The following is a 113,607-nucleotide window of genomic DNA, read 5'->3' on the forward strand; positions in this document are numbered from 1 at the left end:
TCGGTCCGCCGACGGTGACGGCCAGAGGCGGATCGGCGAGTTCGTCGAGCTTGTCGCGGTTGGCCGCATCGGTGACCAGCACCTTGCTGCCGGCGGTCGCCACGCGGTGTTCGATGGCCTTCGGGCCGAAGGCGGTGAACAGCGGCTGGTACACCGCGCCCAGGCGCCAGGCGCCGAGGATGGTGACCAGCAGCTCGGGCGTGCGCGGCAACAGGCCGGCGACGCAGTCGCCCGGGCGTACGCCCTGGGCCTGGAGGAAATTGGCGAAACGTCCGGAGAGCGCTTTCAGCTCGCTGAAGGTATAGCTGGCGCGACTGCCATCCTTGCCCTCCCAGAACAACGCGATCCGACCCGGCAGGGCATGCCGGTCGCAGCATTCGACGCAGGCGTTGAGCGCCTGGAGCGTACCGGAAAGCGTGGCGGCGGCGGTCCGCTGCAAGTCGAACCCGGCGGCAGTGGTGGCGTAGTCGCGCATTGCAGGACTCCTCGGCTTGTTTTTGTATGGAGTAGCCGGAATCTTCACGCCGTGGCTGGCGCGGGGCAATGTCGAAAGGCTTCAATCTGCCTGAGCGGTTTGGACAATCCGGGCTGGCTGCCTGTCCCCCCGAACCGTTCGCGACATACCGCGGATGACGCTGCGCGGCATTCGCCCTATCGACGGCCGAGCGTTTCGGACAAGACGCCTGACGACTCGGCCGACGCGGTTTCCGCCGCGACCTGCGTCCGGTACTGCCCGGGGGTCGAGCCGGTCCACTTCTTGAACGCCTTGTGGAACGCGCTGCCATCGGCGAAGCCCAGCTCCAGCGCCAGTTCGGCGAAATTCGCCGCGCCGGCGTCCAGCCGCGCGATGGCCAGGTCGCGGCGGACCTGGTCCTTCAGCGCCTGGTAGCTCTGCCCTTCCAGGGACAGCTTGCGGCGCAGGGTCGAGGGCGCCATGAAGAAATGCCCGGCGAGCGCGTCCGCGTCCGGCCAGCGTCCCGGCCGCAGGCTGCGCAGGTAGGCCTTGATTCGCGCCGCCAGGCTCTGCGGATCGCGATAGCGGACCAGGATGTTGGCCGGCGCGCCGAGCAGGAAGCGCCGCAGCTCCCGCTTGTCGCGGCGGACCGGCAGGGCCAGGCAGTCGGCATTGAACAGCAGGCGGCTGAGGGGACGGGAGAAACGCAGGTTGTCGCTGAACATCACCCGGTAGTCCTCGATGTAGTCCGGCTGCGGACAGCGCAGGTCGATGGCCAGGATCGGGATGCGCCGGCCGACCAGCCAGCAGGCCAGGCCATGGGTGATCATCCATAGGGTGAAGTAGGACAGCGCTCGCCCGTACCGGCCCGGCGCCTCGTCGAGGACGATTTCCGCCAGGCCGCCGCGGCGCTGCAGGCGCGGCTGGAAGTCGTCGAACTGCAGGCAGAGGAATCGCAGGATGCCGGTCAGCGCCGGCTCCAGGGTCTGCTCGTGGATCGCACAGCGGCTCATGAAAGCGAAGCTGCCACTCTTCAGGCGCCGCGCGTCCATGCCGAAGAACTCGTCGTCCATGCGCCGCGCGAGATCCAGCCAGAGCCGCGAATAGGCGTGCGAGGTGACCCGCGCGTAGGGTTTGCCGAGCAACTGCGGATCGATACCGGCGGCCTGGAGGACCTCCCCCTCCTCGCCGCCCTGCCGGCGCCACTCCACCAGCGCCTCGCCGACCAGGCGCACCGAGATGGTGCCCTTGGTGCTCGCCTGAGTCTCGCCGTCGTTCTTCACCCGTCCCTCTCGCCTCGCTGCGCGCCGCCCGCCACCTTAGCGCAGGAGCGGGGCGCGGCTCCATCCTCTCAATCGCGCCCCTGGCGCAGCGCGAGTAGGCGAATCTCTTCGATGCTGATCTCGCGCATGCGGAACTTCTGGATCTTGCCGGTAACGGTCATCGGGAACTCGTCGACGAACTTGAAGTGGCGCGGGATCTTGAAGTGAGCGATACGCGCCTTGCAGAACGCCCGCAACTGTTCGTCATCGGCGTGGTGGCCCGGATGCAGCTTGATCCAGGCGACGATTTCCTCGCCATAGCGCTCGTCGGGGATGCCGATCACCTGCACGTCGGCCACCGCCGGGTGAGTGAAGAAGAACTCCTCCAGTTCGCGCGGATAGATGTTCTCGCCGCCGCGGATGATCATGTCCTTGCTGCGCCCGACGATCCGCACGTAGCCGTCGTCGTCCATCACCGCCAGGTCGCCGGTGTGCATCCAGCGCGCCGGGTCAATGGCCTCGGCGGTGGCCTGGGGGTCGTTCCAGTAGCCGAGCATCACGCTGTAGCCGCGGGTGCACAGCTCGCCGATCTCGCCGCGTGGCACCACCCTGCCCGTCTGGTCGACGATCTTGCTCTCCAGCCTCGGCTGGGTGCGTCCGACAGTGGTCACGCGCAGCTCCAGGCCATCGTCCGGACCGGTCTGCAGCGACACCGGGCTGGTCTCGGTCATGCCGTAGGCGATCTGCACCTCGGCCATGTGCATGTCGCCAATGACCCGCCGCATCACCTCGATCGGGCAGGTGGCGCCGGCCATGATTCCGGTGCGCAGGCTGGAAAGGTCGAATTCGCGGCGGCGCGGATGATCCAGCTCGGCGATAAACATGGTCGGTACCCCGTACAGCGCGGTGGCGCGCTCCTCGGCCACGGCCAGCAGGGTCGCCTCGGCGTCGAAGCTGGGCGCCGGGTAGATCATGGTCGAGCCGTGGGTGACGCAGCCGAGGTTGCCCATCACCATGCCGAAGCAGTGATACAGCGGCACCGGGATCACCAGGCGGTCTTCCGCGCCGAGTCCGAGGCTTTCGCCGACCATGTAGCCGTTGTTGAGGATGTTGTAGTGGCTGAGGGTGGCGCCCTTGGGGAAGCCGGTGGTACCGGAGGTGTACTGGATGTTGATCGGCTCGTCGAACTGCAGCGAGGCCTGGCGCTGGCGCAGTTCCTCGGCGCCTACCGCGGCGGCCAGCCCCGGCAGGCCCTGCCAGTGCAGGAAGCCTGTCGGCGCCCGCTCGGCCAGGCTGATCACGCCGCGCAGTTCCGGCAGGCGCTCGCTGGCCAGTTCGCCCGGACGTGCCCGCGCCAGCTCCGGCAGCAGGTCGCCGAGCATCGCATGGTAGTCGCTGGTCTTGAAGGCGTCGGCGCAGATCAGCCAACTGCAACCGGACTGCTTGAGAGCGTATTCCAGCTCGCTGCTGCGGTATGCCGGGTTGATGTTCACCAGGACCGCGCCGACCTTGGCACTGGCGAACTGGGTAATGCACCATTCGGCGCAGTTCGGCGCCCAGATCCCGAGACGCTCGCCGGGGCGCAGGCCCAGGGCGATGAAGGCGCGGGCGTAGGTATCGACCCGCTCCGCCAGTTGCCGCCAGCTGTAGCGCAGGCGTTGATGCCGCACCACCAGCGCCTCGCGCTCGGCATGATGCGCGACGGTGGCATCGAAGGCGTCGCCGACGGTGGTCGCCAGCAAGGCGACATCCTGGCGACCCGAGGTATAGCTCGGCTGATTCATGGCTTTCCCTTGTTGTGGTTGTTCTGGGAATGTCGCTGAACCGTCGTCCTGCGCCGCCAGGGCGCTACGACGGACACCGGCGAGCGGTGTCGGTGAAGTCGAAGAGCATGTTTACGTTAACGTAAAGGTAAACGCAAGAGGCTTGTCCGCCCAGGGCCGTCGGCTCCGGCGCGGCCCAACGGAACGGCGTAGAATGGGCGGTTTTTCACAGGAGCACAGCATGACCCCGGAAATCGCCATCGGCCTGGTGACGGCCCTCGGCCTCGGTGCGCTGGTCGGTCTCGAGCGACAATGGCGACAGCGCTCTTCCGGCATGGCCACCCACGCGATGGTCGCACTCGGTGCGGCCAGCTTCTCGATCCTGCCGCTGTTGCTCGACAACGAGGTCAGCGTGACCCGCATGGCGGCCCAGGTAGTCAGCGGCATCGGTTTTCTCGGCGCCGGCGTGATCATGCGCGACGGCCTCAGCGTACGCGGCCTGAGCACTGCGGCGAGCATCTGGAGCACCGGCGCGATCGGCGTACTGGCCGGCAGCGGTTTCATCCTGGCGGCCTGCATGACGACCGCGCTGATCGTCATCGCCAACCTGTTCCTGCCCGCTCTCGGCCGGGTGGTGGACCGCCACACCTCGGGCGAGGCCGAGCAGGAGCGCTTCTACCAGATCAGCGTGTCCTGCGAGGCGCGCAACGAAGCGCTGGTGCGCATGCAGTTGCTGCAACGCATGGGCGACAACCGCCTGAACCTGCAGAGCCTGGAAAGCCACGCGCTGAAAGGCAGCGGCAACGTGGAAGTGAACGCCGTGGTGTTCACCCTGCACAAGGAGGATTCGCTGGTGGAACAGATGGTCGGCGAGCTGTGCCTGGCACCGCAGGTCACCGCCGCCAGTTGGGTGATGAATCCCGCCGCGGAATGAACCGGCGAATTTAGGTTGCCCATTCTAGACGCTTCGCCGCAGGCTTTTCCCACCTCCAGACAAGAACAAGCCGGAGTGAACCACACCACCACTGCCTGTTTCGTGGACGGGGCGAGCCGCCCCGCGGGGAGGAGTCATGCGCTTGCGTTGTTTCTTGCGAGGTTGCCGCTGGGACGAAGGTAGCCTGGTCACGGTAGGCCCCGACCTGATGCTGCGCCAACGTTGCCGGCGTTGCGGCGCCCATCGCTATCTCAGCGTCGAGGCGCCGCCCGAGGAAGCCTGAGCGACTCCGGTCGCGTCCAGGCGTCGAGCGGCTGGCCCTTCAGCGCAGGACCAGGCTGGCCCGGGTGCGCAGGTAGCTCTGCCGGTAGACCACGCTGTTGGCCGGACTGGCGGTATATACCAGGGAGTACATCGCGCGCTGTCCCAGGGCCATCGCCACGATCTGGGTCAGCAGCACCTCGTTGCCCTGGCTGATCCGGCAGTGGGTCTCCAGCGATGCCAGGCCGCCGAGGTTCGAGCGGATCGGTGTGGTGCAGCGCGAGCCCAGCCCGGCCTTGCGGTAGCCCGATTGGACGACATCGAAGACACTCTGGAACTGGCCGTCGATCTCCACCGACTCCTCTTCCATCATCTTCAGGCTGAGCAACTCGATGCTGGCTTCCTTCTCGCCTCCCGGCCCGAGCTTGGTCGCCAGTTGCCGGGAGCCCAGTTGCTCCACGTCGCTGGCCTCGGGTGGGATGCTCTCGGTGATCACCTGCCAGCCGGCCGGCCAGTCGACCTCGGGCTGATAGCCACTGCTGGCGCAACCCGCCACAAGCCCCGCCACTACCACCAGCGCCAAGCCGGACGCCTTGCTTCTCATAGCATTTCCTTACTCGCAAAACCCATCGGAGGGAAAGGTCGGACCTGTCGCCATGGCGCCGTCCGCGCAGTCTCCGAGCCCATGGCGACAACGTTCCCAGCTTACCGGAGAGACGGCGAGCGCCAAGGCGCAAGCCTGAACAAGCTAGCCGACTTGGCGAGGAACGCACAAATTTCATCGGCTGGCGTACAGGTATGGGACATCGGTACCAATAGCGAAGTCGCGCAATCCGTCAGTTTTTTTTGAATTTTTGCCATTGGAAAAAGTCTGTTCAGCGCAGCGTTTTTCCAAGTCCCATCCGGCCCGCAAGGAGAACCCATGGCTGAACCCCAGGACAAGTACACCCGGCGCACAGGCAGGACCTGGGCGGACGACCAGGCGACCTACAACCGTCTGCGCGAAGAAGCCGACGCCGCTCGCCAGAAGCTGCGCGAAAGCGGCTACAGCGGCGCCGAGTATGACCAGTTGCGTCAAGCCGCCTTCGATCTCAACCGCAAGGCCAACCAGTACTGGGAGCAGATGCTCAGCGACCTGCGCCAGGAAGACTGATCAGCGCCACGCCGGGAGACTGCCGCTCTCGGCCCGCACACCCCCTCCACTCTTTGCGTGCTCCTGGCGTCGGCTCATTCGGGCGCATCCGGGTATTGCACCTCGTCCAGCAGGCGAAACCCCACGTTGTCGGCGTCCAGCGCGCTGAGCAGCTCGATCTGTCGATCGATGTCCTGGTTGATATTGGCCAACTGGCCGATGAAGGCATTGGCCGCCTGGCGGGTGCCAGGGTCGGAGCTGCGCGACAGCTCGAAGCCGAGCTGGGTCAGGGCAGCGGCCAGGTGAGCGAGATTGCGCACACTCAACGAGTGCAACTGGCGGGAAACGGCCTGTTCATCCTGAACGGTGGGAGGGACATCCATGAATCAGATCCTTCGACTGGCACAATGTGACATTCGTCACAGAGATTAACCGAAGCCCCGCAGAACATCCATGCCAGCTATTTCCCTTCGTCGGCTCTGGCCCGGCCCCTGCGTCGTCCTCAAGTTGTCAGATCCGCTGTCGATACTCTGCGAGCCGGAACACGCGCCATGCCCGCCTCGCCGGGCCACAGGGACGTCCTCGGCTGCCTCGTCGCAGCCTGCGTGCCGGTCCAACCTGGCAATCCATCGAGGCGTTCCATGCTGCAACAATCCCTACGTGCGCAAATCCTTGTCCTGCTCGGCGGCAGCCTGGCTGCGCTGCTACTCATAGCCCTGGCCTGCTTCGGCTCGCTGACCGGCGACGTACGCGCCTACCGCGAGCTGCTCGGCGGCCCCGTGCGGGCGGCGCAACTGATCGACGAGGCCAACCTGCAATTCCGCGGCCAGGTCCAGGAATGGAAGAACGTCCTGCTGCGCGGACGCCAGGCAGAGGCCCAGACGAAATACTGGAGTCAGTTCGAAGCCCAGGAGCGAGCGGTGCAGGACATCCTCGGGCGCCTGGGCAGCGTGGCCGAAGGCGAGTTGAAGGATCGTGTCGAGCGCCTGCGCGAAGAGCACCGGCGACTCGGTACGGCTTACCGACAAGGCAGGCAACGGTTCCTCGAGGCGGGCGCCGACCCCATCGCCGGCGACCAGGCGGTGACCGGCATCGACCGCGCCACCACCGCGCAGATGCAGGCCCTGCGCGACGAACTGCACCAGGCCAGTGATCTCCATTCCTCCTCCATCAGCGCGGAGGCCCGGCGCACCATGCTGCTCGGCAGCCTGGTGCTGATCGGCGCCAGCCTGGCCGTCGCCCTGCTCAGCCTGTGGCTGGTCAACCGCAACCTGGTCGGTCCGGTGCAACGCCTGATCGAGCACATCGCCCAGCTCAGCCATGGCGACTTCGGCGAGCGCATCGAGATCCGGCGCAAGGACGAACTCGGCAAGCTGGCCCTGGCCGCCAACACCCTGCGCGACTTCCTGGTGGACATCTTCGACCGGCTGCGGCGCAGTACCCGCGACCTGGACAGCGCCAGCGGCTCGCTGAACGCGATCGCCAGCCTGATGGCGGCCGGTACCCGCGAGCAGTTCAGCCGCACCGACCAGGTCGCCACGGCGATGCAGGAAATGTCCGCCACCGCCCAGGAAGTGGCGCGCTACGCCGGCGACGCGGCCAGGGCCGCCGACGAGGCGGACGATTCCGCCCAGCGCGGCGAAGACGTGATGGAAGAAACGATTCGCAGCATCGGCGAGATGCGCAAGGAGATCGACCATACGGTGGAGGTCATCCGCCAATTGGAAAGCGATAGCGGCAGGATCGGCAAGGTCCTCGACGTGATCCGTGGCATCGCCGAGCAGACCAACCTGCTCGCTCTCAACGCGGCCATCGAAGCCGCCCGCGCCGGCGATGCCGGCCGTGGCTTCGCGGTGGTCGCCGACGAGGTCCGCACCCTGGCGCAGCGCACCGCCGAGTCCATCGCCGAGATCCACCAGATCATCGATACCGTGCAGAACGGCGCGGTGAATGCCGCGCGCGCCATCGAAAGCGGGCAGTCGCGCAGCGAGGCCGGTGCCGAGCAGGTTGCCAACGCCGGCACCATGCTGCGCCAGATCACCGCCTCGGTCGAATCGATCCGCGACATGAACCGCCAGATCGCTACCGCCGCCGAGGAACAGACCGCCGTGGCCGAGGACATTTCCCGCAACCTCACGGAAATCGCCTCGATCGCCTCCAGCAACCAGGAACAGGTGGAGCAGACCGAAGCCGCCAGCCGCGATCTCCACGGCCTCTCCGCGCAACTGGGCGATGCCCTGCAACGCCTGCGGGCCTGACCTGGGGTAAGGAAACGACTTTCATGAGGTAAGGCGGACAACCGCAACGCGATTATCCGCCGCTCCAACGGGGGGTCATGGCGGATAGCGTTGTGGCGCTATCCGCCATGCACAGCCAGGGTTCGATCAGTCGAGGACGTTGTCCAGCACCTCGTAGATCAGCCCGGTCGCCACCGCCACCAGCAGCAGGTCGGTGCCGGCCTGCATCCACTCGTAGCCGTCGTAGTGCGGCAGCCGGCCTAGCAGGCGGCCGTCGAGTTTCTTGGCGATGCCGGGCGGCAGCGGCTTGCCGCGCGCCAGGTTCTTCTGGATGCCGGGCGGCAGGGCCGGCCCCGGGTTCCAGTAGCCGCGGTTGTCGCCGAGGATCACCCGTACCCCGCCGACGTCGATACGCGGTCCCGAGTCCCAGTTGCCGCCGCCGTTGCCCTTCTGGCCGGCGCCGCCGCCCTTGTTGCCGGGGCCGCCATGGTTGTCGTGGCCACCCTGGTTGCCTTTGTTGCCCTTGTTACCCTTTCCGCCGTCCATCTGGTTACCGTGCGGGTTGCCCTTGCCATTGCCCGGGTCGGCCAGGACGGCAGGCGTACCGCCGATCAGGGACAGGCTCACGACCAGCGCGAGCACAGAACGAGTGTTGAACATGATGATGTTCTCTCCATGCGAGGACGATCCCTCGATAGCTTAGAACCGTTTCGCTTGTTTGGTTCCATGCCGTCGATCGCGACGCAACCCAGGGAAAGCCCGAGCTGCCGGCTTGGTCGAACCTGTCGAATCAGCTATGCTGCCGCTCCCTGCAAGCGACTACCCGCTACTCCCCGATGACCTGGCTGCCCACTCCGCCATAGCCATGCCTGCCCCTTCCGGCCACGGTCCGAACGACCGTGGCCAGCGTTCGTTCGCCTGAACGCCTGTCGTCATCCCTTGTTTTTTCCAATGCCATCCCGCGGCCCGCGCTGTCGACCGACTGCACGGGCCGTGCCTCGCCCCTGGGTATCCCGATGCTACAGACGCTGAAACAGAACTGGTTCTCCAACCTCCGCGGCGACCTGCTCGCCGGCCTGGTCGTCGCCCTGGCGCTGATCCCCGAGGCCATCGCCTTCTCCATCATCGCCGGGGTCGACCCGAAGATCGGCCTGTACGCCTCCTTCAGCATGGCGGTGGTGATCGCCTTCGCCGGCGGCCGTCCGGGAATGATCTCCGCCGCGACTGGCGCCATGGCGCTGCTGATGGTCAACCTGGTGAAGGACCACGGCCTGCAATACCTACTGGCAGCGACCCTGCTCTGCGGCGTGCTGCAGATACTCGCCGGCTACCTGCGCCTTGGTTCGCTGATGCGCTTCGTCTCGCACTCGGTGGTGACCGGTTTCGTCAATGCCCTGGCGATCCTCATCTTCATGGCCCAGCTACCCGAACTCACCGATGTCGGCTGGCCGGTCTACGCGATGACCGCCGCGGGCCTGGCGATCGTCTACGGCTTCCCGCACCTGCCACGGATCGGCCGGCTGCTGCCCTCTCCGCTGGTATGCATCCTGGTCCTCACCGGCATATCCATCTACCTGGGCCTGGACATCCGCACCGTCGGCGACATGGGTCAGTTGCCCGACAGCCTGCCGCTGTTCCTCTGGCCGGACGTGCCGCTGAACCTCGACACCCTGCTGATCGTCCTGCCCTACTCCGCCGCCCTGGCGGTGGTCGGCCTTCTGGAGTCGCTGATGACCGCCACCATCGTCGACGAGATGACCGACACCGGCAGCGACAAGAACCGCGAATGCAAGGGCCAGGGCCTGGCGAACATCGCCACCGGCCTGCTCGGCGGCATGGCTGGCTGCGCGATGATCGGCCAGTCGGTGATCAATGTTAAATCCGGCGGGCGCAGCCGGCTCTCGACCCTGGTGGCCGGCGTCGCGCTGCTGCTGATGGTGGTGTTCCTCAGCGACTGGGTCGGGCGGATTCCCATGGCGGCCCTGGTGGCGGTGATGATCATGGTGTCCATCGGCACCTTCCGCTGGGAGTCGATCCGCAACCTGAAGCGCTACCCGCTATCGACCAACCTGGTCATGCTGGTGACGGTCGGCGTGGTCCTCGCCACCCACAACCTGGCCTTCGGCGTGGTCGCGGGCGTTCTCCTGGCCTCGCTGTTCTTCGCCAACAAGATCGGGCACTACCTCGATATCGACAGCGAACGCTCCGCCGACGGCACCCGCCGCCACTACCAGGTGAGCGGGCAGGTGTTCTTCGCGTCGTCCGGCAGGTTCATCGCCGCCTTCGACCTGAGAGAGACGCTGGAGCATGTGCTCATCGACCTGCGCCACGCCCACCTGTGGGACGTCACCGCCGTCGCGGCACTGGACAAGGTGATCCTGGGCTTTCGCCAGCGCGGCGTGCAGGTCGACGTGCTGGGCCTGAACGCCGCCAGCGCGACCCTGGTCGATCGCTTCGGCGCCTATGACAAGCCGGGCGCCGTGGACATTCTCCCCGGCCATTGAGCGAAGCGCCACTCGGCGGGCAGGCATGAGCTGGCCCTTCCGCTGTGGCGGAGAGCCCGCCGCTCCACGTATCAGTGCTGACAGGGGGCAGCACGGGGATACAGCGCTGCATCGGTGCCTGCGCGCCCGGAGGCCTAGCGCCCGGGGCGGGAGAAGGCGCGAAAGGTGTCGAACGCCAGCACCAGAAACAGCATCGGCATGAGCAACGGGACGAAGGCGGACATGGCGTCCTGGTAAGGTCGCCCCAGCCACCACAGGAAGAGGCTGGCGCCGCCGATCAGCAGGATGACGAGAAGGATGACGAACTTGCAGAGGCGCGAGGCGAAGGAGAGCGTGTCGGACATGTCTTTTCTCGGTGGAAGCATGTGCGACCGTTTTAGCGAGCGGTGATGCTGGCCGATATAGGAAGAGTCCGTTTACCAGGTAATCGATTTCGCAGAGCTGGCGTCGGCGTCGAAGGCCGTACCGGCATGACCGCGATCAACCTCCATGCCCTTTCATCGCTGCAATCTGGGAAAAGAGCCCGCGCTCCACGAAATAAAGGCACAATGACATCATTGATTGCCGATGCCCGACATCGCAGTAACCCAGGAGTCCAGCATGGCAACCCCACCCTATCCCGAGGACGAGCATTCGAGACAGGCCTACGTCGACCAACTCGGTCTGCTGGAAGAAGGTGCGGACGAGGTATTCGAGGAAATCCTCGCCGCCGCTACGTCCTACTTCCAGACGCCCATCGCGCTCATTTCCATCCTCGACCATCAGCGCCAGTGGTTTCGCGCGAGCATCGGCCTCGATATCCGGCAGACGCCGCGACGGGATTCGTTCTGCGCCTATGCGATCCTGGGCAAGGGAGTATTCGAGGTGGCCGACGCCACCCTCGACCCGCGCTTCCGGGACAACCCCTATGTGCAAGGCGAACCGCGCATCCGCTTCTACGCCGGGGCTCCGCTGGCCACCGCGGAAGGTCTCAACCTCGGCAGCCTCTGCGTCATCGACCGGGAACCACGCGGGCCGCTGGCCGAGCGGGACGTCGCCATGCTCGAGCACTTCGCCCGGCTGGTGATGGCCCGTATCCATACGCTCCGCTCGACCAACTACATCGACGAGCCAACCGGCCTGTACAACCGTCTCCGCCTGCAGGAGGACGTTTCCCTGCGCCTGCAGCGCGACGGCGCCCTCACCGTGATCGCCGCCGACCTCCTGCCCCTCGCCCTGCTGAATACCATCATCCGTACGCTGGGCTATCCCTTTTCCAACGACCTCATGCTCGAGGCGCGCGACCGCATCCGCGCGGAACTGCCGGATTTCACTCTCTACAAGATCAGCCCGACGCGCTTCGGACTGCTCCTGCCACGGCAGCAACAGGAAGAAACCGAGTCGGTCTGCCTCCGCCTGCTGCGGGCCTTCGAAAGCCCCGTCGTATGTCGCGGGATCCCGATCAAGGCCAACGTGGGCCTCGGCGTACTACCACTTGCCGACGATCCCCTCGACGGCGATCAGGACTGGCTGCGCCTGGTGGTCAGCGCGGCCGACGACGCCCGCGACCGCGGTGTCGGCTGGGCCCGCTACAACCCGCCGCTGGACCAGGCCCAGCAGCGTGCCTTCACATTGCTGACCTCGCTGTCCCAGGCGATCGGAACCGAAGAAGGCTTCCATCTGGTGTATCAGCCGAAAATCGACCTGCCGACAGGCAGGTGCACGGGCGTGGAAGCGCTGCTGCGCTGGCGGCACCCGCAACTCGGCTTCGTCAGCCCCGCCGAATTCGTGCCCCTGGCGGAGAAAACCGCACTGATGCGCCCCCTCAGCGACTGGGTGCTGCGCCATGCCATGGCCCAGCTGGCGCAATGGAACGCACGGAACATCCCGCTCAGGCTGGCGATCAACGTATCGGCATCGGACATGGAAGACAGCAGCTTCCTGGAAGAGGCCGTCAGACTCGCCAAAACCTACGACATCGACCTTTCCGCCCTCGAGCTGGAATTCACCGAAAGCGTACTCATCCGCGACGCCTCGGCGGTCGGCTCGGTGCTGCTGCGTGCCCGGGAGCTTGGCATGGGCATCGCGGTGGACGACTTCGGCACCGGCTACAGCAACTGGACCTACCTGCGCGATCTGCCAATCACCGCCATCAAGCTCGACCAATCGTTCACCCGCGACCTCGCCGGCTCGCCGAAGGCGCAGAGCGTCACCCAGGCGGTGATCGGCCTGGCCAGCCAGTTGGGTTATCGGGTGGTCGCGGAAGGCATCGAGACCCACGACACCTTCCACCTGCTGCAGGCCTGGGGCTGCCACGAGGGCCAGGGCTATCTGATCGCCCAGCCGATGCTGCCGGAGCAACTGGAGGACTGGCTGCGGCGTTAGCCAACGCAGGCACGTGGAATGGGCCCTACCAGCATGCTCGCCAGCCTCAGCGCGTCGCTCAGGGACTGGCGAGCAAGGCCCAGACCAGATAGATCGAGTAAAGGGTCAGGAGTATCAGTGCCAACAGCACCGCCCTGCTGGCATGGCGCGCAGCCACCCAGCGGGAATTGCGCCCGCAGCGCCAGACCACGACGAGGCTGAGGCACAGGTAGGCCAGCCTAACCAGCTCGACACCGACCATTCCCCACAAGGTCAGGGCCACCGCATGTTCGCCGGGAGCTTCCTGCATCAGCGGATCGACAATGGCCACCATCGCCTGCCTGGCGGCGACGCTGAGCAATAAGAAACCCGCAGCGAAGAACAGCCAGAATGCCTTCCACAGCGGCTGCCCGCCGGAAAGGAAACCTCTCGCAGTCAGCTTCTCCTCGGCCAGGTCCGCCTCTGGGGTCTTGTATGGGTGCTCCATGCCCTGGGTCCTCCCTGCAAACGGGCACCCTAGCACATCCCGCGCCGCTCGCCTTCTTCAGCGGGCGGCAGACCGTCCGTTGCACCTCGCGATGTTTCCAGCGCTCGGCCGAGCGTCTCTAGCGCGGGCAGGAGACCTGCGTGCCTTCCACCTTGCGGATGTGATCGCGATAGGAGCCGGAAACCAGGATCGATTGCGTGCCGCCCTTCTCGCTGAGAATGCCATCGCAACTGTAATCGCAGCCAGCCTCGATGCTGAGGCACACGTCCTGTCCCTCGAAACGGTACAGGTTGGCAGGCCACCCCGTGCAATCGTACAGGCCTGCGCCAGGGCATTCGACGGCCTCGAGTCTTCCGGCAACGACGATGGTCGAACCTGCCATGTCCTTGAGTTCCTCCGCGGCGCCAGCGGCAATGGAGAAGAGAGCGGGAAATACAACCAGGGAAAGTCGGCAGGGCATCGGCTTCGGTACTGTCTACTATGTGGACGGAATTCTGAATCGGGTCAGGAATCGATATTCCCGTTCAGACCGAAGCGTGTTGAAGCAGTTCCCCGCCCCCACTCGCTCGGTTTCCCACGACCGCGGCAGCTCCAGGAGTTCGATACTCTTGTCATTGGTAGTCGCAACTGCGAAGCGCTGCCTGTCCGTTCATAACGGCCACACGGGCAACTTCACTTTATTTGTATTTAAAAAAAGAGCCCATTCGGGCCCTTTTTTTTTCCGAGACAAGTTATCAGGACTGATCCTTTCCAATATTGACACTGAACGAGCCGGAGTTATTTCCATAGGTTCCGGGCACGTCGTTGTAGATAAGAGTGATTGCACCCTGGACATTATTGGGTGCAACCCAACGGAACAACCCGGTATTGACCGGAATGGTTCCGCTGTTGCCAATCTTCATGACCAGCGCGCCACAAAACGCATCGTGGCAGATCAGCCCTTGGTCCGGATGCTCCCGATCGCCCTGCGGCCCCCATTTCTGGGTAGGTCCGTAACTGGCCCAACCGGCGGCGACGATGGTAATGACATCGCCCGGATTGTAGATAATCGACGTTACCTGCCCTGCTTCGTTATTAGCCAGAACCTCACCTTTCCAAGCCATGATTGATCTCCGATATATGAATTCCTGTTCATAAACGAAAGAGGCGAAAAACCCTGATTCGCGATCCTTCCCTGTCAGCAAAGCACAGCAACGAGGAAGTACCGCCTACCAATTCATGCAGGAGAAAATAGGATAATTCCGCCAGTGAATTGAATATATTCGGAAAGGAAATTAAAAAGCAGGAGCAGAAGATAACGACAAAAAATCAAACTTCCAAAGACAACTACTTCAAGCTGAACAAACACTCCCGCTCGCCAGCCAGGGCGAACCCTATACGGAGCCGTACTAGAATGAAACGCCTCCAAGGCCGAGGAGGGAAAGAAGGCAACGTCGACTCGTTGACTGCCGCGCGATGGCGGGCCGGAAGAAAATCGGGGAAGGAACGCAGAAGTCGGCTGAACGCCAGGAAACACGATGGTGCCCGGAGCCGGGGTCGAACCGGCACGGGGTTACCCCCGAGGGATTTTAAGTCCCTTGCGTCTACCGATTTCGCCATCCGGGCAGGATCTCGCTTCAAGTGAGCCGGCAATGGGAACCAAACCGGCATCCCAACCTGAGACCCACCCCAAACGGTAGATAAATCATTGTCTTACGTTACCCTAGCCGGCGCAACAGTTAATTTCCGTGGGCTCCGCCCAGGTTGCCGGGCGATTCCAAGGGAAGCACGATCCGGAAAGCGCTGCCGACTCCCGGCTGGCTGCGTACCTCGATGGTGCCGCCGTGTTTCTGGACGATGCCGTAGGAGAGCGACAACCCCAGGCCGGTCCCCTTGCCTACCGGCTTGGTGGTGAAGAACGGATCGAAGATGCGCGGCAGGATCTCGGGGGAGATGCCCTGCCCCGAGTCTTCCACCTCGATCCAGGCATGCTCCACGGTATGCCCCGTGCGAATCACGATGCGACCCCGCTCCGGCCCCATCGCCTGGGCCGCGTTCATCACCAGGTTCATCACCACCTGGTTGATCTGCGACGGCAGGCACTTCACCTCGGGCAGATCGCCGTATTCGCGGACCACGTCGGCCCGGTACTTCAGTTCGCTGGCGACGATATTGAGGGTCGACTCGATCCCCTGGTGCAGATCGGTCCACTGCCAGTCGTCCTCGGCGTCGACGCGGGAGAAGTTCTTCAGGTCCTGGACGATCTTGCGCACCCGCCCTATACCTTCCCTGGATTCGCGCAGCAACACGGCGACATCCTCCTTGACGAAGGCCAGTTCGACCCGCTCACCGAGCTGCTCCAGGCGTCTTGCCAGCGCCTCGTCGCGGATCGCGGGGCGAGCCTCTTCATAGGCTTCAAGTACCTCCAGCAAACGCCTGACGTGCTCCTCCAGGGTGGTGTAGTTGGAGGAAACGTAGCTGATGGGGTTATTGATCTCATGGGCGACGCCGGCGGCCAGGTGGCCGATCGAGGCAAGCTTCTCCGTCTGCACCAGTTGGCTTTCCAGTTCCTTGCGCTCGCCGATCTCTTTCTCCAGCGCCTCCTTGGCCTGGCCGACTTCCCGGGTGATCTCCTGGATGGCAGCCTCCATCCGGCTCATCTGCAACTGGAGGTGAGCCGTCACGTTCCACTTGGCGCTGAGATTGCCGGCCATCTGGCGGACCTCCTGTCCCTGCAAAGGCAGGCCGAGGAGCAGCAGGCGCTCTTCCGCAGCCCACGGCGCCAATAGCGGAAAATCGGCGGGAGGCGCATGCACCACGACCTGCAAGCGGGAGTCGAGACGCCAGAACCGCTCGAGAACGGGAATATCCGCGCCTACCGACGGCATCCCGAGAAACACCACGGCATACGGCGCATCGGCCTGGAGGGCCGAGCGTATCCGCCCCAATGCCTCCTCGGCGCTTCCCGCCGTATCCACCTGGTAGCCCCGCTCAGGCGCCACGGGAGGCGATTCGGCCCCTAGGGTTCCCTGCAACAACCCGCATACACGGTCTCGATCCGCCTGCCGCTCATCGATCACCAGCAAGCGCCGGTTCCTGATGGGTAACGTCTCCATGATCCGCACCTCCGCTCGCCCAGCCGCCGCGTGCATGCGCCCTCGTCCAGGCCAGACTCGGACTATGCTTGCCTGAAGTATTCAGGCAAAACTCACCCGGTGGACAGACACTCATGAACGATAGCGCACCTCCTTCCAACGAGACGGAGATCCGCTTCAGCGTGCTGCTGGTCGACGACGAGCCGCTGATCCTCAGCAGCCTGCGCCGGCTGCTACGCAACCAGCCCTACGACCTGTTGCTGGCGGAGAGCGGCGAACAGGCCCTGCAACTGCTGGAAAGCCGGCCCGTGGACCTGGTGGTGTCCGACGCCCGCATGCCGAACATGGACGGCGCTGCCCTGCTCGCGGAAATCCATCGCCGCTCCCCGGAAACCATTCGCATCCTGCTCACCGGCCATGCCGACCTGCCAACCATCGCCAAGGCCATCAATGAAGGGCGCATCCACCATTACCTGAGCAAGCCGTGGAACGACGACGAGTTGCTGCTGACCCTGCGCCAGTCGCTCGAATACCTGCATTCCGAGCGCGAGCGGCGGCGCCTGGAGCGACTTACCCAGGAGCAGAACGACCGCCTCCAGCAACTCAACGCCACGCTGGAAAAGCGCGTTCAGGCGCGCACCGCCGAACTGCAGCAGACCGCCGACATGCTCGACCTCGCCTATGAGGAGCTAAAGCGCAGCTACGTGGTCGGCACCGAAGTCTTCTCGCTGCTGGTCAACCAGCGCCTGCCCAAGGACAAGCAGACCAACCAGCAAATCATCGAACTGGTCCGCGCCTGCTGTGCCAGCGGCCTCGTCGACGAATCGGATGGTCGCGACCTGGCGATGGCCGCGGCGCTCTACAACATCGGCAAGCTAAGCTGGAACGACACCCTGCTCAGCTCGCCCTCGGACCTGCTCTATCACCACGACCGCGATCGTTTCCGCGGCTACCCGGAACTCAGCGAGTCGCTGCTGATGTCGCTGGAACCGATGCAGGACGCCGCCCGCCTGATTCGCCATCACCAGGAGCACTGGGACGGCAGCGGCTATCCGGACCACCTCAAGGGCGAGGCCATTCCCCTGGGCTCGCGCCTCTTGAAGCTGGCGGTGGATTTCGTCGAGCTGCAGCGCGGACTGATCCTCGAACGGCGCATGAATCGCGACGAAGCACTGATGTACATCCGCAAATACGCCGGCCGGCTGTACGACCCCGAGCTGATCGAACCGTTCATCCAGGTCTGCGCGACGACCCTTGCCGATGTCACCCTGGCCGATCCGCAAGTCCGTGCCCATGGCACCCGCGACCTGGTTCCGGGCATGGTGCTGGCGCGCAACCTCACCGCCAACAACGGCATGCTGCTGCTCAACGCGGGCAAGGTCCTGAACCTGGCGCTGATCGAGAAGCTGATCGCCTTCGAAGCGATCGAAGGCGCACGCTACACGCTGTTCGTGCGCCTCCCGGAGTCGACGACCTAGGCGGCTCCCGTCAGATCTTGAAGCGCTCCACCGACGAGCGCATGGTCGCTGCAACCTCGTTCAGGCGCCTGGCGGTGGCGGCCATCTCGTGCATCGCCTGGGTGTTCTGCTGCGAACGCTGGGCGATGAGCTCCACGCGCTGGGCGATTTCATCACTGGCGCGCGACTGCTCGCGGATGGTCTGGGAAATCTCATCGACCACCGACGCGGCATGACGGGTTCCATCGAGGATCTCGTTGATCGACACCCCTGCCTGGCGGGCGAACGACACCCCCTCGTTGACCCGGCTCACGCCGGCCTCCATGCTGTTGATCGCTTGCCCCGTGCTGGCGCGGATGCGCTCGATCATCGCGGTGATCTCCTGGGTCGACTGGGTGGTCCGCGCCGCCAGCCCGCGTACCTCGTCGGCGACCACGGCGAAACCGCGCCCGGCCTCTCCGGCCCGCGCCGCCTCGATGGCGGCGTTCAACGCCAGCAGGTTGGTCTGCTCGGCGATCCCCTTGATCACCTGGATGATCGAATGAATCTCGTCCGACGACTGGCCGAGAGCGGTGATGCTGGTGGAGGACTGGTTGACCACGTCGGCGATGCGGCTCATCCCTTCCACCACGTTGAGGATCACCTGCCCGCCACTGCTGGCCAGCTCCTCGGACTTGGCCGAGATCACCCTGGCGTTGTCGGCGTGGTCGGAAATCTGCGAGATATTGGTGATCATCTCTTCCATGCTCGCGGCCATGCTGGTGGCGCTGTCGGCCTGTTGGCTGGCACCGTCGACGATCGACTGCGAGGTCTGGCCGATGGATTGGGAGGTGTCATGGAGCTCTTCGCTTTCCTGGCGGATGATGGTGATCATCTGCCGCAGGTTCTCCTGCATCTCGCCCAAGGCCCGCTGCAACTGTCCGGCCTCATCGTCGCTGTCGACACCGATCGGCTCCTGCAGGTTGCCCTGGGCGATCACCCGGGCCGAGGCGACCAGCTTGCGCAGAGGCTTGAGGACGGCACCCAGCAACTGGCGACAAAGCTGCCCGAGGACCAGGCAGGCGACCAGGATGCCGCCCGCGAGCATCCAGGCGGAATAGCGCATGCTGTCTTCGCGCGCCCGGTTGGTCTGCTCGACGTGTTTCTCGATCAGGCTGCTGAGCGCTTCGTTGCGCCCTTCCAGCTCCTTGAAGGCCTGGACGAACTGCGGCAGCTCGGCCCGTGCCGCCACGGGATCGAGCAACGCCTTGCCGACGATGCTCTCGGCGGCGCCGATGTAGGCTTCCAGGTCGGGCCGCAACTCGACCAGCGCCTGGTGGATGGCGTCGTTGAGAGGCAGCCCCTGGTTCTGCTCGACCACCTTGCGAAACCACTGGCTGTGCTCCTGCAGGTCCTGGCGGACCTGCTCGGCCGCCGCGCCGTCGCCGGGCTGGACCACGAACGCCGCCAGGACGTCGGCGCGCAAGGCGTCGTGCATCATGTCGCCTTCCATGTGGTTGCGCAGCGCATTGACGCTCAGCTCGTTCTCCGACAGCGCCTTGCCCAACCGCAATTGCCCCCAGAAGCCGACCCCGCCTAGCAGCACCACAGCCACGATGCCGATGGCGCCCGAAGCGAGGATTCTCTGCCGAATGTTCATCCCTGGGCTCCTTTCCGTGCCGAGATATCGCTAAGGATAGTCAACCCCAGGCAAGGCGGGATTGCCCGAACGAAGAGCTATTCGGGCACGGAGCGGGGACGCCGGCCATTCTCAGGAAGCTGCCGGCCGCTCGCTCTGTTCGGCCGTCAACTGGAACTCTTCGCCCGCATAGTAGGCCCGCACCTTGGGGTCCATGACCGCCCGCCACAGCGGCGGGATCAGCGCCAGCACCACCATCCCGGCATAACCGCTGGGCATCTGCGGGCTATCGTCATAATGACGGAGGACCTGATAGGGGCGTTTGGCGAAGGCATGATGGTCGGAATGCCGTTGCAGATGGAACAGGACCAGGTTGGTGAAGACGAAGTTGCTGTTCCAGGAGTGGGTATGGTTGGTCCGCTCGTAGCGCCCGTCCTCGCCCTTTCGCCGATGCAGGCCGTAGTGCTCGACGTAGTTGATGATCTCCAGCAGGGTCACCGCGACGAACGCTTGGCCAAGGAAGAAAACCATCCCCAGCCAGCCGAACGCCCAACCGAAACCGACCAGCAACGCCAGGCTCAGCAGGTACCACCAGATCAGTTCGTTCTGCCAGCCGAACACCGGCAGGCCCTTCTTGCGCAGCCGCACCGCTTCAAGGCGCCAGGCGTTGAGGAAGTTGTACTTGTAGGCATGCGGCAGGAACTGGTAGACCGACTGGCCGAAACGCGCCGACGAAGCGTCCTCCGGCGTAGACACATGCACATGGTGGCCGCGCACATGCTCGACCTTGAACCCCGCGTAGCACACGGCGGCCAGCAGAATGCCGCCGGCAGCCTGCTCCAGCGCCGAGTCCTTGTGGATCAGCTCATGGGCGACGACGATCCCCACCGCTCCCATCACCGTGCCCATCGAGAGGATCCAGCCCAACCGGCCGAGCCAGCCCCACTCCTGGAAAGCGACGAACACGCCAGCGGCCCACACCAGCGTACCGATGAGCACCGGCACCGTGGCCAGGGTCAGCAATACGTAATAGCCCTGGCCGAGCAACTGCGGCGTCTGCGTTTCCTCGTCGGGGTTGGCCGGGTCGCGGCCGAACAGCATGTCCAGCAGCGGCCCGATGCCGAATACCGCAATCACCAGGGAAAATGCCCAGAAGGCCGGATGTGCGCTGTCCTGGGCCATCCAGTAGTTGAACGGCATGGACAACGCCAGCAGCAGCCAGAGCCAATAGGCGTACTTCTTGATGGCCAGCATGGTGCTGGGAGAGAAATTTTCAAACATCGTGCGCTCCAGTTTTTGTCCGACAATCCTACAATCGAACCATCACCGAGCCGGGCTGCCAGGTCACCATCACTAAAGGTTGGCCGCCTCCCCGGCCTTCACCCTGCTTGACCTGAATCAAAGGCCAAGTCCTCGCGGTTTTATGCCCATCGACTTTCTCGATATTCCATTTTCATCCGTACTGGCCGTCTCTCGCTGCCGGCCGCGCTGGACCGTGGATACCCGGCTTTCCTGGGGAAGCCGGGTATCCATCGCATCAGCCGATAGGAATCACCGGTTATTTCCCATTGATCTCATCGAGGCCGTCGCTAATATCGAATCCAATTTCCAAACAAGGAGCCTCACGATGTCTGACGCATTCCTCTCCTCCATCAAGAACCGCCGCACCATCTACGCCCTGGACAAGCAACTGCCCGTCTCCCAGGAGAAAATCGTCGAACTGGTCAAGGAGGCCGTCTCGCACAGCCCTTCCGCGTTCAACTCGCAGAGCTCGCGGGTGGTCGTCCTGTTCGGCGCCGAGCACGAGCAGTTCTGGAACATCGCCAAGGACGAGTTGAAGAAGATCGTTCCCGCTGACGCTTTCGCCGCCACCGAAACCAAGCTCAATTCCTTCGCCGCCGGTGCCGGCACCGTACTGTTCTTCGAAGACCAGACGGTAGTGCGCCAGCTTCAGGAGCAGTTCGCCCTCTACGCCGACAACTTCCCGGTGTGGTCGGAGCAGGCCAGCGGCATGGCCCAGTTCGCGGTCTGGACCGCCCTCGCCGAGCACAAGGTCGGCGCCAGCCTGCAGCACTACAACCCGCTGGTAGATGCGCAGACCCACAAGACCTGGAACCTGCCGGAAAGCTGGAAGCTGCGCGCACAGATGCCTTTCGGCGCCATCGCCGCTCCGGCGGGCGAGAAAGCCTTCATCGCCGAAAGCGAACGCTTCAAGGTCTTCGGCAACTGATCGGCCGAGATCGCCGTAGAAAAGCCCCGCCTCGTCGCGGGGCTTTTTCTTTCCCCCGCGCCTCAGCCGCGACGCACCGCCGGCCTCGGCAGGCGCACGCTCCAACCCTGCTGCATGCCCGCCGCGGCGAGCAGGATGGCAGCCACGCCAAGCCACTGGGCCAGGCTCAGGCGATGTTCGAAGACCAGCCAGTCCACCAGGATCGCCGCGACCGGATAGATGAAGGACAAGGCACCGGTCAGCGCCGTCGGCAATTTCTGAATGGCGCCGTAGAGCAGTACGTACATCAGCCCGGTATGGACGATTCCCAGGGTCGCCAGGCTGGCCCAGGGAGCAACGTGCCGGGGCAGTTCGGCAAGGTTCGCCAGCGGTGCGAGCATCAGCACGCCGGTGCCCACCTGGATCAAGGCGATAAGATGCGGCGGCGTGCCTTGCAGGCGCTTCACGATCAGCGCGGCAAAGGCATACAGCAGCGCGGCAGCGAGCGCCAGGAGGATACCGAACAGGTAGTCCCCGCGCGGGGCGTCGCTGTCGCCGTGGGCGCTGACGATCGCCAGCATGCCGGCGAACGAAAGCCCCAGCCAGCCCAGCTTGCGCGCCGTGACCTTCTCGCCGAGAAACACCGCGCCTAGCCCCACCAGCATGAACGGCTGGACGTTGTAGACCGCGGTACCGATGGCGATCGAAGCCCGTGAGTAGGATGCGAACAGCAACACCCAGTTGCCGACGATGAACACCCCGCTGAGGAGCGCCAGCAGGAACGCCTTGCGCCCCAGGCTGCCGCGGCGCAGGAAGCCCAGCGCGGCACAGGCGACCAGCAGCGTGGCGAAACCGAATACGCAGCGCCAGAACACCACGTCCAGCACGGGCTGCCCGGAGAGCAGCACCAGCCAGCCAATGGTGCCGCAGATCAGCATGGCCGAAGTCATTTCCAGCGTACCGCGACGGATCGGATCGTTCATGGGCGCTCTCCCGCAAGACAGGCCTATGATTATCCAAAGTCGTCTTCCAGCCCTCCATCGCATTACTCAGGCAAAAACCCGTGACGACCTTTTTTATCAGGGCTATTTTGAAAAAAAACTTTCGAGGCCGACATGACCGATGACATCGACCAACGCCTGATCAACGCCCTCATGGCTGACTCGCGACTGTCCCTCAAGGCTCTCGCCCAGGTCAGCGGGCTATCGGCCCCGAGCGTCGCCGAACGCCTGCGCAAGCTGGAAGAACGCGGCGTGATCCGCGGCTACACCCTGGATGTCGACCCCCGCTGTTTCGGCTACCAGTTCCAGGCGATCGTGCGCATCCGCCCCCTGCCCGGCAGGCTGCACGAGGTCGAGCGACAGATCCAGGACATCGCCGAGTTCACCGAGTGCGACAAGGTCACCGGTGACGACTGCTTCATCGCCCGCCTCCAGGTTCGTTCGATGGAACAGCTCGACACGCTGCTGGACAGGATCAACGGCTACGCGGAAACCAACACCGCCATCGTCAAGAAGTCCCCGGTTAAACGCCGGCTCCCCCCGATGACCTGAGCGAGGCACTCCGCATGCCCACACCCGGCACGGGTTCCGTCCCGGAATTGCAACTCGTCCCATTCCAGCTGGGACACTTCCCAATCCTGCAACGCTGGTTCGCCACGGAAAAGGAGCTGGTGCAATGGGCCGGCCCCGCCCTGCGGCATCCGCTGAGCCTCGAGCAGATGCATGAAGACCTCGCGGAAAGCCGCCGGCGACCGCCGCTGCGCCTGCTCTGGAGCGCTTGCCGGGATGACCAGGTCATCGGCCATTGCCAGTTGCTGTTCGACCGCCGCAACGGCGTCGTCCGCCTGGCTCGCATAGTCCTGGCGCCAAGCGCGCGCGGCCAGGGCCTGGGGCTACCGATGCTGGAGGCGCTGCTCGCCGAGGCCTTCGCCGACGCCGACATCGAGCGCGTTGAATTGAACGTGTACGACTGGAACGCTGCCGCCCGTCATCTCTATCGACGCGCGGGGTTCCGCGAAGAAGGCTTGCGCCGCTCCGCCACCCGGGTCGGCCGGGAACGCTGGAATGTCGTTCTCATGGGGCTTTTGCGGCAAGAGTGGGCGGCGGGAGGCGCCGGCAACGACTGAGGCGCAGGCGGATGCTGCGCCTCATCCGGTACTACAGGTTGGAACGGAGCCGCCACAGTTCGGGGAAGAGGATGGTATCGAGCATGCTGCGCAGATACCCCACTCCCTCGGTTCCGCCCGTGCCGGGTTTGAAACCGATGATGCGCTCCACCGTGGTCACGTGACGGAAGCGCCACTGGCGGAACGAGTCCTCCAGGTCGATCAGTTTCTCCGCCAGCTGATACAGGTCCCAGTAGCGTTCCGGCGCCTGGTAGACCTGTCGCCACGCCGCCTCCACCGAGGCCTCGTAACAGGTGCCGGCCGCCGCGTCCCGGGCGAGCCGCTCCTGGCTTACCGGCAACCCCTGGGCGGCCATCAGGCGGATCGCTTCGTCGTATAGCGACGGCGTATGCAGGGCCTGCTCCAGGGCCGCCAGCAGCTCGGCACGGTGAGCATGGGGCTTGAGCAGGGTGGCGTTCTTGTTGCCGAGGATGAATTCGATCTCGCGGTACTGGTAGGACTGGAAACCGGAAGACTGGCCCAGGTACGGGCGGATGGTGTTGTACTCGGTCGGCGTCATGGTGGCCAGCACCGCCCAGGCGTGTACCAGCTGGTCGAAGATCCGCGAGACCCTGGCGAGCATTTTCAGCGCCGGACCGAGCTTGCCTGACTTGACGTGCTCCCGGGCGGCCCGCAGTTCGTGGAGCATCAGCTTCATCCATAGCTCCGAGGTCTGGTGCTGGATGATGAACAGCATTTCGTTGTGGTCGGGCGAAAGCGGGAACTGGGCGTCCAGGACCTTGTCCAGCTTCAGGTAATCGCCGTAGCTCATCGCATGGGTGAAGTCCAGGGCGGCGTTATGCCACTCAGCCTCTCCGTCCGCTTCTCCCTGGGCCTGGGAGTGAGGGCAAGGACACATGTGAATCTCCTGAATTCGGCGGCAGGCGTCGGAAGTCGATGAGCGACCTGCCGGCAACGTTGTCGGGGGTGGCTTCGACACGGTCGAAGCGCGCTCATTTTACGATGCGCCCATTCGAATATTCGTGCAAAGCATCCTTTCCTGCCCGTCCCCGATGAAATCTAATTCGACGGATCGATGGAAAAATCGAATTTCGGATCACTCGCGGGTCGTGGCCGAGAAAAGCCCGGATAGCGGATCCGTGACCATTAGGCCTCGTCCCGAGAGCCTGGATTTCGACCCGCCACTCCATCCAGCGAAGCGACACGAGGCCCGCCGTCGAACTCAGCCGGCGCGCCCGAACACCCTGTCCAGGTGCGCCTGGTAGGCAGCGACGGTAGCCGGGACGTCCGGGCGCTTCATCACATCCACCGCGAGGAACGTCGGCAGGCCGGACATGCCGAGGAACTGGTTGGCCTTGTGGAAGGGGAAATACACCACATCCACGCCTTTTCCTTCGAAGAAGTCGCTCGGATCGTCGAACGCCTGCCGTGGTGCATTCCAGGTCGCCGAGATCATGTAGCGCTTGCCCTGCACCAGACCGCCGCTGCCATATTTCTGCGTGCTGTCGGAGCGGGTACGACCGTCGTTGGCATAGAGGCTGCCGTGACCGGCCGTGAAGACTTCGTCGATGTAGCGCTTCACCGTCCACGGGGCGCCCATCCACCAGCCGGGCATCTGGTAGATCACCACGTCGGCCCAGAGGAACTTGTCCACCTCCGTCGGGATGTCATAGCCACCGTCGATGAAGGTCTGGCGCAGGTCGAAGCCACGGCGGTCCAGATGGGCCAGGGCGGTTTCGTGCAGGGTCTGGTTGAGGCGACCGTCGGAATGGGCGAAACGCTTTCCGCCGTTGAGCAGGAGAATGTTTTTCATGGTGTTCCGTACATGCTGGAACCGCAGCGGAGATGCCTGCCGATCCCGGGTTGAAGAGAGCGGCAGGTTAGATAGGCGCAGGGAACGGAAAAAGTCGTACGGCGGTAAAACAGATTTGATCCGCACTCACGAATCGCCAGAAGAGCTGGGATGCGCGTCTTCATTGCGCCCCCACGCAGCCAGCCCTCGATGACCGGCACGAACTCTACCCGCAGCGAGCCATCACCAACGCAGTACGCACTGGCTCGCCAGCATTCGAACGCATGTGAGTACCCAGGATTGCAGCAACAGGCTGTGACGCGCTCGACTCAAACGCTCCTTCCTACGCGCGGGACGAACGCTCCTTGGGAATCCGCAAGGAGTAGATTAGGATTCTTCCCGCACTCGCCTTAAGTCATTGGCCCGTATAGATAAGGATATCTCATGAAAACCATCGCTCGGCGTCTGAGCCCCTTCGCGATCCTGCTCCCGGCAAGCCTGTTGTCAGCCTGCGCCTCCCTAGGCAACGCCGGACTCGGCGGCTCCCAGCAGAACCCCACCAACCAGCTCCTGAACATGATCGATGAGGCTACCCGCGAAGGTATGTCCGTGGTGCTGGTACCGGCACTCATGCCCAACAAGAGCGTGACGGACCTCTCCAGCTACTCGCATCGGGTCATATTCAAGAACAAGGACGTGCCCGGGATCGCCTACATGCAGGCCTTTGCCAACAACGACCTGGAGAAGATCAAGGAAGCCGTCTATCTGTGGGACTTCCTCGAGGTCAACATCGTCCCGCCGGGAACCTACCTGCTGTCCGGAGGGATCGACTACAAGATCGACAGCACCCTTGCCCAGATCAAGGCGCCAAAGGGGCAGCCGGCTGCCAGCCCACTTGGTTCGGTGAACCTGTCCGCCGTGCTGTATCGCCGGTTCGTGAAGGAGAACTACTGGCGCGACGCCTCCTATGCAGACAAAACCTACACACAGAATGTCTGCAGCGCCGTGCACATGGCCTCCGGCCAATGCGTGGGCTGGACCGAGCAGCAATACAGCCAGCGGGAAATGGTCTCGGATGCCGGTTGGGCCGAAGGCACGAAGATCGAGGATGTCCCCTCCATCAAGCTGCAAGCGCAGATACCCGACGCCTATGCCCCGCTGTCCTTCACCATTCAGCCTGGGCAGATCCTGCTCAGCGATCGGTTCCACTTGAAGACCCCGGCCGTGAGCTATGACAGGAAGACCTGCAAGGCCGTGGACACGCAAAACATCAAGTGCGCCTTGCAGGATATCCAGGTCTTCATGAGGCCAGCGCCCATGGAGCTGACGAAAAGGTTCATCGATCGCGAGCAGCCAAGGCTGGATGAAACGGGCCGCCAGGTGCTCGCGCGCATCCAGCCGATGAAAACCGAGATACTCGGCGAAGCAGGCATGGAAGACCTGACCTGGGGCCTGCCGGTTTCCTTGAAACGCAAGACAAGATGAAACGGGCCCTCCGCCGAGCGCCTTCCGCTCGCGGTCGCCACAACGGTTGATCGATAGAGGCCCGGAAGGCAGGCGGCAGGACAGACCGGCTCGGCTGGTCATGTTCGATGACGACCAGCCGATGACCGACCCAGACCGGATCTTGCGTCCAGATAAAAGCCGCGCACGGGGCTGGATTGCAGGCAACGGCCGAAAACGTGACAGGTGCTGGGGTACTCCTCGGACACTCCGGGAAAGTAGTAATTACGGAGCGGCTTATCGGGAGAGGGAGGCGGTTGCGAGGCCGTAAAAGTATGAAAGTGTTATAGGGGCACCCCAAGGAACTTGCTTCAGCAATACCGGACAGGAAAGAAAAAAGCCCCGTAACTCGTTGAGCTACGGGGCTTTCCTGTTGGAGGCTGAGGTCGGAATCGAACCGGCGTTCACGGATTTGCAATCCGGTGCATAACCACTCTGCTACTCAGCCTTTGAGCGAAGCGACATGCGTTTGGCATATCGCTGAAATTTCTTTCCTGGCGCGATTTTGAACTTATAACCCTTTGATTTCAAAAGATTTTTAGCTCACCCATCGCTGGAATGGACGCAATTATGGACGGATTCGCCGAGCTTGGCAAGCGCTCTACGAAAAAAACTTTGCAGATCAGGCTATTGCGTAGCACAAGCCGGGAGAAACGGGCCCAGACGTCCGCGAAATGGGCCCGCAGCGACCGGCAACCGAGGAGCGCGCCAGGATCCGACGCGCCCTGCCCCGGCGATCAGTTCGCCTCGGGGCTCGCTTCAGTTGCGGGCGCTTCAGGCGTCGGCGCCTCCGTGGCGGCCGGCGCTTCGCCACCCGCCTGTGCACGCTTGGCGCGCTTCTCGCGCATCTGCTCGCGCTGCCGGCGAGACGCCTGCCGCCGCGCATACACCGCCTGCTCGGCGGTTACCTTGCCGGCAACCTGGCCTTGCAGATCCAGTCGCGGCGCATCTTCCACCATACAACTCCAGTAGCGGCTGCCCTGGCACCAGGTGGCGATGGCCTGTTTCAGTTGTTCGGCGGTGATTCCCAGTAGCTCGAGATGCTGCTGCGCATCCTGGAGGATGCCCTGCTTGAGCGGAACCTTGGCCGCGGGGCTTTTCGGAAACGCCAGCGGAAAATGCCGTTGCAGCCTCCAGATAGCCTCGACTCCCGGCTCGACGGCTTCACGTTTCTTCGCGCGTCCCGCGGAGCTTTTGGTTTGAGCCGGTTTCGCCTGCGCCGCCTGTGCGCGCAGACGGTCTCTCAGCTCGGCAAGTTGTTCAAAACCCATCGTTCGCTTCACTAGTGCTGGTTCATTTCTGCGAGAGATTACCCGATACATCCGCTCGCGGCACGCAAAACGGCAACCAGTCGGGCACTTTCATTGCGAATCGACGCTCGTAGGCATGAGCGGCTCTCCCCCGTTCAGCGCCCGAGCGAGCTCATCGAGCGTAGTCGGCTTGAACAGGACCCGGTCCATGCCGGCAGCCAGGCAACGCTCCAGCGCATCCTTCTCGGCGCTGGCGGTAAGCGCTGTCACCAAGCAGCAACGCCGACCGCCAAGGGCCTCTTGCGACCGGATCCGTCGCGCCAGCTCGTAGCCATCCATCCGCGGCATCATGCCGTCGGTAATCACGACGTCGAAGTCTTCGCTCTGCCAACGTTCGAATGCTTCCTCGCCATCTTCCGTGGAGGTCACCCGGTGCCCAAGGCTTTCCAATTGCATGGTCAGGGTCAGCCGATTGAACGGATGGTCTTCCGCAAGCAATATCGAGAGCGCCCTTGCCTCTTTCCGCTCCTCGACCTCGGCAACTCCGGAACGCGCTTCGCTGGACTCGCTGGGCGGAGGCTCGGTCAGCGGAAGATCGAACTCGACCGAGAAGCAGGAGCCGTTGCCCAGTTCGCTGCGCAGGCTGATCTGGCCGCCCATCAGGTGCACCAGGCGTCGGCTGATATACAACCCCAGGCCGCTGCCGGACGCCTGGCCAAGCGCAGGCGAGCCGACCTGCGAGAATGGCCGGAACAGCCTGGCCTGGTCCTCCTCCGAAATACCGAGGCCGGTGTCGCTTACCTCGAGCAGCAAATGAAGCCTCTCCGCCTCGCGCCGCCCCACCGCCCGCACCGTTACCCCTCCGCGCTCGGTGAACTTGATGGCATTGCCCAGCAGGTTGAACAACACCTGCTTGAAATGCAGGGGATCCACCAGCACCCATTGCTCGAGATCCCCGTCGAGTTCCAGTGCCAGGGAAAGATTCTTCTGCCGCGTCAGCCCACCAACCAGCGGCAGGATTCCTCTGATCAACTCGCCAGGAAGCACTGGTTCGGGAGCGGAATCGAACCGACCGGATTCGATCCGCGACAAATCGAGAATATTGCCCAGCAGAAGCAGCAACCCCTGGGCCGCCTCTTGGGCAATGCTCAGCGAATCTAGGTCCAACACGCCCTTCTCGCCCTTTTTCAGCACCAGTTCCTGCAGGCCGATGACCGCATTCAATGGCGTACGGATCTCGTGACTCATCGTCGAAAGAAACACGCTCTTGGCACGGTTGGCAGTGTCGGCTTGCTCTTCTGCCTGGCGGGTCTTGCGCACCTGGCGCATCAGGTAGAAACCCCAGATGAGGGAGATGGAAATCAGTACGCCGAACAATCCGCCGATCTGCAGAATCTTGCTCCGGTGATCGCGCCAGAAGTCCGCCCCTCCCTTGGCGAAGCGAGGCTCCCAGCGGTGGAGGATTTCCGCCACTTCTTCCGGAGCGATCGCCAGCTGCGCCTTCTCCAGGATGCCCTGCAGCTCCGGCTGGTTCCTCGCCACGCCGATGCTGATCGGGATGGAGAGGTCATCGAGGATACCGACGACCTGGATCCGGTTGTCGAAATGCTGGGCGGACAGATAGCGACCGGTATAGTCGCTGCTGATGGCGGCCTCGCTCTGGCCGGCGTCTACGCTGCGCATGGCGGCGAGGAAGGTCGGATAGACCTGGAGCTTGATCTCCGGGTGTTCGCGTCGAATGAAGTCGTTGAGAAAATAGCCAATCGTCGTCGCCAATCGCTTGCCCGCCAGGTCCGCGAGGCCATGGACACGCCCCACCCTTTCATCCCGGCCACCCTGGCGGGCGCCCATCAGCACCGTGGCGCTGCGTAGATAGGGCGTCAGCACTTCGAGGCCGGAATCGAAGCGCTCCGACGAAGGCATGGTCGGCGTAACCAGTGCCTCCTCCGCATCCAGTCGACTTTTCGTCTCGACGAAGTTGCGTGCTCCAGTGAAGGAAAACCGCAGGCCACTGCGCTTGCCGATCAGGTCCAGATAGTCACGCCCGATACCACTCAGCCTCCCCTCGTTATCCAGTTGCCCGAGCGCGCCAAGGGAATGGTTGATCACCACCGGCACGACCGGGTGCGCGGAGAGCCAACGCTGCTCCGCCGGCGACAGCGTCACCCGGGGCTCGTCGAAGCGCAGGCGCCGCCCGGCGCTCCAGCTGCGCAACAGTTCGTCGCCGTAGCGCCCGCTAATATGCGGCAGGGCGCGATCGATGAGCGCGAGCAGAGGTTCGTCACCTGGCCGGAGCAGGAAACGGAAACCCTGGCTGTCGATGGGTGCGAAGTTCTCGATGCGCAAGTTCAGCAGGTAATGGGTCTGGATGAGGTAGTGCGTGGAAACTGCGTCCCCCAGCACGCCATCGACATCCCCCATGCTCAGCGCTTCCAGGGCAAGCTGCGGCGAGTCGAACCAGATGATCCTGCTGTGCGGATAGGCAGCTTTGATACGTTCGGCGGGAAGATAGCCCTTGACCGTGGCCAGCCAGGACTCCGCCTGCGAATCGAACGGGGCACCGCTGGAAGACACCAGTACCGGCCGGTCGGAAAGATACGCAGCGGATGCCAGCAAGCCGTGTTGTCGGGCCTCGACCTCGCTACCGACGCCAAGCAGGTCGATCTCCCCTTGCGACAACGCGTCGATTGCCGCCTGCCGCGACGGAAAGTCCCTGACGCGCAACGGCCGCTCGAACACCAGGGCCAGGTAATCGGCCGTGAAGCCCTTGTAGGAGCCTGCGTAGAAGATGGACAACGGCGGATAGTCGGGGGAAACCACGCCTACCGTCAGCGGCTCCCGTGCATCCAGCCACTGCCTGGCTCGTTTATCGAGCCAGGGACGCATCGTTGTCGTCGTACGCCCATCCGGCAGGATGGATTCGGCTTCGACGGGCAGCGGCTGCAGAGCGATCAGCAACAGGCAAAAGACCGCGGACAGCAACGACCTTGTCAGCATGTCGAGTCTACGATGGCAAAGTTCTCCGGCCGGACAGAAAGCAGCGCATCCGCGACCCGGAGCCTGCGGATACATCGGCAACGATGCCGCCATGTTAGCAGGTAGATGGATACTTTTCCCAGGAACCCACGCCTGTCGACACTCGCTCTGGCAGCCGCCTTATGCCCGGCTCGCGAAAACCCTCGACTCTTTCGCGTCGCCGGCTAGATCGATGAAGCCGCTTGCGATGACGTGCGCCCTGGCCGTGGCATGCCTGCACTCGAAAGCCCAGTTCGAGCCGCACATCGCCAAGGGCAACCTGGTAGCATGCTGGAAGGCTGGTGCGATCCATTCCCGGGCTATTACCTCTATCACCCAAGTCAGAGGCAACCTTCGCCGACCTTCTCAGTGGCCGTCGAAGCGCTGCGATACCGAAGCGCTGGCCTTGGGACGGCTCGGTCGAACGTGGCAGCCAAAGCAACAGGCGCACGAAGGCGGTCCAAGGTGCAATGAATCGAGCCCCCCCTGGAGTGCGACAGCCACACTTCTGATGTGCCGAGGCAGCATCTTGCGGCAAGCCGCCTCGCTGGCGAGACGAAGGGCTTCGCGAAACGTACGGCCCCGGTCGCCGGGAAAGCGGCAAGGAGAACCGCCCCTCGGCGCGGACGTTCCACGAACGGGTACGGGACTTGGAGGCGGAACGAAAAAAGGGCCCGAAGGCCCTTTCTCAATGATCTACAGACTTCATTGGAACTCTATAGATCTATATTTGGAGCGGGAAACGAGACTCGAACTCGCGACCCCGACCTTGGCAAGGTCGTGCTCTACCAACTGAGCTATTCCCGCATCGTCTTGGTGACGGGCGCCATTGTATAGCATCGCGGCGCCGTGTCAACTCCTTGATTCAAAAAAGTTTATTTCTCTTTCGGGGTGGTCGACAGATGCGGCCACGCGGCCAGCAGGTAGTGCACCATGGACCACAGGGTCAGCGCCGCGGAGATGATCAGCAGCACGTAGCCGAGAATCACCCAGAAGGTCATCAGCGGCGGATTCGCCAGGAGAATGACCAGCGCCAGCATCTGCGCCGCGGTCTTCCACTTGCCCAGGTTGGACACCGCGACCTGCGCCCTCGCCCCCAGTTCGGCCATCCACTCACGCAAGGCGGAAACCACGATCTCGCGGCCGATGATGATCACCGCCGGCAGGGTCAGCCACAGGTTGGCGTGCTCTTCCACCAGCAAGACCAGCGCAACCGCCACCATCAGCTTGTCCGCGACCGGGTCGAGGAAGGCGCCGAACGGCGTGCTCTGGCCGAGGCGCCGGGCGAGGTAGCCGTCCAGCCAGTCGGTGGCGGCGGCCAGGGCGAACACGGCACTGGCGGTCAGGTAGCTCCAGGACGTCGGCAGATAGAACAGCAGAATGAAGATCGGAATGAGCAGGACGCGCAGTAACGTGAGCAGATTGGGGATATTCATCGGACCATCTAGGCTGCGAGGTGAGCCGGCATTCTACTCGCTGTGCAGGACGGCATAAATCTGCTCGGCAAGCTTTTTACTGATACCGGGGGCTTTGGCCAGTTCATCGATACTCGCCCGCGACAATTCCTGCAACCCACCGAAATGCTTGAGCAGGTCGCGCCGACGTTTCGGGCCGACGCCAGGGACGTCCTCCAGCGTCGACGTCCGCCGTGCCTTGCCGCGCCGCGCACGGTGGCCGGTGATGGCGAAACGGTGCGCTTCGTCACGTATCTGCTGGATCAGGTGCAGCGCCGGCGAATCGGCCGGCAGGGTGAACTCGTGGGAGGCATCGTTCAGGTAGAGGGTTTCCAGCCCCGGCTTGCGGGTCACGCCCTTGGCCACGCCGAGCAGGATCAGACCGGCGACCGCCAGTTCCTGGAGCACCTCCTGGGCCATGGCCAATTGCCCCTTGCCGCCATCCACCAGGAGAATGTCGGGCATCTTCCCCTCGCCGTCCTTCAGGCGACTGAAGCGGCGGGTCAGCGCCTGGTGCATCGCCGCGTAGTCGTCGCCGGCCGTGACGCCTTCGATGTTGTAGCGGCGATAGTCCGACTTCAGCGGCCCTTCCGGGCCGAACACCACGCAGGAAGCCACGGTGGCCTCGCCGCTGGAGTGACTGATATCGAAGCACTCCAGGCGTTGCGGCGGCTCCGCCAGGTCGAGCGCCTCGGCAAGGGCTTCGAAGCGTGCCGCCACATGCTGGCGGTTGGCCAGGCGTGCGCCCAGGGCCTGTTCGGCGTTGGTCACCGCCAGTTGCTGCCAGCGTGCGCGGGTACCACGCACCCGGTAGCTGATCTCCAGTTCGCGGCCTCGCGCTTCGGCGATCGCCGAAACCAGCACCGGGAAATCCTCGTGCGTCACGTTGACGATCAACTCCGCCGGCAGGTCGCGCTCCTGGTGGCTGAGATAGTACTGGCCAAGGAACGCCAGCAGCACTTCGCCCACCTCCTCCTCGATCGCGACCTGCGGGAAGAAGTTCTTGCTGCCCAGCACCCGCCCGCCGCGTACGCTGATCAGGTGTACGCAAGCGCCGCCAGGGGTGACGATGGCGGCGACGATGTCGACGTCGCCGTTGCCACCTTCCATGCTCTGCTGGTCCTGGACCCGCCGCAGGATCGCCACCTGGTCGCGCAACTCCGCCGCCTTCTCGAAGTCCAGGCGCATCGCAGCCTGCTCCATGCCGACGTTCAGCTCGTCGGCCAGCGCGTTGCTCTTTCCTTCGAGGAACATCACCGAGTGGCGCACGTCCTCGGCGTACTCCTCAGGACTGACCAGCCCCACGCAGGGCCCCTTGCAGCGCTTGATCTGGTATTGCAGGCAGGGCCGCGTACGGTTGCGGAAATAGCTGTCCTCGCACTGGCGGACGAGAAACGCCTTCTGCAGCAGGTTGAGGCTCTCGCGGATCGCTCCCGCGCTCGGATAGGGACCGAAGTAACGCCCCTTGCGCTTCTTCGCGCCACGGTGCAGGGACAGCCGCGGATACTCGTCCTCGCTGGAGAGGAACACGAAGGGATAGGACTTGTCGTCCCGCAGCAGGATGTTGTAGGGCGGCCGCCACTCCTTGATCAGCGTCTGCTCCAGCAGCAACGCCTCGGTTTCATTGGCGGTGATGGTGGTTTCCACCTGGGCGATCCGCGCCACCAGCGCAGCGGTCTTCGGCGCCAGGCCGGACTTGCGGAAATAGCTGGCCAGGCGCTTCTTCAGGCTCTTCGCCTTGCCCACGTAGAGAAGCTTGGCGTCCGCATCGAACATGCGGTAGACGCCCGGACGATTGCTGCAGGTAGCGAGGAAAGCGCTTGCGTCGAAAACGGCGCTCATCTAGCTGGCGGCATCGACCATGCCGTGGCGGACGGCGAGCAGCGCCAGCTCCACGTCGCTGGTGATCGAGAGCTTCTCGAAGATGCGGTAGCGATAGGTATTCACGGTCTTCGGCGACAGGCACAGCTTGTCGGAGATGCTCTGCACCTTGTGGCAGTTGGCGATCATCAGGGCGATCTGGATCTCGCGCTCGGACAGCGAATCGAAGGGGGAATCGTGCTGCTGCGGCTGGAAGGACTTCAGCGCCAGTTGCTGGGCGATCTGCGGGCTGATATAGCGCTGGCCGGCGAAGACCTGGCGAATCGCCTGGACCATTTCCTCCAGCCCCGCGCCCTTGGTCATGTAGCCGGCGGCGCCGGCCTGCATGAGGCGGGTGGGGAACGGATCCTCTTCGCAGACGGTGACTACCACGACCTTGATGTCGGGCTGGCTGCGCAGCAGCTTGCGGGTTGCCTCCAGGCCGCCGATACCGGGCATCTTCACGTCCATCAGGACGACATCCGGCTTCAGTTCGCGGGCCAGTTTCAGACAGTCTTCACCGCAGTCGGCCTGGCCGACCACTTGCAAGCCTTCGATGTCGGCCAGCATGCGGGTAATACCGGTGCGTACCAGATCGTGGTCGTCGACCACCAGCACCTTAATCACGCTGCACCTCGTCGCGCATTAGCAGACAACCGCCCACACGGGCCCCCAGGAGATTTCGGCAACCTTAACAGAAAGCCATCCCATGACCTAGCTTGGCGCAAAGGCGTCATAAATCAAGCGTCATGGAAACATCATTCGACGGCATCGAACGGGCGCTGCGAAGTATACCGCCAGCCCCCGGCGAGCGGCAGACCGGATCGCAGCAAAAACCGGCGAACCTGTGGAGAGCCCAGCGACGCCGGGCCTGGTAAAGCGCAAGCGCCCTGGTTGCCCGGGACTTCTCCATAGCGACCATCGCCGAAGTCGAAACAGGCGACCAAGACGCCACTGGCACCGGCGGCTACTGTGCGGCCATCTCACCGACACCGGTGAAAAGACGCTGGTGGAGGCGCCTGCGACTGGCATTCGGCACCAGGCGAACGAGGGTATTCCTCAGCCAGACGCTCCAGGGCGATTCCCACTGACCAAGGCGGCCGACGATCCAGGATTGCTTCCTGATGAACTCGATCCGCGCCTCGCGTTGCTGCTGGAACAGGATCAGCGTCTCGGCGCGCGGCGCCAGACACCACAGGCGCGCCAGCAGGAAGGCGTCCTCCAGGGCCATGGCCGCGCCCTGCCCCAGGTTCGGCGTCATGGCGTGTGCGGCGTCACCGATCAGCACTACCCGTCCGCGGCACCAGGAGGCGCCGGCCAACTCCTCGAGGTCGTTGTGCACCAGCGTGGTGGCGCTCGGTATGAGCCGGGCGATGCTCGCGCCGATGCCGTCGAAGTCCGCGTAGTGGGCGGCCAGCCGTTGCGGGGTTACGAAGCCCTCCTCGTCCTCGGGCTCCTCCCGGCGCACCTTCAGGGTCGCGTAGACATACATCTCGCGCGGGCTGATCTGGATGAAGCCGAGGCGCTTGCCGTGCCCCCAGACCTCTCCCGCCAGCTCGGCGTCCTCCAGCCGATGGGGAACGACCAGGCGCCAGCAGGTTTCGCCGGAATGACGCAAGGTCGCCTCCGGCCAGACATAACGTCGCACGCTCGAACGAATGCCATCCGCACCGACCACCAGCGAACAGTCGTGGACAGTGCCGTCGCTCAGGGTCACGCGTTCGTGGTCGAGTCCGTCGAGGATCTGCACGATGGAGACCCCGACCCGAATGCGCGACTCATCCAGCCCCTCCAGTAGCGCCGCATGCAGTTCGTGGCGCTGCAACGCCAGGCCGCCGCGGGAATTCCCACCCAGACTGGAAGGCATCGACATCAGCATCGAACCGTCGTGGGCGTATACGTTGATGCCGGCCAACGGCATGCCACGGCGGAACAGCCGGTCGAGATCCAGGGTGCTGGACAACGCCGTCAACGCATTGCTCGCCAGGGTGATGCCGGTACCGATGGGCCTGATCTCGCTGGCCCGCTCGACCAGCAGCCAGTCGATGCCTGCCTTGGTGAATTCGCGCGCCAGCGCCAGGCCGGCGATCCCGGCCCCCTGGATAAGAACGGTCATCCGTTGCTCCTTAGCAGCGGCATCCGTCGCGACTTCGCGCGGTCGCGACAGGCCTGCCCGAGACGATGAAAATGTCCATCCTAGCCGCCCCGGACAGCCCACCGACCCTATCAGAAGATCGAGTTGACCCTGCTCGCCGACACCTCGCCGCTCGCTTTTCCTGTCCTCCAGGCCACCGGGAGTCCGGCGCGCCGGGAAGGCAAGCGAGGCCCGGGCACGGCACGCGTGGCCGGAAATCCCCGCTAGCCGCCGCCCGCCGCGGCGCTACGGTTTTCCTTGGCCAGCGGCCTCCCGAGCGCCGGCAAGCGGCGATGGCGCCTGAAGCTCAGGGCAACCGGCCCGCGCCACCACCGCCCACGACGATCATCCAGGCGCAGCCACCCCGGCGAGAGTGGCCGGGACGGCAGTGCTCAGCCGGGCCACGGCAAGCATGCACGACCGATCGGCACGGCGTCGCGGAGGCGCGGCTATACGCAGACCCCGCTCCTGTCAACCCCTTACGCAAGGTAGTGATTGCCGGAAGCCCAGCGTACGAAAATCAACCGAAACGACATCCGCATGGAATAACGAAGCCCTGACGCCTTCAGGGCGATAGCATCGCGTGCAAGAGGTAACCGATGAGCCCGTCCGAAAACATCCAGTACGATTTCGAGTGGCGACCACTCAACAACTACCTCGCCGTGCAACGCATCACGCCTCCGGACATGCGTCAGGGTTCGGCTGCCGAGCCGCGCCTGCCCAGCGAAGCGCTCTACGAGTGGATCGTGCTGAACGGACGCTCCCCCCTGGAAGGCCTGAGCCTGGGGGAGCACTACCGCCTTTCCGACTACGGCGTCGCCGGGCTGGCATTGCAGAGTGCCGGCACCGTGGGCGAAGCCTTGCAACTGATCAAGACCAACATGCTGCTGTTCCGCAAGGATATCCGCGGGATCGCGGTGCGACGTTCCAGTTGCGACACCGTGGATGTGGATATCGACCTGCAGGACAAGCCGGACTGGCCGCAGTCGGCCCGGCTGTATCACGCCAACGTCCTGGCGTCGGCCGCCTACGCGGTGTTCCGCGACCTGCTGCTGGGCGAGCTGGAACTGGTCCGCCTGCGCCTCCCGGAAAGGAACGGCGACGTGCGGGCATACGAGGAGTATTTCCGGGTGCCGGTGTATTTCGCCGGCGCAGGCATCACCTTCACCCTCCCCGAGGAATTGCTCGAGGCCGAGATCGCCACTGCCAACTCCGCCGTGTTCCAGGCCTCGCTGGCGCTCGGCAGCAAGGCCTTCAACACCCGCGTCACCCGCGAGATGGGCGGCTACCGCCAACGCATCGTGGCACTGCTGGAGGTGCTACAGGACCGCTACCCGAGCATCGCCTGGGTCGCCCGGCAGTTGAAGGTCACCGAGCGGACGCTGCGCCGACGGCTCGCCGACGAGGGCACCAACTACCGGGAAGTGCTCGACCTGGTCCGCCACGACAGGGCGCGCCAACTGCTGCGGGACGAGCGACTGCGCATCGAGGAAGTCGCCGAGAGGCTGGGCTACATGGATACCTCCAGTTTTCGCCACGCCTTCCGTCGCTGGACGGGACAGTGTGCCAACGACTATCGCCAGGCCCGCCTCGCCGGCAAGACCGCGCGGCGCCAGGGCGAACGCTAGCCGGCATGATTCCCTTCAGGGCAATTTCTGCGGATAGGGGCGAAAGGCGAACAGGCTGCACGCAGCCAGGGAAAAAGCCGCGAGCAGCACCCATTCGGCCGTCCCGTAGCCTTCGGCGCGGTCGTACAGCCAGCCCAGCAGGTAAGCGCCGAGACTGATCGACAGGGCGAAGGTGAACGGCTGGATCGAACCGTAGATCACACCGAAGCTGCGCAGGCCGAAGTAGCGCATCAACAGGTACTTGGTGGTGCCGCTTTCCCCTCCTCCACCCAGGCCGACCAGGAACACCGCCAGCCATAGACCGCTCGGTGTGTCGCCCACCAGGAACCAGGCCATGCCGAGCACCGCCGCCAGGGCGAAGGGCAACGCCACCCGAGGCGTCGCCACGCGGTCGAGAAGCCAGCCCATCAGCGGCTGCGACAGCATCATGCCGACCCACAACGCCGACAGCGCGGTGCCCGCCTCGCCCCGGGACAAACCGCGCTCCACCAGCATCGGCACGCCATGGGTCATGATCCCGGACATCACGAACACCGCCAGTACCTGGTTGCCCAGCACCAGCCAGAAACTGGCGCTGCGCCAGGCCTGGGGCGCCGTCGATCCGCTCAGCGCGGTTTCCGCTACGGCCGTGCCGGCGGCCACGCCAGCATCCGGCGCTGGCTCGCGGAACAGCCAGGCCAGCAGCGGCAGCGCCAGGCCCAGTTCGAGCACGCCGTAGACCAGGAAAGCGCCGCGCCAGCCCCACGCTTCGAGGCTCTGGTGGCCGACCAGCAGGCCCAGCGGCCCGCCCACCCCGAAGCCCAGGCCTAACAGGCCGTAGGCCACGCCCAGGCGTTGGCGGAACCAGAGTCCGAGGATACGTCCGTAAGGCAGGTTGCCTGGCGCCAGCAGGCCGATCAGCAGGAACAGCGCGTAGAGTTGCCAGACGGCATTCACCGCCGCCAGGCCGAGCAGCGGCAGCGACAGGGCCGCGGTCAGCCCGAGCATTGTCCGCCGCGCGCCCCAACGGTCGATCAGCCAGCCCTTGAGCGGGCTGGTGATGGCGACCGCCAGTCCGAACAGCGTCACCAGCAACGACACCTCGGCGCGGTCCCAGGCGTACTCGGCGCTCATCGGTGCGATGAACAGACTGAAGGTGTTCAGCAGGATGCCGGTGGGCCCGAGCATGATCGCCACCACCGACGCCAGCAGCACACCGCCGCTGGTCGCGGAAAATTCTCGTTGCGCCACGCCTGGCCCTCTAGAAGCGGTATGCCGCGCGTAGGTAGTAGAAGGCGCCGTTGAAGCCGATCTGCGAGGCATAGGTGTCGTAGCGCAGCACGTCGCCATAGGTGGTGTTCTGCGCGGGCAGCTTGTCCGGACGGACGTCGAACAGGTTGTCGGCGCCGGCGGTCAGCGTCAGGTCGGCGCTGAGCCGGTAGCGCGCGGCGATGTCGGTGATGTACTTCGGGTCGTTGACGAAATGGTTGAATTTCTCCGTCGACCAGGCGTCCGGCCCTACCGTGTAGTCGAGTTCCGAGCTGGTCCGGCCGTAGCGCGTCAGGCGCAGGCTGACCTCCCAGTCCTGGCGGCTCCAGGTGCCGCCGAGGGAAACCTGGCTGCGCGGGGTGGAGCTGGTGATCCAGGCGACCTGCTGGGCATTGAGCAGCGGCTCGCCGTTGGCGCCTCGATGGTTCTTGCGCAAGGTGGTGCGGTTGAAGTTGGCCGACAGTTCCCAGTCGACCTGCCCGTACTCGCCAAGCGCGACGAGGTAGTGACCGGTGATGTCGACACCGCGGGTGCGGGTGTCGGCACCGTTGGCCAGGTAATGGGTACTGACCGTACTGGCACTGGCCGGCAACGAGATCCCCGCCGCGGCCAGGGCATCGATGGCTTCCTGGCCGGAATAGGTGGCGCTGTCGACGATGCGGTCGCGGATGCTGATCTGGTAGGCGTCGATGTTCAGCCCGACGTTTTCCCACGGGCTGAGTACCAGGCCAAGGTTGAAGCTGGTCGACTTCTCCGGTTGCAGTTCGTCGGCGCCGAGCATCTTCGCCGCCGGCGAGTTGGCCGCCAGCAGGCCAAGGGCGATGGTCGGGCCGACGCTGAGGCCGGTGTAGTGCTCCTGGACCAGGGACGGCGCGCGGAACCCGCTGCTTACGCTGGCGCGCAGCGCCACCCGCGGATCGAACTGGTAACGGGTGGCGAACTTGCCGTTGGTGGTGCTGCCGAAGTCGCTGAATTTCTCGTGGCGCACCGCCACGTCGACCTCCCAGGCTGGGGTCAGGGAGGTACCCAGGTCCAGGTAGGACGCCCAGGCGTGCCGCGACCATTGCCCCTCGCTGAGCGGCGAGAGGCCAGCCAGGGATTCCGCCCCGCCGCTGTAGTAGGACGCCGGGTCGCCGGCGTCGATGCGGTAGCTTTCCCGCCGGTATTCCGCACCCAGCGACAACGCCAGCGGAGCAGCGAGGAAATCCAGTTCGAATTCCCGCCCCAGGTCCAGGTTGCTGGTCCATTGGCTGTTGCGGTAGCGCGCCAGGTCGAAGCTTCTCGGACTGTTGCCGGTTTCACGGTAGATCGCCGCGTTCACCGACTGGGTCATGCCGATATCGGGACGGTCGGCGCCGTAGCCACTGCTCAGGTCCCAGTGCCAGGCATCCAGCAGACGCTCGCCGCGCACCCCGGCGAGGAACGCATAGTCGTCCTCGTCGCTGTTCGGGCGCGGCGTGAAGCCGTCCGGATACAGCGTCGGCGCCACCGAAGCCAGGCGATAGTTGGCCGCCGAGGAGGCCTTGCGCCGGGTATAGGTGCCGAAGCCGTACACCTCGATATCGTCGCCCAACCCGAAACCCGAGTTGAGCGCCAACGATTGCCGGTGGAACGCGGGATCGCCCATGGAAATGTTGTCGCGCCGACCGGTGCGCTCATCGATGCCGCTGCGCATCGTGCGCTCCTGCTCGCGATATTCGGCGGTGAGGTTGACGAAGCCGCTATCGCCGAAGGCCAGCCCGATGTTCCCCCCGCCGCCATGGGTGAAGCCGTCGCCGTCGCCGGTCTGCCCGACGTCAGCGGCCGCCGACCCGCCGCTGTCGGCGGACTTGAGGATGACGTTGATCACCCCGGCGATGGCGTCCGAACCGTACTGCGCCGAGGCGCCGTCGCGCAGCACCTCGACCCGCTCGATGGCGTTGATCGGGATGGTGTCCAGATCGACGCCGGTGGAGCCCTTCTCCAGCCCGCCGCTGATATTGAGATTGGCCGTTTCGTGGCGACGCTTGCCGTTCACCAGCACCAGCACATGGTTGGGGCTCAGCCCGCGCAGCGACTGCGTGTGGGTCAACGCCGAGGCGTTGAACGGCTGGGCCTGGCGGGTCAGCGAGGGCAACAGTTTGACCAGCGCATCGCGCAGGTCGACCGCACCGCTGCTGCGTAGCTGGGTAGCGCTGACCACGTCGATCGGGCTCAGGCTGTCCTGCGCCTTCACATCGCTCTTGCGCGTGCCGGTGACCACCACGGTGGACAAGGTCGGTGCCACCGTCGCACCTCGCGTCTCCTGCACAGGCGCCTGTCCGCGGCGCAGGACGAAGGCACCGCTTTCGTCCTGCGCGTATGCCAGCCCGCTGCCGGCCAGGGCACGCCGCAAGGCGTCCTCGACACTGAGCCGGCCGCGGATATCCGGTCCGCGCAACCCCGCCACCAGGCGCTGGTCGAAGGCGATCGGCACGTGTCCCTGGCGCACGATGTTCAACAACACCTCGGCCAGTTCGCCGGGCGCTATGTCGAATACCCGGGGCGCCGTGGCCACGTCGCGCGGCCCACCGTCGGCGGCCTGCACCTCGCCCTGCAGCGCGCAGGCGAGCCCCACCGCACAGAGCACGGGGATCAACGAACGAGAGGAAAGACGTACATCGGGCATGGTCGAATCGTCCTGGATGGAATTCGCCCATGAGTGCAATCCGACGCCGGCTTTTTCAGCGTCGGGCAATATGAATTTCGCATAACCTTATGCGCCCGGGTTCCTCCGCAGGCGGCGCACTAGCCCGGATTTCTCATGACCGCATAAACAAAAACGGCTGAAAGCCTTATGATTCTTGTCGCCAAACAAAGCCCCATAAGTCTTCAGCCGCGCACAAAATGCTACCAGAAAAACTCCACTTTTCACCCCTCTCTCGCCGCCTCGTCGAGGCCTCTTTCACCGGTGGTCACATCACCTCGGATGCGGGCTTGTTGCTGCTGCGCGAGGTCGACCGGCAACATGGCTTGACCCGCCGCCTGGCCAAAATCGTTCCCGATCGGCGTGATCCTGGGCGTGTCCAGCATGGACTGCAGACACTGCTCGCCCAGCGTATCTATGCACTGGCCGCCGGCTACGAGGATCTCAACGATCATGACGGCCTGCGCCATGACTACGCGCTGCAGACTGCGGTCAACCGCCTGCAACCGCTGGCCGGCAAATCCACTCTGGGGCGCCTGGAACAGCAAGCCGATCGCGAAACGGTGGTGCAAGCCCATCGCCTGCTGTGGGAGCACTTCATCGCCCAGCATGACCAGGCGCCGGCTGAGATCGTGCTCGACTTCGATGCGACCGATGTGCCGGTGCATGGTGATCAGGAAGGGCGCTTCTTCCATGGCTATTACGACCATTACTGCTTCCTGCCGCTCTATGTGTTCTGTGGTCGCCATCTGCTGGTGAGCTATTTGCGCCCGAGCAACATCGATGGCGCCCGACACAGTTGGGCCATCCTGGCACTGCTGGTCAAGTTCATTCGCCGCTTCTGGCCAGAGACCCGCATCGTGTTCCGCGGTGACGGCGGTTTTTGCCGACATCGCATGCTCGACTGGTGTGACCGCAAGCAGGTGGATTATGTGGTGGGTCTGGCCCGCAACACCCGCCTGCAGCGGATGGCGGCGCCGGCCATGCAAGCTGTCGCCGAGGCCTACCAAGAAACCGGGCAGAAGATGTCCGGCGTGTATCGCTTCCTCTATCAGGCCGGTAGTTGGCGTAGGCGCCGCCTGGTCGTGTCGCGCCTGGAACATGGCGAGCAGGGTGCCAATCCACGCTTCATCGTCGTGTCCCGCTTTGCCGAGGATGCTGCCCAGCAGTACTACGAAGACTACTGCGGCCGTGGCGACATGGAGAATCGGATCAAGGACCAACAGTTGGATCTGTTCGCCGACCGCACCTCCAGCCCACGCTGGTGGACCAACCAGTGGCGGCTGATGCTGTCGGCCTTTGCCTATGTGCTGTTCGAACGGCTACGCGATCATCTCCAGGGCACCGCATTGGCGCGCATGAGCATCCATAACCTGCGCTTGAAACTGCTCAAGATCGGTGCGGTGATCATTCGCAACAGCCGGCGCATCCGCGTGCTGATCAGCGAGGCCTATCCGCATCAGGAACTCTTTGCGGGGCTGGTTGCCCGCCTCAAGCCGACCTGAACAGGCGGGCGCCCCCGGCCCGGCTCAATGGGGGAAAGGGGGCAGTGCGCCCCATACGCGGGAATTGAATAAAAAACGATCAATTTTTAGCGGTGGAAGGCAGGTTGTTGATACACCGAGGCTTCACCGGCCACGCCTGCCGGCCTCATGAGAAATCCGGGCTAGCGTGCGTCGGCGAGCCGCGGCGCGGGCGGGTTGATCAACAGCGCGAATATCTCGGAGTGGGACTTCACGTTCAGCTTCGCGTAGATGTGCCGGCGATGCACCTTGATAGTGGCGATCGACAGCGTCAGCCGATCCGCTATTTCCTTGTTCGAGTATCCATCCAGCATCAGCCGGATGACATCCGACTCCCGCGCGGTCAGCGGCGATATCAACCCTCTCCAGGGCTGGACTTCCACCTCCGCCGCTGCGATCGGTTTCGCCTCCTCCCTGACCGCATCCTCGAAGTGGATGCGTTTTTTCATCAGCGCGATGACCCACGGGCGAAGCAGCTCGAACAGCGCGATCTGCTCGGCACCGAAGCGGCTCTCGCTGCCCAACGACAGGCATAGGGTTCTTTCACCATCCAGCGGGACGTTATATTGAACTTCGTCCGTCACCACATAATGCGCAAAGTACGTATTGTAATATTCGGTCGTTTCGAAATCTTCGGAGACGATATCCGCAAGATGAAAAAGCCCGCCGCGCCGACAGTTCCTGGATACCTGGTAGAAAGGATCTTGCAGATAAAGTCCGGTTATATATCGACTGATCAGCGGGTCCGGCTCGACTTCTTCTCTCTCCTCCTCCATGAAGGAAAGAATCAAGGGACTGGAATCGCTGAATATCAGGGCCGCCCAGTTGTCGACGGGGGCGAACTGGCCGAGGGTCTGCGCCAGGATCCGCCAGAAGAACGGCCGGTCCAGCGCTTCGAGCAACTTTCCCAGTGACTCGTGCCAGGCGCCGCCGTGCAATGCGATATCCACACAACTACTCCTCTGGGATTAGTCACTCGGCGTTATGTCATGAAGAGTTCCAATGTGCATAATATCGATGCCTTCGAAGATAGCCACAGGTCAGAACTACCAGTTCTGGTAGGTGCAAAATCCAACTTGTTTCGTTTCGGAAAGGAAATCCAATGAAAAAAGTTTGTGCACTGGCGTTATCGATCCTGACGACGATCGGTGCGACAGCGGCGGACAGTGCATGGGCTGCGCAAACCAGCGTCCATCTTTACAACTGGTATGACTTCATCGCCCCGGAAACGCCCAAGGCTTTCCAGAAGGAAACCGGCACCCGTGTCGTCCTCGACACCTTCGACAGCGCCGAGACCGCGCAGGGCAAACTGATGGTCGGCCGCTCCGGCTACGACGTGGTGGTGATCACCTCCAACATCCTGCCCGGGCTGATCAAGGCGGGCGTCCTCCAGGAACTCGACCGCGACCGGCTCCCCCACTGGAAGAACCTCGACGCGGACATCCTCGGGAAGCTTCAGGCCAACGATCCCGGCAATCGCTATGCCGTACCTTATCTCTGGGGAACCACCGGGATCGCCTACGACGTGGACAAGGTCCGCAAGCTGCTCGGCCCCGACGCGCCGGTCGACTCCTGGGACCTGGTCTTCAAGGAGGAGAACATCTCCCGCCTCAGCCAGTGCGGCGTGGCCACGCTGGACTCCTCCACCGAGCTGGTGTCCATCGCCCTCAACTACCTGGGCCTGCCGCACAACAGCCAGAATCCCGAGGACTACCAGAAAGCCCAGGAACTGTTGCTGAAGGTTCGCCCCTACATTCGCTATTTCGACTCCTCCAGAGTCGACACCGATCTCTCCAACGGCAACGTCTGCGTGGTGGTCGGCTGGCAGGGTACGGCCTACATGGCCCAGGTCAACAACGAACAGGCCGGGAACGGTCGCCATATCGCCTACAGCATTCCCCGGGAAGGCTCGCTGGTCTGGGCCGAGAACATGGTGCTGCTCAAGGATGCACCGCATCCGCAGCAGGGTTATGCGCTGATCGACTACCTGCTGCGTCCGGAGGTCATCGCCAGGACCTCCAACTACGTGGGCTATCCGAATGGCAACCAGGCGGCGCTGCCGCTGGTAGAGCGGAAGCTGCGGGAAAACCCGGCGGTTTACCTGAGCAAGGAAACCATGGCGACCCTCTTCCCGCTGGAAACCCTGCCACTGAAGGTCGAGAGAATCCGTACCCGGGTCTGGAGCCGGGTCAAGACCGGGAGCTGACACTCGCCCGAGACGCCCCCTGGAAGCGCGGGAGCGCCCGGAGCCAGAAAAATCCAGCGAGGTCCGCCAGGACCGGCGTTCGCGTCTTTCACCGGGCGAGGCTCTGCCTCGTCCGTCAGGATGCGGCTTGCCGGCTGACCTGCGACCGATAGAGATACCTCTCCCCCAGGGCGGGAAAGCCCCGGGCATGCCTGATGGAGAAAACCATGCTTATCCATTTCTGCCCCAGGCTGCTGACGCCTGCGGGGTTCGACCTGCCGTGCGAGTTGATCGACATCCGCATCAAGGAGTTCGACCTGCACCTGCTTGGCGGGCGCGACGTGGTGGCGCGTCACCCCCTCCCCGACAAGCGCTACCACGTGGCCTGCCGCAAGTCCGGCTGCAAGGCGGTGAATGGCCTGCTGGTGGACGTGGAAAAGCACGTTCCGCTGTTCACCGTGGACACCCGCTGGAGCATCGACGCCGAAGTGGTCCTGCGCCACCGCGTCGAGTACGTGGTGCTCGACGCCGAGCACGATGCGGTGAGCGACTACATGCTGCTGTGGTGCGACGAGGTGCCCAACTACTTCCTCGGCCAGAGCACCCCGGCCATGCAGGTTCCGTTGATGGAGCTGATGCGCGGCAATGCGTTGCAGACCGAGCGGCAGGATGTGTTCCGCCTGCCGACGCTGAGGTCCGAACGCCTGCGCCAGGGCAACGCCGATGCCAACCAGCATCTTCCGAGCCGTGAGCAGGCGTTCCACGTCAAGGCCGAGCAGATCAGCTATGGGCTGGCCTGAAGGACGCGCGCCAGCGGCAAGCTACGCTGGCCGCCGGTGCCGCGCATCACAGGGCAGCCGCGCCGCTCAGTGCCGCGGCTGCCATACCTCCACGGCGCGCGCATCCACCGGTTTGGGTAGCAGTCCCTGGGCGTGGAAGGCGTCGGCGATGCGCTGTTGCTCGTCGAGACCATCTGCGCTCACCGGTTGTACGTCGTAGCTGCGCCGCGCATTCGCCTGCTCGACGGTAGCGGCATCGAGATTGCCCCACAGCGGCCCCAGCACCTTGGCCGCGTCGGCCGGGTGGCTCTTGAGCCAGCGCCCGGTGCGCTGCAGTTCGGCGAAGACCTGCTGGAGCACTTCAGGATGTTTCCTGGCGTAGTCGCTGGAGGCAAGGTAGTAGCGCTGGTAGCTGGCCAGGCCCTGGCCGTCGGCCAGTACCCGCGCGCGTTGCTGGCGCTGGGCGCTTGCCACGTAGGGGTCCCAGGTCACCCAGGCGTCGACCTTGCCGTTCTCGAAGGCGGCGCGGCCGTCGGCTGGCGTCAGGTAGGCTGGCTGGATGTCGGAGAACTCAAGCCCGGCGCTGGCCAGCGCGGCGATCAGCAGGTAGTGGCTGCCGGCGGCCTTGGTCACGGCGATGCGCTTGCCCTTCAGCTCGGCCAGGGACTTCAGCGGCGAATGTTCGCCGACCAGTATCGCCTGCGCCGCGGGCGAAGGTGTTTCGCGGGCGAAGTAGGTCAGGCGAGCACCCGCCGCCTGGGCGAACACCGGCACGGTGTCGGCGACGTCGGCGGAGAGATCGACGTTGCCGACATTGAGCGATTCGAGCAACGGCAGGCCGCTGGGGAACTCATGCCAGGACACCCGGATGCCCTGCCTGGCCAACTCGCGCTCGAAGGTGCCCTGGCTGCGGATCAGGGTCAGCAGAGTCGAGGATTTCTGGAAGCCGATGCGCAGGACCTCCTCGGCCTGTGCGCCACCAATGCCCGACAGGACGACGGAAGCGGCAAACACGATGGCCAAGCGACGCAGGAACGGACGAGACATGCGATGACTCCTGGGATAGGTGCGAGCGCCCGCAGGGACGGGAGTTCCAGCTGCCGGCGACGGAACGGATAGATTATTGGAATAAAAAACAATCGATAAATAACTTATAGTTATCAATTAATGCCCGGGCAGCGCCTACCGGATATCCGCATCCGACGCCTGCCTGACCGCAAAGCCGCTGGCGAAGGTCGGCCGCACATCGAGGCGCTGCGGAATCAATCCATGGGCCTGGTAGAAATCGGCGGTCTCCTGCTGCTGGCCGAGCGTTCGCTCATCCAGCGCCTGCCAACGCAAGCGCCGGCGTTCGAACTGCAAGCGCGCGGCGTCCTCGGGGAAGCCGATGATCTGCGCCAGGCTTCGCGAATACTCGTCCAGGTGCAGGTACGCCCAGCGCTGGGCGCTGGCCAGGCGTTGCAGGTAGTCCTGCAGCACGGCGCGTTTCGCCGGGTCGGCCAGTGCGCTATCGGTAGCAGCGAGGAAGCTGTTGCCAGCCCACAGGCCGCGACCGTCGACCAGTACCCGAGCCTTGTCGGCGGTCTCCGCGAACGCGGTGTAGGGCTCCCAGGTCGCCCAGGCATCCACGGAACCATTGGCGAGGGCCATTTTCGCGTCCACCGGGCCGAGGAAGCGGAATTCGACGTCCTTCTCGCCCAGCCCGACCGAGGCCAAGGCCTTGAGCGCGACGAAGTGGCCGATGGAACCGCGCCCGGTGGCAATGCGCTGGCCTTTCAGGTCGTTGGCCGAGCGCAGCGGCGAATCCCCTCTCACCAGCACGGCGGTACCGTAGGGATCGGATTTGTCGACGGCGATGGCCTTCAGCCGGGCACCGGCGGCCAGGGCGAAGAGCAATGGCGCGTCGCCGATGATGCCGGCATCCACCGCACCGGCATTGAGTGCTTCGGCGAGGGGGGCGGCGGCGGGGAATTCGAACCAGCGGATGTCGTAGGTCAGGTCGTCCAGCGCGCCGGCAGCCTCCAACTGGGCGCGCATGTTGCCCTTCTGGTCGGCCAGGCGCAGGGTCACGCGCTCGTCGGCACAGGCCTGGCCGACGAGCAGGCAGAGAAGCAGGAACAGGCTCAGGGTCTGACGCATTCCGTAACTCCTCAACGCTGGCCGACGCGGAGGTCGGCGGGCAACTGGCGGGCCACTTCGGCGGCACCGGCGGACAGGCTGAAGTCGAACGCCGGGGCGACCTCCAGCGACTTCGGCAGCACGCCTTCGGCATGGAAGAAATCGGCGGCGGTCTGCAGGGTGGCGGCAACCTCCGGACCGAAGACCACAGGACTGATGCGCGCCTCGCCAACCCAGCGCCGAGTGACTTCGCGCGGCATGTTCAGATCCTTGGCCAGGGCCTCGGCGAACGCCTCCGGATGCCTCAGGGCCCAGGCCTGGGCACGCGCCAGGCGGGTCAGCAGGTCGCTGATCGCGGCCTTCTTGCGGGCGATCGCAGCGTCGCTGGCCAGGGCATAGGAGTAGCCGGTCATGATCCCGGCACCGTTGTCGATGACCCGCGCCTGATCGAGCAGCACGGCGCTGGAGGTATAGGGCTCCCAGGGCACCCAGGCGTCTACCGAGCCACGCACCAGGGCGGCGCGGCCGTCCACCGGACCAAGGAAGGAAAAGCTTACGTCCTGCGGTCCGAGGCCGGCGCGACGCAACGCGCCAAGGGCGAGGAAATGCCCCCAGCCGCCGCGATTGACGGCAATGCGCTTGCCCTTGAGGCCGGCCACCGAACGGATCGGCGAGTCCTTGCCGACCACCAGCGCCACGGTCGCCGGGTTGAAGTGCCAGGCGCCCACCGCCTTGAGCGGCGCGCCGGCAGCGTAGACGAAGAGGAACGGGATGTCGCCGGTAAAGCCTATGTCCAGGGCCCCGGCGTTGAGCGCCTCGAGCACCGGTGCACCGGAGGGGAACGCCGACATTTCCAGCTTGTACGGCAGGTCGTCGAGCTCGCCGGACGCGCGCAGGGCAGCGTAGCGGTCGCCCTTCACATCGCCCAGGCGCAGGCTGATGAGGTCGGCGGCGCTGGCGGCTCCAGCCAGCAGGGTCGCGGCCAGCAGGCCGGCAAGCACACACAGGGGTCGTTTCATGGGCAATCTCCAGGCAGCTCCGCACGGAGCCGGGGCTATCTGGGCTATCCGTTCCGCCGGTGCGGTCGCCGACAAGGCCAGGGTCGAGAATCGTGGGAGGTACGTTTCAAAGACTCAGCGCCGCCCTCCCCGCCGCGCTCCAGACGCTATCTTTCTGTGGCGTGTGGACACGTCCGCAAAGCACGTCGCGGTAGTGCCGCTGTAGCGGATTGTGCCGGCTGAGGCCGTGGTTGCCGCTCAGTTCCAGGGCCTTCTCGACCACCGCCAACGCGTTGTCGATGACCGCGACCTTGAGCAGCCCGGAGTCGCTGGCGGGCAACTGTCCGCAGCACGCGGCATCGAGCAGCAGGCGGTTCTGCAGGAGCAGGCCGTCGATCTCGCCGAGCGCCTCCTGCATCCTCGGCAGGCTCGCCAACGGCGCGCCGAGACTGGCCGGCACGCGCTCGCGCAGCCAGCCGACGAGCCACTCGCGGGCGCTCCCGGCGATACCGTCGTAGAGAGCGCCAAGCAACACCGCGCTAGCCTGGGCGAAGTCGCGCAGCACGGCCTGGTCCGGCGCCGGAGGCTGGTCGTGGGGATGCAGGCCGATGGCGTTTTCCAGCGGCACCGCCACCTCTTCGAAGAGCACCTCGTGGCTGCCGCTGGCGCGCATGCCCAGATGGTCCCAGCTCTCCACGATACGGATGCCTGGGCTGTCGCGGCGCACCAGCCAGGTACCCACGCGGGGGATCGGCTCGTCGCTGCGCGCCCATACCGCCAGCCAGGTCAGGCCGGGAATGCCGGTGGTGTAGAGCTTGTGCCCGGACAGCTGCCAGCCGTCGCCGACACGCCGCGCCAGCGTACCCGGCAGACCGCCGCGTGACGGCGAACCCAGCTCGGGCTCCACGCGCAGGCTATTGATCAACGCCCCCTGCTCCAGCACCTCGCGCGCCACGCGCCGCTTGAGCGCGCCGGGCCAATCGGGGTTATCGGCCAGGCGCCGCAAATGCAGGTACTGCATGCACAGCACCAGGGCCGTGGAGGGTTCGCCGCGAGCCACCGCGCCGATTACCCGGCGCAGCTCGCCGAGGCTGGCGCCGGGACCGCCGAGCGCAGGCGGCAAGGCCAGGGCGAGCAGCCCGTGGTGTCGCAGCAGGGCCAGGTTGGCATGGGGAAAATCTCCGCTGCGGTCATGGGCATCGGCGCTTTCCGCCAGTTGCCGGGTCAGTTCCGGGAGCCGTTCGTCGAACGCCGCCGAGGGAGTCTGCAGGACGGCCATGGGATCAGGCCGTGGCGCGCCGGCGCTCGCGCTCGGCGACTTTGGCGCGGGTCAGCGGGATCAGCTCGCGGCCATATTCCACGGCATCGGCGAGGGGATCGAAACCGCGAATGAGGATATTGCGCACGCCCAGGTCGTAGTAGGCGAGCAGGGCGTCGGCCACCTGTTCCGCGGTACCGACCAGGGCGGTGGAGTTGTGCCCACCACCGACCAGCCTGGCGATTCCGGTCCAAAGGCGCTCGTCGAGGCGCTCGCCCTGCTCCACCGCCTTGAGCAGACGCTGGGCGCCGACGCTCTGCGGCTTGCCCTTGGGGAAGCCGGCCTCGCCCAGGCGCGCGCCGGCGCTTGCGCGTATCGCCTCGGCCTTGGCCCAGGCCTCGTCCTCCGTGCGCCCGAGGATGGGCCGGAACGACAGGCTGAATTCCACTTCGCGACCATTCGAGCGCGCCTGTTCGCGCACAGCGGAGATGGTTTCGGCGGCCTGTGCCAGGGGTTCGCCCCAGAGCATGAACACATCGGCCTGCTTGCCGGCGACCTTCAGCGCGGCTTCCGAGGAGCCGCCGAAATACACCGGAATGTGCGGTTTCTGCTGCGGACGGATGGCCGAGAAGGCGTGCTCCACGCGGTAGTGCGCGCCGTGGAAATCGAAGGGTTCGGTGCTGGTCCAGGTGCGCTTGAGCAGTTCGATGAATTCGTCGCTGCGGGCATAGCGCTGGTCGTGGTCGAGATAATCGCCGTCCTTGCGCTGGTCGGCGTCGCTGCCGCCGCTGATGATATGCACCGCCAGGCGCCCGTCGAGGAGGTGTTCGAGGGTCGCCAGCTTGCGCGCGGCCAGGGTCGGGGCGACGAAACCGGGGCGGTGCGCCAGCAGCAGACCGATCCGGGAAGTGGCCAGGCCAGCGGCGGCGGCCACCAGGAATCCATCCGGCTGGTCCGACCAGTAGCCGACCAGGATTCGATCGAAGCCGGCCTCTTCGTGGGCGCGTGCGAAAGCGGCGATGTAAGGCTTGTCGAGGATAGGTCCGACCGGCGCGAGGGTCTCCGAGGCCAGGCGATGGCCGATCATGCCGAGAAACTGGATGCTCATGGTCCGTACTCAGTGGAAGGCTTCGTTGAAGGACGTGTCGATCACCGTGGAAGTGTCGAACGGCTTGGGCAAGGCACCGGTCTGCAGCAGGAAATCCGCGGTCTCCTGGTAGTCGGTGGCGGCCTGGGCGTCTACCGGGCCGACGCTCATGCCGGCCTGGCCGATCCAATGGCGGGAGACTGCCCGGTCGAGATTGGCCTTCTGCGCCCAGAGGTCGGCGTACTGCTCCTTGTGTGCCTCGACCCAGGCCCGTGCCTTGCGCAGGCGGCCGAGGAAGTCGGCGATCTGCGCGCGCCTGGGCTCGATGGAAGCAGCGTTGGCGGCGATGCTGGACAGCCCCGGCATCAGGTCGCGGGCGGTGAGAATCGGCCGTGCGCCGGAAACCACGATCTGCTGCGAGATATACGGCTCCCACACCGGAAAGGCATCGATGCTGCCGCGCGGCAAGGCGGCGGCGGCGTCGATCGGCATCAGCTTGACGAACTCCACGTAGTCCTTCGGCAGGCCGGCTTTCTCCAGCGCGCGCAAGGTCAGTTGCTGGCTCCAGGCACCGGGCCAGTAGGCGACTTTCCTGCCCTTGAGATCGGCAATGCTGCGCACCGGAGAATCCTTCGGCACCAGCAGGGCTATGGTATCGGGGTTCTGCCGCGAGACGCCGACCAGCTTCACCGGCGCACCCTTGGCGGCGAGGAAGATGAAGCCCGAGTCGCCGAGGAAACCCAGGTCCAGCGCTCCGGCCTGCAACCCTTCGGCCACCGGCGCGGCGGACTGGAAATGCTTCCATTCGACCTGGTAAGGCGCGCCTTCGAGAACTCCCGAGGCCTCCATGGAAGCCCGCACGTTGTAGTAGTTCTGGTCGCCCACACGCAACGTCGGCAGCTCTGCGGCCTGGGCCAGGGAGGCACCGAGCAGAAGCGTGGCGAAGCTGGTTAGCAGGTATTGCTTGAGTTTCATCGGAGCTCCTCAACCGGCGTGCCGCAACAGCGGCAGGCGGGCGATATGGTCATGTATGGCGGGAATCAGGCCCTGGCCGTAGCGCACGGCGTCGCCGAGCGGATCGAAGCCTCGAATCAGGAAGGTCGAGACGCCCAGCCGGTAGTACTCGCCAAGCGCAGCGGCAACCTGCTCGGGGGTGCCTACCAGGGCGGTGGAGTTCCAGCGCGCCCCGGTCAGCCGGGCCACGCCGGTCCACAAACGGCTGTCGAGCACCTCGCCCTGCTCGGCGGCGGCCAGCAGGCGCTGCGAACCGACGTTCTGCGGCTGGTGGTCGCGCAGCGGCAGACCGAGGCGCGCACGGTTCTCGCGGACCTGTTCGAGCACCTCGGCGGCACGCTTCCAGGCGGCCTCCTCGGTATCCGCGACGATCGGCCGGAATGACACCGAGAAGCGCGGATCGCGTCCCTGGGCCTTGGCGGCGGCGCGCACTCGGCGGATATGCCCGTCGACCGCGGCCAGCGGCTCGCCCCAGAGCATGTAGGTGTCGGCGTGCCTGGCGGCGACCTCGATGGCTGCGTCGGAGGAGCCACTGAAATAGATCGGTATGTGCGGCGACTGGCGCGGGCGCACCGCTGGCGAGGCGCCCTGGAAGCGGTAGAACTCGCCGTCGAAATCCACCGGTCCCGTGGCGGTCCAGATAGCACGCAGGGCTTGCAGGTATTCGTCGGTACGGGCGTAGCGGCGGTCATGGTCGAGGTAGTCGCCATCGCGCGCGAGGTCCTCGTCGTTACCACCACTGACTACGTTCAGGGCCAGGCGGCCCTCGCTGAACTGATCCAGGGTAGCCAGTTGGCGTGCCGCCAGCGGCGCTGCAATCACCCCCGGGCGATAGGCCAGGAGAACGCCAAGGCGCCGGGTGGCAGCGGCGACGAAGGAACTGACCACCGCGCCCTCGGCGGCATTGCTGAAATACCCCACCAGCACCCGGTCGAAGCCGGCGTCCTCATGGGCCTGGGCGAAACGCCGGACGAAACCGGCGTCCACAGCCTCCCCCAACGGCTGGTCCACCTCGGAACTCGGTGTGGCGGTGATCATGCCGAGAATTTCCACGCTCACGCTGTTGCCCTCGCCTGGGCCGCTCGACTGATAAGGTTGGCGGCTGTCGTTATAAGAAAAACATCTGCATGGGTGCTTTTCTTAGAAGCTACAGGCTGAAACTACATGATGGAAATTCATTTTTTTCATATCTTAATATGCTAAACGCGCATATTTAGCTTTTCCGTCTTTGCGTTTCCCAAGGCGGACACTATGCGTAGCCGCCCTCGCTCCCTCTTCCCTCTGAAGCGAAAAGGGGCTCGCAGGGGAATGTTGATCCCGACTGCAGCCCCTTCTCATTCACGCTCCCGTCTCCCGGGGATCTCCCGGCGCCGCTACTCAACCGGCTTGCATATCCAACCCCTCGGCCACCGCCCTGCCGAACAGCCGTGCCGGCGTCTCCAGATTGCCCAGCAGGCGCGGACGCACCAGCCAGAGCTGGATCAGCGGCTGGAAATCCTCCAGTTGCAGCACCTGCAACTGATCGCGGTAGCGGCTACGCGCCAGGGCCGGCGCCGGCACCAGGCCGAGACCCCGGCCCGCGGCGACCAGGCCCAGTTGCAGCTCGCTGCCGAAAGTCTCGAGGTTCAGTTGCAGGCCCAGGCCCTGATCGGCCAGGGCCCGTTGCAGGCCGGCACGGAAGCCGCAGCCATCGGGGTTGAGCACCCAGCCATGGTGGTAGCAATCGAGCAGGCGTCGCGCCTGGATGGCACTGTCGCGGGCGACCACCACGCAGAGTTCCATGCGCCCTAGGGGCGTGGCGCCGAGTTCTTCGGGGAACACCTTGCTTGGCGGAAACAACACCACTGCCGCGTCCAGTTCGGCATTCTCCAGGCGCGCCAGCAAATGGCTGCCCCAGCCAGTGCCGACCTGCGCGCGCAGCTCCGGGTACTCGTCGGCCAGCCGCCGAAGGGCATCCAGCAACACCACCTCGCCGATACTCTGCGGCACGCCCAGGCGCAGCACGCCACTTGGTGTGGCGTCACCGGCCACCAGTTCACGCAGGCCATCCACCTCGCGCAGCACCCGCCGGCACTGTTCGTAGACCCGCAGTCCGCTGGCGGTGGGTTTGAGCGGCTTGGTATTGCGGTCCAGCAATGCCACTCCGAGGGACTCCTCCAGGCTCTGTACCCGCCGGGTGATCGCAGACTGGGTCAGGCCCAGGCTCTCGGCGGCCTGGCTCAGGGAAGCGTTGCGGATCACCGCGACGAAGGCGTCGATGTCATCGATTTTCATGGGGCCGGCACCAATTGCATTTCTCGCATATTAGCTTAGATTCAAAATGCATTTCAGGAATAAAAAAGCGTTTGCTACCGTACCGCCAGAACTTCCCGGAGTGAATCCCCGCATGTCATCCATCCTGCGCCTCGACCGCCTGCGCCAGTTCATCGGCGAGCTGGCGACACTGCTCGACAGCCGTCCCGACGAATCCACCCTGCTCGCCCAAGCCCACCCCCTGCTGGCCGAGCTGGTGCGCCAGGACGACTGGCTGCCGGAAGACTGCGCCCGCCCCGATCCACAGCGCTACCAACAGTACCTGCTGCATGTCGACTCACGGCAGCGCTTCTCGGTGGTCAGCTTCGTCTGGGGGCCGGGCCAGATCACACCGGTACACGATCATCGGGTCTGGGGCCTGATCGGCATGCTCCGCGGGGCCGAATACTCGCAGCCGTACGCCTTCGATGCGGGGGGGCGTCCGCATCCCAGCGGAGCCCGTCGACGCCTGGAGCCCGGCGAGGTCGAAGCGCTGTCGCCACGCATTGGCGACGTGCACCAGGTGAGCAACGCCTTCAGCGACCGCACATCCATCAGTATCCACGTCTACGGCGCCAATATCGGTGCGGTACGGCGTGCCGTGTTCAGCGCCGAAGGTGAGGAAAAACCCTTCATTTCCGGCTATTCCAACAGCCGCTTGCCCAATATCTGGGACCTGTCGAAAGAGAACCCCGCATGAGCCAGATCGCCGTACGCACCTTCCACGATATCCGCGCCGCTCTCCTCGCCCGCCGGGAGCTGGCGCTGCTCGACGTGCGCGAGGAGGACCCGTTCGCCCAGGCCCATCCCCTGTTCGCCGCCAACCTGCCGCTGTCCAGGCTGGAACTGGAGATCCATGCCCGGGTGCCGCGCCGCGACACGCCGATTACCGTCTACGACGACGGCGAAGGCCTGGCGCCGGTCGCCGCGCAACGCCTCCTCGACCTCGGCTACAGCGACGTGGCCTTGCTCGATGGCGGCCTGTCCGGTTGGCGCAACGCCGGCGGCGAGCTGTTCAGGGATGTGAACGTGCCGAGCAAGGCCTTCGGCGAACTGGTGGAGGCCGAGCGCCACACGCCATCGCTGGCCGCGGAGGAAGTACAGGCTTTGCTCGACGCCAGGGCCGACGCGGTGATCCTGGATGCCCGTCGTTTCGACGAATACCAGACCATGAGTATCCCCGGCGGCATCAGCGTGCCCGGCGCCGAACTGGTGCTGCGCGTCGCCGAACTGGCGCCGGACCCGCGCACCCGGGTGATAGTCAACTGTGCCGGGCGCACTCGTAGCATCATCGGTACCCAGTCGCTGCTCAACGCCGGCATCCCCAACCCGGTGGCGGCATTACGCAACGGCACCATCGGCTGGACGCTGGCCGGTCAGCAACTGGAACACGGCCAGACGCGACGCTTCGGTGCGATCTCCCAGGACACTCGCAAGGCCGCCGCCCAGCGCGCCCGTGCCGTCGCCGACCGCGCCGGCGTCGAACGCCTCGACCTGGCCGGTCTGGCCCAATGGCAGGACGAGCACGACCGCACCACCTACCTGCTCGACGTACGCACGCCCGAGGAATACGAAGCCGGTCACCTGCCTGGCTCCCGCTCCACGCCCGGAGGCCAGCTGGTTCAGGAAACCGACCATGTCGCCAGCGTGCGCGGCGCGCGCCTGGTACTGGTGGACGACGATGGCGTACGCGCCAACATGAGCGCCTCCTGGCTGGCCCAGATGGGCTGGCAGGTCGCGGTACTGGACGGACTCTCCGACGCCGACTTCAGCGAGAGGGGCGCCTGGAGCGCGCCGCTGCCGAGGCAACCCCGGGCCGACACCATCGACCCGACCACCCTCGCCGACTGGCTGGGCGAACCGGGCACCCGGGTGCTCGACTTCACCGCCAGCGCCAACTATGCGAAACGCCACATCCCCGGCGCCGCCTGGGTATTGCGCAGCCAGTTGAAGCAGGCACTGGAACGGCTGGGCACGGCCGAGCGCTACGTACTCACCTGCGGCAGCAGCCTGCTGGCACGCTTCGCCGTGGCGGAAGTCCAGGCACTCAGCGGCAAGCCGGTGTTCCTTCTCGACGGCGGCACCAGCGCCTGGGTCGCCGCGGGCCTGCCGACGGAAGACGGCGAAAGCCTGTTGGCGTCGCCGCGCATCGACCGCTACCGCCGCCCCTACGAAGGTACCGACAATCCGCGCGAAGCGATGCAGGGCTACCTGGACTGGGAGTTCGGCCTGGTGGAGCAACTCGGTCGCGACGGAACCCACGGCTTCTTCGTGATCTGAAGCCATTACCCGACGAAATCGGAGAGTCATCGAATCGACGCCGGGCAGGCTGCGGAAACGACCCGGAAGTGCGGAAGAGCGGCGCCCCGAAAATGCAAAAGCCCCGCTCAGCGGGGCTTTTCAGTACGCGGATATGGCGGAGGCGGTGAGATTCGAACTCACGGAAGAGTCTCCCCTTCGACGGTTTTCAAGACCGTTGCCTTAAACCACTCGGCCACACCTCCGCATCGCGGGGCGCAATAGTACCGGATAGCAACACACTGTCAAACTCTATCGATTGGCCCTGGCAGAGGCTTTGCTATCATGCCCATCAGTACGTCATGGACCCGTTCCCGTTAAGGAGTACCCACACCATGCAAGAACAGCAATATCAGCTGAACTCCGCCGTCGCGGAACAGCGTGAAGTCAGCGGCGTTCTGCGCAATACCTACGGCCTGCTGGCACTCACCCTGGCCTTCAGCGGCCTGGTGGCCTACGTTTCGCAGCAGATGCGCCTGCCCTATCCGAACGTGTTCGTGGTGCTGATCGGCTTCTACGGCCTGTTCTTCCTCACCGTGAAGCTGCGCAACAGCGCCTGGGGCCTGGTCAGCACTTTCGCCCTGACCGGCTTCATGGGCTACACGCTCGGCCCGATCCTCAACATGTACCTCGGCCTGCCCAACGGCGGCAGCGTCATCACTTCGGCGTTCGCCATGACCGCCCTGGTGTTCTTCGGCCTGTCCGCCTATGTGCTGACCACCCGCAAGGACATGAGCTTCCTGTCCGGCTTCATCACCGCCGGCTTCTTCGTCCTGCTGGGCGCCGTGCTGGTATCGCTGTTCTTCCAGATCAGTGGCCTGCAACTGGCGATCAGCGCCGGCTTCGTCCTGTTCTCCTCGGCGATGATCCTCTACCAGACCAGCGCGATCATCCACGGCGGCGAACGCAACTACATCATGGCCACCATCAGCCTGTACGTGTCGATCTACAACCTGTTCATCAGCCTGTTGCAGATCTTCGGCATCGCCGGCGGCGACGACTGATAGAAAACGCCTCCGGAAAAGCCCGTCCCCGCGACGGGCTTTTTCATTTGCGGACCGGCAAAACACAGGCATTGGTTTATCATTCGAAGAAATCCTTCGCGTATCGCAGCATGAAATTCGCCATCGCCCTATTCGACCCTCCCCACTCCCCCGCCGCCCGCCGCGCGCTGCGCTTCAGCGAAGCCGCGCTGGCCGGCGGGCACGAAATCGTCCGCCTGTTCTTCTACCAGGACGGCGTGCACAGCGCCTCGGCCAACGTCGTGAGCGGCCAGGACGAGTTCGACCTGCCCGCCGCCTGGCGCGAGTTGGTCGAGCGCAACGGCCTGGACGCCGTGGTCTGCATCGCCGCCGCCCTGCGCCGCGGCGTGCTGAACGCCGAGGAAGCCGAACGCTACGGCCGTCCCGGCGCCAACCTTGGCGCACCATGGGAACTGTCCGGACTCGGCCAGTTGCACGAGGCGACGCAAAGCGCGGACCGCCTGGTCTGCTTCGGAGGCGACCGATGAGCCAGTCGCTGCTGATCATCAGCCGCCAGTCGCCCTGGTCCGGCCCGAGCGCCCGCGAGGCGCTGGACATAGCCCTGGCCGGCGGCGCCTTCGATCTACCGGTCGGCATGCTGTTCCTCGACGACGGCGCGTTCCAGCTGGCTCCCGGCCAGCATCCTGCGCACCTGCAGCAGAAGGACCTGCAGGCCAACCTGCAGGCCCTGCCGATGTTCGGCGTGGACGACCTCTACGTCTCGGCCCGTAGCCTGCGCGAGCGAGGCCTGGCTGAAGAGCGCCTGGCCCTCGCGGTCGAGGTGCTCGACGACCAGGCCCTGCGCGACCTGCTGCAACGCTACGACCAGGTGATTACCCTCTGATGGCCACGACCCTCCACGTACTGTCCCGCTCGCCGTTCAATGACGGCCGCCTGGGCAGTTGCCTGTACCTGCTCAACCCCGGCGACGGCCTGCTGCTCTGCGGCGACGCCGTGCACGCCCTGCTGGCCGGCAGCCACGCCTGCCAGGCCCTGGAACTGATGCCGGCGGAAATCGAACTGTTCGCCCTGCTGGAAGACCTCCAGGCGCGCGGTATCGAGGACGTCCCCGCTCGCCTGGTGGCGGTGGACTACCCCGGCTTCGTCGAACTCGCCACCCGCTTCGACAAGGTCAACAGTTGGCTATGACGCTCCTTATGCTGGAAGGCCGGGAAATCCGGCTGGACAAGGACGGCTACCTCGCCGCCCTCGACGATTGGTCGGAGCCGGTGGCGGAAGCCCTGGCCGCCCGCGAGGAGCTGGCCCTGACCGCCGAGCACTGGGAGATTCTCCAACTGCTCCGCGAGTTCTATGCGGAGTTCCAGCTGTCTCCGGCCAACCGCCCGCTGATCAAGTACGTCGCCCAGCGACTGGGTCCGGACAAGGGCAACAGCCTGCACCTCAACCACCTGTTCAAGGGCGCCCCGGCCAAGCTTGGCGCGAAGCTGGCCGGCCTGCCGAAACCGAGCAACTGTCTATGACTCTCTCGACTCCCGCCGAACATCCGTTCGCCCAGTTCGTCCGCATCCTCGGCAAAGGCAAGCGCGGAGCGCGCAGCCTGACCCGGGAGGAAGCCCGCGAGGCCCTCGGCATGATCCTCGACGGCAGGGTCGAGGACGCCCAGCTGGGCGCCTTCCTCATGCTCCTGCGGCACAAGGAGGAAAGCAGCGAGGAACTGGCCGGTTTCACCGAGGCGGTGCGCGAACGCCTGCAAGTCCCGTCCTTGCGCGTCGACCTCGACTGGCCCAGTTACGCCGGCAAGAAGCGCCACCTGCCCTGGTACCTGCTGGCCGCCAAATGCCTGGCCGGCCATGGCGTGCGCATCCTCATGCACGGCGGCGGCGCGCATACCGCCGGACGCCTGTACAGCGAACAGTTGCTGGCGGCGCTGGAGATCCCGCTCTGCCACGACTGGCTGCAGGTAGAACAGGCCCTGGAGCGCGGCCACCTGGCGTTCATTCCGCTCGGCGCCTGGATGCCGGTGCTGCAACGCATGATCGATCTGCGCAATACCCTCGGCCTGCGCTCGCCGATCCATTCGCTGGTTCGCCTGCTCAACCCCCTGAATGCGGATTGCATCCTGCAGAGCATCTTCCACCCCGGTTACCAGGAAACCCACCGCGAGGCCAGCCGCCTGCTCGGCGACCGGGCCATCGTCATCAAGGGCGAAGGCGGCGAGATCGAAGTCAACCCGGACGTCGTCGCCCACCTGTATGGTTGCGACCAGGGCGAAGCCTGGGACGAGGAATGGCCGGCATTGTCGACGCACCGGCACATGAAGCCGGAACAGCTCGACCCGGGTTTCCTTCGGGCCGTCTGGGACGGCCGCGAAGGCGACGCCTATGGCCACCTGGCGGTGCTCTCCAGCATGGCCCTGGCGCTACGGGCCCTTGGCAAGAATCGCGAAGAAGCCTTCAAGGAAGCCGCACACTACTGGGCGACCCGAAACGAATCGATCTGATCGATACGAATAGCCCTTTATTTATATAAATTTATCGATCACCCGACACTAGACTGTTCCTCCAACGACGTATGGAGGAACCCGCTCATGGGACAGTTGATCGATGGCCGCTGGCACGACCAGTGGTATGACACACAGAAAGACGGCCGCTTCCAGCGCGAAAACGCCCAGCGCCGCCATTGGCTGGGCGAGCCGGCGTTCCCCGCCGAGGGCGGGCGCTACCATCTCTATGTCTCGCTGGCCTGCCCCTGGGCCCATCGGACCCAGATCGTGCGCAAGCTGAAGGGGCTGGAGTCGCTGGTCGATGTTTCGGTGGTCAGTTGGCTGATGCGCGAGAACGGCTGGACCTTCGACCCCGCCCACGGCTCCACCGGCGATCGCCTCGACGGCCTGGCCTTTCTGCACCAGCGCTACACCCGCGACGACCCGCACTACAGCGGCCGGGTCACGGTGCCGCTGCTGTGGGACAAGCAGGCGCAGAAGATCGTCAACAACGAATCAGCCGATATCGTCCGCATCTTCAACAGCGCCTTCGACGCCATCGGCGCCAACGCGCTGGACTTCTACCCGGAGCCGCTGCGCGAGGAGATCGAACGCCTCAACGGACGCATCTATCCTGCGGTCAACAACGGCGTGTACCGTGCTGGCTTCGCCACTCGCCAGGACGCCTACGAGGAGGCCTTCGTCCAGTTGTTCGAGGAGCTGGACTACCTGGAAGGCTTGCTCGGCGAACGCCGCTACCTGGCCGGCGAATACCTGACCGAGGCCGATATCCGCCTGTTCACCACCCTGGTGCGCTTCGATGCGGTGTACCACGGACACTTCAAGTGCAACCTGCGGCGCATCGAAGACTACCCGAATCTCTCCGGCTGGTTGCGCGAGCTGTACCAACGCCCGGGCATCGGCGAGACAGTGGACTTCGAACATATCAAGGGGCACTACTACGCCAGCCACCGCACCATCAACCCGACCGGGATAGTACCGCTGGGCCCGCGTCTCGACCTGGCGCGCGCGCCAGGCCGGGAACGACTTCCCGGCAAGGGCATCTGGGGAGAAGGCTGAAGGCTCAGGCGTCCTCGCGGGCGCCTTCGAACCAGGCCAGCTTGTCGCGCAGTTGCACGACTTCGCCGACGATCACCAGGGTCGGCGCATGCACTTCGTGCTCAGCCACCAGTTGCGGCAGGTTTTCCAGGGTTCCGGTGAATACCCGCTGCTGGGCGGTGGTCCCCTGCTGGATCAGCGCCGCCGGGGTCTGTGCGGAGCGACCGTGGGCGACCAGTTGCTCGCAGATCACCGGCAATCCCACCAGGCCCATGTAGAACACCAGGGTCTGGCCAGGCGCTACCAGGTCCTGCCACGGCAGGTCGGTGGTGCCGTCCTTCAGATGACCGGTGACGAAACGAACCGATTGCGCATGATCGCGATGAGTCAGTGGAATCCCGGCGTAGGCCGCGCAGCCGCTGGCCGCGGTGATTCCCGGCACGACCTGGAAAGGTATGCCGTGGGCAGCCAGTTCGTCGATTTCCTCACCGCCGCGGCCGAAGATGAACGGGTCGCCACCCTTCAGGCGCAGCACGCGCTTGCCCTGGCTGGCCAGCTCCACCAGCAGGCGGTTGATCCGATCCTGCGGCACCGCATGTTCGGCGCGGCGCTTGCCGACGTACAGGCGTTCGGCATCGCGGCGGCATAATTCGAGGATCGACGGCGCTACCAGGCGATCGTAGAGCACCACGTCGGCCTGCTGCATCAGGCGCAGGGCACGGAACGTCAGCAGGTCCGGATCCCCCGGCCCGGCCCCGACCAGATATACCTCGCCCGTGGCTATGTGCGCGAGGCCGCCGGCCAGGTGCTCCTCCAGGAGACGCTCGGCTTCCGCCGGACGGCCGGCCAGGACACGCTCGGCGATCTCGCCCTGGAACAGGTTTTCCCAGAACACCCGGCGCTGCTGCAGGTCGGGTAGCAATTCCTTGACCCGGTGGCGGAAGCGGCTGGCGAGTCCGGCCAGTTGCCCGTAGGTCGAGGGAATCCAGGTTTCCAGCTTGGCCCGGATCAGCCGCGCCAGCACGGGCGCATCGCCGCCGCTGGAGACCGCCACCACCAGCGGCGAACGGTCGACGATGGCCGGGAAGATCACGCTGCACAGGGCCGGCGCGTCCACCACGTTGACCGGTATCCCGCGCGCATTGGCCGCTCGCGACACCTCGGCGTTCAGCGGTTCGTCGTCGGTGGCGGCGATGATCAGGGCGCAGCCGGGCTGGTCGCCGTCCTGGTAGTCGCGTTCGAGCAGCTCGCCGCCGCCCTGCTCCACCAGATGCCGCAGTTCGATGTGGATCTGCGGCGCGACCACGCGCAGGCGCGCGCCGGCGTCGGCCAGCAGGCGCGCCTTGCGCAGGGCGACTTCGCCGCCACCGACCACCAGCGCGAGGCGCCCTTGCAAGGAGTGGAACAGCGGCAGGAAATCCATGTCAGCCGATCACCTCGATGCCAGCCATGTAGGGCTTGAGGACTTCCGGCACACGGATCGAGCCGTCCGCCTGCTGGTAGTTCTCCAGTACCGCCACCAAGGTGCGGCCGACGGCCAGGCCGGAGCCGTTGAGGGTGTGCACCAGCTCGGGCTTGCCGGTTTCCGGATTGCGGTAGCGGGCCTGCATGCGCCGGGCCTGGAAGTCGCCGCAGTTGGAGCAGGAGGAAATCTCGCGGTACTTGTCCTGGCTGGGAACCCAGACTTCCAGGTCGTAGGTCTTGGTCGCACCGAAGCCCATGTCGCCGGTGCACAGCGCCAGCACCCGATACGGCAACTCGAGCAGTTGCAGGACGCGCTCGGCGTTGGCGGTCAGGCCTTCCAGCGCCTCGTAGGAAGTGGCCGGATCGACGATCTGCACCATCTCCACCTTGTCGAACTGATGCTGACGGATCATGCCGCGGGTATCGCGCCCGGAGGCACCGGCCTCGCTGCGGAAGCACGGGGTATGGGCGACGAACTTCAGCGGCAATTGCTTGGCGTCGAGGATCTGCCCGGAGACGATGTTGGTCAGCGAAACCTCGGCGGTCGGGATCAGGTAGAGGTCAGCTTCGCCGTCGCGGCCGATCTTGAACAGGTCCTCCTCGAACTTCGGCAACTGGCCGGTGCCTTGCAGCGCCGGAGCCTGGACGAGATAAGGGGTGTAGGCCTCCTCGTAGCCATGCTCGGCGGTATGCAGGTTGATCATGAACTGCGCCAGGGCGCGATGCAGGCGGGCGATCGGGCCGCGCATGAGGGCGAAGCGCGCGCCGGAAAGCTTGGCAGCGGTCTCGAAATCCAGCCAGCCGTGCCGTTCACCGAGGGCGACATGGTCCTTGACCTCGAAATCGAAGGTCTTCGGCGTGCCCCAGCGACGCACTTCGACGTTGGCGTCCTCGTCGGCACCGACCGGCACCGACTCGTGTGGCAGGTTGGGAATGCCCAGCAGCATGGCATCCAGTTCGCCCTGGATGGCGTCCAGCTGTCGCTTGCCTTCCTCCAGCTCGGAGCCCATGCGGTCGACATCGGCCAGCAGCGGCGCGATGTCCTCGCCACGCTGCTTGGCCTGGCCGATCGCCTTGGAACGCGCGTTGCGCTCGGCTTGCAGCTGCTCGGTACGGGTCTGTACCGACTTGCGCTGCTCTTCCAGCGCTTCGATGCGTGCGACATCCAGTTGGAAGCCACGGGTGGCCAGGCGGGCAGCCACTTCTTGCGGCTGGGTGCGTACCAGTTTGGGATCGAGCATGCTCTTTTCTCGTCTCGTGTCGGTTATCGGCGGTTCGTGGCCCGGTTGGCGCTTCGCCGGCCCCGGCGACGTCATCGACGCCGTCGCGGAAGCCTGGCTAGCTCCGCCGAGCCCATACCGCTCAGGATTTTCTGCGTTGGCGGGGACTGGTGCGATCCAGCTCGGCCAGGTGTTCCAGCTTGTCGCGGATCTTCAGTTCCAGGCCCCTCGGCACCGGTTGATAGTAACGCCGCGGCTCCAGATCCTCGGGGAAATAATCCTCTCCGGCGGCATAGGCATCCGGCTCGTCGTGGGCGTAGCGGTATTCCTCGCCATAGCCGAGGCTCTTCATCAATTTGGTCGGCGCGTTGCGCAAGTGCAATGGCACTTCCCGCGAGCCGCTTTCGGCGACGTCGCGCATCGCCGCGTTGAACGCGCTGTACACCGCATTGCTCTTCGGCGCACAGGCCAGGTAGACGATGGCCTGGGCCACCGCCAGCTCGCCTTCGGGGCTGCCCAGGCGCTCCTGCACGTCCCAGGCCGACAGGCATAGGCCGAGGGCGCGAGGATCGGCGTTGCCAACCTCCTCGCTGGCCATGCGCACCACCCGCCGGGCGATGTACAGGGGATCGCAGCCGCCGTCGAGCATACGCGCGAACCAATAAAGTGCCGCGTCGGGATTGGAGCCGCGCACCGACTTGTGCAGCGCGCTGATCTGGTCGTAGAACGCCTCGCCGCCCTTGTCGAAACGTCGGCGGGTATCGCCGAGCAGATTCTGCAGCAGCTCGGGGCTGATCTCGCTGCCGTCCTCGGCGAGGTCGGCAGCGTTCTCCAGCAGGTTCAGCAGGCGCCGCCCATCGCCGTCGGCGGCGGCCAGGAGAACCTGGAAGCTCTCCTCCGGCAGCCTCAGCTTGCGCTTGCCGAGGCCCTTGTCCTCGTTCAGCGCGCGGCCCACCAGCTTGCGCAGGGCGGCTTCGTCGAGGCTCTTGAGGACATACACGCGAGCCCGCGAGAGCAGCGCATTGTTCAACTCGAAGGACGGGTTCTCGGTGGTCGCGCCAATGAAGATCAGCGTGCCGTCTTCCACATAGGGCAGGAAGGCATCCTGCTGGCTCTTGTTGAAGCGGTGCACCTCATCGACGAACAGGATGGTCCGGCGCCCGTATTGCGCCGCGTGCTGCTTGGCCACCTCGACCGCCTGGCGGATCTCCTTGACCCCGGACAGCACCGCGGAAATGGTCTCGAAATGGGCGTCCGACACCTGCGCCAGCAGCCGCGCCAGGGTAGTCTTGCCGACTCCCGGCGGGCCCCAGAAGATCATCGAGTGCAGCGCGCCCTGCTCCAGCGCCTCGCGCAAGGGCTTGCCGCGGGCCAGCAGGTGTTCCTGCCCCACGTACTCGTCCAGGTTTGCGGGCCTCAGCCGTGCCGCCAGGGGCTGCGCGACGGGCTCGCTGCGGAACAGATCCACGGCTTGCGCTTACTCCTGGATCACGTCGACGCCCGGCGGAACGTCGAAGGTGAATTGCTTGGCATCCAGCGCCTCGTTCATCTTCACGTCGAAGAACAGGATGTTGGTGCGCTGGCCGACGCCATCGATCATCTGCATGTCGTTCACCTTGCCGCTGCGGAACGACAGACGCAAGGTGTCGAAGAGGGTGTCCTTGGTCTTCGGCTTGAGCACGAAATCGACTACGTTGCCGCCTTCCTTGTAGGTGATGGCGAAGCTTTCGCTGATCTTCGAGATGTCGCCGGAGAGCAGCAGCGCCGGCGTCTGGGTCAGGCGCTGATCGAGCTTCTGGATGGTCACCTGCTCCAGGTCCGGGTCGTACAGCCAGACCTTCTCGCCGTTGGAAATGAGCAATTGCTCGTTCGGCGCATCGGTATGCCAGCGGAACAGTCCCGGCCGCTTCAGGCTCAGTTGGCCGGCGGTTTCCTGCAGGCGCGTGCCGCTACCGTCCAGGGTCAGCTGGGAAAAACGCGCGGTCAGGGTCTGGGCCTTGTTCAGCAGGCCGGTCAGGCGCTGGACAGCGGCGCTGTCGTCGGCATGGGCCAGCGAAGCGCCCATGGCCAGGGCGGCAACGAACAACGTGCGGATCAGTCGCATCGGAATCCTCTAAAACCTGTCGGGTTCAATCACGAACCGGCGCCGGCGCGATGACTTCGCGGGAGCCGTTGGTATTCATCGGGGTGACCACGCCGGCCATCTCCATCGCCTCGATCATCCGCGCGGCGCGGTTGTAGCCGATCTTCAGCTTGCGTTGCACGGCGGAGATCGATGCCCGGCGACTCTCGGTGACGAAACGTACCGCCTCGTCGTAGAGCGGGTCGTCCTCGCTGCCTTCGCCGGAGCCGTCGCCGCCATCGAAGGAACCGCCACCGCTGCCGCCTTCGTCGACGCCAGCGAGGATGTCCTCGATGTAGTCGGGCGCGCCGCGCAGCTTCCAGGCCTCGACCACCCGGTGCACCTCGTCGTCGGAAACGAAGGCGCCGTGCACGCGAATCGGCAGGCCTGTGCCCGGCGGCAGGTAGAGCATGTCGCCGTGGCCGAGAAGTTGTTCGGCGCCACCCTGGTCGAGGATGGTGCGCGAGTCGATCTTGCTGGAGACCTGGAAGGCGATCCGGGTCGGGATGTTGGCCTTGATCAGGCCGGTGATCACGTCCACCGACGGCCGCTGGGTCGCCAGGATCAGGTGGATACCGGCCGCCCGCGCCTTCTGCGCGATACGGGCGATAAGCTCCTCGACCTTCTTGCCGACGATCATCATCATGTCGGCGAATTCGTCGACCACCACCACGATGGTCGGCAGGGTGCTCAGCTGCGGCGGCTCGTCGTCCGGGCTTTCGCGACGGAACAGCGGGTCGGTCAGCGGCGTGCCAGCCTCCTCGGCGTCCTTCACCTTGCGGTTGAAGCCAGCCAGGTTGCGCACACCCATGGCCGCCATCAGGCGGTAGCGCCGCTCCATCTCCGCCACGCTCCAGCGCAGGGCGTTGGCGGCTTCCTTCATGTCGGTGACCACCGGGCAGAGCAGGTGCGGGATCCCTTCGTAGATCGACAGTTCGAGCATCTTCGGGTCGATCATGATCAGTCGCGCCTCGCTCGGCGTGGACTTGAACAGGATCGACAGGAGCATGGCGTTGACCCCCACCGACTTACCGGAGCCGGTGGTACCGGCCACCAGCAGGTGCGGCATCTTCGCCAGGTCGGTGATGATCGGCCGACCGCCGATGTCGTGGCCCAGGGCCAGCGGCACGGTGGACTTGTGCTCGTCGTACTCCGGCGACGACAGCACTTCGGAGAAGCGCACCATCTGCCGGTCTTCGTTGGGAATCTCGATGCCGACGGTGGTCTTGCCGGGAATCACTTCCACCACCCGCACGCTGATCACCGCCAGCGAGCGCGCCAGGTCCTTGGCCAGGTTGGAAATGCGGCTGACCTTGACCCCCGCCGCGGGCTGGATCTCGAAACGGGTGATCACGGGGCCCGGATGCACCGAATCCACGCTGACCTCGACGCCGAACTCCTTCAGCTTGATCTCCAGCAGGCGCGACATCGCCTCCAGCGACTCGGGCGAGTAGCTCTTCTGCTTCACTTCCGCCGGATCGAGCAGCGACAGCGGCGGCAGGGTGCCCTCCACCGCCGTATCGACGAACAGCGGCGCCTGCTTCTCTTTCAGCACGCGCTTGCTCGGCTCCGGGGCCTTCGGCGGCGGTGGCGGATCGATCTTCGGCGGCGGGCGCTTCTCCCGCTCGCTCATGTGCTTGGCCAGGGCCTCTTCGCGTTCCAGCAGGCGCTCCTTGGCCTTGGACTGTTCGCGGCGGTCCGGCACGCTCGGCGCCACCACCTCGGCGACGCGCTCGTCGACCTCGCGCAGTTGCGCGACCAGTTGCTTGCGCTCGGCGCGCGCGCCCATCCAGCGATTGAAGGCGTTCTGGATCAGTTCGAAGAAGTCCAGGGTGATCTTGCCGGTGACATCCATCACCTTGAACCAGGAGAGGTCGGCGAACACCGTCAGGCCGAAGAGGAACAGGGCGAAGAACACCAGCGTGCTGCCCTGCACGTTCAGCGCATCCACCGCGACGCGGCCCAGGCTCTGGCCGATGGCGCCGCCGGCCGAGGCGCTGGCCGGCATGTGGCCGCTGGCGTGGAAATGGATGTAGGCCAGTGCCGAGCCGGCCAGGATCAGGAAGATCAGCCCGACCAGGCGCCAGGAAAACAGCCAGGTGTTCCATTCCCACGGCAGGTTGCGGCGGCGGAATACCTGCCAGGTCTTGATGCCCAGCAACAGCGGAAAGAGGTAGGCGAAGTAGCCGAGCGTCATGAACAGGATATCGGCGGATACCGCACCGAGCCGACCGGCGGCATTCTGCACCTGGTCAACCTGGCTCGAGTGACTCCAGCTCGGATCGGCCGGGTCATAGGTGAGCAGAGCCATCCACAAGTAGAGGCAGAGCGCGCCCAGCGCGATCAGGACCCCTTCCTTCAGGCGGGAATGCAGTTGCTGACGCCATGCGGCGGCATGGCTCGCGGTGGTCGAATCCTTCAAATCGCTATTTTTCCTGCGCACGGCTGGTGCTTTAGAAGCTGTCTTGGTCAAAACGCGCCTATTGTACGGCTTTAGGGAAACTCTGAAAAATCACACCCGAAATCAGCGGCAATCCGTGCGTGGCTGATCCCGGCCCCGGGGTTTTGCCGGCCTTTTGCGGATAGGTGTAGCATAGCCGGCAGAACTCTTCAGGCGGCTCCATTGGAGCACGCATTTTCTTATGTGACAAAGGCTTATGGAGTCTTTTTATGAGTGAAGTCAAGCATTCGCGCCTCATCATCCTGGGCTCCGGTCCGGCCGGCTATACCGCCGCCGTGTACGCCGCACGCGCCAATCTCAAGCCAGTGGTGATCACCGGCATCCAGCCAGGCGGCCAGCTGACCACCACCACCGAAGTCGACAACTGGCCGGGCGACGTCGAAGGCCTTACCGGCCCGGCGCTGATGACCCGCATGCAGCAGCACGCCGAGCGTTTCGACACCGAGATCGTCTACGACCACATCCACACCGCCGAGTTGCAACAGCGCCCCTTCACACTGAAGGGCGATAGTGGCACTTATACCTGCGATGCATTGATCATTGCCACCGGTGCCTCCGCGCAATACCTGGGCATGTCGTCGGAAGAAGCCTTCATGGGCAAGGGCGTTTCCGCCTGCGCCACCTGCGACGGCTTCTTCTACCGCAACCAGGTGGTCTGCGTAGTCGGCGGCGGCAATACCGCCGTCGAGGAAGCGCTGTATCTGGCCAACATCGCCAAGGAAGTCCACCTGATCCACCGTCGCGACAAGCTGCGCTCGGAGAAGATCCTCCAGGACAAGCTGTTCGACAAGGCCGAGAACGGCAACGTGCACCTGCACTGGAACACCACCCTGGACGAGGTGCTGGGCGACGCCAGCGGCGTCACCGGCGTACGCCTGAAGAGCACCATCGACGGCAGCACCAGCGAGCTATCGCTGGCCGGCGTGTTCATCGCCATCGGCCACAAGCCGAACACCGACCTGTTCCAGGGCCAACTGGAAATGCGCGACGGCTACCTGCGGATCCACGGCGGCAGCGAAGGCAATGCCACCCAGACCAGCATCGAAGGCGTGTTCGCCGCCGGCGACGTGGCCGACCACGTCTACCGCCAGGCCATCACTTCCGCCGGCGCCGGCTGCATGGCCGCGCTGGATGCCGAAAAATACCTCGACGACCATTGATCGGACCCGGGGGAGGCCCGCCCTCCCCTACCCCGCCATGCTGACCTGGCTTTCCCGCACCGACTTCGACTTTCCACCCCTCGACAAGGCCCTGCAGGAGCCCAACGGGCTGCTCGCGGCCGGCGGCGACCTCAATCCGCAACGCCTGGTCGCAGCCTATCGCCACGGCTGCTTCCCCTGGTACCAGGATGGCCAGCCGATCCTCTGGTGGTCGCCCGACCCGCGCACCGTCCTGTTCCCCGACGAACTGCACGTTTCCCGCAGCCTGGCCAAGTGCCTGCGCCAGCAACGCTTCGAAGTCACTTTCAACCGTGACTTCCGGGCGGTGATCCAGGCTTGTGCCGCGCCGCGTAACTACGCCGACGGCACCTGGATCACCACGCCGATGCAACTGGCCTACCAGGAGCTGCACCTGCGCGGCATCGCCCACTCCGTGGAAGTCTGGCAGGAGCGACAACTGGTCGGCGGCCTCTACGGCCTGGCCATGGGCAGGCTGTTCTTCGGCGAATCGATGTTCAGCCGCGCCGACAACGCTTCCAAGGTCGGCTTCGTCACGCTGGTCCGCCATCTGCGCGACGCCGGCTTCGTCCTCATCGACTGCCAGATGCCGACCCGCCACCTGCACAGCCTGGGCGCCCGCGCCATCAGCCGGGGGGAATTCGCCGACTACCTGCAACGCTATCGCGACCAGCCTCCTACCGGCGACCTGGATTTTTAGGCGAGTTTCCGTGCCTGGCATAAACTTGCTTATGGGTCCCTGCTGGAGTTCACCATGACCGAACTCGCCCGACTGAAGTTCTACGCGACGCAACCGCACCCGTGCAGCTACCTGCCCGAGGAGCAGGCAACCACCCTGTTCCTCGATCCCAGCCAGCCCATGGACACGCAGCTGTACGCCTCGCTGTCGGAGGTCGGCTTCCGCCGCAGCGGCGACCATCTCTATCGTCCGCACTGCCAGCATTGCACCGCCTGCATCGCCGCGCGCATACCGGTCGCCGACTTCAGCCCGAACCGCCAGCAGCGGCGCATCCTCAAGCGCAATGCGGAACTGCAGGTGATCCGCAAGCGACCGAGCTTCAACGAGGAGTACTACGACCTCTATCGGCGCTACATCGAGCAACGCCACGCCGACGGCGACATGTATCCGCCCAGCCGCGACCAGTTCGCCACCTTCCTGGTCCGCGACCTGCCCTTCTGCTGCTTCTTCGAGTTCCGCCTGCATGGCCGCCTGCTGGCCATAGCCGTGACGGACGTGCTGCCGAACGGACTCTCGGCCGTCTATACCTTCTACGATCCCGACGAAGAGCAGCGCAGCCTGGGACGCTACGCGATCCTCTGGCAGATCGCCGAGACCGAACGCCTGGGCCTGCAGGCCGTCTACCTGGGCTACTGGATCAAGAATTGCCGCAAGATGAACTACAAGACCCAGTACCGGCCCATCGAACTGTTCGTCAACCAGCGCTGGGTCGCCCTCACCTGATAGCCGTGTGGCGCTATTGTCGATTTTCTGGCACAATGCACGCCGCTTTTCACGGCCCACCTCTCATTGAAAGGGCCACCCATAGATACCGAGGGCTCTACTGCATGTCGAAAGAAGACAGCTTCGAAATGGAAGGTACTGTCGTCGACACCCTGCCCAACACCATGTTCCGTGTGGAGTTGGAAAATGGGCACGTCGTCACCGCGCACATCTCCGGCAAAATGCGCAAGAACTACATCCGCATCCTCACCGGCGACAAGGTCCGCGTGGAACTGACGCCCTACGACCTGAGCAAGGGCCGCATCACCTACCGCGCCCGCTGAGTCGACACGAGCCGCTACGGCTCGCCGATTGCAAAAGAAAACGCCCGGCATCTGCCGGGCGTTTTCGTTGCCGCGCTCGGATCAGGCGGGCTCCGCCGCCGTGATCTCGAACTCGAAGGCCAGCTCGTCGCCCTTCAGGTCGACATGCACCAGGCCGCCATGCTCGGCCAGCTCGCCGAACAGGATCTCCTCGGCCAACGGCCGCTTGATCTTGTCCTGGATAAGCCGCGCCATCGGTCGCGCACCCATCTGCACGTCGTAGCCCTTCTCCGCCAGCCAGCCGCGCGCCGCATCGCTGACCTCGAGCTGGACGCGCTTGTCCTCCAGCTGCGCCTGCAGCTCGGTGAGGAACTTGTCGACCACGCTCTTGATCGTCTCGGTGCTCAGGCGGCCGAACTGGATGATGGTATCCAGGCGGTTGCGGAACTCCGGGGTGAAGCTCTTCTTGATCACTTCCATCGCATCGGTGGTGTGATCCTGCTGGTTGAAGCCGATCGACGCGCGCGCCGCCACTTCCGCGCCGGCGTTGGTGGTCATGATCAGGATGATGTTGCGGAAGTCCGCCTTGCGCCCGTTGTTGTCGGTCAGGGTGCCGTGGTCCATCACCTGCAGCAGCAGGTTGAAGACCTCCGGGTGAGCCTTCTCGATCTCGTCGAGCAGCAACACGCAGTGCGGGGTCTTGGTGATTGCCTCGGTGAGCAGGCCGCCCTGGTCGAAGCCGACGTAGCCCGGAGGCGCACCGATCAGCCGCGACACGGTATGCCGCTCCATGTACTCGGACATGTCGAAGCGCACCAGCTCCACACCCAAGGCCTTCGCCAACTGCCGCGCCACCTCGGTCTTGCCCACGCCGGTGGGACCGGCGAAGAGGAACGAGCCGACCGGCTTGTCCGGCGCCTTGAGCCCGGCCCGGGACAGCTTGATCGCCGTGGACAGCGACTCGATGGCGTCGTCCTGGCCGAACACGGTCAGCTTGAGGTCGCGTTCGAGGTTGCGCAGCAACTCCTTGTCGGAGGTGGTGACGTGTTTCGGCGGGATCCGCGCAATCTTCGCCACGATATCCTCGACCTGCGCCACCTCGATGCGCTTCACGCGCTTCTCTTCCGGCTGCAGGCGCTGGTAGGCGCCCGCCTCGTCGATGACGTCGATGGCCTTGTCCGGCATGTGCCGGTCGTTGATGTAGCGCGCCGCCAGCTCGGCCGCGGCGCGCAGCGCCTCGTCGCTGTACTCGATGTGGTGATGCTGCTCGAAGCGCCCCTTGAGGCCCTTGAGGATGCCATAGGTGTCTTCCACCGACGGCTCGGTCACGTCGACCTTCTGGAAGCGCCGCGCCAAGGCCCGGTCCTTCTCGAAGATGCCGCGGAACTCCTGGAAGGTGGTCGAGCCGATGCAGCGGATCTCGCCCGAGGACAGAACCGGCTTGAGCAGGTTGGAGGCGTCCATTACCCCGCCGGATGCCGCACCGGCGCCGATGATGGTATGGATCTCGTCGATGAACAGCACCGCGTGCGGGCGCTTGCGCAACTCGTTGAGCAAGGCCTTGAAGCGCTTCTCGAAGTCGCCGCGGTACTTTGTACCCGCGAGCAAGGCACCCAGGTCGAGGGAGTAGACCACGCTGTCGGCCAGCAGGTCCGGCACCTGGCCATCGACGATGCGTTTGGCCAGGCCCTCGGCGATGGCCGTCTTGCCGACCCCCGCCTCGCCTACCAGCAGCGGGTTGTTCTTGCGCCGGCGGGCAAGGATCTGCGCCACCCGCTCGACTTCATGCTCACGCCCCACCAGCGGGTCGATCCGCCCCTGGCGAGCCAGTTCGTTGAGGTTGCTGGCATAGGCGTCCAGCGGATGGTTGGACGTGGCCGACTCGCCACCTTCCTCATCCTGCATATCCTGCTCCCCATCCTGCGGATGTTCGGCATGCCCGGGCACCTTGGAGATACCATGGGCGATGTAGTTCACCACATCGATACGCGCGATGCTCTGCTGCTTGAGCAGGAACACCGCCTGGCTTTCCTGTTCGCTGAAGATCGCCACCAGGACATTGGCCCCGGTCACTTCGCGCTTGCCGGAACTCTGCACGTGGAACACCGCACGCTGCAGGACGCGCTGGAAGCCCAGCGTCGGCTGGGTTTCGCGCTCGTCGTCGTGCTGCGGGATCAGCGGCGTGGTGGAATCGATGAATTCCTGCAGGTCGCGCCGCAGCTTGTCCAGGTTGGCACCGCACGCACGCAATACCGTTGCCGCCGCCTCATTGTCCAGCAAGGCCAGCAGCAGGTGCTCAACCGTCATGAATTCATGGCGTTTGGCCCTCGCCTCCTTGAAGGCGAGATTGAGGGTGACTTCGAGCTCTCGATTCAACATGGCTTCACCTCGCTCCCAAACATCCGATCAACTGTCTTTCTCTATCTCGCAGAGCAATGGATGCTGGCTCTCCCGTGCATACTGATTGACCTGCATCGCCTTGGTTTCGGCCACGTCCCGGGTAAACAAGCCGCAGACCGCCTTACCCTGAGTATGTACCGTCAACATGATCTTGGTGGCTTTTTCCCGGTCCATGTTGAAGAACACTTCCAGCACTTCAACAACAAAGTCCATCGGCGTGTAATCGTCGTTGAACAGTACCACCTTATACAACGGTGGCGGCTGTAATACAGGCTTCGACTCCTGTACCGCGAGCCCCGCCCCTTCGTCCTCGTGCTCATGAGGCTCGGGATGGTCCTGATTGAATGTTAGTCGAATCTGGCTAGGTGCATGCATGAGGAAAAAAAGCTTTGCCTTTCTGGAAAGTTATGGACCGACATGATGTTGATCCGTTTCTCAGGCGTATGGTTCAGCGCCTTGACTAACTGCAAAAGGGTGTTACAAACAATGGAATACCCCTACAGGGTATCAGGGGTTCCGCACCCGTCTCGACCCAGGTCGGACGCGGGATCGTAGTGGATGATACTCCAGCGTTGGAGTCCTTTGCAGAGGGATATGAGCATGCTCAGCGGTAAGGTCAAGTGGTTCAACAACGCCAAGGGCTACGGGTTCATCCTGGCCGAGGGCCGAGATGAGGACCTGTTCGCCCATTACTCGGCCATTCAGATGGACGGTTACAAGACACTCAAGGCGGGCCAGCCGGTCAATTTCGAGATCATCCAGGGACCGAAGGGACTGCATGCCATCAACATCAGCCCCGCCACCGCGACAACCGCCGCACCCTCCGCCCCCGCCCCGCAGGAAGAGCCGCAGGCGACGCCCATCGAAGCCTGACCCCAGCGCGGATGCGGAAATGAAAAAGGCCGGTGCGAACCGGCCTTTTTCTCGTTCGGGCGCTAGCCCTTCCTACATCTTGGCAATCATCGCGTCGCCGAACTCCGAGCAGGACAGCAGGGTCGCGCCGTCCATCAGGCGTTCGAAGTCATAGGTCACGGTCTTGGCGGCGATCGCCCCGTTGGTGCCCTTGATGATCAGGTCGGCCGCCTCGGTCCAACCCATGTGGCGCAGCATCATCTCCGCGGAGAGGATCAGCGAACCCGGGTTGACCTTGTCCTGGCCGGCGTACTTCGGCGCGGTGCCGTGGGTCGCCTCGAACATGGCCACCGAATCGGACAGGTTGGCGCCGGGCGCGATGCCGATGCCGCCGACCTCGGCCGCCAGGGCGTCGGAGAGATAGTCGCCGTTCAGGTTCAGGGTGGCGATCACGTCGTACTCGGCGGGGCGCAGCAGGATCTGCTGCAACATGGCGTCGGCGATCACGTCCTTGACCACGACGTTCTTGCCGGTCTTCGGATTCTTGAACTGCATCCACGGACCGCCGTCCAGCAGCTCGGCGCCGAATTCATCGCGCGCGACTTCGTAGCCCCAATCCTTGAAGGCACCCTCGGTGAACTTCATGATGTTGCCCTTGTGCACCAGGGTCACCGAACTGCGGTCGTTGTCGACGGCGTATTGCAGGGCCTTGCGCACCAGGCGCTTGGTGCCTTCCTGGGAAACCGGCTTGATGCCGATGCCGCAGTTCTCGGTGAAGCGGATCTTCTTGACGCCCATTTCCTCGGTGAGGAACTTGATGACCTTCTCCGCTTCCGGCGAACCGGCCTTCCACTCGACGCCGGCATAGATGTCCTCGGAGTTCTCGCGGAAGATCACCATGTCCACGTCGCCGGGCTTCTTCACCGGGCTGGGCACGCCTTCGAACCAGCGTACCGGGCGCTGGCAGACGTAGAGATCGAGTTGCTGGCGCAGGGCCACGTTCAGGGAGCGGATGCCGCCACCGACCGGGGTGGTCAGCGGGCCCTTGATGGAAACCACGTAGTCGCGTACGGCGTCCAGGGTTTCCTGGGGCAGCCAGGTGTCCTGGTCATAGACCTGGGTGGCCTTCTCGCCGGCGTAGACTTCCATCCAGGCGATCTTGCGCTCGCCCTTGTATGCTTTTTCCACTGCAGCGTCGACAACCTTGATCATGACCGGGCTGATATCGACGCCGATGCCATCACCCTCGATGAACGGGATGATCGGGTTCTTCGGTACGCTCAAGGACATGTCGGCATTCACAGTGATTTTGTCACCGGTCGCCGGCACCTGGATCTTTTGGTATCCCATGCTGAACTCCGTGTTGTGGTTAAAACCCTGTTGCAGCTTTCTAGGGTAGCCCAGTTGTCCGCCCGGAAACCACATCTTCCTTAGTCTAAACAGGCGAGCGCATCAGCCCGGCGAGAGGGTGGTATACTGCGCGCCATGACTTCGCAGTCATCGAGGTCCGAGCAGTCTGGGACCAGACCCTCTCCCCTCGCAGCGTCGGGTTCGCCACCATGAACCCGCCGTACAACGCTCTACTGGCGCCCCTATATCCCGCGGCATATCTCGATTTCGATTCAACCCGATGTTGAGCGAAGGCATCGCGTCCACCAACGCGTATCGAGACTCTGTGCGCGCCCAGCAAAAAAGAGAGTTACCGTAGATGTCCATCCGCTCGAAGATCACCTACACCTTCACCGACGAAGCACCCGCGCTCGCCACCTACTCGCTCCTCCCCATCGTCAAGGCCTTTGCCGCTTCCGCCGGCATCGACGTCGAGACCAGCGACATCTCTCTTGCAGGACGCATCCTGGCCAACTTCGCCGACCGCCTCGAAGCCGACCAGCGTATCGAAGACGACCTCGCCCGCCTGGCGGTCCTGGCCACCTCGCCCGACGCCAATATCATCAAGCTGCCCAACATCAGCGCCTCGGTGCCCCAGCTGAAAGGCGCGATCGCCGAGCTGCAGGGCCTGGGCTACAAGGTTCCCGACTTCCCGGAAGACCCGCAGACCGACGAAGAGAAAGAGGTTCGCGCACGCTACGCGAAGATCCTCGGCAGCGCCGTGAACCCGGTCCTGCGCGAAGGCAATTCCGACCGTCGCGCGCCTGCCGCAGTGAAGGCCTACGCCCGCAAGCACCCGCACTCCATGGGCAAGTGGAGCATGGCCTCGCGCTCCCACGCCGACTACATGCGCGGCGGCGACTTCTTCTCCAGCGAACAGTCCATCACCATGGCCAAGGCCGGTGACGTGCGCATCGAATTCGTCGGCAAGGACGGCAAGGTCGAGGTCAAGAAGCAACTGAGCCTGCAGGAAGGCGAAGTGCTCGACAGCATGTTCATGAGCTGCGGCAAGCTGCGCGACTTCTTCGAGAAGACCCTGCAGGACTGCAAGGAAACCGGCGTCATGTGGTCCCTGCACGTCAAGGCGACCATGATGAAGATTTCCCACCCGATCGTCTTCGGACATGCGGTGAGCGTCTACTACAAGGACGTCTTCGACAAGTGGGGCCAACTCTTCGAAGAGCTCGGCGTGAACCCGAACAACGGTATCTCCAGCGTCTACGACAAGATCAAGTCGCTGCCCGCCTCCCAGCAGGAAGAGATCCTCCACGACATCCACGAGGTGTACAGCCACCGCCCGGAAATGGCGATGGTCGACTCCGTGAAAGGCATCACCAACCTGCACATTCCGAGCGACGTCATCGTCGACGCCTCGATGCCGGCGATGATCCGCAACTCCGGCCAGATGTGGGGCAAGGACGGCAAGCAGAAAGACACCAAGGCGGTAATGCCGGAAAGCACCTACGCCCGCATCTACCAGGAGATGATCAACTTCTGCAAGACCAACGGCGCCTTCGACCCGACCACCATGGGCAGCGTGCCGAACGTCGGCCTGATGGCGCAGAAGGCCGAGGAATACGGCTCCCACGACAAGACCTTCGAAATGACCGCCGACGGCACCATGCGCGTGGTCCTGGCCGACGGCAGCGTGCTGATGCAGCACGACGTGGAGACCGGCGACATCTGGCGCGCCTGCCAGACCAAGGACGCACCGATCCGCGACTGGGTCAAGCTGGCCGTCACCCGCGCACGCCAGTCCGATACCCCGGCGATCTTCTGGCTGGACCCGGAGCGCGCCCACGACCGCGAACTGCGCAAGAAGGTCGAGCTGTACCTCAAGGACCACGACCTGACCGGTCTCGACATCAGCATCATGGGCTACAACGAGGCCATTCGCGTCAGCATGGAACGCCTGATCCGCGGCAAGGACACCATCTCGGTGACCGGCAACGTCCTGCGCGACTACCTGACCGACCTGTTCCCGATCATGGAACTGGGCACCTCGGCCAAGATGCTCTCCATCGTTCCGCTGATGGCGGGCGGCGGCATGTACGAAACCGGCGCCGGCGGCTCGGCACCCAAGCACGTCCAGCAACTGGTGGAAGAGAACTACCTGCGCTGGGACTCCCTGGGCGAGTTCCTGGCCCTGGCCGTGTCCCTGGAGGAAACCGGGATCAAGACCGGCAACGCCAAGGCCAAGCTGCTCGGCAAGGCGCTGGACGAAGCCACCGGCAAGCTGCTGGACAACAACAAGTCGCCGTCGCGCAAGGTCGGCGACATCGACAACCGCGGCAGCCACTTCTACCTGGCGATGTACTGGGCCCAGGCCCTGGCCGCCCAGGACGAAGACGCTGAGCTGAAAGCGCACTTCGCACCGCTGGCCAAGGCCCTGACCGAGCAGGAAGCGACCATCGTCGCCGAACTCAATGCGGTCCAGGGCAAGCCGGCCGAGATCGGCGGCTACTATCGCTCCAACCCGGAGCTGACCAGCAAGGTGATGCGCCCCAGCGCCACCTTCAACGCGGCGATCGACAGCCTGGCCTGATGGCGTCACGCTGACGAAGCAGAAACCCCGAGCCTACGCTCGGGGTTTCTTTTTATCGAGGCCTTTTCCGTACCGAGGAGACATCCATGAGCTGGCATCCCCATGTCACCGTAGCGACCATCGTCGAGGACCAGGGCCGCTTCCTGCTGGTCGAGGAACAGGCCGACGGCCGCGAGGTGCTGAACCAGCCCGCCGGGCACCTGGAGCCCGCCGAAAGCCTGCTCGAGGCCGCCCTGCGCGAAACCCTCGAGGAAACCGGCTGGGAGGTCGAGCTGAGCGCCGTCACCGGCATCTACCTGTACACCGCGCCGTCCAACGGTGTCACCTATCAGCGCGTATGCTTCGCCGCCCGCCCCGTGCGCCACCACCCCGAACGCGCCCTCGACGACGGCATCATCGGCCCGCGCTGGCTGACCCGCGACGAACTGGCCGCCCAGCCGCAGCGCTGGCGCAGCCACCTGGTGCTGCGCTGCATCGACGACTACCTGGCCGGCGGCCGCTATCCCCTGGCGCTGATCCGCGACACCCACGTGTCGCCCTCCCTGCCCCAGGCCTGATAGAATCCGCGTTTTACGAATTCGCCCGTGACGCCTGATCGCTATGTCTGAATCCGCCCCCACCCCACGCCGCGAGCGCGTGATCGTCGGCATGTCCGGCGGCGTCGACTCGTCCGTCTCCGCCCTGCTCCTGTTGCAGCAGGGCTATCAGGTCGAAGGCCTGTTCATGAAGAATTGGGACGAGGACGACGGCACCGAATACTGTACCGCCCGCGAGGACCTGGCCGACGCCCAGGCCGTCTGCGACCGGATCGGCATCAAGCTGCACACGGCGAACTTCGCCGCGGAATACTGGGATAACGTGTTCGAGCACTTCCTTGCCGAGTACAAGGCCGGCCGTACGCCGAACCCGGACATCCTCTGCAACCGCGAAATCAAGTTCAAGGCGTTCCTCGACTACGCGCTGATGCTCGGCGCGGACCTGATCGCCACCGGCCACTATGTGCGGCGCCGCGACCGCGACGGGCGCACCGAGCTGCTCAAGGGCCTGGACCCGAACAAGGACCAGAGCTACTTCCTGCACGCGGTGGGCGGCGAGCAGATCGCCCGCAGCCTGTTCCCCGTCGGCGAACTGGAGAAGCCGGAAGTCCGCGCCATCGCCGAGAAGCACGGCCTCGCCACGGCGAAGAAGAAGGACTCCACGGGCATCTGCTTCATTGGCGAGCGACGCTTCACCGATTTCCTCAAGCAGTACCTGCCGGCCCAGCCGGGCGACATCGAGACCACCGAAGGCAAGGTCATCGGTCGCCACAGCGGCCTGATGTACCACACCATCGGCCAGCGCCAGGGCCTCGGCATCGGCGGTCTCAAGGAAGCCGGCGACGATCCCTGGTACGTACTCGGCAAGGACCTGCAACGCAACGTACTGCTGGTAGGCCAGGGCAACGACCACCCGCTGCTGTTCTCCCGCGCCCTGCTGGCCTCGCGAATCTACTGGGTCAACCCGGTCGAGCTGGAGCGGCCGCGCCGCCTGCGGGCCAAGGTGCGCTACCGGCAGAGCGACCAGGACTGCGTCCTGGAAAAGACCGCGGAAGGCTACCGCGCGGTGTTCGACGAACCGCAGCGCGCAGTGACCCCGGGGCAATCGGTGGTGTTCTACGACGGCGACGTCTGCCTCGGCGGCGGCGTGATCGAAACGGCGGAAGCCTGGGATTTCGGAGGACGCCCGTGAGCGATCCGCGACAGCAACTGATCGCCCTCGGCGCCGTCTTCGAATCCGCAGCCCTGGTCGACAAGCTGGCACGCACCGGGCAGATCAGCGAAGCCCCGCTGGGCTGCATGCTCGGCAGCCTGCTGGCGCGCAACCCGGCCAGCACCCTGGACGTCTACGGTGGCGACAGCCTCAACCTGCGCGACGGCTTCAAGGCCCTGGCCAGCGCCCTGGAGCGCAAGCCCGGCAGCCTGCAGCGCGAACCGCTGCGCTACGCCCTGGCGATGCTGACCCTGGAACGGCAACTGGACAAGCGCGGCGACATGCTCGACCTGATCGGCCAGCGCCTCGACCAGGTCGAACAGCAGGTCCAGCACTTCGGCCTGGTCCACGAGAACGTCATCGCCTCGTTCGCCAGCATCTACCAGGACACCCTCAGCACCTTCCGCCAGCGCATCCAGGTACACGGCGACATGCGCCACCTGCAGGTCAGCAGCAACGCCGCGCGGATCCGCGCCCTGTTGCTCGCCGGCATCCGCTCGGCGCGGCTCTGGCGGCAACTGGGCGGCAGCCGCTGGCAGATGGTGTTCAGCCGGCGCCGGCTGCTCAACGAACTCTATCCCCTGCTGCGCGGCTAGCCATGGCCATGGCCGGGAGCCAGCCGCAACGGCGCAACAGCCCGACCCAGGGCGCCGCCATGCTGGCTCTTTCGGCGCTGCTCTTCGCCCTGATGGGCGGCCTGATCCGCGAGGCTTCCAGCACCGTCAACAACGAAACCGTGGTGTTCTTCCGCAACCTCGTCGGCGTGCTGTTCTTCCTGCCCCTGGCGCTGACTCGCGGCATCGGCCCGCTGCGCACCCGCCGCCCGCTATCGCACCTGCTGCGCACCACCTACGGCCTGGGCGGCATGTACTGCTACTTCTACGCCCTCGCCCACCTACCGCTGACCGACGCCATGCTGTTCAGCTATGCCGCGCCGGTGTTCACGCCGCTGATCGCACACCTATGGATAAAGGAGCCGCTGACCCGCCGCATGATGGTCGCCACCCTGGTCGGCTTCCTCGGCGTGCTGCTGGTGGCCAGGCCCAGCGGCGCGGTAGTGGCGCCGATCGCCCTGGTCGGTATCGCTTCCAGCCTGATGGCCGCCTGTGCCTTCGTCTCGATCCGCGAAATGAGCGACAGCGAGCCGGCCTATCGCATCGTGTTCTACTTCGCCCTGTTCGGCACCCTGTTCTCCGCCGTGCCGCTGGCCTGGGCCTGGCAGCCGCTGAACGGCCAGGAACTGCTCCTGCTGCTCGGCGCCGGACTGTTCGCCAGCCTCGGCCAACTGACCATGTCGCAGGCCTATGCCCTGGCCTCCCCGGGAGTGATCGGACCGATCGCCTACATGGCCATCGTTTTCGCCGGGGTGATCGCCTGGCTGCGCTGGGACGAACTGCCCAGCCACACGTCGCTGCTCGGCGCCGCCCTGATCTTCGCCGCCAGCCTGATCCCCCTGCTGGGCAACCGCCCCGCCGAAAGGCCCCGCTGAATGCCCCACCGGGGCGCACCTTTCATGTATGATATGCGCCCCTTTTTCGTTGACTTCCAGCCACGAGAACGTCTCATGCAGCTTTCCTCGCTCACCGCGGTATCCCCCGTCGATGGCCGCTATGCCGGCAAAACCAGCAGCCTGCGTCCGATCTTCAGCGAATACGGCCTGATCCGTTTCCGCGTCATGGTGGAAGTCCGCTGGCTGCAGCGCCTCGCCGCCCACGCCGGGATTCCCGAGGTCGCGCCGTTCTCCGCCGAAGCCAACGCCCTGCTCGACAGCCTGGCCAGCGACTTCCAGCTGGAACACGCCGAACGCATCAAGGAAATCGAGCGCACCACCAACCACGACGTGAAAGCCGTGGAGTACCTGCTCAAGGAACAGGCCGCCAAGCTCCCGGAGCTGGCCGCGGTCAGCGAGTTCATCCACTTCGCCTGCACCTCCGAGGACATCAACAACCTGTCCCACGCCCTGATGCTCCGCGAGGGTCGCGACAGCGTGCTGCTGCCGCTGATGCGCCAGATCGCCGAGGCCATCCGCGAACTGGCGGTGAAATTCGCCGACGTGCCGATGCTCTCCCGCACCCACGGCCAGCCCGCCTCGCCGACCACCCTGGGCAAGGAACTGGCCAACGTCGTCTACCGCCTGGAGCGGCAGATCAAGCAGGTCGCCGGCATCGAGTTGCTGGGCAAGATCAACGGCGCCGTGGGCAACTACAACGCCCACCTGTCCGCCTATCCCGAAGTCGACTGGGAAGCCAACGCCCGCCAGTTCATCGAAGGCGACCTCGGCCTGACCTTCAACCCCTACACCACCCAGATCGAGCCGCACGACTACATCGCCGAGCTGTTCGATGCGATCGCCCGCTTCAACACCATCCTCATCGACTTCGACCGCGACGTCTGGGGCTACATCTCCCTCGGCTACTTCAAGCAGAAGACCGTGGCCGGCGAGATCGGCTCCTCGACCATGCCGCACAAGGTCAACCCGATCGACTTCGAGAACTCCGAGGGTAACCTCGGCATCGCCAACGCGCTGTTCCAGCACCTGGCCAGCAAGCTGCCGATCTCGCGCTGGCAGCGCGACCTGACCGACTCCACCGTGCTGCGCAACCTCGGCGTCGGCATCGCCCACAGCGTCATCGCCTACGAGGCCAGCCTGAAGGGCATCGGCAAGCTGGAGCTGAACGCCCAGCGCATCGCCGAAGACCTGGACGCCTGCTGGGAAGTCCTCGCCGAGCCGGTGCAGACCGTGATGCGTCGCTATGGCGTGGAAAACCCCTACGAGAAGCTGAAGGAACTGACCCGCGGCAAAGGCATCAGCGCCGAAGCCTTGCAGACTTTCATCGAAGAGCTGGCGATTCCCGCCGAGGCCAAGGTCGAGCTGAAGAAGCTGACCCCGGCCGGCTACGTCGGCAATGCCGCCGCCCAGGCCAAGCGCATCTGAGCACGCAACCCTTTTGCACGCCCGGCTGCGCCGGGCGTTTTTGTTTCAAGGACTTAACCATGAATGCTGATACTCCCCTGCAACTTCTGGGCGGACTGACCGCTGCCGAATTCCTCCGCGACTACTGGCAGCGCAAACCGCTGCTGGTCCGCCAGGCGATCCCGGACTTCGAAAGCCCGCTGTCCGCCGACGAGCTGGCCGGGCTGTCGCTGGAGGAGTCGGTGGAATCGCGCATCGTCCTCGAACACGGGAAAACCCCGTGGGAAATGCGCCGTGGCCCGTTCCAGGAGGAGGACTACCAGCACCTGCCGGAACAGGACTGGACCCTGCTGGTCCAGGCGGTCGACCAGTTCGTCCCGGAAGTCGCCCAACTGCTGGAGCAATTCCGCTTCCTGCCCAGCTGGCGGATCGACGACGTAATGATCAGCTACGCCGCTCCCGGCGGCGGCGTCGGTCCGCACTTCGACAACTACGACGTATTCCTGCTTCAGGGCCACGGACGCCGGCGCTGGAAAGTCGGACAGATGTGCAGCAGCGACAGCCCGCTGCGCGAGCACGCCGACCTGCGCATCCTCGCCGACTTCGAACAGAGCGACGAGTGGGTCCTGGAGCCCGGCGACATGCTCTACCTGCCCCCGCGCCTCGCCCACTACGGCATCGCCGAAGACGAGTGCATGACCTACTCGATCGGCTTCCGCGCGCCCAGCGCCGCCGAAGTGCTGACCCATTTCACCGACTTCCTCGGCCAGTTCCTCTCCGATGAGGAGCGCTACACCGATGCCGGCCTGCAACCGGTAGGCGACGATCCGCACCAGATCCAGCGCGACGCTCTGGAGCGCCTGCAGGGCCTGATCCAGGAGCACATGAGCGACGAGCGCCTGCTGCTGACTTGGTTCGGCCAGTTCATGACCGAGCCGCGCTATCCCGAACTGGTTGCCGGCGAGGAGATCCCCGAGGAGGAGCTGTTCGGCGCCCTCGAGGATGGCGCGCTGCTGGTGCGCAACCCCAGCGCCCGCCTGGCCTGGAGCGAGATCGACATCGGCCTGGTGCTGTTCGCCAGCGGCCAGAGCGTACTCCTGCCCGGGCAGCTCAAGGAACTGCTGAAGCTGGTCTGCTCGGCCGATGCGTTGCATCTGGAAAACCTCGGCCAATGGCTGGCCGATGACGATGCGCGTAAGCTGTTGGCGGAGTTGGTCAAACAGGGCAGTTTGGAGTTTGCAGATGAATAAGATCCGCGTACGCGTAGCCGACTGGCAGAAGGACAATGCCGAGCTGCGCCGCATCCGCGAAGCGGTCTTCATTGCCGAACAGTCGGTTCCGCCGGAACTGGAGTGGGACGCCGAAGACGACGAAGCCGTGCATTTTCTCGCCTATGAAGGCGAATACGCGATCGGCACCGCGCGCCTGCTGGGCGACGGGCACATCGGCAGGGTCTCGGTACTCAAGGACTGGCGCGGCCTGAAGGTCGGCGACGCGCTGATGCGCGCGGCCATCGAGGAAGCCGAGCGACGCGGCCTGAAGCGCCAACTGCTGACCGCGCAGGTCTATGCCATACCCTTCTACGAGCGACTGGGCTTCAAGGTCGACAGCGGCGAGTTCCTCGACGCCGGCCTGCCCCATGTCGACATGGTTCGCGACAGCGACTGAGGCCCGATGAGCGACGCCCCGGAGACCTCGCCGGCCGACCTGCCGGCCATCGAATTCAGCTCTCCGGGGTGCTTTGCGGTACGCAACCCGGCCAGCGCCGCGCTGCCTGCGGAACGCTGGGAACCAGCGCCATTCCGCCTCGGCGAACATGAGCCGCTGGAGCGCTTCGAGCATCCGCAGGAAGCCCGCGCCCATGCCCTGGCCCTCCTGCAGCAGGCCCGCCGCTCACTCTGCCTGCACAGTCCCGACCTGGAAAGCTGGCTCTATCACCACAGCAGCATCCAGGAAGCCTGCACCCGTTTCCTCCTGGCCAATCCACGCAATCGCCTGCGTATCCTCGTTGGCGACAGCGCCCAGGCCGTGCGCAACGGCCACCGCCTGATCAGCCTTTCGCGCCGCCTGTCGAGCAACTGCCTGATCCGCCGGCTCAACCCGGACTACCCTAAAGAGGACGACGCCTTCCTCCTGGCCGACGACCAGGGCCTGCTACTGCGCCCGAAACCGGCGCAACCGGCGGGCTACGCCTGCTACCGTGCCGCCGGGCGGGTGCGTCAACTCCAGGCCCGCTTCGAGCAGGCCTGGGACACCAGCCTTTCCGACCCGGACCTGCGGAGCTTCCTCCTGTGACCCTGTTGCGCACCACCCTGCTCTCCTCGCTGCTGGCGACGGTCGTTCTCGGCGCCTCGGCCGCCCCGCGCACCGAAGTGATCCCGCTCAACTACCGCACCGCCGACGACGTGATGGCGGTGGCCCAGTCGGTCATCGGCAGCGAAGGCAAGGTCACCGCCTATGGCAACCAGTTGATCGTCAATGCCGAGCCGGCGAAGATCCGCGAGTTGCAATCGGTCCTGCAGCAGATCGACTCGCGCCCGCATCGCCTGCTGATCACCGTGGATACCAGCGAGAACCTGCAACAGGACAGCCGCGGCTATTCGGTGGATGGTTCGACCAGCGCCGGCAACATCGAGATCCAGAGCGGCCGCGGCGAGGTCAACGGCAAGGATCGAGTCCGCATCATCCGTCGCTCCACCGACAGCCGTTCCGGCGGCAGCCAGCAGGTCCAGGCCACCGAGGGCTACCCGGCGCTGATCCAGGTCGGCCAGAGCGTCCCCATCACCAGCACCGCCACCGGTCCCTACGGGCAGATCTACAGCCAGACCGAATACCGCAACGTCAACCGCGGCTTCTACGTCACCGCGACGCTGACCGGCAACCTGGTGCACGTCACCATCAGTTCCAGCAATGACCGCCTCAGCCAGAGCCATCCCGGCGTCATCGATACCCAGAGCACCGACACCCGGGTCAGCGGCAAGCTCGGCGAGTGGATCACCCTGGGCGGCGTCAGCGAACAGAACCAGGCCGACCAGCACGGCTTCGTGCGTCGCTACTCGACCCAGGGACGCGACGACACCAGCTTGCGCCTGAAAGTCGAAACCCTCGACTGACCGACGGCGCTCTTTCCAGCGCGAATTGCCTCCCGCTCCGGCAAAGCCGCGGGGCGCGGGCTTTTGCGGGCATTTTCGATGCAAACGGAAACATCTCGACCAGACAAGACCATCCGGTCACTCTTAGACCTTCGTGTAGTAGTCTTGAAAAAACACTACAAAACGTTTGACGACGGATTTTTTCCAGAGCATGATGGCCCCGCTCCCGCTAATCAGGGGCTCTGAAACGACGAGCTCCCGGTGCCTGCGCCGATACGCCCTCGGCCTCCACCGTGTTGATCTGCCCACAAGGCGGCTTGACGAGATTGCGACTGGAACGAAGTTGTCCTGAGGGACGGGGAAGCGTTTACGTATCAGCCAGATCGAAAGACTCGACAGCGAGTCGCCCACCGGCAACCACGAGCCGAACGGCACTTGATCCAGTCGAGAAGCACGGTCCGCGAACTGTTCGTCTCCACCCCCTCCTCGGCGTCATTCTTCGCCACGGTCATTCTCTCGCCATGCAGCGGTGAGCCACCCGCAAGACAACCTTCACCAGCAGGTTTTGAGTGGGTCAGTCGGTGCTCAACCAATACATTTCTTGAAGGATTGACCATGTCCGCATATCAGAACGAGATCAAGGCAGTTGCCGCGCTGAAAGAGAAGAACGGCAGCAGCTGGAGCGCGATCAACCCCGAGTACGCAGCTCGCATGCGTATCCAGAACCGCTTCAAGACCGGCCTGGATATCGCCAAGTACACCGCGGCCATCATGCGCAAGGACATGGCCGAATACGATGCGGACTCCTCCGTCTACACCCAGTCGCTGGGTTGCTGGCACGGCTTCATCGGGCAGCAGAAGCTGATCTCGATCAAGAAGCACCTGAAGACCACCAACAAGCGCTACCTCTACCTGTCCGGTTGGATGGTCGCCGCGCTGCGCTCCGACTTCGGCCCGCTGCCGGACCAGTCCATGCACGAGAAAACCGCGGTTTCCGGCCTGATCGAAGAGCTGTACACCTTCCTGCGCCAGGCTGACGCCCGCGAGCTGGACCTGCTGTTCACCGGCCTGGACGCTGCCCGCGCCGCTGGCGACAAGGCCAAGGAAGCCGAGCTGCTGGCCCAGATCGACAACTTCGAAACCCACGTGGTGCCGATCATCGCCGACATCGACGCCGGCTTCGGCAACGCCGAGGCGACCTACCTGCTGGCCAAGAAGATGATCGAAGCCGGCGCCTGCTGCATCCAGATCGAGAACCAGGTGTCCGACGAGAAGCAGTGCGGCCACCAGGACGGCAAGGTCACCGTTCCGCACATCGACTTCCTCGCCAAGATCAATGCCGTACGCTACGCCTTCCTCGAGCTGGGCGTGGACGATGGCGTGATCGTCGCCCGTACCGACTCCCTGGGCGCCGGCCTGACCAAGCAGATCGCCGTGACCAACGAGCCGGGCGACCTGGGCGACCTGTACAACTCCTTCCTGGATTGCGAAGAAATCTCCGAGGCCGAGCTGGGCAACGGCGACGTCGTGATCAAGCGCGAAGGCAAGCTGCTGCGTCCGAAGCGCCTGGCTTCCAACCTGTTCCAGTTCCGCAAGGGCACCGGCGAAGATCGCTGCGTCCTGGACTGCATCACCTCGCTGCAGAACGGCGCCGACCTGCTCTGGATCGAAACCGAGAAGCCGCACGTCGGCCAGATCAAGGCAATGGTCGATCGCATCCGCGAAGTGATTCCGAACGCCAAGCTGGTCTACAACAACAGCCCGTCCTTCAACTGGACCCTGAACTTCCGCCAGCAGGTGTTCGATGCGTTCGTCGCCGAAGGCAAGGACGTTTCCGCCTACGACCGCAACAAGCTGATGAGCGTCGAGTACGACGACACCGAGCTGGCCAAGGTCGCCGACGAGAAGATCCGCACCTTCCAGCGCGATGGCTCGGCCCACGCCGGCATCTTCCACCACCTGATCACCCTGCCGACCTACCACACCGCCGCGCTGTCCACCGACAACCTGGCCAAGGGCTACTTCGCCGACGAAGGCATGCTGGCCTACGTGAAGGGCGTGCAGCGCCAGGAACTGCGCCAGGGCATCGCCTGCGTCAAGCACCAGAACATGGCGGGCTCCGACATCGGCGACAACCATAAAGAGTACTTCGCAGGCGAAGCCGCTCTGAAGGCCAGCGGCAAAGACAACACCATGAACCAGTTCCACTAAGGAACAGGGGCCAGCCGGGCAGCCACGATCTGCCCGGCCCGCCTCGCGAAAACCCCGGCTCCGGCCGGGGTTTTTCATTTCCGGATCATGGCAAAAGGCCTCGAGTGCCTGTCATCGTCCCGTCGCTTTCAGCGGTTAGCGTCAATGCTCCGTCGATCAGCCCACAAGGAGCACGTCCGTGAGCCTGGAGAAAAAAGATGCCATCCTGTTCGGTGATGGCGACGAGTTGCCCAGCAACCATTCGAACAACCCGCACATGAACGACCTGATCGCCGGCCTCGGCCGCCGCCAGGTCCTGGCCGGCGGCGCGGCGCTCGGCGCCCTCGCCTTCCTCGGCGTCGCGCTCCCCGCCAGCGCCGCTCCCGCCGAAGCGCAGGTGCCCGCCGCGGAAGGCCTGCGCGGCTTGCCTTTCAAACGCCGCAACCGCTTGCCCTTCGAAGCCATCGCCAGCGGCCGTGCCGATACCATCCGGGTGCCCGCCGGCTACAAGGCGACGCCCTTCATACCCTGGGGCACCCCGATCAGCGGCAGTTATCCGGGCTTCCTCGACGACGCCAGCAACAGCGCCCAGGACCAGGCCGAACAGATCGGCATGCACCACGACGGCATGCACTTCTTCCCGATCGACGCGCAGTTCGGCTTCGGCGGCGGACACATCAGCAACCATGGCCTGCTGGTGCTCAACCATGAATACATCGACGCGCCGCTGCTGCACACCAATGGCCCGACCGTGGTCGATGGCAAGCGCACCGTCGCCGATGAAGTGCGCAAGGAAATCAACGCCCATGGCGTTTCCGTCGTGGAGATCCGTCGCAACGTGCGTGGCGAGTGGAATGTCGTGCCGTCGCAACGAAATCGCCGGATCACCGCCGCCACGCCGATGCGTATCGCCGGCCCGGCGCGCGGCCACGAACTGCTGCGCACCCGCCACAGTCCGGACGGCACCCGCACCCGCGGCACCCATAACAACTGTTCCAACGGTTTCACCCCCTGGGGCACCTACCTCACCTGCGAGGAGAACTGGGTCGGCTATTTCTCCACCCAGGACAGCGAACTGCCGCGCGAACTGACCCGCTACGGCATTCGCAACACCAGCCGTTTCGGCTGGGAAACCCTGGCGGGCGACGAGTTCGAACGCTTCGACGCCACCCGCAAGGGCAAACAGGCCCAGGACGACTACCGCAACGAACCGAACAACTTCGGCTGGATCGTCGAGATCGACCCGTTCGACCCGCAATCGGTGCCGGTCAAGCGCACCGCTCTCGGCCGCTTCGCCCACGAAGGCCTGGTCTTCGCCCCGGTCAAGCCGGGCCGCCAGGTAGTCTGCTACTCCGGCGACGACTCGCAGAACGAATACATCTACAAGTACGTCAGCCGCGACAAGTTCCGTCCGGGTCGCAGCAACACTCGCCTGCTCGACGAAGGCACCCTCTACGTCGCCCGCTTCAACGCCGATGGCAGCGGCCAGTGGCTGCCGCTGGACATCGCCGACGGCAACTTCCGCGCGGCCTGTCGCAAGGCCGGGGTGAGCTTCGCCGACCAGGGCGAAGTGCTGATCAACACCCGCCTGGCCGCCGATGTCCTCGGCGCGACCAAGATGGATCGCCCGGAGTGGGGCGCGGTCAACCCGGACAACGGTGACGTCTACTTCACCCTCACCAACAACACGTCGCGCACCGTCGCCGACGCGGCCAACCCACGGGTGAAGAACGCCTACGGCCATATCATCCGCTGGCGCGAACGCAGCCGCGACTATGCCGGGCAACGCTTCACCTGGGACCTGTTCATGCTCGCCGGTCCCGGCGAAGACAGCCGCGGCCCGGACGGCAAGCCGCTGAACCAGGACAATATCCTGGCCAGCCCCGACGGCCTCTGGTTCGACCCGGAAGGCCGCCTGTGGATCCAGACCGACATGAGCGGCAGCCAGTTGAGCAGCGGCCCGTTCGGCAACAACCAGATGCTGGTGGCCGACCCGCGCACCGGCGAACTGAAGCGCTTCCTCACCGGTCCGCTGGGTTGCGAGGTGACCGGCATTGCCGCGACGCCGGACTTCCGTACGCTGTTCATCAACATCCAGCACCCGGGGGAAGGCTCGACCGCCGATAACCTCCTCAGCACCTGGCCGGACGGGCCGGGCCGCCGGCCACGCTCGGCCACCGTGGTGATCACCCGCGAAGACGGCCGACGCCTGCTCTGACGCGCCACGACGACCTGCGTTGGCCGGAATGCCGGCGCAGGTCGCCGCTACAGCCGTGGGCAAGCCCGGGCAAAGCGGGTGGAATGCAGGCTCCCCTCTCTATGGAAGGACGCCAGCATGCCCAAGCGCAATCGTCTCAGCCGCGCCGTCGGCGCCATCAACCTCCTCCCCCGCCGCCTGCGCAGCCGCAGCCTGACGCTGCTGCTGGGCTCCCAGGTGCGCTTCGCCGGCACGGCGAGGGTGCGCATCCATGAACTGGGGCAGGAGCGCGCCATCCTCAGCCTGAAGAACCGTCGACCGGTGCAGAACCACATAAAAGGTATCCATGCCGCGGCGATGGCCTTGCTCGCCGAGTCGGCCAGCGGCTTCCTGGTCGGAATGAACGTACCGGACGACAAGCTGCCGCTGATCAAGACCATGAAGATCGACTATCTCAAGCGCGCCCAGGGCAACCTGACCGCCATCGCGACGCTGGAGGCCGGACAGATCGAGCAGATCCGGCAACAGGACAAGGGCGAGGTCCGCGTGGCGGTGTTGGTCAGCGACGAGAACGGCAACCAGCCGATCGCCTGCGAAATGGTCTGGGCCTGGGTCGGCAAGAAACCCCGGGTCGCTACCGCAGCCCCCAGGTAGCGCACCTCCGGAGCGACTACATCTACGCTGCGAAGCGAACCGCCGCAAACCTTGCCCAGCGCCTTCGCATCCGTCACGAAGAACCGCGGGCGCAGCCCCAGGCGGCGCCGCAGCCGGGTTGCCATGGTGCGGAAAGAAGAAAAACCTCCATGCGCCCGGCCCGGAGAATATTCCCGGTTTAATGCAATAACGGATTGGGCGAGAGTAATTACCAATAAAAGGGTAAACAATAGTAACGCGGCGAAGAATATATGTAGCGAAGTTATACGGATGCGACATTGCAAACGATATTCATTATCGTTTGAAGCCTTGCAAAGAGCCCTCCACCACGCTTCGCGGCAATACGACCAAAAGCCAGCCAGGCCGCGCCATTTCTCGCAAAGACAGCATTCACGAGGGTTTCGGGGATTAACCAAAGCGCTGGAAAAAGCAGAGAAGCGTCTGTTTGTGTTAGAAAAATTTACTTGTCCGGCGCTTTGGGCATAAAATCGGAAAGATACATACAACCCTTAGCTCACTACGCAGCGGGTTGCACAAGAAGTCGGGCATTGCGCCCAGAACCCACGATCTTATATATCCGGTACAGAAGGAGTATCAGCATGCCAAACCCAGCTGAACTTGCAGCTCATCACTGGGGATTCGCTGCCTTCCTTCTAGGGGTCGTTGGCCTTCTCGCCTTCATGCTAGGGGTTTCGTCCCTGCTTGGCAGCAAGGCATTTGGTCGCAGCAAGAACGAACCCTTCGAATCCGGGATCGTCCCCACCGGAGGCGCACGCCTGCGTCTCTCGGCAAAATTCTATCTGGTCGCGATGCTCTTCGTGATCTTCGACGTCGAAGCCCTCTTCCTCTTCGCCTGGTCGGTGTCGGTTCGCGAAAGCGGCTGGGCCGGCCTGATCGAGGCAACCATTTTCATAGCAATTCTGTTGGCGGGTCTTGTCTATCTTTGGCGGATCGGTGCGCTCGATTGGGCTCCCGAAAGCCGTCGCAAGCGGCAGGCGAAGCTAAAACAATGAGGCTTTGGCGATGCAATACAAACTTACCCGGATCGATCCCGATGCGGCCAACGACCAATACCCGATAGGCGAACGGGAAACCGTAGCCGACCCGCTGGTCGAGGGCCAGGTTCACAAGAACATCTTCATGGGCAAGCTCGAGGATGTGCTGAACTCCACCGTCAACTGGGGTCGCAAGAACTCGCTCTGGCCCTATAACTTCGGGCTGTCGTGCTGCTACGTGGAGATGACCACCGCCTTCACCGCGCCGCACGATATCGCCCGCTTCGGCGCCGAAGTGATCCGGGCGTCGCCGCGCCAGGCCGACTTCATGGTCATCGCCGGCACCTGCTTCATCAAGATGGCCCCGGTCATCCAGCGCCTCTACGAGCAGATGCTCGAACCCAAGTGGGTCATCTCCATGGGCTCGTGCGCCAATTCCGGCGGCATGTACGACATCTATTCGGTGGTCCAGGGGGTCGACAAGTTCCTCCCTGTGGACGTCTACATCCCCGGCTGCCCGCCCCGTCCGGAGGCGTTCCTGCAAGGCCTGATGCTGTTGCAGGAATCCATCGGCCAGGAGCGCCGCCCGCTGTCCTGGGTCGTTGGCGACCAGGGGGTCTACCGCGCCGAAATGCCGGCCCAGAAAGACCTGAAACGCGAGCAGCGCATCCAGGTGACCAACCTGCGCAGCCCCGACGAAGTGTGATCCGGAACTCCCGGCCAGCCCCGCTGGCCGGCCGAGACCAGCCGCGTTCACCCCACCGTTGACCGAAAGCGACCGAGACCATGACTGCAGACTCCGCTCTGTACATCCCGCCTTACAAGGCAGACGACCAGGATATCGTCGTCGAACTGAATTCCCGCTTTGGCGCCGAGACCTTCACCGTCCAGCCCACCCGTACCGGCATGCCGGTGCTCTGGGTCCCGCGCGAAAGACTGATCGAAGTCCTGACCTTCCTCCGTCAGGTACCCAAGCCCTACGTGATGCTCTACGACCTGCACGGCGTCGACGAGCGGCTGCGCACCCATCGCCGCGGCCTGCCGAGCGCCGACTTCAGCGTGTTCTACCACCTGATGTCGCTGGAGCGTAATAGTGACGTGATGATCAAGGTCGCCTTGTCCGAGCGCGACCTCAACCTGCCCACCGCCACCCGTATCTGGCCCAACGCCAACTGGTACGAGCGCGAAGTGTGGGACATGTACGGCATCACCTTCACCGGCCACCCGCACCTGACCCGCATGCTGATGCCGCCGACCTGGCAGGGCCATCCGCTGCGCAAGGATTACCCGGCGCGCGCCACCGAGTTCGATCCCTACTCCCTGTCCGCCGCCAAGCAGGACCTGGAGCAGGAAGCCCTGCGCTTCAAGCCGGAAGACTGGGGCATGAAGCGCCACGGCGAGAACGAGGACTACATGTTCCTCAACCTCGGCCCGAACCACCCGTCCGCCCACGGCGCGTTCCGCATCATCCTGCAACTGGACGGCGAGGAGATCATCGACTGCGTCCCGGAGATCGGCTACCACCACCGCGGCGCCGAGAAGATGGCCGAGCGCCAGTCCTGGCACAGTTTCATCCCCTACACCGACCGCATCGACTACCTCGGCGGGGTGATGAACAACCTGCCCTACGTACTCTCGGTGGAGAAGCTCGCAGGGATCAAGGTGCCGCAGCGGGTCGACGTGATCCGGATCATGATGGCGGAGTTCTTCCGTATCCTGAACCACCTGCTGTACCTGGGCACCTATATCCAAGACGTCGGCGCCATGACCCCGGTGTTCTTCACCTTCACCGACCGCCAGCGCGCCTACAAGGTGGTCGAGGCCATCACCGGCTTCCGCCTGCACCCGGCCTGGTACCGCATCGGTGGCGTCGCCCACGACCTGCCGCGCGGCTGGGACAAGCTGGTCCGCGAGTTCCTCGACTGGATGCCCAAGCGCCTCGACGAGTACGAGACCGCGGCCCTGAAGAACAGCATCCTGCGCGGCCGGACCATCGGCGTCGCCCAGTACAACACCAAGGAAGCCCTCGAGTGGGGCACCACCGGCGCCGGCCTGCGCGCCACCGGTTGCGACTTCGACCTGCGCAAGGCCCGCCCCTACTCCGGCTACGAGAACTTCGAGTTCGAGGTACCGCTGGCCCACAACGGCGACGCCTACGACCGCTGCATGGTCAAGATGGGCGAGATGCGCCAGAGCCTGCGGATCATCGAACAGTGCCTGAAGAACATGCCGGAAGGCCCTTACAAGGCCGACCATCCGCTGACCACGCCGCCGCCGAAAGAACGCACGCTGCAACACATCGAAACCCTGATCACCCACTTCCTGCAGGTTTCCTGGGGTCCGGTCATGCCGGCCAACGAAGCCTTCCAGATGATCGAGGCGACCAAGGGTATCAACAGCTACTACCTGACCAGCGACGGCAGCACCATGAGCTACCGCACGCGTATCCGGACGCCCAGCTTCGCGCACCTGCAACAGATCCCCTCGGTGATCAACGGCAGCATGATCGCGGACCTGATCGCCTACCTGGGTAGCATCGATTTCGTTATGGCTGACGTGGACCGCTGACATGAGCCAGAGCAACCTGATTCAGACCGACCGTTTCGTCCTCAGCGAAACCGAGCGCTCGTCCATCGAGCATGAAATGCATCACTACGAGGACCCGCGCGCGGCGTCCATCGAAGCCCTGAAGATCGTCCAGAAACAGCGCGGCTGGGTGCCGGACGGCGCCATCCCGGCGATCGGCGAGGTGCTGGGGATCCCGGCCAGCGACGTCGAAGGCGTCGCCACCTTCTATAGTCAGATATTCCGCCAGCCGGTGGGCCGCCACATCATCCGCGTCTGCGACAGCATGGTCTGCTACATCGGCGGCCACGAGTCGGTGGTCGGCGAGATCCAGAAGCAACTCGGCATCGGTCTCGGCCAGACTACCGCCGACGGACGCTTCACCCTGCTCCCGGTCTGCTGCCTGGGCAACTGCGACAAGGCCCCGGCGCTGATGATCGACGACGACACCCATGGCGACGTGCGTCCCGACGGTGTCGCCAAACTGCTGGAGGCCTACGTATGACCCTTACCTCCATTGGTCCGGCCAACCGCATGGCGCGTTCGGCGGAAACCCATCCGCTGACCTGGCGCCTGCGCGAAGACGCCCAGCCCGTCTGGCTCGAGGAATACCAGAGCAAGGACGGCTATGCCGCGGCGCGCAAGGCGCTGACCCAGATGGCCCAAGACGACATCGTCCAGACCGTCAAGGACTCCGGCCTCAAGGGCCGCGGCGGCGCGGGCTTCCCCACCGGCGTGAAGTGGGGCCTGATGCCGAAGGACGAGTCGCTGAACATCCGCTACCTGCTGTGCAACGCGGACGAGATGGAGCCGAACACCTGGAAGGACCGCATGCTCATGGAGCAGCTGCCGCACCTGCTGGTGGAAGGCATGCTGATTTCCGCACGCGCGCTGAAGGCCTACCGCGGCTACATCTTCCTGCGCGGCGAATACGTCGACGCGGCGCGCAACCTCAACCGCGCCATCGACGAAGCCAAGGCCGCCGGCCTGCTCGGCAAGAACATCCTCGGCAGCGGCTTCGATTTCGAGCTGTTCGTCCACACCGGTGCCGGCCGCTACATCTGCGGCGAAGAGACCGCGCTGATCAACTCGCTGGAAGGCCGCCGCGCCAACCCGCGTTCCAAACCGCCCTTCCCTGCCGCCGTCGGCGTCTGGGGCAAGCCGACCTGCGTGAACAACGTGGAGACGCTGTGCAACGTGCCGGCCATCGTCGGCAACGGCGTGGACTGGTACAAGACCCTGGCCCGCCCCGGCAGCGAAGACATGGGCACCAAGCTGATGGGCTTCTCCGGCAAGGTGAAGAACCCCGGCCTGTGGGAACTGCCGTTCGGCGTCAGCGCCCGCGAGCTGTTCGAGGACTACGCCGGCGGCATGCGCGACGGCTTCCAGCTCAAGGCCTGGCAGCCCGGCGGCGCCGGTACCGGCTTCCTGCTCCCGGAGCACCTGGATGCGCAGATGTTCGCCGGCGGCATCGCCAAGGTCGGCACCCGGATGGGCACCGGCCTGGCCATGGCGGTGGACGACAGCATCAACATGGTTTCCCTGCTGCGCAACATGGAAGAGTTCTTCGCCCGCGAGTCCTGCGGCTGGTGCACCCCCTGCCGCGATGGCCTGCCGTGGAGCGTGAAGCTGCTGCGTGCCCTGGAGCGGGGCGAAGGCCAGCCCGGCGACCTCGAGACCCTCGAGCAGCTGGTCAACTTCCTCGGCCCAGGCAAGACCTTCTGCGCCCACGCGCCGGGAGCCGTCGAGCCGCTGGGCAGCGCCCTCAAGTATTTCCGTGCCGAATTCGAGGCGGGCATCTCCCGCCAGCCTTCGGCCGCGCCGCGCCCGGCAACGGTCGGCGCCTGATGCTTTGCAGCCGGACGGCCAGCCGTCCGGCGATGTTTCGTCGTCGTGCCGCGGCCCGGCCGCAGGCCCGACGGAACCGTGAGTTTCTATTAGCCACGCCCGCTGACAACGGGCCAACGAAGACTTGAACCATGGCCACTATCCACGTAGACGGCAAGACGCTCGAAGTCGATGGTGCAGACAACCTCCTGCAGGCCTGTCTGTCCCTCGGTCTCGACATTCCCTACTTCTGCTGGCACCCGGCGCTCGGTAGCGTCGGCGCCTGCCGCCAGTGCGCGGTGAAGCAGTACACCGACGAGAACGACAAGCGTGGTCGCCTCGTCATGTCCTGCATGACCCCCGCCACCGACAACACCTGGATCTCCATCGAAGACGAAGAGGCCAAGCAGTTCCGCGCCAGCGTCGTCGAATGGCTGATGACCAACCACCCGCACGACTGCCCGGTGTGCGAGGAAGGCGGTCACTGCCACCTGCAGGACATGACGGTGATGACCGGCCACAACGAGCGCCGGTACCGCTTCACCAAGCGCACCCACCAGAACCAGGAACTCGGCCCGTTCATCGCCCATGAGATGAACCGCTGCATCGCCTGCTACCGCTGCGTGCGCTACTACAAGGACTACGCCGGCGGCACCGACCTCGGCGTCTACGGCGCCCACGACAACGTCTACTTCGGACGGGTCGAGGACGGCGTGCTGGAAAGCGAGTTCTCCGGCAACCTCACCGAGGTCTGCCCCACCGGCGTGTTCACCGACAAGACCCACTCCGAGCGCTACAACCGCAAGTGGGACATGCAGTTCGCCCCGAGCATCTGCCACGGCTGCTCCAGCGGCTGCAACATCAGCCCCGGCGAGCGCTACGGCGAGATCCGCCGCATCGAGAACCGCTACAACGGCTCGGTCAACCACTACTTCCTCTGCGACCGCGGTCGCTTCGGCTACGGCTACGTCAACCGCGAAGACCGTCCGCGCCAGCCGCTGCTGGTGCTGAGCAAGCAGAAGCTGAGCCTGGACGGCGCCCTCGACCAGGCCGCCGCCCTGCTGAAGGAGCGCAAGGTGGTCGGCATCGGTTCGCCGCGCGCCAGCCTGGAAAGCAACTTCGCCCTGCGCGAGCTGGTTGGCGAAGGCAACTTCTACAGCGGCATCAACGAAGGCGAGCTCGACCGCCTGCGCCTGATCCTGCAGGTCATGCAGGAAGGCCCGCTGCCGGTGCCGAGCATCCGCGACATCGAGGACCACGACGCGGTCTTCGTCCTCGGCGAGGACCTGACCCAGACCGCCGCCCGCATCGCCCTGGCCCTGCGCCAGTCGGTGAAGGGCAAGGCCGTCGAGATGGCTGCCGACATGAAGGTCCAGCCGTGGCTCGACGCCGCGGTGAAGAACATCGCCCAGCATGCGCAGAACCCACTGTTCATCGCCAGCGTCAGCGCGACCCGCCTCGACGACGTGGCCGAGGAAACCGTTCACGCCGCGCCGGACGATCTCGCTCGCCTCGGCTTCGCCGTGGCCCACGCGATCGACCCAAGCGCCCCGTCCGTGGCCGACCTCGACCCGCAGGCCCAGGCCTTCGCCCAGCGCATCGCCGATGCCCTGCTGGCGGCCAAGCGTCCGCTGGTAGTGTCCGGCAACTCGCTGGGCAACAAGGCATTGATCGAAGCCGCGGCGAACATCGCCAAAGCCCTCAAGCAGCGCGAGAAGAACGGTTCCATCAGCCTGGTGGTCGGCGAAGCCAACAGCCTCGGCCTGGCGCTCTTCGGCGGCGACTCCGTGGAAGCCGCGCTCGAGCGACTGACCTCCGGACAGGCCGACGCCGTGGTGGTGCTGGAGAACGATCTCTATCGCCGCACCGACGCCGCCCGTGTCGACGCGGCCCTGGCGGCGGCCAAGGTGGTGATCGTCGCCGATCACCAGCAGACCGCCACCACCGCCAAGGCGCACCTGGTGCTGCCGGCGGCCAGCTTCGCCGAAGGCGACGGCACCCTGGTCAGCCAGGAAGGCCGCGCCCAGCGCTTCTTCCAGGTGTTCGACCCGACCTACTACGACGCCAGGAACATGGTCCGCGAGGGCTGGCGCTGGCTGCATGCGATCCACAGCACCCTGCAAGGCAAGCGCGTCGACTGGACCCAGTTGGACCACGTCACCGAAGCCGTGGCCGAGGCCAAGCCGATCCTGGCCGGCATCCGCGACGCCGCACCGGCCGCCTCGTTCCGCATCAAGGGCCTCAAGCTGGCCCGCGAACCGCACCGCTACAGCGGGCGTACCGCCATGCGCGCCAATATCAGCGTGCACGAGCCGCGCACCCCGCAGGACATCGACTCGGCGTTCGCCTTCTCCATGGAAGGCTACTCCGGCAGCCAGGAAGACCGTCAGCAGATCCCGTTCGCCTGGTCGCCGGGCTGGAACTCGCCGCAGGCCTGGAACAAGTTCCAGGACGAGGTCGGCGGCCACCTGCGCGCCGGCGACCCCGGCGTGCGCCTGATCGAACCGAAGGGCGAAGGCCTCGACTGGTTCCAGGCCGTGCCGGTGCCGTTCAGCGCCAAGGCCGACAGCTGGAAGGTAGTGCCGCTGTACCACCTGTTCGGCAGCGAGGAAAACAGCTCGCGGGCCGCGCCGATCCAGCAGCGCATCCCGGAGACCTACGTCGCCCTGTCCAAGGAAGACGCGGACCGCCTCGGCGTCAACGACGGCGCGACCCTCGGCTTCCAGCTCAAGGGCCAGGCCCTGCGCCTGCCGCTGCGTATCGATGAACAACTCGGCGCCGGCCTGATCGGCCTGCCGGTCGGCTTCGCCGGCATCCCGGCGGCGATCGCCGGCTGCTCCGTGGAAGGTCTGCAGGAGGCTGCACAATGAGTTGGCTGACTCCCGCTCTGGTCACCATCATCCTCACCGTGGTCAAGGCCATCGTGGTGCTGCTCGCCGTGGTCATCTGCGGCGCCCTGCTAAGCTGGGTCGAGCGCCGCCTGCTCGGCCTCTGGCAGGACCGCTACGGCCCCAACCGGGTCGGTCCGTTCGGTGCGTTCCAGCTCGGCGCGGACATGGTCAAGATGTTCTTCAAGGAGGACTGGACCCCGCCCTTCGCCGACAAGATGATCTTCACCCTGGCCCCGGTGATCGCGATGGGCGCCCTGCTCGTCGCCTTCGCCATCGTGCCGATCACCCCCACCTGGGGCGTGGCGGACCTGAACATCGGCATCCTGTTCTTCTTCGCCATGGCCGGCCTGACGGTGTACGCCGTGCTGTTCGCCGGCTGGTCGAGCAACAACAAGTTCGCCCTGCTCGGCAGCCTGCGCGCCTCGGCCCAGACCATCTCCTACGAGGTGTTCCTGGCCCTGTCGCTGATGGGCATCGTCGCCCAGGTCGGCTCGTTCAACATGCGCGACATCGTCCAGTACCAGATCGACAACGTCTGGTTCATCATTCCGCAGTTCTTCGGCTTCTGCACCTTCATCATCGCCGGCGTCGCCGTGACCCACCGTCACCCGTTCGACCAGCCGGAAGCGGAGCAGGAACTGGCGGACGGCTACCACATCGAGTACGCCGGGATGAAATGGGGCATGTTCTTCGTCGGCGAGTACATCGGCATCGTACTGGTCTCGGCGCTGCTGGCGACCCTGTTCTTCGGCGGCTGGCACGGTCCGTTCCTGGACACCCTGCCCTGGCTGTCGTTCTTCTACTTCGCCGCCAAGACCGGCTTCTTCATCATGCTCTTCATCCTGATCCGCGCCTCGCTGCCGCGTCCGCGCTATGACCAGGTGATGGCGTTCAGCTGGAAGGTGTGCCTGCCGCTGACCCTGATCAACCTGCTGGTGACCGGCGCGCTCGTGCTGGCCGCGGCCCAGTAAGGAGAACCACCGTGATCAAAGAAATCATCAACGTCGTGCATGGCACCTTCACCCAGCTTCGCAGCCTGGTGATGATCTTCGGCCATGCCTTCCGCAAGCGCGACACCCTGCAATACCCCGAAGAGCCGGTCTACCTGCCGCCGCGCTATCGTGGCCGGATCGTCCTGACCCGCGACCCCGACGGCGAGGAACGCTGCGTAGCCTGCAACCTGTGCGCCGTGGCCTGTCCGGTTGGCTGCATCTCCCTGCAGAAGGCCGAGACCGAGGACGGTCGCTGGTATCCGGAGTTCTTCCGCATCAACTTCTCGCGCTGCATCTTCTGCGGCCTGTGCGAGGAAGCCTGCCCGACCACCGCGATCCAGCTCACCCCGGACTTCGAGATGGGCGAGTTCAAGCGCCAGGACCTGGTCTACGAGAAGCACGACCTGCTGATCTCCGGGCCGGGCAAGAACCCGGACTACAACTACTACCGCGTTGCGGGGATGGCGATCGCCGGCAAGCCGAAAGGCGCCGCGCAGAACGAAGCCGAACCGATCAACGTGAAAAGCCTGCTGCCATAAGGAGACGTCGCGTGGAATTCGCTTTCTATTTCGCTGCCGGCGTCGCCGTACTGGCCACGCTGCGGGTCATCACCAACAGCAACCCGGTGCATGCCCTGCTCTACCTGATCATTTCCCTGCTGGCCATCTCGATGACCTTCTTCAGCCTCGGCGCACCCTTCGCCGGTGCCCTGGAGATCATCGTCTACGCTGGCGCCATCATGGTTCTGTTCGTCTTCGTGGTGATGATGCTCAACCTCGGCCCGGCCGTGGTCGAGCAGGAGCGCAAGTGGCTCACGCCCGGCATCTGGGTCGGGCCTTCGGCCCTGGCCCTGGTCCTGCTGGTGGAACTGCTGGTGGTCCTCGCCCGCACCCCGAGCGGTGCCGGCATCGGCCATACCACGGTAGACGCCAAGGCGGTCGGCATCAGCCTCTACGGCCCGTACCTGCTGGTGGTCGAACTGGCCTCCATGCTGTTGCTCGCGGCCCTGGTCGCTGCCTATCACCTGGGTCGTCAAGACGCCAAACAATAAAGGTTCGGCGGGCGCCCTGCGCCCGCCCCAAGGGAACGTAACGCTATGAACGCAATACCACTGGAACACGGCCTGGCCCTCGCCAGCGTCCTGTTCGCCCTCGGACTGGTCGGCTTGATGGTGCGACGCAACATCCTGTTCGTACTGATGAGCCTGGAAGTGATGATGAACGCCGCCGCCCTCGCCTTCGTGGTCGCCGGCAGCCGCTGGGGCCAACCCGACGGCCAGGTGATGTTCATCCTGGTGCTGAGCCTCGCGGCCGCCGAAGCGAGCATCGGCCTGGCGATCCTGCTGCAACTGTATCGCCGCTTCCACACCCTCGATATCGACGCTGCCAGCGAGATGCGCGGATGAACCTTCTACCTCTTACCTTCCTGTTCCCCCTGGTCGGCTTCCTGCTGCTGTCGTTCTCCCGCGGCAGGTGGTCGGAAAACCTTTCGGCGCTGGTCGGCGTCGGCTCGGTCGGCCTCTCCGCCCTGAGCGCGGCCTGGGCCATCTTCAGCTTCCACAGCAGTCCGCCGGAAGGCGGTGCCTACAGCCTGGTGCTGTGGCAGTGGATGGCGGCCGGCGACTTCAGCACCAACTTCACCCTGTACCTGGACGGCCTCTCGGTAACCATGCTCGGCGTGGTTACCGGCGTCGGCTTCCTGATCCACCTGTTCGCCTCCTGGTACATGCGTGGCGAAACCGGCTATTCGCGCTTCTTCGCCTACACCAACCTGTTCATCGCCAGCATGCTGTTCCTGGTGCTGGGCGACAACCTGCTGTTCCTCTACTTCGGCTGGGAAGGCGTGGGCCTGTGCAGCTACCTGCTGATCGGCTTCTACTACAGCAATCGCAACAACGGTAACGCGGCGCTCAAGGCATTCATCGTCACCCGCGTCGGCGACGTGTTCATGGCTTTCGGCCTGTTCATCCTGTTCCAGCAGTTCGGCACCCTGAACATCCAGGAGCTGCTGGTGCTGGCGCCGCAGAAGTTCCCGGAAGGCAACCTCTGGCTGACCCTGGCGACCCTGGCCCTGCTCGGCGGCGCGGTCGGCAAGTCCGCCCAGCTGCCGCTGCAGACCTGGCTGGCCGACGCCATGGCCGGCCCGACCCCGGTCTCCGCGCTGATCCACGCCGCCACCATGGTGACCGCCGGCGTCTACCTGATCGCCCGTTGCCACGGCCTGTTCACCCTGGCCCCGGACATCCTCGAACTGGTCGGCATCGTCGGCGCGGTGACCTTGGTCCTGGCCGGCTTCGCCGCCCTGGTACAGACCGATATCAAGCGCATCCTCGCCTACTCGACCATGAGCCAGATCGGCTACATGTTCCTCGCCCTCGGCGTCGGCGCCTGGGACGCGGCGATCTTCCACCTGATGACCCACGCCTTCTTCAAGGCCCTGCTGTTCCTTGCCTCGGGCGCGGTGATCGTCGCCTGCCACCACGAGCAGAACATCTTCAAGATGGGCGGCTTGTGGAAGAAGCTGCCGCTGGCCTACGCCAGCTTCGTGGTCGGCGGTGCGGCGCTGGCCGCCCTGCCCTTCCTCACCGCGGGCTTCTACTCCAAGGACGAGATCCTCTGGGAGGCCTTCGCCAGCGGCCATCGCGAACTGCTGATCGCCGGCCTGGTGGGTGCGTTCCTGACCTCGATCTACACCTTCCGCCTGATCTTCGTCGCCTTCCACGGCGAGCCGAAGACCGAAGCCCACGCCGGCCACGGGATTTCCCACTGGTTGCCGCTCAGCGTGCTGATCGTCCTGTCGACCTTCGTCGGCGCCCTGATCACCCCGCCGCTGGCTGGCGTCCTGCCGGAAAGCGTCGGCCACGCCGGTGGCGAAGCCAAGCACAGCCTGGAACTGGCCTCGGGTGCCATCGCCATCGCCGGTATCCTGCTGGCCGCCCTGCTCTTCCTCGGCCAGCGCCGCTTCGTCAGCGCCCTGGCGAAGAGCGCCCCGGGTCGCTTCTTCGGTACCTGGTGGTACCACGCCTGGGGCTTCGACTGGCTGTACGACAAGCTGTTCGTGAAACCCTACCTGCTGCTCTGCCAACTGCTGGGGCGCGACCCCATCGACCGTACCCTGGGCGTCGTTCCGTTCAGCGTGCGCGGCGGACACAACCTCCTCAGCCTCACCGAGAACGGCCGCCTGCGCTGGTACGCCGCTTCCCTGGTGGGTGGCGCCGCCATCCTGCTCGGCGCGCTGCTGCTGGCCTAATGAATTCACGGAGAGACTGAGCCTGTCATGATTCTGCCCTGGCTAATCCTGATCCCCTTCATCGGCGGTTTCCTCTGCTGGATCGCCGAACACAGCAGCAAGACCCTGCCCCGCTGGATCGCGCTGCTTTCGATGACCCTGGTCCTGATCCTGAGCCTGTGGATCTGGGCCACCGGCGACTTCCAGCTGGCGCCCGCGCCCGGCGGCGAGCCGGAATGGACCCTGCAATTCAAGGTGCTGTGGATCGAGCGTCTCGGCATCAGCATCCACCTGGCGATGGATGGCCTGTCGCTGCTGATGGTCGCCCTCACCGGCCTGCTCGGCGTGCTCTCGGTCCTCTGCTCCTGGAACGAGATCCAGCGCCGCATCGGCTTCTTCCATCTGAACCTGCTGTGGATCCTGGGCGGTGTGATCGGCGTGTTCCTCGCCATCGACCTGTTCCTGTTCTTCTTCTTCTGGGAAATGATGCTGGTGCCGATGTACTTCCTCATCGCGCTGTGGGGACACAGTTCCGATGACGGCAAGAAGACCCGCATCTACGCCGCCACCAAGTTCTTCATCTTCACCCAGGCCAGCGGCCTGGTGATGCTGGTGGCGATCCTCGGCCTGGTGTTCGTCAACTTCAATGCCACCGGCGTGATCACCTTCGACTACGCCACCCTGCTGAAGACCCAGCTGAGCCCCCACGTGGAATGGCTGCTGATGCTCGGCTTCTTCGTCGCCTTCGCGGTGAAGATGCCGGTGGTGCCGGTGCATTCCTGGCTGCCGGACGCCCACGCCCAGGCGCCCACCGCCGGCTCCGTGGACCTCGCCGGCATCCTCCTGAAGACCGCCGCCTACGGCCTGATCCGCTTCGCCCTGCCGCTGTTCCCCAACGCCTCGGCGGAATTCGCGCCGATCGCCATGTGGCTCGGCATCATCGGCATCTTCTACGGTGCCCTGCTGTCCTTCGCGCAGACCGACATCAAGCGCCTGGTCGCCTACTCCAGCGTTTCGCACATGGGCTTCGTGATGATCGGCATCTACTCCGGCAGCCAGGTAGCGCTGCAGGGCGTGGTGGTGCAGATGATCGCCCACGGCCTCTCCGCCGCGGCGCTGTTCATCCTCTGCGGCCAGCTCTACGAGCGCCTGCATACCCGCGACATGCGCAAGATGGGCGGCCTGTGGTCGCGCATGCCCTACCTGCCGGCGATCAGCCTGTTCTTCGCCTCGGCGTCGCTGGGCCTGCCCGGTACCGGCAACTTCGTCGGGGAGTTCCTGATCCTGATCGGCGCCTTCAAGGTGGTCCCGGTGATCATCGTGATCGCCACCTTCGGCCTGGTCTTCGCCTCGGTCTACTCGCTGATCATGATCCACCGCGCCTACTTCGGCCCCAGCCAGTCCGACGAGCCGATCCTCGGCCTCGATGCCCGCGAACTGAGCATGGTGCTCGGCCTGGCGGTCCTGCTGGTCCTGCTCGGGGTCTACCCGCAGCCAGTGCTGGACATCTCCGCGGCCAGCATGCACGGCGTGCAGCAATGGCTGGGCGCAGCCCTTTCCACCCTTGCAGGACGGTAGTCGCGAAATGACCTTTACGATCCAACACTTCATCGCGCTCCTGCCACTGCTGATCACCAGCGCCACCCTGGTGGTGGTGATGCTGGCGGTAGCCTGGAAACGCAATCACTCGTTCACCGCCACCCTCTCGGTGATCGGCCTCAACCTGGCCCTGCTGTCGCTGCTGCCGGTCCTCGGCGTCACCCCGATCGAGGTGACACCGCTGGTGCTGGTGGACAACTACGCCTGCTTCTACATGGCCCTGGTGCTGGTCTCCGCCCTGGCCTGCGTGACCCTCGCCCACGCCTACATGGAAAGCTATCCGGGTAACCGCGAAGAGCTGTACCTGCTCCTGCTGCTGGCCACCGCCGGCGGCCTGGTGCTGGTCAGCGCGCAGCACCTGGCCAGCCTGTTCATCGGCCTGGAGCTGCTCTCGGTCCCGGTCTACGGGATGGTCGCCTACGCCTTCTTCAACAAGCGCTCGCTGGAAGCCGGCATCAAGTACACCGTGCTCTCGGCCGCCGGCTCCGCCTTCCTGCTGTTCGGCATGGCCCTGCTCTACGCCGAGTCCGGTACCCTGGGCTTCGCCGGCCTTGGCGCCAAGGTCGCCGAGCACGTGCTGAGCGGTCCGCTGGTCAGCGTTGGCGTAGGCATGATGCTGGTCGGCCTGGGCTTCAAGCTGTCGCTGGTGCCCTTCCACCTGTGGACCCCGGATGTCTACGAAGGCGCCCCGGCGCCGGTCTCGGCGTTCCTCGCCACCGCCAGCAAGGTCGCGGTGTTCGCCGTGCTGCTGCGGCTGTTCCAGATCGCCCCGGCGGCCCTGGACAACCAACTGCTGAACATCTCCCTGAGCGTCATCGCGGTCGCCTCGATCCTCTTCGGCAACCTGCTGGCACTGACCCAGAGCAACATCAAGCGCCTGCTCGGCTACTCGTCCATCGCCCACCTGGGCTACCTGCTGGTCGCCCTGATCGCCAGCAAGGGCATGGCCGTGGAAGCGGTCGGCGTCTACCTGGCTACCTACGTACTGACCTCCCTCGGCGCGTTCGGCGTGATCACCCTGATGTCCACCCCGTACAGCGGCCGCGACGCCGATGCGCTGTTCGAGTACCGCGGCTTGTTCTGGCGCCGGCCGGTACTGACCGCGGTGATGACCGTGATGATGCTGTCGCTGGCAGGCATCCCGCTGACCGCCGGCTTCATCGGCAAGTTCTACGTGATCGCGGTCGGCGTCGAGTCGCACCTGTGGTGGCTGATCGGCGCCCTGGTGCTGGGCAGCGCCATCGGCCTGTACTACTACCTGCGGGTCATGGTCACCCTGTTCCTGGTCGAGCCCGGCATCCGCCAGCACGACGCACCGTTCAACTGGGGCCAGCGCGCCGGCGGCATCATGCTGGTCGCCATCGCCCTGCTGGCGTTCTTCCTCGGCGTCTACCCGCAGCCGCTGCTGGAAATCCTCCAGCATTCCGGCCTGGCCCTCGCCGGCTGAGTCGCCCGCTCCACGAAAACCCCGCCTCGGCGGGGTTTTTCTTTGGCCCGCCCCACGCACCCTGCCCCGCTGCCGTGGCATGCTCCGCGCTCCATGGATGAACCCGGAGGCCTCATGCCCACCTTCCACGAAATCGACGTCCTGCGACACAACAGCGCCAGTTGGGACGCCCAGGCCGCCCGTGACTGCGAATGGTCGCGACCGGTCAGCGCCGAAGAGGTCGCCGCCGCACGCCGCGGCGACTGGGCGGTAAAGCTGACCCCGGGCGCGTTACCCGCTCACTGGCTGGGCGACGTACGCGGCCGCGAGATCCTCTGCCTGGCCTCGGCCGGCGGCCAGCAGGCGCCGATCCTTGCCGCCGCCGGCGCACGGGTCACGCTGTTCGACGCCTCGGCGGGACAGCTGGACAAGGACCGCCAGGTCGCCGCCCGCGACCGCCTCGAACTGGCCTGCGTGCAGGGCGACATGCGCGACCTCTCGACCTTCGCCGATGCCTCCTTCGACCTGGTCTTCAATCCCATCTCCAATCTCTACGTCGACGATGTCCTGCCGGTCTGGCGCGAATGCGCGCGGGTGCTGCGGCCGGGCGGCAAGCTGCTGGCGAGCTTCTACAACCCGGCGCTGTTCATCGAGGACCGCTCGCCGGAACTGGCAGAGCAGGGCCTGATCCGGCCGCGACATCGCCTGCCCTACTCCGACCTGGAAAGCCTCTCCGCCGAAGCCCTCGCGGCAAAGCGCGAGAAAGGCGAAGCCCTGGTGTTCGGCCATAGCCTGACCCAGCAGATCGCCGGCCAGCTCGCCGCCGGCCTGCTGCTGCAGGATTTCTACGAAGACTGGCAACCGCACCCGCGCTTCGTCATCGACCGCTTCGTGCCGACCTTCCTCGCCACCTGCGCGCTCAAGCCGAGGTCCGCCGCCGGTTGACAGCGACGAGCCCTGAGGAGTGCCGGCAAGCGCTGCTCCATGTCCGGTTGCGCAACGGTCGCGATGTACCGGGTTCGACGCACTGTTAGCCGAAGGCCCCAGGCACTGCCTGGAGCGGCTCAGCCACGACAGCGCCGTCCATGATGCTTCAAGGCCTGAAACGAACAAGCCCCGCATTCGCGGGGCTTGTCTGCCACGGGCGCGACTCAGGCCTGCGGTTCTTCCTCGCGGCCAGTGAACAGGTCCCAGCTGGCCATGAACAGCGCAGCGATCAGCGGGCCGATGACGAAGCCGTTGAGACCGAACAGGGCCATGCCGCCGAGGGTGGAGATCAGCACCACGTAGTCCGGCATCTTGGTGTCCTTGCCGACCAGGATCGGGCGCAGGATGTTGTCCACCAGGCCGATCACCACCACGCAGAACAGGATCAGCACTACACCCTGCCAGATCGCCCCGGTGAGCAGGAAGTAGGCCGCCACCGGCGCCCAGATCAGCGCCGCACCGATGGCCGGCAGCAGCGACAGGAAGGCCATCAGGGTGCCCCAGAGCAAGGCGCCCTCGATGCCCAGCAGCCAGAAGATCAGACCGCCGAGAGCGCCCTGGGTGGCAGCCACGGCGATGTTGCCCTTCACCGTGGCGCGGATCACCGTGGTGAACTTGGCGAACAGGTGGTGCTTGTGTTCCTGGCTCAGCGGCACCGCCTGCTTGATCCGCCGGCCGAGCACGCGACCGTCGCGGAGGAGGAAGAACAGCAGGTAGAGCATGATGCCGAAGCTGATGACGAAGTCGAGGGTGTTCTGGCCGATGCTGAACGCCTTGGTCGCCACCACCTGGCTGGCCTGCATCGCCACCGAGGAGAGCTTCTCCTGCAGGCTCGAGAGATTGGCCAGGTCGAAGCGCTCCAGCCACTGGTGCACCGATGGCGGCAAGGCAGCCACCGCCTGCTGCAGGTAGGCGGCGAAGTTCAGTTCGCCGGACTTGACCCGCTGGTAGACGCTCGCGCCTTCCTGCACCAGCGAACCGGCGATGAAGATCACCGGGATGATCACGATCAGCACGCAGATCAGCAGGGTGATCAGCGCGGCGAGGTTCTTCCGATCCCTCAGGCGCACCTGCAGGCGGCGTTGCACCGGGGCGAAGATGATCGCCAGGATGGTGCCCCAGAACACCGCGCCGTAGAACGGCAGCAAGAGCCAGCCGAAGGCGAGCGTGACCACCGCCAGCAACAGGAGAAAAGTCCGGGATTCCAGTTTCGTGTCGAGCATGTCCAATCCATCTGGCAGTGGGAAGCAAAGCATTAGTCAGCCGGCGGACGTGGATCGTTCACGACTGCTGGCCGACTCCGCCGAATAATGACAGGAAGGCTCTGTGGCGCACCACTGCCGGCTGGCTCTTTTGCCGGCAGCGGTCGCGCGGGGGAAGGGTCAGATGCGGAACTGACCGACCAGTCGGCCCAGGCCCTGGCCCAGTTGCGCCAGGCTGCGGGCGGTCTGCGCGCCCTGCTGGGCCTCGTCGGCGACGCTGTCCACCGCGCCGGCGATCTGGTGCACGCTGCGGTTGATCTCCTCGGCCACCGCGGTCTGTTCCTCGGCGGCGCTGGCGATCTGCGCGTTCATCGCGTTGATGGTGGCGATCAGCTGGGCGATGGCATCCAGCGAATCGCCGGCCTGGTTGGCCTGGTTGCTGGTGCCCTCGCCGGCCTCGCCGGAACGGCGCATGGCGTCGACCGCGGCGTTGGTGCCCTGCTGCAGGCGATCGATCATGCCCTGGATTTCCTGGGTACTCTGCTGGGTGCGGCTGGCCAGCGCCCGCACTTCGTCGGCGACCACCGCAAAGCCACGTCCGGCCTCGCCGGCACGGGCCGCCTCGATGGCCGCGTTGAGCGCCAGCAGGTTGGTCTGTTCGGCAATGGAGCGGATCACCCCGAGCACACTGACGATGGATTGCACGTCCTGCTGCAGGCTATCCAGAGAAGTCCCGCTGTCGCGGATCTCGTCCACCAGCGCGTGGATGCGCTCGATGCTGCCGTCCACCACGCGCTTGGCCGCCTGGCCTTCGTGGTCGGTCTGCTGCGCGGCCTCGGCGGCGCGCTGGGCGCTCTGCGCCACTTCATGGGCGGCGGCGGACATCTCGTTGATCGCGGTGGCGACCTGGTCGGTCTCGTGGCGCTGGCGCTCCATGGCCTGCTCGGAACGCTCGGCCTGGGCCGACATCTGCTCCACCAGTTGCTTGAGGTCGCCGGTCATCCCGGCGATCTGCCGCACCAGACCGTGGATCTTCTCGACGAAGCGGTTGAAGGAACCGGCCAGCTCGCCCAGCTCGTCGTAGCTGGTCACCGGTAGGCGACGGGTCAGGTCGCCTTCGCCGGCGGCGATGTCATCGAGGTTCTGGCGGATCTGGTGCAACGGCCGCAGCATCGCGTTGGCCACCGCCAGGCCGATCACCAGCAGGACCACCAGAAGGACGCCGGCGATCCCCACGATACTGGCGATCAGGGTGCCGATACGCTCGTCGATGTCCTGCTTGATTTCCACCAACTGGGCCTCGACGCCGTCGAGGTTGATCGCCGAGCCGATAACCATGTCCCACTTCGGCAGGTACAGGGTGTAGGACAGCTTGGGCACCATGACGCTCTCGTTGCCCGGCAGCGGCGAGGTATAGGTCACGTAGTGGCTGCCGTTGCGGCCGGCCTCCACCAGTTCGCGGTTGAGGTAGACGCCGCTGGGATCGCGGCGGTCGCGGAAGCTCTTGCCGACGTCCACCGGGCTGTCGCCGCGAAACAGGCGCACCACCTGGGAGTCGTAGCCGAAGATATAGCCGTCCTTGCCGTACTTGATCTTCGACAGGCGCGCGATGGCCTCGGCGCGGGCATTCAGGTCGCCGTTGGCCGAGCGGTCGTACTCGGCCTGGATACTGCCCATGGCGATCTGCACGTAGTGCTCGAGTTCGGCACGACGGTCGCCGAGCAGGCGCTCGCGGGTATCCTTGACTTCGGCATCAGCCTGTTTTTTCAGGATCAGCACCGCTCCGCCGCTGAGCACCAGGGCGAAGAGCAGCACCGGCACCATGGCCAGCAGGAGGACTTTGGATTTCAGGGTCAGACGCATCATCAACTCCTAGCATGACGCCCAATAAAAAACGGGATTCCCGTTTCATCGGCAATCCCGTCGGAAGCTTAAGCGGCCGGCCCGACATTCCGTCAGGCGACCGCCCGAGATGGAACTCAGAGCAACATCGCGGCGGCCCAGCCGAACACCAGCAACGGCAGGTTGTAGTGCAGGAAGGTCGGCACCACGGTGTCCCAGATGTGATTGTGCTGGCCGTCGACGTTGAGCCCGGAGGTCGGCCCAAGGGTCGAGTCCGACGCCGGAGAACCTGCATCCCCCAGCGCGCCGGCGGTGCCGACGATGCTGACGATGGCCAGCGGGCTGAAGCCCAGTTGCACCGCCAGCGGGACGAAGATCGCGGCGATGATCGGCACGGTGGAGAACGACGAGCCGATGCCCATGGTGACCAGCAGGCCGACCAGCAGCATCAGCATGGCGCCGACCGCCTTGCTGTTGCCGATCCAGGCCACCGAGGCGTCGACCAGGCTCTGCACCTCGCCGGTGGCCTTCATCACCTCGGCGAAACCGGCCGCGGCGATCATGATGAAACCGATGGTGGCCATCATCTTCATGCCTTCGGTGAACAGGTCGTCGGTCTCCTTCCAGCGCACCACGCCGGACAGCGAGAAGACCACGAAACCGACCAGCGCGCCGATGATCATCGAGTCCAGCCACAGCTGTGCGACGAACGCGGCGACGATGGATACCCCGGCCACCGCCAGGCTCTTCGGGTTGTAGCTGACATCGACGCGTTCGGCCTGCTCGATCCGCTGCAAGTCGTAGACGCGCTTGCGGCGGTAGCTGAACAGCACCGCGATGAGCAACCCGGCGAGCATGCCCAGGGCTGGGATGAACATGGCGTGGGTGACGTTGATCCCGCTGACGTCGACGCCGTTGCGCGCCACGTTGGCCAGCAGGATTTCATTGAGGAAGATGTTGCCGAAGCCCACCGGCAGGAACATGTACGGGGTGATCAGGCCGAAGGTGATGACGCAGGCGATCAATCGCCGGTCGATCTGCAGCTTGCTCAGCACATAGAGCAGCGGCGGCACCAGCAGCGGGATGAAGGCGATATGGATCGGCAGGATATTCTGCGAGGATACCGCCACGCAGAGCAGCAGGCCGACCAGGATCCACTTGAACGCACCGGCGCCCTTGCCCTGCTCGTCGTGCCGGCCGAGCAGCGCCAGGACCTTGTCGGCCAGCGCATGGGCCACGCCGGAGCGGGCGATGGCCACGGCGAAGGCGCCGAGCATGGCGTACGACAGGGCCACCGTGGCACCCCCGCCGAGGCCGCCGTTGAAGGCCTTGAGAGTCCCCTCCAGGCCTAGGCCACCGAACAGTCCGCCGACC

At 65.0% G+C, this 113,607-nt stretch carries 100 protein-coding genes and 4 tRNA genes (2 of these 104 only partly in view); 56 read left to right on the plus strand and 48 right to left on the minus strand.

All coding sequences use genetic code 11. The features are described from left to right. The 3 genes from HMPREF1224_RS14635 to HMPREF1224_RS14645 all read right to left on the minus strand — a co-directional run. Window positions 1-475: the start of an acyl-CoA synthetase gene (locus tag HMPREF1224_RS14635; protein ID WP_003102517.1), read on the minus strand. Its footprint begins 1,193 nt before the window's first position; the window shows 475 of its 1,668 coding nt (coding positions 1-475); the start codon lies at window positions 473-475; the stop codon falls past the left edge of the window. A gap of 176 nt (window positions 476-651) precedes the next feature. Beyond that, complete coding sequence (locus HMPREF1224_RS14640; protein ID WP_010793071.1) at window positions 652-1,737, minus strand: AraC family transcriptional regulator; 1,086 nt, start codon at window positions 1,735-1,737, stop codon at window positions 652-654. 68 nt (window positions 1,738-1,805) lie between these two features. After that, window positions 1,806-3,500 carry an AMP-binding protein gene (locus HMPREF1224_RS14645; RefSeq protein ID WP_010793072.1) on the minus strand — a complete coding sequence of 565 codons (1,695 nt, stop codon included), beginning with the start codon at window positions 3,498-3,500 and terminating at the stop codon, window positions 1,806-1,808. 220 nt (window positions 3,501-3,720) lie between these two features. Here HMPREF1224_RS14645 and HMPREF1224_RS14650 point away from each other — a divergent pair, with 220 nt between their 5' ends. After that, complete coding sequence (locus tag HMPREF1224_RS14650) at window positions 3,721-4,413, plus strand: MgtC/SapB family protein (RefSeq protein WP_003102512.1); 693 nt, start codon at window positions 3,721-3,723, stop codon at window positions 4,411-4,413. A gap of 136 nt (window positions 4,414-4,549) precedes the next feature. Continuing rightward, complete coding sequence (locus HMPREF1224_RS45545; protein WP_003090016.1) at window positions 4,550-4,696, plus strand: PSPA7_2676 family Cys-rich small protein; 147 nt, start codon at window positions 4,550-4,552, stop codon at window positions 4,694-4,696. 39 nt (window positions 4,697-4,735) lie between these two features. Here the strand turns inward: HMPREF1224_RS45545 and HMPREF1224_RS14655 are convergent, their stop codons facing one another. Next, window positions 4,736-5,278: a DUF4946 domain-containing protein gene (locus HMPREF1224_RS14655; RefSeq protein ID WP_003090018.1), complete on the minus strand. Its 543-nt coding sequence runs from the start codon at window positions 5,276-5,278 to the stop codon at window positions 4,736-4,738. 318 nt (window positions 5,279-5,596) lie between these two features. On the opposite strand from HMPREF1224_RS14655, the gene srfA reads away from it, so the two are divergent. Further along, window positions 5,597-5,827, plus strand: coding sequence for a stress response facilitator SrfA (srfA, locus tag HMPREF1224_RS14660; protein WP_003090022.1), 231 nt, complete (start codon window positions 5,597-5,599; stop codon window positions 5,825-5,827). Between the two features lie 74 nt (window positions 5,828-5,901). On the opposite strand, the gene HMPREF1224_RS14665 is transcribed toward srfA, so the two are convergent. After that, window positions 5,902-6,189 carry a type 4 pili assembly inhibitor PlzR gene (locus HMPREF1224_RS14665; RefSeq protein WP_003102510.1) on the minus strand — a complete coding sequence of 96 codons (288 nt, stop codon included), beginning with the start codon at window positions 6,187-6,189 and terminating at the stop codon, window positions 5,902-5,904. 168 nt (window positions 6,190-6,357) lie between these two features. Between HMPREF1224_RS14665 and ctpH the strand changes: the two genes are divergently transcribed. Then, entirely contained in the window at window positions 6,358-8,064 is a 1,707-nt protein-coding gene (ctpH, locus tag HMPREF1224_RS14670) for a methyl-accepting chemotaxis protein CtpH (RefSeq protein ID WP_074198694.1), read from the plus strand. Between the two features lie 126 nt (window positions 8,065-8,190). Here ctpH and HMPREF1224_RS14675 read toward each other — a convergent pair whose 3' ends face one another. Continuing rightward, window positions 8,191-8,703 carry an anti-virulence regulator CigR family protein gene (locus HMPREF1224_RS14675; protein WP_003090028.1) on the minus strand — a complete coding sequence of 171 codons (513 nt, stop codon included), beginning with the start codon at window positions 8,701-8,703 and terminating at the stop codon, window positions 8,191-8,193. A 356-nt stretch (window positions 8,704-9,059) separates the two neighbouring features. Here HMPREF1224_RS14675 and HMPREF1224_RS14680 point away from each other — a divergent pair, with 356 nt between their 5' ends. Further along, window positions 9,060-10,547 carry a SulP family inorganic anion transporter gene (locus tag HMPREF1224_RS14680; RefSeq protein ID WP_010793074.1) on the plus strand — a complete coding sequence of 496 codons (1,488 nt, stop codon included), beginning with the start codon at window positions 9,060-9,062 and terminating at the stop codon, window positions 10,545-10,547. A 134-nt stretch (window positions 10,548-10,681) separates the two neighbouring features. On the opposite strand, the gene HMPREF1224_RS14685 is transcribed toward HMPREF1224_RS14680, so the two are convergent. Next, window positions 10,682-10,891, minus strand: a complete 210-nt coding sequence (locus HMPREF1224_RS14685) for a hypothetical protein (RefSeq protein ID WP_003102501.1) — start codon at window positions 10,889-10,891, stop codon at window positions 10,682-10,684. A 256-nt stretch (window positions 10,892-11,147) separates the two neighbouring features. Between HMPREF1224_RS14685 and HMPREF1224_RS14690 the strand changes: the two genes are divergently transcribed. Beyond that, window positions 11,148-12,911, plus strand: a complete 1,764-nt coding sequence (locus HMPREF1224_RS14690) for a cyclic di-GMP phosphodiesterase (RefSeq protein ID WP_003102498.1) — start codon at window positions 11,148-11,150, stop codon at window positions 12,909-12,911. A gap of 58 nt (window positions 12,912-12,969) precedes the next feature. Here HMPREF1224_RS14690 and HMPREF1224_RS14695 read toward each other — a convergent pair whose 3' ends face one another. The 5 genes from HMPREF1224_RS14695 to HMPREF1224_RS14710 form a co-directional block, all read right to left on the minus strand. Further along, a complete protein-coding gene (locus HMPREF1224_RS14695; protein ID WP_003102495.1) occupies window positions 12,970-13,377 on the minus strand; it encodes a hypothetical protein in 408 nt (135 codons plus the stop codon). A gap of 118 nt (window positions 13,378-13,495) precedes the next feature. Next, complete coding sequence (locus HMPREF1224_RS0111870) at window positions 13,496-13,837, minus strand: hypothetical protein (RefSeq protein WP_003120049.1); 342 nt, start codon at window positions 13,835-13,837, stop codon at window positions 13,496-13,498. 274 nt (window positions 13,838-14,111) lie between these two features. Continuing rightward, window positions 14,112-14,480, minus strand: a complete 369-nt coding sequence (gene lecA / locus HMPREF1224_RS14700; RefSeq protein ID WP_003102492.1) for a PA-I galactophilic lectin — start codon at window positions 14,478-14,480, stop codon at window positions 14,112-14,114. Between the two features lie 415 nt (window positions 14,481-14,895). Beyond that, a tRNA-Leu gene (locus tag HMPREF1224_RS14705) sits at window positions 14,896-14,982 on the minus strand. 113 nt (window positions 14,983-15,095) lie between these two features. Then, on the minus strand, window positions 15,096-16,508 hold the full coding sequence (locus HMPREF1224_RS14710; RefSeq protein WP_003120048.1) for an ATP-binding protein: 1,413 nt from the start codon (window positions 16,506-16,508) through the stop codon (window positions 15,096-15,098). A gap of 77 nt (window positions 16,509-16,585) precedes the next feature. Between HMPREF1224_RS14710 and HMPREF1224_RS14715 the strand changes: the two genes are divergently transcribed. Continuing rightward, a complete protein-coding gene (locus tag HMPREF1224_RS14715) occupies window positions 16,586-17,929 on the plus strand; it encodes a response regulator c-di-GMP phosphodiesterase, NosR family (protein WP_003102481.1) in 1,344 nt (447 codons plus the stop codon). A gap of 10 nt (window positions 17,930-17,939) precedes the next feature. Here HMPREF1224_RS14715 and HMPREF1224_RS14720 read toward each other — a convergent pair whose 3' ends face one another. Together HMPREF1224_RS14720 and alkB1 are read right to left on the minus strand one after the other, a co-directional pair. Next, a complete protein-coding gene (locus HMPREF1224_RS14720; protein WP_010793075.1) occupies window positions 17,940-19,547 on the minus strand; it encodes a methyl-accepting chemotaxis protein in 1,608 nt (535 codons plus the stop codon). A 111-nt stretch (window positions 19,548-19,658) separates the two neighbouring features. After that, window positions 19,659-20,807, minus strand: coding sequence for an alkane 1-monooxygenase AlkB1 (gene alkB1, locus HMPREF1224_RS14725; RefSeq protein WP_003102475.1), 1,149 nt, complete (start codon window positions 20,805-20,807; stop codon window positions 19,659-19,661). Window positions 20,808-21,153: 346 nt separating this feature from the next. Between alkB1 and HMPREF1224_RS14730 the strand changes: the two genes are divergently transcribed. Further along, window positions 21,154-21,756 carry a nitroreductase family protein gene (locus tag HMPREF1224_RS14730; protein WP_003113348.1) on the plus strand — a complete coding sequence of 201 codons (603 nt, stop codon included), beginning with the start codon at window positions 21,154-21,156 and terminating at the stop codon, window positions 21,754-21,756. A gap of 62 nt (window positions 21,757-21,818) precedes the next feature. Here HMPREF1224_RS14730 and HMPREF1224_RS14735 read toward each other — a convergent pair whose 3' ends face one another. Then, window positions 21,819-22,718 (minus strand): DMT family transporter, encoded by a 900-nt coding sequence (locus HMPREF1224_RS14735; RefSeq protein ID WP_010793076.1) that lies wholly within the window; start codon window positions 22,716-22,718, stop codon window positions 21,819-21,821. Between the two features lie 132 nt (window positions 22,719-22,850). On the opposite strand from HMPREF1224_RS14735, the gene HMPREF1224_RS14740 reads away from it, so the two are divergent. Both HMPREF1224_RS14740 and HMPREF1224_RS14745 read left to right on the plus strand, forming a co-directional pair. Beyond that, window positions 22,851-23,288, plus strand: a complete 438-nt coding sequence (locus tag HMPREF1224_RS14740) for an Lrp/AsnC family transcriptional regulator (RefSeq protein WP_003102469.1) — start codon at window positions 22,851-22,853, stop codon at window positions 23,286-23,288. A gap of 14 nt (window positions 23,289-23,302) precedes the next feature. Then, window positions 23,303-23,863, plus strand: coding sequence for a GNAT family N-acetyltransferase (locus HMPREF1224_RS14745; RefSeq protein WP_003115331.1), 561 nt, complete (start codon window positions 23,303-23,305; stop codon window positions 23,861-23,863). Between the two features lie 31 nt (window positions 23,864-23,894). Here the strand turns inward: HMPREF1224_RS14745 and kynA are convergent, their stop codons facing one another. Continuing rightward, window positions 23,895-24,761, minus strand: a complete 867-nt coding sequence (gene kynA / locus HMPREF1224_RS14750) for a tryptophan 2,3-dioxygenase (RefSeq protein WP_010793077.1) — start codon at window positions 24,759-24,761, stop codon at window positions 23,895-23,897. Window positions 24,762-25,085: 324 nt separating this feature from the next. Beyond that, window positions 25,086-25,676, minus strand: coding sequence for an NADPH:quinone oxidoreductase MdaB (locus HMPREF1224_RS14755; protein WP_003102463.1), 591 nt, complete (start codon window positions 25,674-25,676; stop codon window positions 25,086-25,088). A 423-nt stretch (window positions 25,677-26,099) separates the two neighbouring features. On the opposite strand from HMPREF1224_RS14755, the gene HMPREF1224_RS14760 reads away from it, so the two are divergent. Next, a complete protein-coding gene (locus HMPREF1224_RS14760) occupies window positions 26,100-27,140 on the plus strand; it encodes a hypothetical protein (protein ID WP_010793078.1) in 1,041 nt (346 codons plus the stop codon). Between the two features lie 392 nt (window positions 27,141-27,532). On the opposite strand, the gene HMPREF1224_RS14765 is transcribed toward HMPREF1224_RS14760, so the two are convergent. From HMPREF1224_RS14765 to pqsH, 8 genes are all read right to left on the minus strand, one after another. Further along, a tRNA-Cys gene (locus HMPREF1224_RS14765) sits at window positions 27,533-27,606 on the minus strand. A gap of 289 nt (window positions 27,607-27,895) precedes the next feature. Then, window positions 27,896-28,429 carry a ProQ/FINO family protein gene (locus HMPREF1224_RS14770; protein WP_003099002.1) on the minus strand — a complete coding sequence of 178 codons (534 nt, stop codon included), beginning with the start codon at window positions 28,427-28,429 and terminating at the stop codon, window positions 27,896-27,898. A gap of 90 nt (window positions 28,430-28,519) precedes the next feature. Further along, complete coding sequence (locus tag HMPREF1224_RS14775) at window positions 28,520-31,498, minus strand: ATP-binding protein (protein ID WP_031628269.1); 2,979 nt, start codon at window positions 31,496-31,498, stop codon at window positions 28,520-28,522. Window positions 31,499-32,154: 656 nt separating this feature from the next. Then, window positions 32,155-32,230 (minus strand) — tRNA-Gly (locus HMPREF1224_RS14780). A 68-nt stretch (window positions 32,231-32,298) separates the two neighbouring features. Further along, window positions 32,299-32,859: a CDP-diacylglycerol--glycerol-3-phosphate 3-phosphatidyltransferase gene (gene pgsA, locus HMPREF1224_RS14785; RefSeq protein WP_003090349.1), complete on the minus strand. Its 561-nt coding sequence runs from the start codon at window positions 32,857-32,859 to the stop codon at window positions 32,299-32,301. 33 nt (window positions 32,860-32,892) lie between these two features. After that, window positions 32,893-34,719: an excinuclease ABC subunit UvrC gene (gene uvrC, locus HMPREF1224_RS14790; protein WP_003162160.1), complete on the minus strand. Its 1,827-nt coding sequence runs from the start codon at window positions 34,717-34,719 to the stop codon at window positions 32,893-32,895. After that, window positions 34,720-35,364 (minus strand): response regulator transcription factor GacA, encoded by a 645-nt coding sequence (gene uvrY, locus HMPREF1224_RS14795; protein WP_003090351.1) that lies wholly within the window; start codon window positions 35,362-35,364, stop codon window positions 34,720-34,722. A 340-nt stretch (window positions 35,365-35,704) separates the two neighbouring features. Beyond that, window positions 35,705-36,853 carry a 2-heptyl-3-hydroxy-4(1H)-quinolone synthase gene (pqsH, locus tag HMPREF1224_RS14800; protein ID WP_003090354.1) on the minus strand — a complete coding sequence of 383 codons (1,149 nt, stop codon included), beginning with the start codon at window positions 36,851-36,853 and terminating at the stop codon, window positions 35,705-35,707. Between the two features lie 617 nt (window positions 36,854-37,470). Here pqsH and HMPREF1224_RS14805 point away from each other — a divergent pair. Next, complete coding sequence (locus HMPREF1224_RS14805) at window positions 37,471-38,499, plus strand: AraC family transcriptional regulator (protein ID WP_003097554.1); 1,029 nt, start codon at window positions 37,471-37,473, stop codon at window positions 38,497-38,499. A 15-nt stretch (window positions 38,500-38,514) separates the two neighbouring features. Here HMPREF1224_RS14805 and HMPREF1224_RS14810 read toward each other — a convergent pair whose 3' ends face one another. Together HMPREF1224_RS14810 and HMPREF1224_RS14815 are read right to left on the minus strand one after the other, a co-directional pair. Then, the gene (locus HMPREF1224_RS14810; RefSeq protein WP_003113355.1) at window positions 38,515-39,729 is read right to left on the minus strand and encodes an MFS transporter; all 1,215 of its coding nucleotides are present in this window, start codon (window positions 39,727-39,729) and stop codon (window positions 38,515-38,517) included. A 10-nt stretch (window positions 39,730-39,739) separates the two neighbouring features. After that, window positions 39,740-42,394 (minus strand): TonB-dependent receptor, encoded by a 2,655-nt coding sequence (locus tag HMPREF1224_RS14815; protein WP_010793080.1) that lies wholly within the window; start codon window positions 42,392-42,394, stop codon window positions 39,740-39,742. Between the two features lie 218 nt (window positions 42,395-42,612). On the opposite strand from HMPREF1224_RS14815, the gene HMPREF1224_RS14820 reads away from it, so the two are divergent. Further along, window positions 42,613-43,917, plus strand: a complete 1,305-nt coding sequence (locus tag HMPREF1224_RS14820; RefSeq protein ID WP_010793081.1) for an IS1380-like element ISPa33 family transposase — start codon at window positions 42,613-42,615, stop codon at window positions 43,915-43,917. A 161-nt stretch (window positions 43,918-44,078) separates the two neighbouring features. Here the strand turns inward: HMPREF1224_RS14820 and vqsR are convergent, their stop codons facing one another. Further along, complete coding sequence (gene vqsR / locus HMPREF1224_RS14825) at window positions 44,079-44,885, minus strand: transcriptional regulator VqsR (RefSeq protein WP_003097562.1); 807 nt, start codon at window positions 44,883-44,885, stop codon at window positions 44,079-44,081. A gap of 152 nt (window positions 44,886-45,037) precedes the next feature. Here vqsR and HMPREF1224_RS14830 point away from each other — a divergent pair, with 152 nt between their 5' ends. Both HMPREF1224_RS14830 and qteE read left to right on the plus strand, forming a co-directional pair. Then, window positions 45,038-46,141 (plus strand): polyamine ABC transporter substrate-binding protein, encoded by a 1,104-nt coding sequence (locus HMPREF1224_RS14830; RefSeq protein WP_003090368.1) that lies wholly within the window; start codon window positions 45,038-45,040, stop codon window positions 46,139-46,141. A gap of 206 nt (window positions 46,142-46,347) precedes the next feature. Then, entirely contained in the window at window positions 46,348-46,920 is a 573-nt protein-coding gene (gene qteE, locus HMPREF1224_RS14835; protein ID WP_003090369.1) for a quorum threshold expression protein QteE, read from the plus strand. Between the two features lie 66 nt (window positions 46,921-46,986). Here qteE and HMPREF1224_RS14840 read toward each other — a convergent pair whose 3' ends face one another. The 8 genes from HMPREF1224_RS14840 to HMPREF1224_RS14875 all read right to left on the minus strand — a co-directional run bounded on the left by HMPREF1224_RS14840 (window position 46,987) and on the right by HMPREF1224_RS14875 (window position 55,648). Next, window positions 46,987-47,946: an aliphatic sulfonate ABC transporter substrate-binding protein gene (locus HMPREF1224_RS14840; RefSeq protein ID WP_003097598.1), complete on the minus strand. Its 960-nt coding sequence runs from the start codon at window positions 47,944-47,946 to the stop codon at window positions 46,987-46,989. A gap of 135 nt (window positions 47,947-48,081) precedes the next feature. Beyond that, a complete protein-coding gene (locus tag HMPREF1224_RS14845; RefSeq protein ID WP_003097601.1) occupies window positions 48,082-49,038 on the minus strand; it encodes an ABC transporter substrate-binding protein in 957 nt (318 codons plus the stop codon). An 11-nt stretch (window positions 49,039-49,049) separates the two neighbouring features. After that, complete coding sequence (locus tag HMPREF1224_RS14850; RefSeq protein WP_003113358.1) at window positions 49,050-50,036, minus strand: aliphatic sulfonate ABC transporter substrate-binding protein; 987 nt, start codon at window positions 50,034-50,036, stop codon at window positions 49,050-49,052. Window positions 50,037-50,142: 106 nt separating this feature from the next. After that, complete coding sequence (locus tag HMPREF1224_RS14855; protein WP_003143826.1) at window positions 50,143-51,294, minus strand: acyl-CoA dehydrogenase family protein; 1,152 nt, start codon at window positions 51,292-51,294, stop codon at window positions 50,143-50,145. A gap of 4 nt (window positions 51,295-51,298) precedes the next feature. Then, the gene (locus HMPREF1224_RS14860; protein WP_003097607.1) at window positions 51,299-52,381 is read right to left on the minus strand and encodes an LLM class flavin-dependent oxidoreductase; all 1,083 of its coding nucleotides are present in this window, start codon (window positions 52,379-52,381) and stop codon (window positions 51,299-51,301) included. A 9-nt stretch (window positions 52,382-52,390) separates the two neighbouring features. Further along, window positions 52,391-53,335: an ABC transporter substrate-binding protein gene (locus HMPREF1224_RS14865; RefSeq protein WP_003097609.1), complete on the minus strand. Its 945-nt coding sequence runs from the start codon at window positions 53,333-53,335 to the stop codon at window positions 52,391-52,393. A 9-nt stretch (window positions 53,336-53,344) separates the two neighbouring features. After that, window positions 53,345-54,412, minus strand: a complete 1,068-nt coding sequence (locus HMPREF1224_RS14870; RefSeq protein WP_003130938.1) for an LLM class flavin-dependent oxidoreductase — start codon at window positions 54,410-54,412, stop codon at window positions 53,345-53,347. A gap of 339 nt (window positions 54,413-54,751) precedes the next feature. After that, on the minus strand, window positions 54,752-55,648 hold the full coding sequence (locus HMPREF1224_RS14875; protein ID WP_003090383.1) for a LysR family transcriptional regulator: 897 nt from the start codon (window positions 55,646-55,648) through the stop codon (window positions 54,752-54,754). Between the two features lie 112 nt (window positions 55,649-55,760). Between HMPREF1224_RS14875 and HMPREF1224_RS14880 the strand changes: the two genes are divergently transcribed. Both HMPREF1224_RS14880 and HMPREF1224_RS14885 read left to right on the plus strand, forming a co-directional pair. Next, on the plus strand, window positions 55,761-56,366 hold the full coding sequence (locus tag HMPREF1224_RS14880) for a 3-mercaptopropionate dioxygenase (protein WP_003097613.1): 606 nt from the start codon (window positions 55,761-55,763) through the stop codon (window positions 56,364-56,366). Next, window positions 56,363-57,946 (plus strand): rhodanese-related sulfurtransferase, encoded by a 1,584-nt coding sequence (locus tag HMPREF1224_RS14885; protein WP_003097617.1) that lies wholly within the window; start codon window positions 56,363-56,365, stop codon window positions 57,944-57,946. Before HMPREF1224_RS14880 ends, HMPREF1224_RS14885 begins: the two co-directional genes overlap by 4 nt. Before the next feature lie 134 nt (window positions 57,947-58,080). On the opposite strand, the gene HMPREF1224_RS14890 is transcribed toward HMPREF1224_RS14885, so the two are convergent. Then, window positions 58,081-58,170, minus strand: a tRNA-Ser gene (locus HMPREF1224_RS14890). A gap of 129 nt (window positions 58,171-58,299) precedes the next feature. Here HMPREF1224_RS14890 and HMPREF1224_RS14895 point away from each other — a divergent pair. The 7 genes from HMPREF1224_RS14895 (at window position 58,300) to HMPREF1224_RS14925 (ending at window position 62,509) form a co-directional block, all read left to right on the plus strand. Beyond that, window positions 58,300-58,968, plus strand: coding sequence for a Bax inhibitor-1/YccA family protein (locus tag HMPREF1224_RS14895; protein ID WP_003090386.1), 669 nt, complete (start codon window positions 58,300-58,302; stop codon window positions 58,966-58,968). A gap of 110 nt (window positions 58,969-59,078) precedes the next feature. After that, window positions 59,079-59,474: a sulfurtransferase complex subunit TusD gene (tusD, locus tag HMPREF1224_RS14900; RefSeq protein ID WP_010793082.1), complete on the plus strand. Its 396-nt coding sequence runs from the start codon at window positions 59,079-59,081 to the stop codon at window positions 59,472-59,474. Continuing rightward, window positions 59,471-59,830 (plus strand): sulfurtransferase complex subunit TusC, encoded by a 360-nt coding sequence (gene tusC, locus HMPREF1224_RS14905; RefSeq protein WP_003090389.1) that lies wholly within the window; start codon window positions 59,471-59,473, stop codon window positions 59,828-59,830. Before tusD ends, tusC begins: the two co-directional genes overlap by 4 nt. After that, window positions 59,830-60,135 carry a sulfurtransferase complex subunit TusB gene (gene tusB, locus HMPREF1224_RS14910; protein ID WP_003090391.1) on the plus strand — a complete coding sequence of 102 codons (306 nt, stop codon included), beginning with the start codon at window positions 59,830-59,832 and terminating at the stop codon, window positions 60,133-60,135. The genes tusC and tusB overlap by 1 nt, the downstream gene beginning before the upstream one ends. After that, the gene (locus HMPREF1224_RS14915) at window positions 60,132-60,467 is read left to right on the plus strand and encodes a TusE/DsrC/DsvC family sulfur relay protein (protein WP_003119979.1); all 336 of its coding nucleotides are present in this window, start codon (window positions 60,132-60,134) and stop codon (window positions 60,465-60,467) included. Before tusB ends, HMPREF1224_RS14915 begins: the two co-directional genes overlap by 4 nt. Beyond that, window positions 60,464-61,447, plus strand: coding sequence for a glycosyl transferase family protein (locus tag HMPREF1224_RS14920; protein ID WP_003097625.1), 984 nt, complete (start codon window positions 60,464-60,466; stop codon window positions 61,445-61,447). Before HMPREF1224_RS14915 ends, HMPREF1224_RS14920 begins: the two co-directional genes overlap by 4 nt. Window positions 61,448-61,534: 87 nt before the next feature. Continuing rightward, on the plus strand, window positions 61,535-62,509 hold the full coding sequence (locus HMPREF1224_RS14925; RefSeq protein WP_010793083.1) for a glutathione S-transferase family protein: 975 nt from the start codon (window positions 61,535-61,537) through the stop codon (window positions 62,507-62,509). Between the two features lie 4 nt (window positions 62,510-62,513). Here the strand turns inward: HMPREF1224_RS14925 and cysG are convergent, their stop codons facing one another. The 5 genes from cysG to ftsK form a co-directional block, all read right to left on the minus strand. Then, window positions 62,514-63,911, minus strand: coding sequence for a siroheme synthase CysG (gene cysG / locus HMPREF1224_RS14930; RefSeq protein ID WP_003113366.1), 1,398 nt, complete (start codon window positions 63,909-63,911; stop codon window positions 62,514-62,516). Window position 63,912: 1 nt separating this feature from the next. Then, complete coding sequence (serS, locus tag HMPREF1224_RS14935) at window positions 63,913-65,193, minus strand: serine--tRNA ligase (protein WP_003097631.1); 1,281 nt, start codon at window positions 65,191-65,193, stop codon at window positions 63,913-63,915. Between the two features lie 121 nt (window positions 65,194-65,314). Continuing rightward, the gene (locus HMPREF1224_RS14940) at window positions 65,315-66,640 is read right to left on the minus strand and encodes a replication-associated recombination protein A (protein WP_003097632.1); all 1,326 of its coding nucleotides are present in this window, start codon (window positions 66,638-66,640) and stop codon (window positions 65,315-65,317) included. Window positions 66,641-66,649: 9 nt separating this feature from the next. Beyond that, window positions 66,650-67,276, minus strand: coding sequence for an outer membrane lipoprotein periplasmic chaperone LolA (gene lolA / locus HMPREF1224_RS14945; protein WP_003090414.1), 627 nt, complete (start codon window positions 67,274-67,276; stop codon window positions 66,650-66,652). Window positions 67,277-67,301: 25 nt separating this feature from the next. Continuing rightward, window positions 67,302-69,737 carry a DNA translocase FtsK gene (gene ftsK, locus HMPREF1224_RS14950; protein ID WP_003119977.1) on the minus strand — a complete coding sequence of 812 codons (2,436 nt, stop codon included), beginning with the start codon at window positions 69,735-69,737 and terminating at the stop codon, window positions 67,302-67,304. Window positions 69,738-69,964: 227 nt separating this feature from the next. On the opposite strand from ftsK, the gene trxB reads away from it, so the two are divergent. From trxB to infA, 4 genes are all read left to right on the plus strand, one after another. Then, window positions 69,965-70,915, plus strand: coding sequence for a thioredoxin-disulfide reductase (gene trxB / locus HMPREF1224_RS14955; RefSeq protein WP_003097640.1), 951 nt, complete (start codon window positions 69,965-69,967; stop codon window positions 70,913-70,915). Between the two features lie 37 nt (window positions 70,916-70,952). Continuing rightward, a complete protein-coding gene (gene aat, locus HMPREF1224_RS14960) occupies window positions 70,953-71,633 on the plus strand; it encodes a leucyl/phenylalanyl-tRNA--protein transferase (RefSeq protein ID WP_003113368.1) in 681 nt (226 codons plus the stop codon). Between the two features lie 54 nt (window positions 71,634-71,687). Next, window positions 71,688-72,395: an arginyltransferase gene (locus HMPREF1224_RS14965; protein WP_003108766.1), complete on the plus strand. Its 708-nt coding sequence runs from the start codon at window positions 71,688-71,690 to the stop codon at window positions 72,393-72,395. A 104-nt stretch (window positions 72,396-72,499) separates the two neighbouring features. Further along, the gene (infA, locus tag HMPREF1224_RS14970) at window positions 72,500-72,718 is read left to right on the plus strand and encodes a translation initiation factor IF-1 (RefSeq protein WP_002553999.1); all 219 of its coding nucleotides are present in this window, start codon (window positions 72,500-72,502) and stop codon (window positions 72,716-72,718) included. An 81-nt stretch (window positions 72,719-72,799) separates the two neighbouring features. On the opposite strand, the gene clpA is transcribed toward infA, so the two are convergent. Beyond that, window positions 72,800-75,076 (minus strand): ATP-dependent Clp protease ATP-binding subunit ClpA, encoded by a 2,277-nt coding sequence (clpA, locus tag HMPREF1224_RS14975; RefSeq protein WP_003090432.1) that lies wholly within the window; start codon window positions 75,074-75,076, stop codon window positions 72,800-72,802. A gap of 27 nt (window positions 75,077-75,103) precedes the next feature. Next, window positions 75,104-75,472: an ATP-dependent Clp protease adapter ClpS gene (gene clpS, locus HMPREF1224_RS14980; protein WP_003097649.1), complete on the minus strand. Its 369-nt coding sequence runs from the start codon at window positions 75,470-75,472 to the stop codon at window positions 75,104-75,106. Between the two features lie 225 nt (window positions 75,473-75,697). Here clpS and cspD point away from each other — a divergent pair, with 225 nt between their 5' ends. Continuing rightward, window positions 75,698-75,970: a cold shock domain-containing protein CspD gene (gene cspD, locus HMPREF1224_RS14985; protein WP_003090435.1), complete on the plus strand. Its 273-nt coding sequence runs from the start codon at window positions 75,698-75,700 to the stop codon at window positions 75,968-75,970. A gap of 72 nt (window positions 75,971-76,042) precedes the next feature. Here cspD and icd read toward each other — a convergent pair whose 3' ends face one another. Further along, window positions 76,043-77,299, minus strand: a complete 1,257-nt coding sequence (gene icd, locus HMPREF1224_RS14990; RefSeq protein ID WP_003090436.1) for an NADP-dependent isocitrate dehydrogenase — start codon at window positions 77,297-77,299, stop codon at window positions 76,043-76,045. Window positions 77,300-77,657: 358 nt separating this feature from the next. Here icd and HMPREF1224_RS14995 point away from each other — a divergent pair, with 358 nt between their 5' ends. The 27 genes from HMPREF1224_RS14995 (at window position 77,658) to HMPREF1224_RS15125 (ending at window position 109,147) form a co-directional block, all read left to right on the plus strand. Continuing rightward, window positions 77,658-79,883, plus strand: coding sequence for an NADP-dependent isocitrate dehydrogenase (locus HMPREF1224_RS14995; protein WP_003116719.1), 2,226 nt, complete (start codon window positions 77,658-77,660; stop codon window positions 79,881-79,883). 86 nt (window positions 79,884-79,969) lie between these two features. After that, entirely contained in the window at window positions 79,970-80,440 is a 471-nt protein-coding gene (locus HMPREF1224_RS15000; RefSeq protein WP_003097654.1) for an NUDIX hydrolase, read from the plus strand. A gap of 43 nt (window positions 80,441-80,483) precedes the next feature. Next, window positions 80,484-81,611 (plus strand): tRNA 2-thiouridine(34) synthase MnmA, encoded by a 1,128-nt coding sequence (mnmA, locus tag HMPREF1224_RS15005; RefSeq protein ID WP_003131114.1) that lies wholly within the window; start codon window positions 80,484-80,486, stop codon window positions 81,609-81,611. Further along, window positions 81,608-82,228, plus strand: a complete 621-nt coding sequence (gene hflD, locus HMPREF1224_RS15010; protein WP_003090440.1) for a high frequency lysogenization protein HflD — start codon at window positions 81,608-81,610, stop codon at window positions 82,226-82,228. Before mnmA ends, hflD begins: the two co-directional genes overlap by 4 nt. A 2-nt stretch (window positions 82,229-82,230) precedes the next feature. Then, window positions 82,231-83,121 carry a DMT family transporter gene (locus tag HMPREF1224_RS15015; RefSeq protein WP_004350068.1) on the plus strand — a complete coding sequence of 297 codons (891 nt, stop codon included), beginning with the start codon at window positions 82,231-82,233 and terminating at the stop codon, window positions 83,119-83,121. A 75-nt stretch (window positions 83,122-83,196) separates the two neighbouring features. Beyond that, window positions 83,197-84,567: an adenylosuccinate lyase gene (gene purB / locus HMPREF1224_RS15020; RefSeq protein ID WP_003090442.1), complete on the plus strand. Its 1,371-nt coding sequence runs from the start codon at window positions 83,197-83,199 to the stop codon at window positions 84,565-84,567. Between the two features lie 59 nt (window positions 84,568-84,626). Beyond that, on the plus strand, window positions 84,627-85,796 hold the full coding sequence (locus HMPREF1224_RS15025) for a ribosomal protein uL16 3-hydroxylase (protein WP_003097663.1): 1,170 nt from the start codon (window positions 84,627-84,629) through the stop codon (window positions 85,794-85,796). Next, a complete protein-coding gene (locus tag HMPREF1224_RS15030; protein WP_003090444.1) occupies window positions 85,789-86,214 on the plus strand; it encodes a GNAT family N-acetyltransferase in 426 nt (141 codons plus the stop codon). The genes HMPREF1224_RS15025 and HMPREF1224_RS15030 overlap by 8 nt, the downstream gene beginning before the upstream one ends. A gap of 6 nt (window positions 86,215-86,220) precedes the next feature. Beyond that, the gene (locus HMPREF1224_RS15035; RefSeq protein WP_003119969.1) at window positions 86,221-86,841 is read left to right on the plus strand and encodes a DUF7931 domain-containing protein; all 621 of its coding nucleotides are present in this window, start codon (window positions 86,221-86,223) and stop codon (window positions 86,839-86,841) included. Next, complete coding sequence (locus HMPREF1224_RS15040) at window positions 86,838-87,659, plus strand: secretin N-terminal domain-containing protein (RefSeq protein ID WP_003097665.1); 822 nt, start codon at window positions 86,838-86,840, stop codon at window positions 87,657-87,659. Before HMPREF1224_RS15035 ends, HMPREF1224_RS15040 begins: the two co-directional genes overlap by 4 nt. A 594-nt stretch (window positions 87,660-88,253) precedes the next feature. Beyond that, window positions 88,254-89,849 (plus strand): isocitrate lyase, encoded by a 1,596-nt coding sequence (locus tag HMPREF1224_RS15045; protein ID WP_003090447.1) that lies wholly within the window; start codon window positions 88,254-88,256, stop codon window positions 89,847-89,849. 178 nt (window positions 89,850-90,027) lie between these two features. Further along, the gene (locus HMPREF1224_RS15050; protein ID WP_003113374.1) at window positions 90,028-92,046 is read left to right on the plus strand and encodes a PhoX family protein; all 2,019 of its coding nucleotides are present in this window, start codon (window positions 90,028-90,030) and stop codon (window positions 92,044-92,046) included. Window positions 92,047-92,124: 78 nt separating this feature from the next. Continuing rightward, window positions 92,125-92,679, plus strand: a complete 555-nt coding sequence (locus HMPREF1224_RS15055) for a DUF4442 domain-containing protein (RefSeq protein ID WP_003122604.1) — start codon at window positions 92,125-92,127, stop codon at window positions 92,677-92,679. Window positions 92,680-93,278: 599 nt separating this feature from the next. Beyond that, entirely contained in the window at window positions 93,279-93,692 is a 414-nt protein-coding gene (locus HMPREF1224_RS15060) for an NADH-quinone oxidoreductase subunit A (protein ID WP_003090452.1), read from the plus strand. Window positions 93,693-93,702: 10 nt separating this feature from the next. Next, window positions 93,703-94,380, plus strand: coding sequence for a NuoB/complex I 20 kDa subunit family protein (locus tag HMPREF1224_RS15065; RefSeq protein ID WP_003090455.1), 678 nt, complete (start codon window positions 93,703-93,705; stop codon window positions 94,378-94,380). Window positions 94,381-94,460: 80 nt separating this feature from the next. Further along, the gene (gene nuoC / locus HMPREF1224_RS15070; protein ID WP_003090458.1) at window positions 94,461-96,242 is read left to right on the plus strand and encodes an NADH-quinone oxidoreductase subunit C/D; all 1,782 of its coding nucleotides are present in this window, start codon (window positions 94,461-94,463) and stop codon (window positions 96,240-96,242) included. A 1-nt stretch (window position 96,243) separates the two neighbouring features. Continuing rightward, window positions 96,244-96,744, plus strand: coding sequence for an NADH-quinone oxidoreductase subunit NuoE (gene nuoE, locus HMPREF1224_RS15075; RefSeq protein ID WP_003090460.1), 501 nt, complete (start codon window positions 96,244-96,246; stop codon window positions 96,742-96,744). Next, a complete protein-coding gene (gene nuoF, locus HMPREF1224_RS15080; protein ID WP_003097674.1) occupies window positions 96,741-98,087 on the plus strand; it encodes an NADH-quinone oxidoreductase subunit NuoF in 1,347 nt (448 codons plus the stop codon). The genes nuoE and nuoF overlap by 4 nt, the downstream gene beginning before the upstream one ends. Window positions 98,088-98,218: 131 nt before the next feature. After that, window positions 98,219-100,936, plus strand: a complete 2,718-nt coding sequence (nuoG, locus tag HMPREF1224_RS15085) for an NADH-quinone oxidoreductase subunit NuoG (protein WP_003122603.1) — start codon at window positions 98,219-98,221, stop codon at window positions 100,934-100,936. Further along, on the plus strand, window positions 100,933-101,928 hold the full coding sequence (gene nuoH / locus HMPREF1224_RS15090; RefSeq protein ID WP_003090465.1) for an NADH-quinone oxidoreductase subunit NuoH: 996 nt from the start codon (window positions 100,933-100,935) through the stop codon (window positions 101,926-101,928). The genes nuoG and nuoH overlap by 4 nt, the downstream gene beginning before the upstream one ends. 11 nt (window positions 101,929-101,939) lie before the next feature. Continuing rightward, window positions 101,940-102,488, plus strand: a complete 549-nt coding sequence (nuoI, locus tag HMPREF1224_RS15095) for an NADH-quinone oxidoreductase subunit NuoI (RefSeq protein WP_003090467.1) — start codon at window positions 101,940-101,942, stop codon at window positions 102,486-102,488. Window positions 102,489-102,499: 11 nt separating this feature from the next. Continuing rightward, window positions 102,500-103,000: an NADH-quinone oxidoreductase subunit J gene (gene nuoJ, locus HMPREF1224_RS15100; RefSeq protein WP_003090473.1), complete on the plus strand. Its 501-nt coding sequence runs from the start codon at window positions 102,500-102,502 to the stop codon at window positions 102,998-103,000. 45 nt (window positions 103,001-103,045) lie between these two features. Beyond that, a complete protein-coding gene (gene nuoK, locus HMPREF1224_RS15105; RefSeq protein WP_003090475.1) occupies window positions 103,046-103,354 on the plus strand; it encodes an NADH-quinone oxidoreductase subunit NuoK in 309 nt (102 codons plus the stop codon). Beyond that, the gene (gene nuoL / locus HMPREF1224_RS15110; protein ID WP_003097681.1) at window positions 103,351-105,198 is read left to right on the plus strand and encodes an NADH-quinone oxidoreductase subunit L; all 1,848 of its coding nucleotides are present in this window, start codon (window positions 103,351-103,353) and stop codon (window positions 105,196-105,198) included. Before nuoK ends, nuoL begins: the two co-directional genes overlap by 4 nt. Window positions 105,199-105,225: 27 nt before the next feature. Beyond that, window positions 105,226-106,755 carry an NADH-quinone oxidoreductase subunit M gene (gene nuoM / locus HMPREF1224_RS15115; RefSeq protein WP_003097684.1) on the plus strand — a complete coding sequence of 510 codons (1,530 nt, stop codon included), beginning with the start codon at window positions 105,226-105,228 and terminating at the stop codon, window positions 106,753-106,755. A 7-nt stretch (window positions 106,756-106,762) separates the two neighbouring features. Next, the gene (nuoN, locus tag HMPREF1224_RS15120; protein ID WP_003090482.1) at window positions 106,763-108,223 is read left to right on the plus strand and encodes an NADH-quinone oxidoreductase subunit NuoN; all 1,461 of its coding nucleotides are present in this window, start codon (window positions 106,763-106,765) and stop codon (window positions 108,221-108,223) included. A 114-nt stretch (window positions 108,224-108,337) separates the two neighbouring features. After that, complete coding sequence (locus tag HMPREF1224_RS15125; RefSeq protein ID WP_003113379.1) at window positions 108,338-109,147, plus strand: class I SAM-dependent methyltransferase; 810 nt, start codon at window positions 108,338-108,340, stop codon at window positions 109,145-109,147. 206 nt (window positions 109,148-109,353) lie between these two features. On the opposite strand, the gene HMPREF1224_RS15130 is transcribed toward HMPREF1224_RS15125, so the two are convergent. From HMPREF1224_RS15130 to HMPREF1224_RS15140, 3 genes are all read right to left on the minus strand, one after another. Continuing rightward, window positions 109,354-110,412, minus strand: a complete 1,059-nt coding sequence (locus HMPREF1224_RS15130; protein WP_003113380.1) for an AI-2E family transporter — start codon at window positions 110,410-110,412, stop codon at window positions 109,354-109,356. 159 nt (window positions 110,413-110,571) lie between these two features. Further along, window positions 110,572-112,257 carry a methyl-accepting chemotaxis protein gene (locus HMPREF1224_RS15135; protein ID WP_010895628.1) on the minus strand — a complete coding sequence of 562 codons (1,686 nt, stop codon included), beginning with the start codon at window positions 112,255-112,257 and terminating at the stop codon, window positions 110,572-110,574. A gap of 113 nt (window positions 112,258-112,370) precedes the next feature. Then, a protein-coding gene (locus HMPREF1224_RS15140; RefSeq protein WP_003113382.1) for a Na+/H+ antiporter family protein crosses the window boundary here: on the minus strand, window positions 112,371-113,607 show its 3' portion. It continues 89 nt past the right edge of the window; the window shows 1,237 of its 1,326 coding nt (coding positions 90-1,326); its start codon lies off the right edge, out of view; it ends in the stop codon at window positions 112,371-112,373.

The organism is Pseudomonas sp. P179, from assembly GCF_000478485.2.
In the GTDB taxonomy this organism is placed as follows: domain Bacteria; phylum Pseudomonadota; class Gammaproteobacteria; order Pseudomonadales; family Pseudomonadaceae; genus Pseudomonas; species Pseudomonas aeruginosa.

Coding starts and splice junctions, on each gene's coding strand:
- HMPREF1224_RS14715 (WP_003102481.1), top strand. CDS start 16,586: ATGAACGATAGCGCACCTCCTTCCAACGAGACGGAGATCCGCTTCAGC.
- tusB (WP_003090391.1), top strand. CDS start 59,830: ATGGCCACGACCCTCCACGTACTGTCCCGCTCGCCGTTCAATGACGGC.
- HMPREF1224_RS14685 (WP_003102501.1), bottom strand. CDS start 10,891: ATGTCCGACACGCTCTCCTTCGCCTCGCGCCTCTGCAAGTTCGTCATC.
- HMPREF1224_RS14665 (WP_003102510.1), bottom strand. CDS start 6,189: ATGGATGTCCCTCCCACCGTTCAGGATGAACAGGCCGTTTCCCGCCAG.
- pgsA (WP_003090349.1), bottom strand. CDS start 32,859: ATGAATATCCCCAATCTGCTCACGTTACTGCGCGTCCTGCTCATTCCG.
- HMPREF1224_RS15025 (WP_003097663.1), top strand. CDS start 84,627: ATGAATGCTGATACTCCCCTGCAACTTCTGGGCGGACTGACCGCTGCC.
- nuoG (WP_003122603.1), top strand. CDS start 98,219: ATGGCCACTATCCACGTAGACGGCAAGACGCTCGAAGTCGATGGTGCA.
- tusC (WP_003090389.1), top strand. CDS start 59,471: ATGAGCCAGTCGCTGCTGATCATCAGCCGCCAGTCGCCCTGGTCCGGC.
- HMPREF1224_RS14690 (WP_003102498.1), top strand. CDS start 11,148: ATGGCAACCCCACCCTATCCCGAGGACGAGCATTCGAGACAGGCCTAC.
- HMPREF1224_RS14880 (WP_003097613.1), top strand. CDS start 55,761: ATGTCATCCATCCTGCGCCTCGACCGCCTGCGCCAGTTCATCGGCGAG.
- qteE (WP_003090369.1), top strand. CDS start 46,348: ATGCTTATCCATTTCTGCCCCAGGCTGCTGACGCCTGCGGGGTTCGAC.
- HMPREF1224_RS45545 (WP_003090016.1), top strand. CDS start 4,550: ATGCGCTTGCGTTGTTTCTTGCGAGGTTGCCGCTGGGACGAAGGTAGC.
- lecA (WP_003102492.1), bottom strand. CDS start 14,480: ATGGCTTGGAAAGGTGAGGTTCTGGCTAATAACGAAGCAGGGCAGGTA.
- HMPREF1224_RS15030 (WP_003090444.1), top strand. CDS start 85,789: ATGAATAAGATCCGCGTACGCGTAGCCGACTGGCAGAAGGACAATGCC.
- HMPREF1224_RS14775 (WP_031628269.1), bottom strand. CDS start 31,498: ATGGCGGCATCGTTGCCGATGTATCCGCAGGCTCCGGGTCGCGGATGC.
- HMPREF1224_RS15015 (WP_004350068.1), top strand. CDS start 82,231: ATGGCCATGGCCGGGAGCCAGCCGCAACGGCGCAACAGCCCGACCCAG.
- cysG (WP_003113366.1), bottom strand. CDS start 63,911: ATGGATTTCCTGCCGCTGTTCCACTCCTTGCAAGGGCGCCTCGCGCTG.
- HMPREF1224_RS14850 (WP_003113358.1), bottom strand. CDS start 50,036: ATGAAACGACCCCTGTGTGTGCTTGCCGGCCTGCTGGCCGCGACCCTG.
- HMPREF1224_RS14865 (WP_003097609.1), bottom strand. CDS start 53,335: ATGAAACTCAAGCAATACCTGCTAACCAGCTTCGCCACGCTTCTGCTC.
- HMPREF1224_RS14870 (WP_003130938.1), bottom strand. CDS start 54,412: ATGATCACCGCCACACCGAGTTCCGAGGTGGACCAGCCGTTGGGGGAG.
- nuoL (WP_003097681.1), top strand. CDS start 103,351: ATGAACCTTCTACCTCTTACCTTCCTGTTCCCCCTGGTCGGCTTCCTG.
- serS (WP_003097631.1), bottom strand. CDS start 65,193: ATGCTCGATCCCAAACTGGTACGCACCCAGCCGCAAGAAGTGGCTGCC.
- HMPREF1224_RS15125 (WP_003113379.1), top strand. CDS start 108,338: ATGCCCACCTTCCACGAAATCGACGTCCTGCGACACAACAGCGCCAGT.
- HMPREF1224_RS14805 (WP_003097554.1), top strand. CDS start 37,471: ATGAGCCCGTCCGAAAACATCCAGTACGATTTCGAGTGGCGACCACTC.
- HMPREF1224_RS14965 (WP_003108766.1), top strand. CDS start 71,688: ATGACCGAACTCGCCCGACTGAAGTTCTACGCGACGCAACCGCACCCG.
- HMPREF1224_RS14675 (WP_003090028.1), bottom strand. CDS start 8,703: ATGTTCAACACTCGTTCTGTGCTCGCGCTGGTCGTGAGCCTGTCCCTG.
- HMPREF1224_RS14895 (WP_003090386.1), top strand. CDS start 58,300: ATGCAAGAACAGCAATATCAGCTGAACTCCGCCGTCGCGGAACAGCGT.
- lolA (WP_003090414.1), bottom strand. CDS start 67,276: ATGCGACTGATCCGCACGTTGTTCGTTGCCGCCCTGGCCATGGGCGCT.
- HMPREF1224_RS14920 (WP_003097625.1), top strand. CDS start 60,464: ATGACTCTCTCGACTCCCGCCGAACATCCGTTCGCCCAGTTCGTCCGC.
- HMPREF1224_RS14650 (WP_003102512.1), top strand. CDS start 3,721: ATGACCCCGGAAATCGCCATCGGCCTGGTGACGGCCCTCGGCCTCGGT.
- HMPREF1224_RS15000 (WP_003097654.1), top strand. CDS start 79,970: ATGAGCTGGCATCCCCATGTCACCGTAGCGACCATCGTCGAGGACCAG.
- nuoF (WP_003097674.1), top strand. CDS start 96,741: ATGACCCTTACCTCCATTGGTCCGGCCAACCGCATGGCGCGTTCGGCG.
- HMPREF1224_RS14740 (WP_003102469.1), top strand. CDS start 22,851: ATGACCGATGACATCGACCAACGCCTGATCAACGCCCTCATGGCTGAC.
- HMPREF1224_RS15065 (WP_003090455.1), top strand. CDS start 93,703: ATGCAATACAAACTTACCCGGATCGATCCCGATGCGGCCAACGACCAA.
- kynA (WP_010793077.1), bottom strand. CDS start 24,761: ATGTGTCCTTGCCCTCACTCCCAGGCCCAGGGAGAAGCGGACGGAGAG.
- HMPREF1224_RS14860 (WP_003097607.1), bottom strand. CDS start 52,381: ATGAGCATCCAGTTTCTCGGCATGATCGGCCATCGCCTGGCCTCGGAG.
- HMPREF1224_RS14735 (WP_010793076.1), bottom strand. CDS start 22,718: ATGAACGATCCGATCCGTCGCGGTACGCTGGAAATGACTTCGGCCATG.
- HMPREF1224_RS14925 (WP_010793083.1), top strand. CDS start 61,535: ATGGGACAGTTGATCGATGGCCGCTGGCACGACCAGTGGTATGACACA.
- srfA (WP_003090022.1), top strand. CDS start 5,597: ATGGCTGAACCCCAGGACAAGTACACCCGGCGCACAGGCAGGACCTGG.
- ctpH (WP_074198694.1), top strand. CDS start 6,358: ATGCCCGCCTCGCCGGGCCACAGGGACGTCCTCGGCTGCCTCGTCGCA.
- icd (WP_003090436.1), bottom strand. CDS start 77,299: ATGGGATACCAAAAGATCCAGGTGCCGGCGACCGGTGACAAAATCACT.
- HMPREF1224_RS15035 (WP_003119969.1), top strand. CDS start 86,221: ATGAGCGACGCCCCGGAGACCTCGCCGGCCGACCTGCCGGCCATCGAA.
- HMPREF1224_RS14710 (WP_003120048.1), bottom strand. CDS start 16,508: ATGCACGCGGCGGCTGGGCGAGCGGAGGTGCGGATCATGGAGACGTTA.
- HMPREF1224_RS14845 (WP_003097601.1), bottom strand. CDS start 49,038: ATGCGTCAGACCCTGAGCCTGTTCCTGCTTCTCTGCCTGCTCGTCGGC.
- HMPREF1224_RS14885 (WP_003097617.1), top strand. CDS start 56,363: ATGAGCCAGATCGCCGTACGCACCTTCCACGATATCCGCGCCGCTCTC.
- HMPREF1224_RS14820 (WP_010793081.1), top strand. CDS start 42,613: ATGCTACCAGAAAAACTCCACTTTTCACCCCTCTCTCGCCGCCTCGTC.
- nuoK (WP_003090475.1), top strand. CDS start 103,046: ATGAACGCAATACCACTGGAACACGGCCTGGCCCTCGCCAGCGTCCTG.
- aat (WP_003113368.1), top strand. CDS start 70,953: ATGCTGACCTGGCTTTCCCGCACCGACTTCGACTTTCCACCCCTCGAC.
- HMPREF1224_RS14760 (WP_010793078.1), top strand. CDS start 26,100: ATGAAAACCATCGCTCGGCGTCTGAGCCCCTTCGCGATCCTGCTCCCG.
- HMPREF1224_RS15045 (WP_003090447.1), top strand. CDS start 88,254: ATGTCCGCATATCAGAACGAGATCAAGGCAGTTGCCGCGCTGAAAGAG.
- HMPREF1224_RS14855 (WP_003143826.1), bottom strand. CDS start 51,294: ATGGCCGTCCTGCAGACTCCCTCGGCGGCGTTCGACGAACGGCTCCCG.
- HMPREF1224_RS14730 (WP_003113348.1), top strand. CDS start 21,154: ATGTCTGACGCATTCCTCTCCTCCATCAAGAACCGCCGCACCATCTAC.
- HMPREF1224_RS15130 (WP_003113380.1), bottom strand. CDS start 110,412: ATGCTCGACACGAAACTGGAATCCCGGACTTTTCTCCTGTTGCTGGCG.
- nuoC (WP_003090458.1), top strand. CDS start 94,461: ATGACTGCAGACTCCGCTCTGTACATCCCGCCTTACAAGGCAGACGAC.
- HMPREF1224_RS14840 (WP_003097598.1), bottom strand. CDS start 47,946: ATGTCTCGTCCGTTCCTGCGTCGCTTGGCCATCGTGTTTGCCGCTTCC.
- HMPREF1224_RS14645 (WP_010793072.1), bottom strand. CDS start 3,500: ATGAATCAGCCGAGCTATACCTCGGGTCGCCAGGATGTCGCCTTGCTG.
- mnmA (WP_003131114.1), top strand. CDS start 80,484: ATGTCTGAATCCGCCCCCACCCCACGCCGCGAGCGCGTGATCGTCGGC.
- HMPREF1224_RS14745 (WP_003115331.1), top strand. CDS start 23,303: ATGCCCACACCCGGCACGGGTTCCGTCCCGGAATTGCAACTCGTCCCA.
- nuoE (WP_003090460.1), top strand. CDS start 96,244: ATGAGCCAGAGCAACCTGATTCAGACCGACCGTTTCGTCCTCAGCGAA.
- tusD (WP_010793082.1), top strand. CDS start 59,079: ATGAAATTCGCCATCGCCCTATTCGACCCTCCCCACTCCCCCGCCGCC.
- alkB1 (WP_003102475.1), bottom strand. CDS start 20,807: ATGTTTGAAAATTTCTCTCCCAGCACCATGCTGGCCATCAAGAAGTAC.
- clpA (WP_003090432.1), bottom strand. CDS start 75,076: ATGTTGAATCGAGAGCTCGAAGTCACCCTCAATCTCGCCTTCAAGGAG.
- HMPREF1224_RS14915 (WP_003119979.1), top strand. CDS start 60,132: ATGACGCTCCTTATGCTGGAAGGCCGGGAAATCCGGCTGGACAAGGAC.
- HMPREF1224_RS14815 (WP_010793080.1), bottom strand. CDS start 42,394: ATGCCCGATGTACGTCTTTCCTCTCGTTCGTTGATCCCCGTGCTCTGT.
- HMPREF1224_RS14695 (WP_003102495.1), bottom strand. CDS start 13,377: ATGGAGCACCCATACAAGACCCCAGAGGCGGACCTGGCCGAGGAGAAG.
- HMPREF1224_RS14770 (WP_003099002.1), bottom strand. CDS start 28,429: ATGGGTTTTGAACAACTTGCCGAGCTGAGAGACCGTCTGCGCGCACAG.
- HMPREF1224_RS14680 (WP_010793074.1), top strand. CDS start 9,060: ATGCTACAGACGCTGAAACAGAACTGGTTCTCCAACCTCCGCGGCGAC.
- nuoM (WP_003097684.1), top strand. CDS start 105,226: ATGATTCTGCCCTGGCTAATCCTGATCCCCTTCATCGGCGGTTTCCTC.
- purB (WP_003090442.1), top strand. CDS start 83,197: ATGCAGCTTTCCTCGCTCACCGCGGTATCCCCCGTCGATGGCCGCTAT.
- cspD (WP_003090435.1), top strand. CDS start 75,698: ATGCTCAGCGGTAAGGTCAAGTGGTTCAACAACGCCAAGGGCTACGGG.
- uvrC (WP_003162160.1), bottom strand. CDS start 34,719: ATGAGCGCCGTTTTCGACGCAAGCGCTTTCCTCGCTACCTGCAGCAAT.
- HMPREF1224_RS15060 (WP_003090452.1), top strand. CDS start 93,279: ATGCCAAACCCAGCTGAACTTGCAGCTCATCACTGGGGATTCGCTGCC.
- HMPREF1224_RS14875 (WP_003090383.1), bottom strand. CDS start 55,648: ATGAAAATCGATGACATCGACGCCTTCGTCGCGGTGATCCGCAACGCT.
- nuoN (WP_003090482.1), top strand. CDS start 106,763: ATGACCTTTACGATCCAACACTTCATCGCGCTCCTGCCACTGCTGATC.
- infA (WP_002553999.1), top strand. CDS start 72,500: ATGTCGAAAGAAGACAGCTTCGAAATGGAAGGTACTGTCGTCGACACC.
- HMPREF1224_RS14995 (WP_003116719.1), top strand. CDS start 77,658: ATGTCCATCCGCTCGAAGATCACCTACACCTTCACCGACGAAGCACCC.
- HMPREF1224_RS14655 (WP_003090018.1), bottom strand. CDS start 5,278: ATGAGAAGCAAGGCGTCCGGCTTGGCGCTGGTGGTAGTGGCGGGGCTT.
- trxB (WP_003097640.1), top strand. CDS start 69,965: ATGAGTGAAGTCAAGCATTCGCGCCTCATCATCCTGGGCTCCGGTCCG.
- HMPREF1224_RS14720 (WP_010793075.1), bottom strand. CDS start 19,547: ATGAACATTCGGCAGAGAATCCTCGCTTCGGGCGCCATCGGCATCGTG.
- HMPREF1224_RS15135 (WP_010895628.1), bottom strand. CDS start 112,257: ATGATGCGTCTGACCCTGAAATCCAAAGTCCTCCTGCTGGCCATGGTG.
- HMPREF1224_RS14830 (WP_003090368.1), top strand. CDS start 45,038: ATGAAAAAAGTTTGTGCACTGGCGTTATCGATCCTGACGACGATCGGT.
- pqsH (WP_003090354.1), bottom strand. CDS start 36,853: ATGACCGTTCTTATCCAGGGGGCCGGGATCGCCGGCCTGGCGCTGGCG.
- nuoH (WP_003090465.1), top strand. CDS start 100,933: ATGAGTTGGCTGACTCCCGCTCTGGTCACCATCATCCTCACCGTGGTC.
- HMPREF1224_RS14755 (WP_003102463.1), bottom strand. CDS start 25,676: ATGAAAAACATTCTCCTGCTCAACGGCGGAAAGCGTTTCGCCCATTCC.
- HMPREF1224_RS0111870 (WP_003120049.1), bottom strand. CDS start 13,837: ATGCCCTGCCGACTTTCCCTGGTTGTATTTCCCGCTCTCTTCTCCATT.
- clpS (WP_003097649.1), bottom strand. CDS start 75,472: ATGCATGCACCTAGCCAGATTCGACTAACATTCAATCAGGACCATCCC.